Raw genomic sequence first — 115,343 nt, 5'->3', positions numbered from 1 at the left:
GGCGGCGGGCTCGCCAAGGGCGCGAGCGGCGGTGAGCAGTTCGGTGCTGACCTTCTTGATCGCACCCTCGGCGTGCTCGACGAGCACGAGTACTTCAGCCATGTGTTCTCTCCTAGGAAGTCTGCAGCGCTACCGAGATCAGATGATCTTCTGGCCGATCAGGTACTGGGCGATCTTGGTGCCGCCGTCGCCTTCGTCGGCGATCTTCTCGCCCGCGGTGCGCGGAGGCTTCGGCGTGGCGGCGGTGACGGCGGAACCCGCGTTCGCGACGCCAACGGTCGAGGGGTCGACGCCCAGGTCGGCCAGCGTGAAGGTCTGCACTTCCTTCTTCTTCGCGGCCATGATGCCCTTGAAGGACGGGAAACGCGGCTCGTTGATCTTCTCGGTGACGCTGACGATGGCGGGCAGCGAGGCCTCCAGCTTGAACACGCCCTCGTCGGTCTCGCGCTCACCGGTGATCTTGTCGCCGTCGACGACCAGCTTGCGCAGGTGCGTCAGCTGCGGCAGGCCGAGGTACTCGGCGATGATCGCGGGCACCGCGCCCGCGCGGCCGTCGGTGGCCTCGTTGCCCGCGATGACCAGCTCGACACCCTCGACCTGACCGAGCGCACTCGCCAGCACCCACGCCGTCTGCACGGCGTCGGAGCCGTGGATGGCCGGGTCGTTGATGTGGATGGCCTTGTCGGCGCCCATGGACAGCGCCTTGCGGATGGCCTCGGTGGCGCGGTCCGGACCGGCGGCCAGCACGGTGACCTCACCGCCCTGGGCCTCCTTGATCAGCAGCGCCTCTTCGACGGCGCGCTCGTTGATCTCGTCGAGGACGGCGTCGGCGGCCTCGCGATCGAGCGTGAAGTCACCATCGGTGAGCTTGCGCTCGGACCAGGTGTCGGGAACCTGCTTGATGAGTACGACGATGTTCGGCATCGGTCTTCGTCGACCTCCTGTTCTGGTTACACGTATGTGGTGGTCGCACGAACTGCGCCGTACGCCCGGGTGGGTGGCTCAGGCCGTGACATTACCTTACGTTAAGTTACCCGTGGGTAACTTAGTGGCTTCTCTCTCACAATTGGTTACCACGCACTACAGTGCGCGGTTCCGGCGACCCCTTTCCCGGCGAGCGAAGCCGCACTCCGGGGCAGCCGGGTGGGGTATGCCCCGCGGATGCGGTGCCAGTAACGTCGGAGTGATGAGCGAGGCTGTGATCCCTGCCGCAGTGGACGACCCGTCCGGCATCACCGTGGCATCCGAGACGAGCACCAGCGCCGTCGAACCACTGCCGCTGACCGGCGAGCGCACCGTTCCGGGCATCGCCGAGGAGAACTACTGGTTCCGCAGGCACGAGATCGCCTACGCCCGTCTGCTGGACCGTTGCGCCGGAAAGACCGTGCTGGAGGCGGGTTCCGGCGAGGGCTACGGCGCCGACATGATCGCCGGCGTGGCCACCAAGGTGATCGGCGTCGACTATGACACCGGCGCCGTCGAACACGTGCGCGTGCGCTACCCCCGCGTGGAGATGCTCCACGGCAACCTCGCCGAGCTGCCGCTGGAGGACGCCTCGGTCGACGTCGTGGTGAACTTCCAAGTGATCGAGCACCTTTGGGATCAGGCCCAGTTCCTGCGCGAATGCCTGCGCGTGCTTCGCCCCGGCGGTGAGCTGCTGATCAGCACCCCCAACCGGATCACCTTCTCGCCCGGTCGCGACACTCCGCTCAACCCGTTCCACACGAGGGAACTCAACGCGGCCGAGCTGACCGAACTGCTGGTCGAGGCCGGATTCGAGGTGCCGGAGATGATCGGCGTGCACCACGGGCCCGGCCTGAAAGCGTTGGACGCCAAGCACGGCGGGTCGTTCATCGACGCGCAGATCGAACGCGCGCTGGCCGGGGAACCCTGGCCCGCGGAACTCACCGCGGACGTCGCGAGCGTCACGGTGGACGATTTCGAGTTGCTGGCCACGAACATCGACGCGAGCCTGGATCTGATCGCCATCGCGGTGAAGCCTTGACCGATCGCGGTACCGTGCCCGGCGGGCACGCGGCAAGTCCCGTGCCGGGCCAGTTCACCTTGGTCCTGCACTCCCACCTGCCCTGGCTGGCACATCACGGTCGCTGGCCGGTCGGCGAGGAATGGCTCTACCAGTCCTGGGCCGCCTCCTACCTGCCCGTCGTCGAAGTGTTGCGAACCCTTGCGGCCGAAGGTCGTTCGCATCTGCTCAGCCTCGGTATCACACCGGTGCTCGCGGCCCAGCTGGACGACCCGCACTGCCTGGCGGGCATGCACCACTGGCTGGGCAACTGGCAGCTGCGCGCCGACGAAGCCGCCATGGCGGGCAATGTCGCGCTGGGCAGGCACGAGCACCGCCTGGCCGCCGCCGCCCTGGCCGAGTTCGAGCAGTACTGGCGGCACGGCGCCGCGCCGGTCTGGCGCGCGCTCGTCGACGCGGAGGCCATCGAACTGCTCGGCGGCCCGCTGGCCCACCCGTTCCAGCCGCTGCTGGACCCACGGCTGCGCCAGTTCCAGCTCACCGAGGGCCTGGCGGACGCGCGACACCGCTGGGGCCACACACCGACCGGCATCTGGGCGCCGGAATGTGGCTACACCCCCGGCATGGAGGTCGGCTACGCCGCCGCGGGTGTGACGCATTTCATGGTCGACGGCCCCGCGCTGCGTGGCGATACCACGCTCGGCCGACCGGTCCGGGATTCGGACGTGGTCGCGTTCGGGCGCGATTTGCAGGTGAGTTACCGCGTGTGGTCACCGAAATCCGGCTATCCCGGGCACGGCGCCTACCGTGACTTTCATCACTATGACCACGCCACAGGTCTCAAACCCGCGCGGGTCACCGGCAAGACCGTCGCGGGCCCGGACAAGGCTCCCTACGATCCGGAACTCGCCGCCGCGGCCGTCGTCCGGGATGTGGACGACTTCGTGCGGACGGTGCGCGAGCGGTTGATCTCCGAGTCCGAGCGGATCGGCAGGCCCGCCCTGGTCGTCGCCGCGTTCGACACCGAACTGTTCGGCCACTGGTGGCACGAGGGCCCGCAGTGGCTGGCGCAGGTACTGCGGGCGCTGCCGGAGGCGGGCGTCACCGTGGGCACCCTCGCCGACGCCCGAGCGCGCGGCTACCTGGGCGAACCGGTGCCACTGGCCGACTCGTCCTGGGGTTCGGGCAAGGACTGGCGGGTGTGGGCGGGCGAACAGGTGCGCGACCTGGTCGAGCTCAACGACGACATCGTGCGGCTGACCCTGGACACCGTCGACAAGATGCGCGCCGCCCAGGGCGGCGCACCCGGACTCCGCGATCACGTCGCCGATCAGCTGCTGCGCGAAGCGATCCTGACCGTCTCCAGCGACTGGGCGTTCATGGTCAGCAAGGACTCCGCCGCGGGGTACGCGCGCGACCGCGCGCACCGCCATGCCCACGCCGTCCGGGAAATCGCCGCGGCCGTCGGGGCGGGCCAACTCGCGAAAGCACGGCAGTTGGCGGCAGGATGGGGGGCAGCTGACGGACTCTTCCCCGGCGTGGACGCGCGACGACTCACCTCCGCGGGGTCCGTACCCAGCGCCACCGGGGCAGTATCCGCCGCCGAGCCAGGCCCGGACTCCGCCACCGCGGACCACGGACCGGTTCCGGCGGACCCGGGCTCGGCCGCAGAAGGACTTGCATGAAGATTTTGATGGTGTCGTGGGAGTACCCACCCGTCGTGGTCGGCGGGCTGGGTAGGCACGTGCATCACCTCGCCGTCGAACTCGCCGCGGCCGGCCACGAGGTGGTCGTCCTGTCCCGGCGCCCTTCCGGCACCGACGCCTCCACCCATCCCACGCACTCCTACATCGCCGAAGGCGTGCTGGTGGTCGCGGTCGCCGAGGACCCGCCGGTGTTCGACTTCGGCGAGGACATGCTCGCCTGGACGCTGGCCATGGGACACGCCATGGTGCGCGCGGGCGTCGCCCTCGGGAAGCCCGGCATCGGCGACGGCTGGATGCCGGACGTGGTGCACGCGCACGACTGGCTGGTCGCCCACCCCGGCATCGCCCTGGCCGAGTACTACGACGTGCCGCTGGTGTCGACCATCCACGCCACCGAGGCCGGGCGGCACAGCGGCTGGGTCGCGGGCAAGGTCAACAAGCAGGTGCACTCGGTGGAGTGGTGGCTCGCCAACGAGTCCGACGCGCTGATCACCTGCTCGTCGTCCATGCAGGACGAAGTCGAGCGGCTCTACGGTCCGGAGCGGATCCCGATGACGGTGATCCGCAACGGCATCGACGTGGGCGCGTGGACTTTCCGCCCGCGCGCGCCGCGCAGCGGTCCGCCCCGGCTGCTGTACGTGGGCAGGCTCGAGTACGAGAAGGGCGTGCAGGACGCGATCGCCGCGCTGCCGCGCATCCGCCGCGCCCACCCCGGCACCACCCTGACCGTCGCGGGCGTCGGCACCCAGTTCGAGTGGTTGCGCGAGCGCGCCCGAGTGCACCGCGTCGCCCGCGCGGTGAACTTCGCCGGTCAGCTCGACCACGCGGAACTGCTCGGCTGGCTGCACGGCGCCGACGCGATCGTGCTGCCGAGCCGATACGAACCGTTCGGCATCGTCGCGCTGGAGGCGGCCGCTGCGGGCACCCCGCTGATCACCTCGACGGCGGGCGGCCTGGGCGAGGCCGTGATCGACGGCGTCACCGGCGCCTCCTTCGCGCCCGCCGACGTCGACGGCTTGGTCGAGGCGGTCCGCGCCACCCTCGACGACCCCGCCGCCGCGCAGCAGCGCGCCTACGCCGCCCGGGAACGGCTCACCGCCGACTTCGCCTGGGACGTGGTGGCCGCCGAGACCGCTCAGGTGTACCACTCGGCCAAGCGGCGGGTGCGCAACCCGTTGGGCCGCCCGTCCATCGTGGAACGCCCGCTGCCGGAACGCGATCCGAAGTAGCCCGCTAAGCCGCCAGTTTCTTGACGACGCGCTCGATCGTGAGCCAGGTGCGGGTGGTGATGTCCTTGCCGTATGTCTTCTCCAGCCAGGCCATGAAGTCGGGCGTCTTGCCCGGCTGACTGTTGTCGATGACCGCGAGGAAGGCACGGGCCGCCTCGTCGTAGCCCACGACCCGGGTGAGCGGGTCCGGCCGCTCGGGCAGGGTTGCCGGAGGCTCGGCCGTGTCCTTGAGGAACGTGGCGATCAGATACGTGCCGCGTCCGTGGGTCAGGCCGTGGAAAGGGTCGGTGTCCAGCAACGCGCGCAGCTCGTCGTGGCTGCGGATGATCGTGCCGCCGCCGATGCCCAATTCCTGGACCAGCGCCTGCTGGATACGCTCCTCGAGCGCGGGCACGTCGGTCTCCGCGCTGCGGAACACGATGTTGCCGCTGGTCAGCACCGAACCGACGCCCTCGAATCCGAGCGATTCGAACACCGCGCGCAACTTCGCGTTGCTCATGTTCGGATTGCTCGGCATGATCCCGCGCAACAGGGCGGCGTAGGCAGTCATAGCGCGAACCTACCCGCCCGCACCGACGAACTCTCAGGCGTTCTGCGCGGCACCGTTCTTCTTACGCGCGATGTCCTCCAGCGCGGCAAGGTATTCGGCGCGCTGCTCGGCGCCCGCCTCCCAGGCCGCCTTGCGGTTCTTGACCACCTTGGCCGGCGCGCCGACGGCGATGCTGAAGTCCGGGATCTCGCCCTTGACCACGGCGTGCGCGCCGAGCACGCAGCCGCGCCCGACGCGGGTGTCGCGCAGCACGGTCACCTTGGCCGCGATCCAGGTGTCGGGGCCGATGCGCACCGGGCTCTTCACGATGCCCTGGTCTTTGATCGGCACGTTGATGTCGTCCATCTTGTGGTCGAAGTCGCAGATGTAGCACCAGTCGGCGACCAGGGTCGATTCCCCGATCTCGATGTCGAGGTAGGTGTTGACCACGTTGTCCTTGCCGAACACCACCTTGTCGCCGATGCGCAGCGAACCCTCGTGGCAGCGGATCGCGTTGCCGTCGCCGATGTGCACCCAGCGGCCGATCTCCATGCGGCTCAGTTCCGGCGTGGCGTGGATCTCGACGCGGCGCCCGAGGAAGACCATGCCGCGCAGCACGATGTGCGGGTTGGCCAGGCGGAACTTGAACAGCCGGTAGTAACGCACCAGATACCAGGGCGTGTAGGCCCGGTTCGCGAGCACCCAGCGCAGCGACGCCCGCGTCAGAAAACGCGCCTGCTGCGGATCCCGGCGGCGCGATCCCCGCCAGCGCGAGCGCAACGGTGCGCCCCACATGCTCGTCACGAACGGTTCTCCTGTCGTGGTCCTACCGGCCGTCGCCCGCCTCGGCGGCGACGGATAGAGCCTATCGCCCGTGGCGAGCATCGCGACGAGCACCCGCTACGACAACGCCGGGACTCGTTCACCCGCGCAAAGGCCTCCCGTACAGTGACTCCTGCGCCGGACAGGGCGCGGGTGCGAGCCAACGACGACAGGAGTACGGCAGGTGCGAAGCGGCGGCGTACTGGCTACTTCCATGTGGCGACCGTCCCGGAAACGCGCCGCGGTCGTGCTGGCCGCGGTCGGCGCGCTGACGCTGGCCGGTTGCGGCACCGACTACGACGACATCACCGTCGGCACCGGCAAGGGCTGGACCGCCGCCTACCACGACGGCCGCAACAGCGGCACCGCTCCGGTCACCGGGTCGCGGAAGCTCGGACTGAGCTGGCAGCGGCCGGTCGGCGGACCGATCGCACAGCCGATCACGCTGGGGCCCGACGGGCAGCTGTTCGTCACCACGCGCCTGGCGAACTGCTCGATCTTCTCCTTCCAGATGGCTACCGGCCGCAAGCGGTTCTGCAACGCCCTCGGCCCGAGCGCGATCTCCTCGCCGTCGGCGGTCGACTGGATGTCCAATGTCTACATCGGCGACGACAGCAGGGTGATCTCCTTCAACTACCTGGGGCAGCCGCGGTGGGCGACGCCCGTGGCCGGAACGCCGGTCTCGGTGCAGTTCACCGGGGACGGCAAACTGCTGACGATCAGCCAGTCCGGTCAGGTCGACGTGCTGTCCAGGCAGACCGGCGACCGGGCGGTTCCGAGCGTGCAGTTGCTCGGCGAACCGGACTTCCTCGCGCACGCGGGCCTCGGCTGGCCGGACGCGGGCCAGGGGCTGGACGACTGCGCCACCGGAGGGCCGCACTGCCCGGTCGCGAACATCTCCCCCATCGACGCCGCCAGTGGCCGTTTCTACGTGACGTTGTGGCAGCCGGGGCGGCCTGCCGCGTCCCTCGTCGCGCTGCGCTACACCGGCGCGAAGGTCGCGCGGGAGTGGAGCGCCGAGTTGTTGCTCGGTGGCAGCGCGACCAGTCCGGCCCTGTCCGCCGACGGCGGCACCGTCTACGTCGGCGACAACAACAACCGCCTGATCGCGCTCGACACCGTTGACGGGCGGACCAAGTGGGTGCACCGGCTGGATTGGACTCCGCGCGGCGGCATCTCGGTGTCCGACGACGGCCTGATCATCCCGTCGGGCGAGGAAGGCTACCTGCTCGCACTGCGGGACAACGGCGACACTGTCGAGACGGTTTGGGAACGTAAGGATCTGGCGCTGCGCGGCCCTGCGGCGCAGACGGCGGGCGACACCGGCTACGTCACCGCGGCGATCGGCGACGGCCTGAACCTCGTCACCTTCGACACGCGGACCGGAACCACCATCGATTCCGACGTCCTCCCGGGCGCGAAGGGTACGACCACCGGTACGTCGGTCGGCGCGAAGGGTGAGGTCGTGGTCGCCACCCGCATCGGCGAGATCTTCGCGTTCACACCGGAGTAGCGCCCGGTCGCGAGGTCCGGGTGCGGTGCCCGCTGGAGCGGCCCGCGCGCGGAGGCCAGCCGGGCAGACTCGTTTCGGATACCGGGCCCGCAGTGCAGACACTGATCCGCGCGGGCGACGCGGCCGGTAGAGTCGCCAATCTTCGGCAGCGATCTGCCCGCACAGCCGACGGACCAACGGTGGCCGACGCCGCACGGCTCGTCGTCGCGGGACTTCCGGCGGAGGGCACGATTCGCCCCGGATGGTCACGGGGTGACACAGAGGAAGACCGTCGCGCTACGGCCTATGCGAGTGATCACCAGCGTATGCGGTTGACTGCCACGGGGTTTGAGGCGCGATCGGAGGGCATCGGGGTCGATGTCGACACCCCGGGCGAGGATTTCGAGGGGGCCGCAGTCACGGCGATGCAGTTCGGCGCGGAGGGCCTTCTCGCGGAAGTCCATGCGGTCGAGGACGCGGAAGCCACGTACTCCCTCGGGCACGGTATCGCCGGTGAGATAGGCGATGCGGGGATCGAGTTGCCACAAGCCGTTTTTCGCGGCGTAGTGGCGGACGAGACCGGCGCGCACGACCGCGCCGTCCGGGTCGACGATCCACTGCCCCGGCGGGCGCTCGTCGATGATGTCGGGTTCGGCGTCGGTGATAGTCCAGGCGGCGGCCTTGGAGGAGAGCACCGTGGCACGACGGGTGACGCCGGGCTCGGTGAGTCCCGACGACCAGAGGCACGCCTCGCGCACGGAGCCGTCGAGCGACACCACCTCCACCTCGCCGGGCCAGCCGAGACGGTCGAAATCCAAACCGGGAGCGCACTTCACAGCGAGATCGCGCCCACGATAGGCGTCGAGCAGATCCGGCAGTGGCGGTTGCAGTTTGGCCAGGTCGTGGGTGCGGCGGCCGTCGGCGCGCCGGGCCGGGTCGGCGGTCACGACGGTGTCGACACTGCACGGCGTCAGCGCATCCGCCTTGGCCAGCAAGACATTCCGATGACCGGACAGATTGCGGGACGCCATCGCCAACCGTACGTCGTCCAGATCGCTGCCGAGCACGGCGGGACAGTGCGGCGCCAGGGCCGCCAGCTCCGCGCCGATCGAACAGGTCACGTCGTGCACCGCCCGCCCGGCCAGGCGCGCGGCCCGGTGCCTGGCGACGGCGGTCGGGGTCGCCTGCTGCAAGGCGTCGTCGGTGAACAACCACTCCCCCGCGTCGGCCAGTTTGGCCGTGGCGCGGCGGCGCAACCGGACCGTCTCGACCAGCGCCGCGGCGCGGTCACCATAGGCGCCGCGCACCTGCTCGAGATCCTTCAGCAGGGACACGGACGTCAGCGCCAGGCGATCCACATCGGCCAGTGCGGCCCGACCGGTCGCGCTACCCAGGTACCCGACGTCGTCGCGGGTGAAGAGATAGCCCACTATCGGTCCCGCATCGGGATCGAGTCGACCCGCCTGATTCCGGCGATCGTGATCGTGCCGGTTCGGATCGTGGAAGACCGAGCCCGGTCACGGCATTCGAACCGGCGCGGCGACATGGGCTCGTGTACACCCACCGCGGCAGCCCCGATGGCGCTGCCGCGATGAGCGATGCGGTCGCGACAGGTATCGCGCGCCACTACTTTCCGGCGGAGGTGGGCTTCACGCCGGTGATCATGGCGTTGTAGAAGAACTGGCGCGGGACGACACGGCGCATGACGTTCTCGTCCACCCAGCTCAGTCCCAGCCAGGCGCGGTACATCGCCATCCGGTAGCGCCAGGTGAGCTTCTCGGCGGGGACCGCGGCCTCGAAGGTGCGCACGGGCCAGCCCCACAGGGCGGCCGCGAACTCCTCGGTCTTGGCCGCCACCTCGACGGCGCCCGCCGAGCGAGCCATCGACTCCAGGGCGCGCGGATCGAAGGTGTGCAGGTCGACGACGGCCTCGAGGGCCGCCGCGCGCGAGGACTCGTCCAGCTCCTCCTGCGGACGCCGCCAGTCGCTGAGCATCGGCAGCTTGGTCACCGTGGTGGTGGCCTTCCACGTGATGCGGCCCAGCCAGCGGGCGTAGAAGTTGCCGACCGTGGTCGGCTCACCGGCGAACACGAAGCGGCCGCCCGGCTTCAGCACGCGCAGGCACTCCTTGAGCGCCAGCTCGACGTCGGGGATGTGGTGCAGCACCGCGTGGCCGACCACCAGATCGAAGGTGTCGTCGTCGTAGGGGATGGTCTCCGCGTCGGCGACCCGGCCGTCCACGTCCAGGCCGAGGTTCTGCGCGTTGCGCAGCGCCACCTTCACCATGCCCGGCGACAGGTCGGTGACCGAGCCCGATTTCGCCACGCCCGCCTGCATCAGGTTCAGCAGGAAGAATCCGGTACCGCAGCCCAGTTCGAGCGCCTTGCCGTAGGGCAGCGGCGCGGGACCGACGGCCAAGTCGAACCGGCCGCGCGCGTATTCGATACAGCGCTCGTCATAGGAAATGGACCATTTGTCGTCATAGGTCTCGGCTTCCCAGTCGTGGTAGAGCACCTGGGCCAGCTTCGGATCCTTGAGCGCTGCTTCGACCTCTGCCTCGGTGGCGTGCGGGTTCGGCGCGGGGTCGTCGGGACGTACCGTCATGGTCGGCAAGCCTACCCAAATCCGCAGTTGACGCCTGCTATCGGCCCACGAATTCGGCCGACCCTGGACCGTTGGCCAGATAAGAACCTGTTCCTATCAGGCGATCTTCCGTCGTGAACAGGGCCGACCACTCGCCGCGGGCGCGATCGAGGCCGTGCGGGCCGGCTTCGAAAACCGCTTTCGCGGCGGCCAGCGCGCGGGCGGGACCGTCGGCGAACTGGCGCGCCCACCGCATCGCGGCGGTGTACACGTCGTCCGGCGCGACGACTTCGTCGACGAGGCCGAGCGCCTTCGCCTCGTCCGGTTCGACGAAACGACCGGTGTAGACGAGGTCCTTGGCCGCGCCCGGCCCGATCAGCAGGGACAGGCGCCGGATGCCCGCGAGCGGGATCAGTCCCGTCTCGATCTGCGGCAGGCCCAGTTTGACGTTGTCACCGATGATGCGGCGGTCCGCTCCCAGAGCCAACTCCAGCCCGCCGCCGAGGCAGTAACCGCTGATCGCCGCGACGGTGGGTTGCGGGATCCGGGCCAGACAGCCAAGGGCGTGCTGCAGGTCGGCCGCCATGGCGGCGGCCTGGGCGCTGCCGAGCCCCAACAGTTCGGCCACGTCGTCGCCCGCCGAGAACACTCGTTCGTCGCCGTACACCACCACCGCGGCGACACCCTGGTCCGCCGCGACGGCGTCCGCCGCCTCGGCCAGCTCCCGCGCCAGCTGCAGGTTCAGCAGGTTCATCGGCGGGCGGGCGATCCGGAGGACGGCCACGCGCCGCGCGGCATCGCCTTCGGTCAGCTCCAGGGTCACGAATTCGGCCATGGGACGCACGCTACCGGGTGCTGACCGGCGTGAGCGGTGGGCCCTGGGAACGCGGCACGCTGTCAGCGCGAGGGTCCGCCGATGCGGACAGGAGGCACAGCGCGGGCGGTCGGACCCGGCAGGCGGCACACCCCTCGCCGGTGTCCTACCACTACCGGGCAAGCCCGCACGGCAGACCTGTGCACGGCCGGCACGCACCGCAGCATGGCCGGAAAGCCCGCTCAGGCGGGGAGCGCCCGGACGGTCACGGGCGCGCCGAGCCCTTGAGTCGCCCGGCATCGGGGAGATCGGCGAAATAGCGTCGGTTGTCCGGGAAGGACAGCAGCTGTTTGCCGTCCAGATCGGCCAGCACCGGCATGATCGGATCGATAGTCCGCCGCGCGGCGAGGATGTCGGCGGTGGAGCCGAATTCGCCGAGCGCGATCAGCTGCGACCAAGTCGGCGGCAGCAGGACGTCTGCTCCCGAGCGCCACCGTGCCAGCGCCTCGGCGGGGGTGCGCCACTGCACCTCCGCCGCCTCGGAGGTGGCGCCGTCGGCGAGCTGCCCCTGCGGCAGCACCGCGACGAAGAAGCGAGTGTCGTAGCGACGCGGCTCGATGACCGGGGTGATCCAGTTCGCCCACGGCCGCAGCAGGTCGGCGCGCAGCACCAGCTTCTCCTCCGCGAGGAAGGACGCCAGCGACAGTTCCCTGCGCTCGAGCCTTGCGCGGGCCTCGTGGTAATCGGTGGTGTCGGAGACGACGCTGTCGGCGGTCGGTCCGGCCAGCAGCACGCCGCACTCCTCGAACGTCTCCCGGACGGCAGCGCAGACCAGCGCCTTCGCCCTGGTTTCGCTGGTCGCGAATTGTTCGGCCCACCATGCGGGTTCGGGACCGGCCCAGGCGATGTCGGCGGTTCCGTCGGACGGGTCGACGCCGCCGCCGGGGAACACGGTCATGCCCGCGGCGAAGGCCATCGCGCCGACCCTGCGCTGCAGGAAGATCTCGGGCCCGTCGGCTCCGTCGCGCACCAGCATCACGGTGGACGCGTCCTTGAGCGGCGGTTCCGGTTGCTGAGAGTCTGCCTGCGCTACTGTCTCACTCACCCTTGCACCTTAATAGGTGCAGTCGGAAGTCCGTCCTCAGCCCGCGCACGGCCGGAGCGAAGGCGGATGTACGCACAACAGGCGAAGTCGGACGTCGTCCGTCCGCAGCCCGCCCACGCCGAAGCGAAGGCGGAGGTACGCACAACGCCCACGCCCGGAGCGAAGGCGGAGGTACGCACAACGCGCACGGCCGCAGCGAAGGCGGAGGTACGCACAACGCGCACGGCCGCAGCGAAGGCGGAGGTACGCACAACGCGCACGGCCGCAGCGAAGGCGGAGGTACGCCTGACGCACCCGAACTGCGCGATCGCACGCCGTCCGAGTCAGCGGGTGCGGTGACTGCCCGCCCGCCGCGAACGCCGCGCGAAGTAGCGGCCGTCGACTCGATCCAGGGCGATCGACTGGCGGAAGGCGTCGCTGAGGTTCTCGGCGGTGAGCACGTCGGAGAGCAGGCCCTGCGCGACCACTTCGCCCTCGTTGAGCAGCAGGCCGTGGGTGAATCCGGGTGGGATCTCCTCCACGTGGTGGGTGACCAGCACGATCGCGGGCGAGTCCGGATCGGCGGCGAGATCGCCGAGCCGCTCCACCAGTTCCTCGCGGCCGCCCAGGTCCAAGCCCGCGGCGGGCTCGTCGAGCAGCAGCAGCTCGGGATCGGTCATCAGCGCGCGGGCGATGAGCACGCGTTTGCGTTCGCCCTCCGACAGCGTTCCGTAGGTGCGGTCGGAGAGATGTTCGGCTCCCAGGCTTTCCAGCATGTCGATGGCGCGATCGGTGTCCACGTCGTCGTAGCGCTCCCGCCAGCGGCCGAGCACCGCGTAACCCGCGGACACCACCAGATCGCTGACCTTCTCGTCGGTCGGAACCCGGCTGGCCACCGCCGCCGACGACAGCCCGATGCGCGGGCGCAGCTCGCTGATGTCCACCTTTCCGATGCGCTCCCCGAGCAGATGGGCGATGCCCGCGGTGGGATGCAGTTCGGCGGCGGCCATACGCAGCAGCGAGGTCTTGCCCGCGCCGTTGGGGCCGAGGACCACCCAGCGTTCGTCGAGCTCGACCTGCCAGGTGACCGGCCCGACGAGGGTACGGCCGGAGCGGCGGACGGTCACGTCGGTGAAATCGATGAGCAGATCGGGATCCGGTTGCGGCACGCGCTCCATCTTGGCCCACCCCGGGGGGCACTTGCCAACGCAGGGAGGGAAAACCGACCCGGTCGGTCGGATCTGTGCTGGAACGCCGCCGTCCCGGCCGGATCGGCCGCACCGACCGACACGCGCGCCGCGCCGTAGCGGAGGGTTCACCAGGACCGGGCGGGCACCGCGATCACCGTCATGGAGCCCGGCGCCACTTCGGTGTATCCCGCGTCGCGCACCGCGATCGCCGCGCCCTCCGTCACATGCTCGGCCAGCGACGCCCAGCGCCGCGGGTCGGCCTCGCGGACCGCGCAGCGGAAGCCGAGTTCCGCCCAGCGCAGCGCGTGCTCCACCGGCAGCGCACCGGCCAGCAGCATGCTCGCGTGACCCACCTGCGCGGCGGCCTTGCCCAACGTCATCCCGAGCCCGGCGTTCACCCATAGCACCGGCAGTTCGGGATCGGGCGGGCCGGGCTCGTCGTGCGCGAGGTCGGTGCCGCCGATCTGCAGACGCTTGATCCGCGGGTCGACCTGCCCCACGGGCCCCGGGACCAGCGCCCGCGCCTGCGCGCCGTCGATCTCTACCGTTACGCCCGCGACAGCGCAAGTCGCCTGCCACTGTGCGCCGCGAGCGCGCCGAGCCACCTTGCGGATCCGGGAGCGCTTCCACGCCAGATAGCGTTCTTCCCACTCGCCGCCAGGCCCGACTCGTTCGTCCAGGCACAGTGCCACCGCGGCCGACGCGGCGGCGGCGAGCAGCGCACTGCGCGGCGGCGGGTCGATCTTGGGCAGATGCAGGACCATCTGCATCGCCTGCACCATGGCCGGGTCGTCCGGATCGCCCGCGCCGTAGCCGCCGGCCAGCTCCGCGTGCCGGGCCCGGAACCCTTCGACGTCCGATGCCGTTGCCACGCCGCGGATCTCGCCGTTCTCACGGACTTCGGCGCCGCATTCCGGAATGCTCGTCATCGCTCCACCTCGATCGTCGACGAAAACGTCCGGGCCGGTTCGGAACCCGGCTCCCACGGACGCGCGTACCCCATCGTCAGCGGCGACGCACGGGACACCACGCCGACGAAACTCCACACCGACGTCCTGCCCGCGCCCGGCGCGGGTGGGTCGGGTTCGAGATCCGCCGCTCCGTCCTGCTTCGCCACGGCCGCACCGGCTTTCGCGATGCTCCCCGAGTAGGCGGTGGACGGATTCGCGGGGTGCGCGATCACCAGCCGCCGCCCCGTGCGCGGTGGTCGCTGTTGTCGACCGTTCGCTTCGCTCATGCGGACAACGGAATTCGCGGACTCTGTCGTCACATCCGGCAAGCCGCACTCCGCCGCCGATCGGGCGGGCAGCACAAGCAGGGACTTGCGCACCCGTCCTCCGATCGCCGCATGATCAACAGCAGCGAGCCTACCGACACAGGCGTACCTCCGCCTTCGCTCCGGCCATGCGCAGAGCTATCGACAGACTGCGCCCGACAGCGCCCATCCATGCGTACCTCCGCCTTCGCTCCGGCCATGCGCAGAGCTACCGACGGACTGGTCCCGCGTTTTTCGAGGCGGAACCGGGCCGGATGTTCAGCCCAGCGGGACGCGGCGCAGCAGGCCGTCCCTGGCGTCGGCGGCCTCCACCTCGTGCCGGGTGACCCCGAGGATGAACAGGACCGCGTCCAGATACGGATGGGAGAGCGCGGCGTCGGCGACCTCGCGCAGCGCCGGTTTGGCGTTGAAGGCGACGCCGAGCCCGGCGGCGTTGAGCATGTCGATGTCGTTGGCGCCGTCACCCACCGCGACGGTCTGTTCCATCGGCACCCCGGCGTCGGCGGCGAACTTGCGCAGGGCGGTCGCCTTGGCCGCGCGGTCGACGATCTCGCCGACGACGCGGCCGGTCAGCTTGCCGTCCACGACTTCCAGGGTGTTCGCCTGCACGAAGTCCAGTTCCAGCTCGTGTGCCAGCGGTTCGATCACCTGCCGGAAACCGCCCGACACCACGCCGCAGCGGAAACCGATCCGGCGCAGCGTGCGGATGGTGGTGCGGGCGCCGGGGGTCAGCTCGATCCGGTCGGCGACCTCCTCGATCACCGACTCGTCCAGCCCGGCCAGCGTCGCTACCCGCTGCCGCAGCGATTCGGCGAAATCGATCTCGCCGCGCATGGCGGCCTCGGTCACCTTGCGGACCTCGTCCTCCACGCCCGCGTGCGCGGCGAGCATCTCGATGACCTCGCCCTGGATCAAGGTGGAGTCGACGTCGAACACGATCAGCCGCTTGCCCCGGCGCGCCAGCCCGGCCCGCTCCACGGCGACGTCCACCTGCTCGGCCACCGCGACCTCGGCCAGCGCCGTGCGCAGCCGGAAATCGGTGTCCGGGCCGGAATCGGGCGCGGTGACCATCAACTCCATGCCGGTCACCGGGTAGTCGGCGATACCGCGGATGGTGTCGATGTTGGCTCCCAGCGCGGCCAGTTGCCGCGACACCGCGCTGAACGCGCGCGCGGTGACCGGGCTGCCGAGAATGACCACCGCGTGGGTGGACATCGGCTGCCTGCCGATCGCCGCGTCCACCTCCACGTCGACGTTCATGCCGACGGTGTTCATGGCCTCTTCGAGCTCGTCCTGCAACGCCTCGGCGTCGGTCGGGCAGGTCACCAGGACACCGAGGGTCAGCCTGCCCCGGATCACGACCTGCTCCACGTCCAGCAGGCTCACTCGGTGCCGGGACATGGCCGCGAGCAGCACGGACGTCACACCGGGGCGGTCCGGCCCGGTGACGGTGACGAGGACGGTGGTGTCGGCCAACTGATGCGCTCCATGTTCGATGTTCGCCGTCGCTGTGCTGGACGTCGTTGTCGCAACGCACGGTGCGTACTGATCTCCACAAACGAGTGTGCACCCGCTGGTGACCAGCGGGTGCACACTCGTCGCGATGAATCCTACGGCGCGGCCGGACGTCACCCGTCCGGCCCCGCCGGGGAAGCGCCCTACTGTGCGAGGACGTTCGGCTCGTGCAGGTCGGTGGCGTGCTTGCCCGCGCCCCAGCCGACGTGCGCCTCGGCGCGCATGCGCTCGACCATGTGCGGGTAGTGCAGCTCGAACGCGGGACGCTCCGAGCGGATGCGCGGCAGCTCGTAGAAGTTGTGCCGCGGCGGCGGGCAGGTGGTGGCCCACTCCAGCGAGTTGCCGTAGCCCCACGGGTCGTCCACGGTGACCACCTCGCCGTAGCGGTAGCTCTTGAAGACGTTCCACAGGAACGGCAGCATCGACGCGCCGAGCACGAAGGCGCCGATCGTGGAGATCGTGTTCAGCGTGGTGAAGCCGTCGCTGGGCAGGTAGTCGGCGTAGCGGCGCGGCATGCCCTCGGCGCCCAGCCAGTGCTGGACCAGGAAGGTGGTGTGGAAGCCGATGAACGTCGTCCAGAAGTGCCACTTGCCCAGGCGCTCGTCCAGCATCCGGCCGGTCATCTTCGGGAACCAGAAGTAGATGCCCGCGTAGGTGGCGAACACGATGGTGCCGAAGAGCACGTAGTGGAAGTGCGCCACGACGAAGTACGAGTCGGTGACGTGGAAGTCCAGCGGCGGGCTGGCCAGGATGACGCCGGACAGACCACCGAAGAGGAAGGTGACGATGAAGCCGATGGAGAACAGCATCGGCGATTCGAAGGTCAGCTGACCGCGCCACATGGTGCCGATCCAGTTGAAGAACTTCACACCGGTCGGGACCGCGATGAGGAAGGTCATGAACGAGAAGTACGGCAGCAGCACGGCGCCGGTGGCGTACATGTGGTGCGCCCACACCGCGATCGACAGCGCGGCGATGCCCAGGGTGGCGTAGACCAGCGTGGTGTAACCGAAGATCGGCTTACGCGAGAAGACCGGGAAGATCTCCGAGACGATGCCGAAGAACGGCAGCGCGATGATGTACACCTCGGGGTGGCCGAAGAACCAGAACAGGTGCTGGTAGAGCAGGATGCCGCCGGTCGCGGGGTCGTAGATGTGGCCGCCCAGGTGACGGTCGTAGGCCAGGCCGAACAGCGCGGCGGTCAGCAGCGGGAAGGCCAGCAGCACCAGGACGCTGGTCACGGCGATGTTCCAGGTGAAAATCGGCATCCGGAACATGGTCATACCGGGAGCACGCAGGCAGACCACCGTGGTCAGCATGTTCACGCCACCGAGGATGGTGCCCAGACCGGACACCGCCAGGCCCAGGATCCACAGGTCGGTGCCGACGCCAGGGGAGTGCAGGATGTCGGTGAGCGGCACGTACGCCGTCCAGCCGAAGTCCGCGGCGCCGCCCGGGGTGATGAAGCCCGCGGTCGCCATGCTGGCGCCGAACGCGTACAGCCAGTAGCTGAAGGCGTTCAGGCGCGGGAAGGCGACGTCGGGGGCGCCGATCTGCAGCGGGAGGATGATGTTCGCGAAGCCGAACACGATCGCGGTCGCGTAGAACAGCAGCATGATCGTGCCGTGCATGGTGAACAGCTGGTTGAACTGCTCGGTCGAGAGGAACTGCAGGCCCGGCCGGGCCAGCTCACCGCGCATCAGCAGGGCCATCAGGCCACCGATGAGGAAGAAGCCCATCGACGTGGTCAGGTACATGACACCCAGGACCTTCGGGTCCGTGGTGGTGACCATCTTGTAGATGAACGAGCCCTTCGGCCCGGTCCGAGCCGGATAAGGCCGAGTCGCTTCCAACTGAGGGACTGGCTGGGGCTCTACGGCAGTCACTGATCCTCCTGAAAGGTGCCTTTAGGTCGCTCCGCAGGCTCCGCTGATCGCATCCATCCCGATGTCGGAACAGACGACAGTTCGCTTGCGCTCTCCGAATCGTAAACCCGTGAAGATGGGCCCGACCGAACGGGTCCTACTCTCTGTCGTAGCTGTGTTGTTTTCCGGGACCGATGAGTTCTGTGGGTGGCGGGCGTCTGTAGAGGTGACACGAGTTCACCTCAGGCCAGGAGAGCAGCGATGACCGGAACCAACCGCACGAAGATCGGCGATCCCTGTTGGGTCGATTTGTACAGCTCCGACCTCGATCGGAGTATCGCGTTCTACCGCGAACTGTTCGACTGGACCGCCGAGAGCGCGGGCGAGGAGTTCGGCGGGTACGTCACCTTCCGCAAGGACGGGCGCGCGGTGGCGGGCGCGATGGCCAGGATGCCCGGCGACACCGACAGCCCGGAACAGTGGACGGTGTATCTGGCCAGTTCCGGCGCACAGGCCACCGCCGACGCGGCGACGGCGGCGGGGGCGTCGCTGGTCGTGCCGCCGATGGCGGTGGGCGAGCTGGGCAGGATGGCCGTGCTCGGCGACGTCGGAGGTGCGGGCGTCGGCATCTGGCAGGCCGGGACGTTCCCCGGCTTCGAGACCATGGGTCTGGTCTCCGGCGGGCAGTGGCGTGAGCACGCGGGCGCGCCGTCCTGGTTCGAGCTGCACACCCGCGCCTACGACGCCTCGTTGACCTTCTACCGGGAGGTCTTCGGCTGGTCGGACGTCTTCACCGTCTCCGACGCCCCGGAGTTCCGCTACTCCACCATCCACGCCGAGAGCCCGATGCTCGGCGGCGTCATGGACGCGTCCGCCTTCCTGCCCGAGGGCGCACCCGCGGGCTGGATCGTCTACTTCGGCGCGGACGACGTGGACAAGACCGTCGAGCGGCTCACCGAACTGGGCGGGACGGTGCTCTCGCCGCCCCAGGACACGCCCTACGGCCGGATGGCCGCGGTCACCGACGCCACCGGCGCCCGCTTCAGCATCGGGGGCAATCGAGCCTGACCCCGGCGGCCCGCACGCAGAGGCACCGACCGCGGCGTTGCGTGCGGGCGTCTGCTGGGTGGTGGATTCCTGCCCGCGAAGCGCGGCGCACGGACGCCAACCGCCGCGACCTCACCCGGGGGCCGGACGGCGCCGACATGTACCCTCACTCGCATGCCGGTGAGCGACGTGATGCAGGTACGCACCCGAATTCGCGCGATTCGTCATCGGAACGGCGCGGCCGGTCACCGGTTCCTGGCGGTCGTGGCCGGGTGTGCCGCGCTCGTGCTCGCGGGCTGCGGCGGCGCCACCGACGACTCCGCCTCCATCGTGCGCACCACCACCAACATCGCGGGCGCGGGCGTGGTGGGGCTGGAGCGCGACACCACCAAAGCCTGCGCGCTGCCGAGCGCGCCCGACCCGGCGGGCGGGGACACCCGCAGCGTCACCCATGCGGCGGGCGTGTCCGAGGTCCCCGCCGACCCGCAGCGCATCGTCGTGCTCAGCACTTCCGCGCTGGACGCCGTCTGCGCGGTCGGCCTGTGGGAGCGGGTCGTGGGGACGGTGACCCTCGACGGCCCGAGCCCGCAACCGGCCTATCTGGGCACCGGCGTGCTGAAGATCCCCGGCGTCGGCACCGCCGCGCAGCCGGACCCGGCCCGGATCGCAGCCCTGCATCCCGATCTGATTCTGGGCGAGAATCCCACGGGCACAGCGAGTTTCAGCGCGTTGCAAGCCATCGCACCGACCGTGCTTGTCGGTTCGAACAACAGCTGGCAAGCCGAGTTCGCCGCGTTCGCGGCGGGCATGGGACGGCGCGACGCGGCGGACACCGCACTGCAGAACTACCGCACCGAGGCGCGCGACACCGGCACCACGCTGGCGGCGGGCCAGACCCAGGCATCGATCCTCCGGTTCACCGCCGACGCCCAGCGGGTACAGGGCGGTGACAGCTTCTCCGGCCAGGTGCTCGCCGACGCGGGCGTGCAGCGTCCTGCCGCGCAGCGCGGCGCCTCGTTCGACGTGCGCGAGAGCGAGTTCGCCACCAAGGCGGAGGGCGACCTGATCTACGTGATCCTCGCGGGCCAGGAGGGCAAGAAACACGGTGAAGCGGTGCTGCGCACCGACGAGTGGAAGGAACTCGGCGCCGCCACCGATCGCCGGGTGTTCGCCGTGGAGGACAGCGTCTGGCACGGCGACGGCCTCACCGCCGCCCGCGCCCTGCTCACCGACCTGCGCAACACGCTCAACGGTTACGTGACCGACTGACCGCCCACCCCTTGGGTGAGGTTTCCCGCACCCTTGGAGTGCGCGGACCAGCGCTGGGGTTGCTGTCGAAAAGTCCGCTCGAGGACGAGATTCAGAGGTACGCCGAGAACCTCTCAATCGACCCCTAGGACACGACATGCACACGCTGACCGATTCGCTCGCCGACAACCTGTACTCCCTGCCGGTGGCACAGCCCGTCGCCGAGGTCGATCCGCACGCGGTCGTGGCCTCCACCGCCGGTTGCGACCTGACCTACGCCGAGCTGGACCGCTGGTCCAATCGCCTGGCCCGGCTGCTGCTGCGCCTCGGCGCCGGACCCGGCACCCGGATCGCGGTCGCGATCGACCAGGCGATCGAGTCCGTCGTGGCCGAGCGGGCCGCCACCAAGATCGGCGCCATCGCCGTCCCGGTGACCGACGACGGCTCCTACGCGCTCGGCACCTCGGTGGGCGTCACCACCAAGGACCAGCAGCCCGAGTCCGCGGAAGCGATCACCTGGCTGGTGCTGGACGAGCGCTCCACTCTGCAGCGCTACCTGACCAGCTCCGCCGCCCCGCTGGGCGCGGCCGACCTGGATCTTCTCCCGAAAGCCGCCTGACCGGACACAACCCCTCCCCCGCGACCCGAACAGCGATGTTCGGGTCGCGCAGTGTGCCCAATACCCCCGCAGCGTCGACCGCGCCGGTTCAGAATTGAGTTGCCGCGTGCTGTGCGGCGGCAGGTACTACCGCTACGTGGCTACGGGCGGTCACTGCCGATCGGCCGGATCGCGGTCAGAACGTAGGACACGTCATGCAACAGCCTTCCCTTTCGGCGAAAGATTCCGACACAGTTCTTCCCGATGGGGCTTTCGCCCTATCGGCGGCACAGCGCGGCATCTGGTTCGCCCAGCACGTCGCCGGCGATACTCCGATCTCGATCGCCCAGTACGTCGAACTGAACGGTCCGATCGACCTCGACCTGCTCGCGCGGTCGGCGCGGCAGGCCGGGCGCGAGTTCGGCACCGGCTACCTGCGCCTGGTCGAGGTGGAGGGACATCCGTTCCAATTCGTCGACCCCACGCTCGACGACAGTCTGGAAACGCTGGACTTCCGTTCCGAACCCGATCCCGAGGCGGCCGCGCACGCGTGGATGCGCGCGGAGTACGAGGCCCCGCTGGAGCTGACCCGCGACCGGCTGGTGCGCATCGCCATGCTGCGCGTCGGCGCGGACCGCTGGTTCTGGTATTCGCGCATCCACCACATCGTGCTCGACGGCATGGGCGCGCTGACCATGGTGCAGCGCACCGGAGAGCTGTACAACGCCGCCGTCGAGGGCCGCGAAGCGTCGCCCGCGAAGGCCGAGGACCTGCGCAAGATCGTCGAGGCCGATCTGGCCTACCGCAGTTCCGAGCGGTTCGGCGCGGACCGGGAGCACTGGCAGGCGCATCTGGACGGCATGGCCGATCCGGTGAGCCTGGCCGGCCGCACCGCGGGCGTGGACGGGCATCCGCGGCGGGTCACCGGCGCGCTGCCCGCCGACACCGGCACCCTGCTGGACGCCGTCGCCGAGCAGGTGTCCTCCGGTGTCGCGCCGACCGTGGTCGCCGCCTTCGGCGCGTATCTGTCCGCGATGACCGGCGCGCCGGAAGTCGTGCTGAGCCTGCCGGTGTCCGCGCGCACCACCGCGACGCTGCGGCGTTCCGGCGGCATGATCGCCAACGTGGTCCCGCTGCGGCTGCGGCTGGCGCCCGCCACGACCGTCGGCGACGTGATCCGGGCGGCCCAGGGCGAGCTGACCGGGGCGCTGCGGCGCCAGCGCTACCGGCAGGAGGACATCTTCCGCGATCTGGGCTGGCCGATGGACGAGGCCGGGTCGTTCGGCCCGTCGGTGAACCTGATGATGGTCGACACCAGAATCCAACTCGGCCCGGTGACCGGGCGGCTGCACGTGCTGACCTCCGGGTTGATCGACGACCTGTTCGTCAACCTGTATCCGGGCGTCGGCGGCGAGAGCACGCACATCGACTTCCAGGCCAACGGCAACCTCTACACCGAGGCCGAGCTGACCGGGCAGCATCGCCGCTTCCTTTCGTTCCTGCACCGTTTCCTGGCCGCCGGGCCGGACGCGCCGCTGGCGAGCGTGCCGGTGCTGTCGGACGACGAGCGCACCGGCTTCGCACCCGCCCGGGGACCCGCTGGCGTCGCGGCGCGGACGCTGCCCGCCCTCCTCGCCGAAGGCGCGGCCCGCGATCCGCTGGCGACCGCGCTGGTGGAGGGCGAGACCGCGCTGACCTACCGTCAGGTCGACGACTACACCAACCGGCTGGCCCGGGTGCTGATCACCGCGGGCGCCGGGCCCGAGCGCACCGTGGCGATCTCCATCCCGCGGTCCATCGGGTCGGTGCTGGCGACGATCGCGGTGGCCAAGACCGGCGCGGCGTTCGTGCCGATCGACCCGACCTACCCCGCCGACCGGATCGAGCACATGGTCGGCGACAGCGGCGTCGTCGCGGGCATCACGACGGCGGCCGCGCGAAAGTCGTTGCCACGCCGGGTGTCCTGGCTGTCGCTCGACGACGAGGGCACCGAACGGGCGATGGCCGAGCAGGATGCCGCGCCGCTGACCGACGCCGACCGCACCGCGGCGACGCACCCGGACCAGGCCGCGTACATCATCTACACCTCCGGTTCCACCGGGCTCCCGAAAGGCGTGCTCGTCCCGCACCGAGGGCTGGCCAACCTGGTGGCGAGTTCCGGCGCCGGATTCGGCATCGACGCCGAGTCCGTCGTCGCCCACGCCGTGTCGCCGAGTTTCGACATCTCGGTCGAGGAGATCCTGGTCACCCTGGCCACGGGCGCGACGCTGGCCGTGGTGCCGCCGTCGGCGTACGCGGGCGAGGAGCTGGCCCAGGTACTGCGCGCCCACCGCGTCACCCACCTCAACGTGACCCCGGCCGTCGTGGGTTCGCTGGACCCGGCGAGCCTGCCCGAGCTGCGTACCGTGATCGTGGGCGGCGACGCCTGCCCGCCCGAACTGGTGACCAAATGGGCGGGCCGGACCCTGTTGAACGGCTACGGGCCCACCGAGACCACCATCACCGTCACCCTCAGCGCCCCGCTGACGCCGGACGGTCCGGTCACCATCGGCAGTCTGGCCCGCGACGTGTCGGCGGTGGTCCTGGATCCGTGGCTGCGTCCGCTGCCGCCGGGCACCGTCGGGGAGCTCTACCTCGCCGGTCCCGGCGTCGCGCGCGGTTACCACCGGCGCAACGGGCTGACCGCCGACCGTTTCGTCGCCGACCCGTACGGCACGGGCGAGCGGATGTACCGCACCGGCGATCTCGTGCGCTGGGTGCACAACGACGGCCGCGTCGAACTGGAGTACCAGGGACGCAGCGACTTCCAGGTGAAGGTGCGCGGCTTCCGCATCGAGCTCGGCGAGATCGATGCCGCCTTGCAGCGGCAGCCCGACGTCGACTTCGCGCTCACCCTCGGCGTCGAAACAGGTTCGGGCGCCACCGCGCTCGTGTCGTACGTGCTGCCGGAGCCGGGTGCGCAGATCCACCCCGAGGCGCTGAAAGCCGCGGTAGGAGAGTCGCTTCCGGCCTACATGGTGCCCGCCGTGATCATGGTGCTCGACCGTCTTCCGCTCACGCCGCTCGGCAAGGTGGACCGCAAGGCGCTGCCCGCACCGGAATTCGGCGCGCGCACCACCGCGAGCAGGCCGCCGTCCACACCGCGCGAGGAGACGCTCGCCGCGCTGTTCGCGGAGGTGCTCGGCCTGGAATCGGTGGGAGTGGACGAGAGTTTCTTCGCGCTCGGCGGCGACAGCATCGTCTCGATCCAGCTGGTGTCGCGGGCGAAGGCGGCCGGGCTCGGGTTCGGCGCACGGGATGTCTTCGAGCGCAAGACCGTCGCCGCGCTGGCCGCGGTGGCCACCGATGTGCCGACCGGAGTCGTGCACGAGCTGCCCGGCGGCGGAGTCGGCGACGTAGAGCTGACGCCGATCGTGCACGCGATGCTCGAGACCGGTGACACCTGGCGGCGGTTCGCCCAAGCGGTGCTGATCGAGTTGCCGTCGGGCATGGAACGCACGGATCTCGTCGCCGCGCTCGCAGCGCTGTTCGACCGGCACGACCTGCTGCGTTCGACGCTGCGCCGCACCGGCGACGGCTGGAACTGGGTGGTCGCCGAGCCCGGTGCGGTGAACGCCGGCGCCCTGCTCGAAATCGTGCCCGCGGACGCTGATCTCGACGCGACCTGCGAGCGTGCGTTGCAGCGCGCCGCCGACCTGCTCGACCCGGAGGCCGGCGTGGTCGCGCGATTCGTGTGGGTCGAGCGTGCCGACGCCGCCCCGCTGCTGTGGCTGGTGCTGCACCACCTCGTCACCGACGGCGTTTCCTGGCGGATCCTGCTGCCGGACCTCGCCACCGCCGCGCTGGGCGCCGAGCTCGCTCCGGTCGGCACCTCGTTCCGGCGCTGGGCGCACGGCCAGCGCGAGCACGCGGCCTCGCGCACCGGCGAACTGCCGTTGTGGCAACGTGTCCTGACGACACCCGACCCCGCGCTCGGCTCGGCGCCGATGGACCCGGCCGTCGATGTGGTGGGCTCCATGGCGCACCTGACGACCGTCGTACCGCCGGACATCGCGCAGTCCGTGCTCACCACCGCGCCGGATCGTTTCCACTGCGGCGCCGACGACGTGCTGCTGGCAGCCCTCGCGCTGGCGGTGGCACGGTGGCGCGAGCGCAGCTCCACGCTGTTCACGCTGGAGGGCCACGGCCGCGCGGAAACCGTCCTGCCGGGCGCCGACGTGGCGCGCACGGTGGGCTGGTTCACCAGCGTCTACCCCGTCGCGGTCGATCTGACCGGCATCGACGTGGCGGACGCGTTCGCGGGCGGGGCCGCGGCGGGCGCCGCGATCAAGGCGACCAAGGAACAGCTGCGCGCGCTGCCGGACAAAGGCGTCGGATTCGGGATGCTCCGCTACCTGGTTCCGAGCACGGCGGCGGCGCTCGCGGACGCGCCCACCCCGCAGATCAGCTTCAACTACCTCGGGCGCGCGTCCACCGGCGGCGACGCGGAACCGTGGCTGCCGCGCCGGTTCGCCGCGACCCAGGACGACCGCGCGCCGCTGGCCGCCGCGGTCGACATCAACGCCGTGCTCACCGATGCCGGACTCGAGGTGACCTGGGGCTACGCCGGACGGCTTTTCGAGGAGGCGGATCTCGGCGAACTCGCCGCGCTGTGGGAGCAGGCGCTCGGCGCGCTGGCTCGGCATGTCGCGTCCGCGAGCGCGGGCGGACGCACACCGTCGGACTTCGATCTGGTCACCGTCACACAGGCGCAGATCGACGACTGGGAGCGCGCCTACCCGAACCTCGCCGACGTGTGGCCGCTCTCGCCACTGCAGTACGGCCTGCTCTTCCACGCGCTCTACGATTCCGACACCGCCGACGGCTACACGGTGCAGTCGCTGCTGACCTTGGCAGGCACCGTCGACGCGGCCCGGTTGCGCCGCGCCGCACAGGCTTTGGTGACCCGCCACGAGAACCTGCGCGTCGCCTTCGTCGAGACCGAGGACGGCCCGCGCCAGCTCGTCCTGGCCGACGCCGAGATCGACTGGCGGGAAGCGGATCTCAGCGGTATCGCCGACGAGACCGAGCGCGCCGGGGAAGTCGACCGGTTGATCGCGGTGGACGCCCGCACCCGGTTCGAGCTCACCCGGCCCCCCCTGCTGCGCTGCACGCTCATCCGGATCGCCCCGGACACCTACCGTTTCGTGCTGACCAACCACCACCTGGTGCTGGACGGCTGGTCGACGCCGCTGCTGGTACGCGAACTGCTCACCCTCTACGTCACCGACGGTGACGCCGCGGCCCTGCCGCCCGCGCATTCCTATCGTGAGTTCCTGACCTGGTTGGAGACCAAGGACGACGCGGAATCCCTCGCCGCATGGACCGAGTCGCTGGCCGGTGTCGACACGCCGACCCGCGCGGTGCCCACCCTCGCCGGGATCGAATCGACCGAAACCGGCATGACCTCCGTCGACCTGGCCCGCGACACCGTCGCCGGGCTGGAGGCCACGGGCCGGGAAGCGGGCGCGACGGTGAACACCCTGGTGCAGGCCGCGTGGGCGATGCTGCTGGCCATGCTCACCGGACGCACCGACGTGGTGTTCGGCGGCACGGTCTCGGGACGGCCGCCGGAGCTGGCCGGGGTCGAGGAGATGGTCGGCCTGTTCATCAACACGCTGCCGGTGCGGGTGCGGCTGGATCCGGCGGAAAAGGTCGCCGACCTGCTCGCGCGCGTGCAGGCCGAGCAGGCGCGGCTGATGGACCATCAGCACGTCGGATTGGCCGCCATCCACCAGGCGGTCGGCCTCGCCGAATTGTTCGACACGCTCACCGTATTCGAGTCCTATCCCATCGACCGCGAAGCGCTGTCGCAGGCGCTGGACATCGCGGGCATGCGGGTGCTCGACGTGGAGGGCACCGACGCGACGCCGTACCCGCTGAACCTCATGGTGATCCCGCTGCGCGGCGACGACGGCAGGGACACGCTGCGGATCACGCTGAAGTACATGGCCGACCAGCTTCCGGCGGAGGAGGCCCGGCCGCTGCTGGATCGCTTCGTCCGGCTGCTGACCCAACTCGCGGACAACCCGCACGCGCTGGTCTCCCAGTTGCAATACTGCGACGACGCCGAGCGCGCCGCGCTGGCGCCGGTACGCGGCCCGGAGTCCGTGCCGCCCGCCACGCTGCCCGAGCTGCTCACCGCGGGCGCGCGCATCGATCCGGACGCGATCGCGATCACCGCGGGCGAGCTCACCATGTCCTACGCCGAACTCGACGCCTGGTCCAACCGCTTCGCCCGGGTACTGCTGCGCCGCGGCGTCGGGCGGGAGGTGTTCGTCGTGCTGGCGCTCACCCGTTCGCTGGAATCGGTGGTCGCCGTGTGGGCGCTGGCCAAGACCGGCGCGGCGTTCGCTCCGCTGGACCCGAACTACCCGGTGGAACGCATCGAGCACATGCTCAGCGACTCCAAGGCCCCGATCGGCGTGACGGTCACCGCGACCGGCGAGACGCTTCCCGGCACGATCGACTGGCTGCTGCTCGACGACCTGAACACCATTCGCCGGGTGATGACGGTGTCCGAAGCGCCGATCACCGACGAGGAGCGCGGCGGCCCGATCGACCTCGATCAGACGGCGTACCTGATCTACACCTCCGGCTCCACCGGCAAGCCCAAGGCCGTGCTGCTCAGCCATCGCGGCATCGCGAATCTCGTAACCGCGCAACGGGAGAAGCTCGCGCTCGACCACACCACCAGCGCGCTGCAAGTGGCCTCGCCGAGTTTCGACGCCTCGGTGTTCGAACTGCTCATCGCGCACGGCGCGGGCGGCAGGCTGGTGGTGTCGCCGCCGGATGTCTACGGCGGGACGGAACTGGAGACGCTGCTGCGCACCCAGCGCGTCACCCACGCCGTGATCACGCCGTCGGCGCTGGCCACCATGGAACCCGCCGGGCTGGAACACTTGCGCGTCCTCGCGGTCGCGGGCGAGGCGGCGACGCCGGAGCTGATCGAGCGGTGGGCGCCGGGCAGGCGGATGGTGAACCTGTACGGCCCCACCGAGTTCAGCATCTGGGCGACCGGGCCGGGCGAACTCGTCAGCGGCGAGCCGATCACGATCGGCGGCCCCATCCGCGGCGCGGACACCGTGGTGCTGGACGCCTGGCTGCGTCCCGTGCCCATGGGAGTGCCCGGTGAGCTGTACCTCGCGGGTCCCGCGCTCGCGCGCGGCTATTTCAACCGGTTCGAGATGACCGCGAGCAGGTTCGTCGCCGACCCCTTCGGCGAACCCGGCGAGCGGATGTACCGCACCGGCGACATGGTGCGCTGGGTCGACAACGGCGCCGGTCCCGAGCTGGAGTACCTGGGCCGCAGCGATTTCCAGGTCAAGATCCGCGGCCTGCGCATCGAGCTGGGCGAGATCGACGCGGTGCTCTCCCGCGACGACGAGGTCGAATACGCGGTGACCATCGGGCGCACCGGCCCCGCCGGGACGACCGTGCTGGTCTCCTACGTGCTGCCCGTCGAAGGCGCGCGGCTTGACGTCGAGCGGCTGCGCGCGCAGGTGGCCGCCGAACTGCCCGGCTACATGGTGCCCGGTTACCTCGTCGTACTGGAGACTATCCCGCTCACCCCGGTCGGCAAGCTGGATCGCAAAGCCCTTCCGGTGCCGGACTTCTCCGACAGCCACCGGCCCTACCTCGCGCCCCGCGGCCCCGTCGAGGAGGCGGTGGCCGCCGTGTTCGGCGAAGTGCTCGAACGGGAGCGCGTCGGCGTCGACCAGTCGTTCTTCGAACTCGGCGGCAACTCGCTGAGCGCGACCAAGGTGGTGGCGCGAGTGAACGCGGCGCTCGGCTCGCGGATCGCGCTGCGTGATCTGTTCGACGCGCCGACCGTGGCCCAGCTGTCCGCCCGGGTGCCCGCCACCGGCGCCGCGCCGGGCGGGTTCGGCCTCGCGCCCCGCATCCGGCCGGACCGGGTTCCGCTGTCTCCCGCACAACAGCGCATGTGGGTGCTCAACCGGATGGATCCGGCTTCCGCCGCCTACAACATCGCGGTGGCACTGCGGCTCACCGGAGAGCTGGACGTCCATGCGCTGCGCGCGGCGCTCGTCGACGTCGTGGACCGGCACGAGAGCCTGCGCACGCTCTACCCCGCCGACGCGGAAGGGCCGCGTCAAGTCGTGGTCGACGCCGACGTGGCCGTGCCAGCGATGCCGGTGACCGACACCGAGGACGGCGCGGAACTGCGGGAGCGGATCGCCGAATTGGCGGGAACCGGCTTCGATCTCGCCACCCAGCCGCCGCTGCGGGTCGGCCTGTTCCGGATCCACGGCGACGTCGAGCCCTCCGCGAGTGCGGGACCGGTGTCGTCGGCCCCTTCCACCGGCGAAGCGCCGATCTCGTCCGGGCCCGTGAGCGCGACCGCACCGGTCTCATCGAGTTACACCGCGAGTTCCGGCGAGATCGCCGCCGCCACGCCGCCGGTGCACGTCGTCGTGCTGGTGGTGCACCACATCAGCGCCGACGGCGCGTCGATGGCGCCACTGGCCGCCGACCTGGTCGCCGCCTACTCCGAACGGTCCGCGGGCGGGCACGCCGTCCGTGTCCCGCTGCCGGTGCAGTACGCCGATTTCGCGCTGTGGCACCGCGAGGTGCTCGGCGACGAGGCGAATCCGGAATCGTTGGCGGCGCGGCAGATCGAGTTCTGGCGCGCGACCCTGGCCGGCGCGCCCGACGTGCTGGAACTGCCCTCCGACCGGCCACGCCCCGCGGTGCAGACCATGCACAGCGCCGACTTCGGCTTCACCGTCGACGCCGAGACGCACCGAGCGCTGGTGGATTTCGCCACCGCGCACCACGTCAGCCCGTTCATGGTGGTGCACGCGGCGCTCGCGGTGCTGCTCGCGCGCCTCGCCACCACCGACGACGTGCTGATCGGCACCCCGGTCGCCGGACGCGGCGAGGAAGCGCTGGACCAGCTCGTCGGCATGTTCGTCAACACCCTGGCACTGCGCACCCCGGTCGATCCGGGCGCGGGCTTCGCCGCGTTCCTGGACACCGTCCGGTCCACTGACCTGGACGCCTTCGCCAACGCGGACGTGCCGTTCGAGCGGCTGGTCCAGGTGCTGGATCCGGCTCGCTCGACCGCGCACCACCCGCTGTTCCAGGTCTCGCTGTCGCTGCAGAACTTCGTCGAACCCGTGCTGGAACTGCCCGGCCTGCGGTTCGAGGTGGAGGACTTCGAGCGCGACGCCTCCCAGTTCGACCTGACCTTGGATCTGCGCGAGCGCTTCGCCGCAGGCGGTCCGGCGGGCATCGAGGCCGTGCTGACCTACGCCACGGATCTGTTCGACGAGGCGACGGTGTCCGCGTTCGCCACCCGGTGGCGGCGCGTGCTCGCTGCGGTGCTGGCGCGGCCCGAGGTACGCATCGCCGATATCGACATTCTCGACGACACCGAACGGGCGACGTTGGTACCCGTGCGTGGCCCCGCCGCGGCGGCGACCAGGATCCTGCCAGACCTGCTGGCGGAGACCGTGCGGCGGTACCCGGACCGCATCGCCTTGGTGTCGGACGGGCAGACCACCACCTATGCCGAGATCGACGCGCACGCCAATCGCCTGGCCCGAGTGTTGCTCGAGTCGGGCGGCGGTCCGGAAACCGTGGTCGCGCTGGGGCTGCCGCGTTCGCCGGAACTGCTCATCGGCATGTGGGCCGCGGCGAAAGCGGGGGCGGCGTTCCTTCCGGTCGATCCGAAGCACCCGGTCGAGCGCATCGATCACATGCTCACCGACTCCGGCGCGACGCTCGGGCTGACCCTCGCCGTGTTCCGGCCCATGCTGCCCGACAGCACGAACTGGCTGGTGCTCGACGACCTCGCGCTCGTCGAGCGGTGGAGCGCCGCGAGCAGCCGGCCGCTGGGCGAGCGTGAGCTGCCGGGCCCCATCCGGCCGGACAACGCGGCGTGGATGATCTACACCTCCGGCTCCACCGGCACACCGAAGGGCGTCTCGGTATCCCATCGTGGCATCGCGGATCTCGTCGCGGCGCAACGAGTTTCGCTCGGCCTGGACGAGCGCTCCCGGGTGCTGCAGGTGGCGTCACCGAGTTTCGACGCGTCGGTGTTCGAGGCGATCATGGCGTTCGGTTCCGGCGGCGCGTCGGTCGTGGCACCGCCGGAGGTGTTCGGCGGCGGCGCGCTGGCGGAGCTGATCGACACCGAACAGGTCAGCCACATGGTGATCACGCCATCCGCGCTGGCGACCCTCGACCCCGCCGAGGTGACCAGCGTCCGGGTGCTCGCGGTGGCAGGCGAGGCGGTCGGCGCGGAACTGGTCGAGCGCTGGGCCACCGGACGCACCATGGTCAACCTGTACGGACCCACCGAATCGACTATCTGGGCAACAGGTTCGGCGCCACTGGCGGTGGGCGCCCCGGTAACCATCGGCACGCCGGTGCAGGGCGCGCAGGTGCTGGTCCTCGACGACCGGTTGCGCCCGGTCCCGTTCGGCGTGGCGGGCGAGCTGTATCTCGCCGGGCCGTCGCTGGCGCGCGGGTACCACGCGCGGCCGAGTCTGACCGCTGCCCGCTTCGTCGCCGGTCCCTTCGGCACGGCGGGTGAACGGATGTATCGCACCGGCGATCTGGTGCGCTGGATCCGCGGCGACTCCGGACCCGAACTGGAGTACCTGGGCCGCACCGACTTCCAGGTCAAAGTGCGCGGACAGCGGATCGAGCTGGGCGAGATCGACGCGGTGCTCGGCCGCGCCGACGGCGTGGACTTCGCGGTGACGCTCGGCGTACCCGGCCCCACCGGGGCCACCGCGCTGGCCGCCTACCTGGTCCGCACGCCCGGCTCCGAGCTCGACGTGGCGAAGGTGCGCGCCTTCGCCGCCGACATCCTGCCCGGCTATATGGTGCCCTCGGCGTTCGTCGTGCTGGACGAGATCCCGCTCAACGCGGTCGGCAAGCTGGACCGCAAGGCGCTGCCCGCGCCGGAGTTCCGCGCCGACCGCACCGAGTACCGCGCGCCCGAAACGCCGACCGAACAGCAGCTGGCCGCGATCTTCGGCGAGTTGCTGGGGGTGGCGCGGGTGGGCGCCGACGACTCGTTCTTCGCGCTGGGCGGCGACAGCATCCTGGCGATCCAGCTGGTGTCGCGCGCCAAGCAGCAGGGCATCACCTGCACCCCGCTGCAGGTGTTCGAGCACCGCACGGTGGCGGCGCTGGCCGCGGCCGTCGACGCGGCGGGCGCCGCGGTGACGTTGGACGAGCTGCCCGGCGGCGGCGTCGGCGAACTGCCGCTCACGCCGATCGCGCACTACATGCTGGAGCGCGGCGGAAACCACGACCGCTTCGCCCAGACGGCGGTCCTGGAGCTACCGGTCGGCATCGAGCGGTCGCAGATCGTCACCGTGCTCGCCGCCGCGGTGGACCGGCACGACATGCTGCGCGCCCGGCTGGTGACCGACGGCGCGGACGGGCCGCGCATACTGGTCGGCTCCCCCGGATCGGTCGACGTGGACGCGCTGGTGCACCGCGTCGAGTTCACCGCCGTCGACCCGATCGAACTGCACGAGTTCGCCATGACGGAGCTGGACGCCGCCGCCGACCGGCTCGACCCGGCCAACGGCACGGTGCTGCAATTCATCTGGCTCGACCCGGTCGGCGACGCGGGCTCGCGCACCCGATCGGGCCGGTTGATCGTGCTGGCGCACCACTTGGTGATCGACGGGGTGTCCTGGCGCATCCTGATCCCGGACCTGGTGGCCGCGTGGGCCCAGGTGTCGGCGGGCGCCACCCCGGTGCTGGCGGAGACCGGAACCTCGATGCGCCGGTGGGCCCACGCGCTGACCGAGGAGGCGCACTCCGAACAGCGGGTCGCCGAATTGGCGTACTGGCACGACGTGCTCGCCGGACCCGACCCGCTGATCGGCGGCCGGGAACTCGATCCCGCCGTCGACCGGACCGGCACGCTGCGCATGGTCGAGCGAGAGGTGTCCGCCGAGGTCACCACCGCGCTGCTCACCACCCTGCCCGGCTTGTTCCAGGGCAGCGTCAACGACACGCTGCTGGCCACCTTGGCGCTGGCCCTGGTGCGCTGGCGCGCCGGTGACCCGTCGGCGCTGCTGCGCCTGGAAGGTCACGGCCGTCAGGAAGAAGTGGTGCCCGGCGCCGATCTGTCCCGCACCGTCGGCTGGTTCACCAGCATCTACCCGGTGCGCCTCGATCTGGCACAGATCGACATCGACGACGCGCTGGCCGGTGGACCCGCGTTGGGCGCCGCGATCCGCGCCGTGAAGCACCAGTTGCTCGCGGTGCCCGACAAAGGCATCGGCTTCGGCCTGCTGCGCTATCTCAACGCCGAGACCGCGCGCCAGTTGCCGCGGCGGCTGCCGGGCCGGGTCGGCTTCAACTACCTGGGCCGGTACTCCACCGGGGACATCCCGGCCGGACTCGAGGGCCTGGGCTGGCTGCCGACCGACGAACTCGGCGACGTGCACGTCGCCGAAGACCCCGGCGTGCCGCTGCAATCGGCGATCGACGTGAACGCGGTCGTGATCGGCGACCGGTTGCGGGCGAGCTTCGGCTTCCCGTCCACGCTGCTCGACCAGGACGAGGTCGCCGAAATGGCCGATCTGTGGATCGACGCCCTGAGCGCCGCGGCCCGGTTCGCCCATACCCCGGCGGCGCGGACCGCCGCCGAGGAAGAAGCGGCGGCCACGGCGTCTCCGGCCGTGCCCGCGGCGGGCGGCCTCGGGCTGGACGTGGTGCTGCCGATCCGGCTCGGGGGCGAGCAACCCGCGCTGTTCTGCATCCACCCGTCGTCCGGGATGTCCTGGACGTACCTGGGATTCGCCGACGCGCTCGCACCCGGCCGCCCGATCTACGGGCTGCAAGCGCCCGACCTCGGCGGCCACGAACCGCCCGCGCGCTCGATCGACGAGTTCGCCGAGCGGTACGTGCGGGAGATCCGTGCCCTGCAACCCGAGGGGCCGTACCACCTGCTCGGCTGGTCGTTCGGCGGCCTCATCGCCCACGCGGCGGCGGCGAAGCTGAAGGCCGAAGGCGCCGAGGTGGGCGTGGTCGCGCTGCTGGACGCCGACACCGCCGACATCGACGGCGACAGTATCGAACGGCTCACCGCGGGCTCGTTCGTGAACACCTTCGGCGCGGTGTTCGGCATCCACGACGTCCCCGCGGACGCGACCGCGCAGCAGGCGGCCGATCTGATCCGCGAACGGCTCGGCGTGTCGCTGATCGACGCCGCGACGCTCGAGCGCATGGCCGCGTCCTACAACGCCGCCGCGCGGACCAGAACCGGTTACCGCCGTCCGGTGTTCGACGGCGACATCGTGTACTTCAGCGCGATCGTCGACACCTCCGACATCTTCGGTCCGGACGGCTGGGGGCCGTACGTGACCGGCGAGATCATCAACCACGACATCGAGGCGACCCACGACGAACTGACCGCGCCGCACGTGCTGCCGGTCGTCGCGCGCGTGCTCGATGCACATCTGGGAGGCCGAGGATGAATTCCGACCAAGGAGTCGTAGTCGAAGGGATCGAGAAATCCTTCGGCGCGGTCAAGGCATTGCGCGGAGTCGACTTCGCGGCCGAGCCGGGCGAGGTGCTCGGCATTCTGGGACCGAACGGCGCGGGCAAGACCACCATGGTGAACGTGCTGTCCACGCTGGTCCGGCCGGATCGCGGCCGGGCGACGGTCGCCGGGTACGACGTGCTGGCCGATCCCGCGGCTGTCCGCCGCAGCATCATGCTGACCGGCCAGTACGCCGCGCTGGACGACATGCTCAGCGGCTACGAGAACCTGGTGATGTTCGGCAGGCTGATGGGCCTGCGCAAGCGGACCGCCCGCGCCCGCGCGGACGAACTGCTCGCCGAGTTCGACCTCGAACGCGCGGCGGGCCGCCGGGTCGGCACCTACTCCGGCGGCATGCGCAGGCGCATCGACATCGCCTGCGGTCTGGTCGTGCGGCCCGACGTGGTGTTCCTGGACGAGCCGACCACCGGCCTGGATCCGCGCAGCAGGCAAGGGGTGTGGGATCTGGTCGCCGGCTTCAAGAAGGCGGGCATCACCACCCTGCTCACCACCCAGTACCTGGAGGAGGCCGACGCGCTCAGCGACCGGATCATCGTCATCGATCACGGCGTGGTGATCGCCCAGGGCACCGCCGACGAGTTGAAGGCGCGCACCGGCGGCAGCTACTGCGAGGTGGTGCCGCTGAATCTGCGGGACCTGCCCGCTATCGCCGCCGCGCTGGGCCACCTGTTGCCGCAGGAGAATCGGGACGCGCTCGGTCCCGATTCCGATCGGATCGCCATACCGGCCCCGGACGGTGCGAAGACACTGCTGGAGGCGCTGCGCAGGCTGGACAGCGCGGGTTTCGATCTCGTGGACGTCGCACTGCGTCGCCCCTCGCTCGACGACGTATTCCTCCAGCTGACCGGGCATCTGGCGACGACGGAAGAGATCGCACGGCGGGAGGCCGCGTCGTGACGGCGGCGGCGACCTGGCTCAGCCAGACCCGTGCCACGCCGCTGCGGCCGCAGCAGTGGTGGGTGCTGACCACCCGGTTGATCGCACCGTCGATGCGAACCGGCGAGGTGCTCACCTCGGTGCTCGCGCCCGTGACGTTCACCGCCAGCTTCTTCATCCCGCTGAAGACCATCATGACCGTCATCGGCACGGGGTTCAGCAGCTACGCGCAGTACATGATGCCGCTGGTCATCCTGCAGGCCGCCGCGTTCACCGCGGTCTCGGCGGCCTTCCGCGCCGCCACCGACTCCGTGGCCGGGCTGAACCGGCGTTTCGGCTCGATGCCGATCGGCCCGCTGGTCCCGGTCACCGCGCGCCTGGCCGGCAGCGTCTTCCGCCTGATCATCGCCTTGATCAGCGGGTTGATCTGTGGATACGTCATCGGGTTCCGCTTCTACCTCAGCCCCGCCCACACAGTCGGATTCGTGTTGTTCTCGGTGCTCGTCGGGATCGCGCTGATCTGGGGCGGGGATGTGATCGGCACCTTGTCGCACAACCCGGAGGCGACGGCGCAGGCGCTGGTGTTGCCGCCGCTGATCCTGGGCATGCTGTCCACCGGGATCGCGCCTGCCGATCAGTTCCCGGAATGGGTGCAGCCGTTCGTGCGCAATCAGCCGGTGTCGCAGTGGGCCATCGCCTTGCGGGCGTTGGCCGGGGACAAGGGGCCGAACGCGGGTGAGGTGACCTGGTCGCTGATGGGTCCGCCGTTGGTCTGGGCGCTGGGCTATCTGGCCAGCTCCATCCTGCTGTCGATGCGGCTGAGCTCGAGGAGGGCGTGATGGCGCTGTTGACCGAACACTCGGACGAGTTGCTCACCGGCTCGGAGATATCGGGGTCGGCACTGGTGCGGCACACGCTGATCCAGACCCATCGACTGCTGCTGCGCTGGGCGCGCAACCCGGTCACGCTGTTGGAGACGCTGATCATCCCGTGCCTACTGCTGATCATGCTGAACACCGTCATCGGCGGGCAGATCCGGAAGTTCACCGGCGAGAGCGCGCTGTACGGCTCGGTGCCCTTGGTCGCTCTGGTCGGCGCGCTCTCCGGCGCGGTCGCGGGAGGTGTCCTGCTCGGCCGCGAACGCGACGCGGGCCTGCTCGCCCGCTTCTGGGTGCTGCCCGTGCACCGTGCCTCCGGACTCGCCTCGCGGGTGCTCGCCGAGGGCTGCCGCATTTTCGCGTGCACCGTCTCCGTCGTGCTGGTGGGCTTCGTGCTCGGATTCCGCTTCCACGAAGGTGTCGCGGCGACGATCGTCTTCCTGTTCCTCCCGACGTTCTTCGGCGTGGCCTTCGCCACCATCGTCACCTCGGTCGCCGTGTTCACCGCGAAATCGACTCTGGTGGAGAGCATCACGATCCTCACCTCACTGATGATGTTCTTCAGCACCGGCTTCGTGCCGCTGGTCGCCTTCCCGAAATGGATCCAGCCGGTGGTGCACAACCAACCCATGTCAGTGGGCGTCGACGCCATGCGCGCGCTCGCCTACGGCGGGCCGCTCGCGCGCCCGCTCACCCTCACCGCCGTGTGGTCGCTCGGCGCGATCGTCGTGTTCGCGGTGCCCGCGAGCATCGGCTACCGCAGGGCCAGCAGGCGCTGAGCCGCGCAGCGCACCCGGCGGTCGCCCTCCGCGGTGACCGGCGGCCCCCGCGCCCGACCGCCACGGGCCAGGGGCCAGGGGCCGAGCCACGGCGGCTCACCGCTTGCCGCACAATAGGGGGCCGCGCGCGGCGCGTCACAGCGTTCTTCCCGACGTAGACGCCTGCCGCGGCGACACAAGGTGTTGTGCTGAGCGGACATGTCGGCCACAAGGAGTAGTGTCCCGAGGGTAGACATTCCGTGACGACAGGTGCTCGGGAAAGGCGTGGAGGCAGGATGAAACTGATCGATCGGGTGTCGGCCATCAACTGGAATCGGGTTCCCGACGAAAAGGACGCCGAGGTCTGGGACCGGCTGACCGGCAACTTCTGGCTGCCGGAGAAGGTCCCGGTCTCCAACGACATTCCGTCGTGGAACACCCTGACCGCCGACGAGAAGCAACTGACCATGCGGGTCTTCACCGGCCTGACCCTGCTGGACACCATCCAGGGCACGGTCGGCGCGGTGAGCCTGATCCCGGACGCGCTCACCCCGCACGAAGAGGCGGTGCTCACCAACATCGCGTTCATGGAGTCGGTGCACGCCAAGAGCTACAGCTCGATCTTCTCCACGCTGTGCTCCACGCGCGAGATCGACGAGGCGTTCCGCTGGTCGGAGGAGAACCGCAACCTCCAGCGCAAGGCCGAGATCGTGCTGGAGTACTACCGGGGCGACGATCCGCTCAAGCGCAAGGTCGCCTCCACGCTGCTGGAGAGCTTCCTGTTCTACTCCGGCTTCTACCTGCCCATGCACTGGTCGTCGCGGGCCAAGCTCACCAACACCGCCGACATGATCCGGCTGATCATCCGGGACGAAGCGGTCCACGGTTACTACATCGGCTACAAGTACCAGAAGGGCCTGGAGCAGGTCACCCAGGCCGAGCGCGACGAGCTCAAGAACTACACCTTCGAGCTGCTGTTCGAGCTCTACGACAACGAGGTCGACTACACCCAGGACCTCTACGACGAGGTCGGCCTCACCGAGGACGTGAAGAAGTTCCTGCGCTACAACGCCAACAAGGCGCTGATGAACCTCGGCTACGAAGGCCTGTTCCCCAAGGACGAAACCGAGGTGAACCCCGCCATCCTCTCGGCGCTTTCCCCCAACGCCGACGAGAACCACGACTTCTTCTCCGGCTCGGGCTCGAGCTACGTCATCGGCAAGGCCGTCAACACCGAGGACGAAGACTGGGAGTTCTGAACCATCAGTTATGGTGTGGGACAACGGGGCCCGGCAGCGATGCCGGGCCCTCGTCTTGTCTCCGATCGCCGACCCGGCGGCGAGGACTCTGCGCCACAGCTGTATTTCGATCCGAAGAGGGGGTTTCTCGATGTACCGACGACTGGCTCTGATCGCGGCGGTGCTGTTGACCGCAGCCGCGTGTCAGGACGACGGTCCGGCGGCGACTCCGCAGACCGGTGACGGATCCTTCTGGTCGACCGTGCCGCAGACCGACGACCAGCGTCTGGAAGTGCTGCGCCGCATGCGCGCGATGGACACCTGCGCGTTGCTGCCACGAGCCGAATTGGCCGAAGTCGGGCAATTGCGCACCGTCGGCACCGACGGGCTGAACTCGTGCCGGGCCGAACTCGACAGTTCGGAACGCTACAAGGGAAAATCCGTCCACTGGACCATGGCGGGGCCGGCGCCGGAAGTGAAGAACGATCGAGGTACCACCGAGCGACTCGGCGACGTGACCATCACCTTGCTGGCGGACAAGGACACACTGAGCGCCGAACAGGCCGGGCAACTCGTCCAGCGCTCCTGTTCGGCCACCGCACGCTTCCCCTCCTTCGCCGCGATCGGCCTGTCGGTGGACACGCCCTTGGGGGTCGAGCCGTGCCCGATCGCCAAGTCACTGATCACCACGGCGGTATCCGAATGGAAGCGGGAGCCACGACAGGGCAGCGCGGCGGAGACGATCACCACCGTGCTGACCGGCGCCGACCCCTGCGCGGTGCTGCCGCGGCTCGGCGTCACGGCGGACCCCGCGCGAGAGCGGGTCTCCAGCTGTACGTTCTCGTATCACGGCGACGAGATTCGTCTCGCTTACGAATACAGCGCGGAGTCGCTGGTCACCGCGGGCAGTCCGGCTTTCACCGTCGGCGACCGCACCGTCTACCGAGATGCCGCCGACGAACTGCGGTTCTACAACGTCGCGGTCGGACCGCCGCTCGCATCGGAGAACCGCGCTTCGCTCGGGCCGCGCCTACCCGCCATCTCGCTCACCGGCAAGGCTGACGCGGCCCTCGAAGATGTTGTGCGCCAAGTACTCACGCTCTTTCCGTAGGGCGATCGTCGAGCACACCGCGCCCTCAGATACCGAGGACCAGTTTGGCCGTCGTGAAGTAGATGATCAGACCGGTGGCGTCGACCAGGGTGGTGACCATCGGGGCGGAGACGACCGCGGGGTCGATGCGCAGTTTCTTGGCCAGCAGGGGCATGGTGCCGCCGATGGTGGCGGCCCAGCCGCAGATCAGGACCAGTGTGATCCCGACGACCAGTGCGATGCGCGGACCGACGAACAAGGCCCCGATCGCCAGGCCGACGGACGCCAGCAGTGAGCCCAGCACCAGACCTACCCGGCATTCCCGCCAGATCACCCGGAACAGGTCCGACACCCGGACCTCGCCGACCGCCACCGCACGCACGCAGGCGGTGGCGGCCTGCGCGCCCGCGTTGCCGCCCGCGCCGATCAGCAGCGGGATGAACAGCGCCAGATGCGCCGCCTGCTGCAAGGTGCCCTCGAAGAAGTCGGTCACGCTCACCGTGAGGGTCGCCGCGAACAGCAACAGCAGCAGCCACAGCGCGCGGTAGCGGGCCAGCTGGAACACCCCGGCGGCCATGTAGTGGCCTTCCCACGGCGCGGACCCCGCCTGCAACGCGACGTCCTCGCTGTCGGCAGCCTCGATCACCTCGACCGCGTCATCGATGGTCAGCAGGCCGACCAGCCGGTCCTCGCTGTCCACGACCGGCAGGTTGATGTCGTTGGTCTCGCGCATCAAGCGGGCGGCCTTCTCCGCGGCGTCGGTGGCGCGCGCGAAGGCGGGTTCGGTGACGACCAGCTCCGACACCATCGTCTCCGGCTTGCTGAGCACCAGTTCGCGCAGCTCGACGATGCCGGTCAGCCGCCTGCCCGCGTCGACGACGGGCAGCGTGTACACCGTCTCGGCGTTGCCGCCCTTGGCCCGCACCATGCCGAGCGCTTCGGCCACCGTGAGGTCACGCGGCAGCGCCACCACCTCCGGCGTCATGTACTGCCCCGCGGACCCCTCCGGGTAGCCGAGCAGGCTCGCGGTCATCCGCCGCTCGCGCGGGCTCAGCCCGGCCAGCGCCTTCTTGGCGACCTTGGCGGGCGCCTCGCGCAGCATTCGGGCGCGGTCGTCGGGCGCCATGCCCTCGACCAGGTCGCGGAAGCTCTGATCGCGCAGCCCCTGCAGGATCTGCTGCTGGTCCACCGGCTCGAGTTCCTCGAAGACGGCCAGCGCCAGGTCTTTGTCGAGCAGGCGGAACGCCATCCCGGCCCGCACGGCGTCCATCCGGGCGAGTTGATCGGCGATGACGTGCGGCGGGTGGTTGCCGAGCCAGTCCAGCGCGGCGTCCACGCGGCGGGTTTCGACGATGTCCTGGAGGGATTCGGACAGCGTCGGACGTACTTCGATGATGTCGGTCTGCGACATGAGAGGACCTCAGCACATGCGTGAGTGAACGGAGAGCTCGAAATTCACACCGCGGGCGCCGGCCCCTGCCGTCGCGACCTGACTAGGAATGCGAAGGGGCGGCGCCGCGCGGCCTTCGACTGGGAGGTTCGCTGCGCATCGCTACCCCACCTCCCTCTCGTCGCCGCCGCGGAACTCGGATATCCGCACCGTTCGGATCAACATCTCACGGACACGAAAATGTCCTCGTGCAGCTTACATCGCTTCGGAGACGATGATCACCTTACGACAGGGTGTTGTGACCGAAGCCGCTCCACACCGAGAGACCGCGACGCGACTCGTCCGCAGCGCAAGCGACGACCGCCGGGACGACCGGAACCGGGCGATGCCCTACGGAAGCCGGGCCGCACGGTATCGGCCGATGCGTTACCGCACGCGTCAGCCTGACCCCTTCGTAGTCCATCGGCCGCCGTAAAACAGGGTTATACGCAGTCGGCGTCGAACTGTTGCTCCCATGCTTGGGAACCGGGAAAGTGTTTGCCAGGCAAGTGCCGAAACACATCGGCGCACGCAGGCACCAGTACAGCTCACGAAAGTTTCGAAGTGTCGACAGCCACCGCCCTGATCCGCCGTCGCGCGGTCGACTTCATGCGCGTTCCGCACGGAATCTGTTGCCGCTGAGGCAACGCGGCCCTCGTTTCCGACCGGATCCCGCACGGTCGTCCACCGCCGCATCGCTCCCGCTGTGGTGTCTCCGGACGCCGAGCGTCGAATCGCACGGCGTCTTCTCGTCTTCGAAAGAACAACAATGCCTTTCCCCCCCTCGTCCCGGCGCGTCGCCCGCGCTCTCTCCGCCGCCGTAGCGGTGCTCACCGGGCTGTCCGTGCTCACCGGCTGCGGCGAGTCCGCACCCGCCAAGACCGCGGACGGCAAGACCGTGCTGCGCTACCAAGGCTCCACCGGGCAGGTGAGCGCCTTCGAATTGGCCGACGACCTAGGCTATTTCAGCAAGGTCAGCCTGCATTGGGAAGGCGACACCACCAGTGGCCCCGCCAATATCCAGGCCGCGGCGACGAATCAAGTCGAGTTCGGCAGCGCGTTCAACGGCGCGGTGGTCAAGCTGATCGCGGGCGGCGCGAAGGTCACCTCCGTGCTCAGTTCCTATGGCGCGGACGAGCAGTCGTTCACCGGTTACTACGTGCGTGACGATTCCGGCATCAACTCGCCGCGCGATCTGATCGGCAAGAAGGTCGCGGTCAACACCCTCGGCGCGCACCACGAATTCATCACCAGGGAGTGGCTGCATCAGCAAGGCCTGACCGAGGACGAGATCAAGCAGGTGCAACTGATCGTCGTGCCGCCCGCCAACACCGAGGACGCACTGCGCAAGGGACAGGTCGACGTCGCGGCCTTGGGTAGCGTCTTCCGGGACACCGCCCTCCGGCGCGGCGGCATCCACCCGCTCTACACCGACAAAGCCATCTTCGGCACGTTCGACTACGGCACCTACGTCTTCCGCAACGACTACATCGCCAAGAATCCCGAAGCGGTGGAGGACTTCGTGCAGGGCACCGCACGCGCGATCCGCTGGCTCCAGGTGACGCCCCGCGAGCAGGTGCGCGAGCGGTTCACCCAGATCATCAACAAGCGCGGCCGCAACGAGAACACCAACTTGGTGCCGTACTGGCTCAGCTCCGGAATCCCGGTGCCGGGCGCGGTGGTCGCGGACAAGGAACTGCAGATCTGGATCGACTGGCTGGTGCGCAACGGCGAACTGCCGAACGGCAAGTTGAAGGCAGCGGATCTGTTCACCAACAAGTTCAACCCCTACGCCAACGGCAAGTACAAGCCGGAGGCCGGCCCGACCGGAGAGGTGGTGGCCGCGAAATGACCACGACGGCGACGAAACTGTCGCTCACCGGAGTGAGCAAGCAGTTCGCGGTGCGCGGCTCGCGCGAGCGATTCACCGCGCTCGACGACATCTCGCTGGAGCTGCGCGAGGGCGAATTCCTGGTGCTGGTCGGGCCGAGTGGTTCGGGCAAGTCCACGCTGCTGGATCTGCTCGGCGGGCTGAGCAAGCCCAGCTCCGGTGAGATCCTGCTTGACGGCAAGCCGATCACCGGCCCCGGCCTGGATCGCGGCGTCGTCTTCCAGCAGTACGCGCTGCTGCCCTGGCGGACGGCCCGGGCCAACATCGAATTCGGACTGGAGGCCAAGGGTTTACGCCGCAAGGCGCGCCGCGAACTCGCCGAGCACTATCTGGAACTGGTCGGGCTCGCCGGCTTCGGCGACCGCTACCCGCACGAGCTTTCCGGCGGCATGAAACAGCGCGTCGCGATCGCGCGCAGTCTCGCGTTCGATCCCGAGGTGCTGCTGATGGACGAGCCGTTCGCCGCGCTCGACGCGCAGACCCGGGAGTCGTTGCAGGACGAACTGTTGCGCATCTGGCGTGCCACCGGCAAGACCGTCCTGTTCATCACCCACGGCATCGATGAGGCGGTGTACCTGGGCCAGCGGGTGGCCGTGCTGACCTCGCGACCCGGCCGGATCAAGGCCATCGTCGACGTCGAGATCGACCGGGAAACCGACGACGACATCCGCTCCTCGGAACGCTTCCGGGATTACCGCCACGAGATCTGGACGCTGCTGCACAGCGAGGTCCAGCGGGCCGCGAGCCTGGAACTGAAGTCCTTGTCCGACCACACGGCCGACGTCGAATCCACCACCGAGAGGACGGCCAATGTCTAGTGCCATTCAGCTGAGCGAGCGGCCGGTACGGGAGAGCGCGGCCGCGCAGGCCCGGCCTGCCCCGGTGCGCAGGGCCGAGACCGCGCCCTCCGCCGGAACGCAAGCCATCCGCGCGGTGAGCCGGTTGGCCTGGCGGGTGTTCAAACCGACCGTCGTCATCGCCCTGTTCCTGCTGCTGTGGCAGCTCGCCCCGACCCTCGGCCTGGTGGACGAGGTATTCCTGCCGCCGTTCTCGGTGGTCGCCCAGGCGTTCGCCGACCTGGTGGCGAGCGGGGAGATGTGGACCCACATCTCCGCGAGCCTGAACCGTTCGCTGGCCGGGTACTCGCTCGCGTTGGTAGCCGGCATTCCGGTGGGCATCGCGATCGCCTGGTACAAGCCGGTCGCGGACTTCCTGAACCCGATTCTCGAACTGTTCCGCAACACCGCGGCGCTGGCGTTGCTGCCGGTGTTCCTGCTGATCCTGGGCATCGGCGAGACCTCGAAGGTCGCCATCGTCGTCTACGCGAGTTTCTTCCCGATTCTGCTGAACACCATCACCGGCGTGCGCACCGTCGATCCGCTGCTCGTCAAATCGGCCGCCTCCCTCGGTTTCTCGCCGTTGCGGCTGTTCCAGAAGGTGATCCTGCCCGCGGCGCTGCCGTCCATCTTCACCGGCCTGCGGATGGCCGCCGCCAGCTCGATCCTCGTGCTGCTGGCCGCCGAGATGTTCGGAGCCAGGGCCGGTCTCGGCTATCTGATCACCGCCGCGCAGCAGAACTTCGCGATCCCGAACATGTACGCGGGCATCCTCGCCATCTCGCTGCTCGGCCTCGCCTTCAACGGCCTGCTGGTCGCCCTCGAACGCCGCCTGTCGCGGTGGCGCGCACCGGCGAACGCCTGATAACCATGCCCGCCCGCCCCGCGCTCGGAAGGCAGTCGTCGTGCAGGCGCTGACCAAACGTCGCGTCGTCGACTTCATGCGCGTCTGCGGCAGCGCTTGTCGCCTTGCCGCACACCCCGCATCTCCGGTTGCCGCCGGCCCGACCCTCTGATCCGAAATGAGTTCTTCCGATGACCGCTGTACACGAATCCCCCGTCTCGACCGCTACCGATGGCGCGGTGCACGTCGCTCCCGTCGCCGGGCACATCGGCGCCGAGATCTCCGGCGTCGATCTCCGTGAGTCGCTGACCGACCAGCAGGTCGCGGCCATCACCGACGCGCTGCACACCTACAAGGTGCTGTTCTTCCGCGATCAGCACATCGATCACGCCCAGCAGATCGCCTTCTCCCGCCGCTTCGGCGCGGTCACGCCGTCGCACCCGTACGACGACGACGCGCCGACGGAGTACCCGGAGATCCTCGCGGTCGACAGCCGGTTGTACGAGAAACGGTTCGGTGTGCGCAAGCACAGCTACACCAACCACTGGCACACCGATGTCTCCGCGCTGATCAACCCGCCCGCGGCCTCCATCCTGCGCGCCGAGATCGCCCCGGAGCGCGGCGGCGACACCGGCTGGACGAACCTCGTCGCCGCCTACGAGAACCTGCCCGAGTCGCTCAAGCGCTTCGCCGAAGGGCTGCGCGCCGAGCACCGCTTCGGCGGCAACAGGCCGGCCTGGAACTCCGACAGCGACTACGCGAAGAAGGTCGCGGCCGCGCCACTGGTCACCGAGCACCCGGTCGTCCGGGTGCACCCGGTCACCGGTGAGCGGGCGCTGTTCGTCAACCCCGGCTTCACCACCCGCATCGTCGGGCTCACCCCGAACCAGAGCGACGCGGTGTTGAAGCTGCTGTTCGACGAGGTCACCCACCCCGCCTACACAGTCCGCTTCCGCTGGCAGAAGGGCAGCATCGCGTTCTGGGACAACCGGGTCACCGCGCACCTCGCCCCGAGCGATCTGGACCACCTCGATGTCACCCGGGTGCTGTACCGCACCACCCTCGAGGGCGACATCCCGGTCGGCGTCGACGGTGAGCCGTCGAAGTCCGTCGCCGGAGAGAAGTTCACCGGCGCGTAGGGAACGAACACGCGATCGGCCGGGCGCGCGAGCTCCCGGCCGATTTCGTGCGGTCACCGCACGCGAGCCGGAGCACTCGAACCGGAGACCGGCGCCCGGCCCCGCGCACCGGACTACAGATGCGCCTGCGGAAACCGATCCATCGTCTCCAGCACGGTCCGCTCCGCGTCCTCCCAGGTCGGGACGTGCCGCACCCACTCGGGGACCGGCTCCGACTGCGCGCCGAACAGCAATCGGTGCGGCACTACGTCACGCAGCGCGCGGTGAACGTCGACGCGATCGTCGATCATGTGCGTGATGCCGAGTTCGGCGCAGTGCACCGCCTTGTCCGCCCGGGCACGGCAGAAGCGCACGTTCTCCCTGGCGATCCCGGTGCGGTTATAGAAGTCGTGGTGGTCGAGCCACTGGCGGGTGCGCTGCTCGATCCGCGGGCCACATTTGGAAATCACCCAGGCGCGCCCCTCGAACCGCCGGACCAGGCGCGGCAATACCTCGAAAGCGCCCGCGCTGGGCGGCGTGCGCAGCGCCTCCTCGAGCCCGCCGGACAGAAACACCGTGTCCTCGTCCCCGGGCGCTAGAGCGGCCCCCTGGATGACCCGGCCGAAATCGACGCCGAGCCGAGGCTGCGTTTCTTTGTCCCGATGTCCTCTTTCCTCGTTCATACGTTTCCAGCGTGCGACATTCGCCCGCCTACCGCCAGCGAATTCTGTGGGTGCAGCCTTCCGGAAACATCGCGTGAATTCGATGCGTCGAGCGCCGAACGGTTGCCAGCGCGCGGCGCACTGGTAACAGTGAGATAGAGGCCGCGGCGCTCGCCGCGGCCGTTTCGGGTACACACGAAGGAGATATTCGTGCGCTTCGGCATCTTCGTCCCGCAGGGTTGGCGGCTCGATCTGGTGGGCATCGATCCGGCGGACCAATGGGGGGTGATGCGAGACCTCGCCCAGCGCGCCGATGCGAACCCGGTGTGGGAATCGCTGTGGGTGTACGACCACTTCCACACCGTTCCGGTGCCCACCGAGGAGGCGACGCACGAAGCGTGGTCGCTGATGTCGGCGTTCGCCGCGACCACCTCGCGTATCCGCCTGGGCCAGATGTGTACCGCGATCAGCTACCGCAACCCGGCCTACCTGGCCAAGGTGGCCGCGACGGTCGACCTGATCTCCGGCGGACGCGTCGAGATGGGCATCGGCGGTGGCTGGTACGAACACGAGTGGCGCGCCTACGGCTACGGATTCCCGTCCGCCGGCGAACGGCTGGGCCGCCTCGACGAAGGCGTGCAGATCTTCCGGCAGGCGTGGACCACCGGTTCGGCCACCCTCGACGGCAAGTACTACCAGGTGGACGGCGCGATCGTGCGCCCACTCCCCCTCCAGCAGGGCGGGATTCCGCTGTGGATCGCTGGTGGAGGCGAGAAGAAGACGCTGCGCATCGCGGCGAAATACGCCCAGTACACCAACTTCAGCGGCAATCCCGACGAGTTCACCCACAAGTCCGAGGTGCTGCGCGCGCACTGCGCCGACGTCGGCACCGACTTCGACGCGATCGTCCGCAGTTCCAACTTCAATGTCGTCATCGGTTCCACGCAGGCCGAAGTAGAGGATCGCCTGGAGGCGCTGAAAGCCCGCCTGACGCCCGTCATCGGCGCCGACGCGGCCAAGTCCTACTTCGAGCAGCTGTACAACAGCGGCGCCGCCACCGGCACCCCCGAGCAGATCGCCGAGAACCTGCGCCGGGTCCGCGATCTCGGCCTCGGCTACGCCATCTTCAACTTCCCCGAAGCCGCCTACGACACCTCCGGCATCGAACTCTTCGAACGCGAAGTGCTCCCGGCAGTGAGCTGACCACGCGGGGCAGGACTCACGAGCACCGAGCCTCCGTGATTCCTGCCCCGGGAAGGTCCGCCTACGCCCGAGCCCTCGCGACTCCTCCTCTCGGGAAGGTCCCCATCGGCCGAGCCGTCGGGACGCCTACCCCGGCGATATCCGCCAACAGCCGAGCCGTAGCGACTGCAGCTTCCTTTGAAGGCCGCCATTGCCGAGTCCCCACAACCCCGGCCCAGCCCTCAATAGCTCGATTCACCACTTACGCAACCACAACGGAGCGAGTCTTACGAGCGACCGTTCGCAGCGCCGCAGGCGCTGCCGAACAACACGACCTCACACCTTGCGGCCGACCGCGCTCCAGCAATTCACCTGCGAGTCGAGCCAAGACGGCGACTCGCCCTGCGGACGCCATTGATTGGTGACGACGATTCCCGGGTCCAATAGTTCCAACCCGGTGAAGAACCGGGCGAATTCGTCCCGCGTGCGCGTCTGGGCATAGACCCCGCTCTGCCGGTACACGTTGAGGGCGTCGGTCATCATCTCCGGTTCGAGGTCGGCGGTGATGTGCGAGACCACGAGGAACGATCCCGGCGCGAGTGCATCCATCAACGTCTCGACGATCCCGTAGGGGTTCTGCTCGTCGGTCAGGAAATGCAGCACGGCGACCAGGCTCAGCGCCACCGGGCGCTCCAGGTCCAGGGTCTCGCGGAGTTCGGGCGCGGACAGGATCGCCGCGGGGTCCTTCAGGTCGGCGTCGACGTACGCGGTGCGGCCCTCCGGCGTGCCGGTGAGCAGGGCGCGGGCATGGGTCAGCACGATCGGGTCGTTGTCCACGTAGACCACCCGCGCTTCGGGCGTCGGCGCCTGTGCCACCTGGTGCAGATTCGGCTCGGTGGGGATACCGGTGCCGACGTCGAGGAACTGCGTCACGCCCAACTCGGTCAGCGCGTTCACCGCACGGTGCATGAACGACCGGTTCTGCCGAGCCGCGACCCGGGTGGTGGGAAACGCCGCGATCACTTTCTCGGCCGCGTCCCGATCCACTTGATAGTGGTCTTTCCCACCCAGCACATAGTCGTATATTCGAGCGCTGCTCGGCACACTCGCGTCATGAATCGGCCTGAGCGGCTTCCCATTGCCGCCGAGATCGGTCATCGTCGTTCCCATCACTACCGGATCGCTTCTGCCCCAGCCTATTCCAGGCGCTGACGGCCTACCGCACGCGATGCGAGGAAGAGCGCAGGATGGGGTTGCGCTTCGAGCGTAGGCGAGCGCGCGATCTCAGCGGCCGCGGAATGCGAAAAAGGGCCCCCCTTCCGGAGGCCCCGTTCGCAACCGAACTACAGCATGCAGGAGACGCAACCTTCGACTTCTGTTCCCTCCAAGGCCATCTGGCGCAGCCGGATGTAGTAGAGGGTCTTGATGCCCTTGCGCCAGGCGTAGATCTGGGCGCGGTTGAGATCGCGGGTGGTGGCGGAGTCCTTGAAGAACAACGTCAGCGACAGGCCCTGGTCCACGTGCTGGGTGGCCGCGGCGTAGGTGTCGATGATCTTCTCGTAGCCGATCTCGTAGGCATCCTCGTAGTACTCGAGGTTGTCGTTGGTCATGTAGGGCGCCGGATAGTAGACGCGCCCGATCTTGCCTTCCTTGCGGATCTCGATCTTCGACGCCACCGGGTGGATGGAGCTGGTGGAGTGGTTGATGTAGGAGATCGATCCGGTCGGCGGCACCGCCTGCAGGTTCTGGTTGTAGATGCCGTGCTCCATGACCGAGGCCTTCAGCTCGCGCCAGTCGTCCTGGGTCGGGATGTGCACGCCCGCGTCGGCGAACAGTCGCCGGACGCGCTCGGTCTTCGGCTCCCACACCTGATCGGTGTACTTGTCGAAGTACTCACCGCTGGCGTACTTCGATTCGGGGAAGCCGCCGAAGTACGTACCGCGCTCGATCGCGATCCGATTCGACGCCCGGATCGCGTGATAGACCACGGTGTAGAAGTAGATGTCGGTGAAGTCGATGCCCTCTTCGGACCCGTAGTGGACCCGTTCGCGCGCCAGGTAGCCGTGCAGATTCATCTGCCCGAGGCCGATGGCGTGGGAGAGGTTGTTGCCTTGCTCGATGGACGGCACCGAGTAGATGTGGGTCTGGTCCGACACCGCCGTCAACGCCCGGATGGCCACCTCGATGGTCTGCGCGAAATCGGGTGAGTCCATCGTCTTGGCGATGTTCAGCGACCCGAGGTTGCAGGAGATGTCCTTGCCCACCTTGGCGTAGGACAGATCGTCGTTGAACTCCGACGGCGTGGAGACCTGCAGGATCTCCGAGCACAGGTTGGAGTGGGTGATCTTGCCCGCGATCGGGTTTGCCCGGTTCACCGTGTCCTCGAACATGATGTACGGATAACCCGACTCGAACTGCAACTCGGCGATGGTCTGGAAGAACTCGCGCGCCTTGATCTTCGACTTGCGGATGCGCTTGTCGTCGACCATCTCGTAGTACTTCTCGGTGACGTCGATGTCGGCGAACGGCTTGCCGTAGATGCGTTCCACGTCGTACGGCGAGAACAGGTACATGTCCTCGTTCTTCTTGGCCAGCTCGAAGGTGATGTCCGGGATGACCACGCCCAGCGAGAGCGTCTTGATGCGGATCTTCTCGTCCGCGTTCTCCCGCTTGGTGTCCAGGAACCGGTAGATGTCCGGGTGGTGCGCGTGCAGGTAGACCGCGCCCGCGCCCTGCCGCGCGCCGAGCTGGTTGGCGTAGGAGAACGAGTCCTCGAGCAGCTTCATGATCGGGATGACGCCCGAGCTCTGGTTCTCGATCTTCTTGATCGGCGCACCGTGCTCGCGAATGTTGCTCAGCAGCAGCGCCACTCCGCCGCCGCGCTTGGACAGCTGCAACGCGGAGTTGATCGAGCGCCCGATCGACTCCATGTTGTCCTCGATGCGCAGCAGGAAGCACGACACCGGCTCGCCACGCTGCTTCTTGCCCGAGTTCAGGAAGGTCGGGGTGGCCGGCTGGAAACGGCCTTCGATGATCTCGTCGACCAGTTGGCCCGCCAGCGCCTCGTCACCGGCGGCGAGCGTGAGCGCGACCATGCACACCCGGTCCTCGAACCGCTCCAGGTAGCGCTTGCCGTCGAAGGTCTTCAGCGTGTACGAGGTGTAGTACTTGAACGCGCCGAGGAAGGTGGGGAACCGGAACTTCTTGGCGTAGGCCTGCTTGAACAGCTTCTTGATGAACGCGCGGCTGTACTGCTCGAGAACCTCGGCCTCGTAGTAGTTCTCCTCGATCAGGTAGTCCAGCTTCTCGTCCAGGTTGTGGAAGAAGACGGTGTTCTGATTGACGTGTTGCAAGAAGTACTGGTGGGCGGCCTCACGGTCCTTGTCGAACTGGATCTCCCCGTCCGGGCCGTACAGGTTCAGCATCGCGTTGAGGGCGTGGTAGTCGAGGACCTCGCCCGCCTCGCCGCCGCGGACCGGGGGCTGCTCTAAGCGAGCTGTCTTTCCGGCCGGTGCTGTCGTTGCTGTTGCCAAAACAATCCCAATCCCTCTCGGACGCGCTCGACGTCCTCAGCGGTTCCCATGAGTTCGAAGCGATACAGGTACGGCACCCCGCACTTGCGTGCGATGAGCTCGCCCGCGTAGCAAAAGGTGTCGCCGAAGTTCGTGTTGCCCGCCGCGATCACCCCGCGCAGCAACGCGCGGTTGGGCGGGTCGTTGAGGAACTTGGCGACCTGCCTCGGCACGAAGTCCTTGTCGGAACGATCGCCCCCCAGTACCTGCCGACCGCCCCCGTAGGTGGGGACGATCAGCACGTACGGATGGTCTACGCGCAGTGAGTCGGCGGTGTGCAGTGGTATGCGAGTCGCCGGGAGACCCAGCTTCTCGACGAAGCGATGCGTGTTCTCCGAAGCGCTGGAGAAGTAGACCAGCGCCGTCGTCTCCGACATGGTCGCCTTCCTCTTCTCTGGAGCGCCGTAGCGCTCGCCCTCGGATGAACCGGAAGCGGTGGAAGCGTCAGGCCGCCACGGTCGCGAGCGACTTGATGCGGTCGGGACGGAAGCCCGACCAGTGATCGTCCCCGGCCACCACGACCGGCGCCTGCAGGTACCCGAGTGCCATGACGAAGTCACGCGCCTCGTCGTTCTCCGAGATGTCGATGACCTCGTAGTCCACCCCGGCCTTGTCGAGGGCCTTGTAGGTGGCGTTGCACTGGACGCAAGCGGGCTTGGTGTACACGGTGACGGTCATTGATGTCCCTCTCTCCTTGTGCCTGATCCACAGCCTGTGATCCGTTGCAATTCACGATCCGACGTATGCTGCGCAAACTCCTGGATCCGAGCTCGAATCCCCTGATCAGCCACCTGTGGCCGACTCGTGCCGAGTGAGGTCTCTCGCCGTCTTCCAGTACCGAAGACACTACACCTAGTGGCCGACAGATTCCTACAACACGACATGTAGCGAGTCACATTGATGAAATTCCATCGAGAGAAGTACCAGTACGCTCGATTCCCCCCGACACGAAACAGTGGCGCAGATCACTCCCTGGCGCGTCAGCTTACTTTCAGCAAACTTTCCGGCAAACGAAGAGGGCCACCGCTGCGCCCCGCAGCGATGGCCCTCGTTCAGACCGGAGAAGGAGCTTACACCGACGCCAATTCGCCGCGCGTGGCCTCCACCAAGTCGCGCACCGTACCGGCCAGCTGGGTCAGCGCCTCGGCATCGTCACGCGGATGCGTGGCGCCGAACCGCTCGCCGATTACCCCGAAGTGCAGGTGCGCGGACTCGACCACCCGTGCGCCCGCCACGCCCAGCGCCTTGACCGCGTCGCCGTGCGCCCACTGAGCGGCGTTCGGGCTGATCGATGCGCTCACCACGGCGGTGGGCTTGCCCTTGATCGCTCCCGCGCCGTAGGGACGGGAAGCCCAGTCGATCGCGTTCTTCAGCACCGCCGACAGCGTGCCGTTGTATTCCGGGGTCACCACCAGCAGGCCGTCCGCCTCGGCGACCGCGTCGCGCAGCGCCTGAGCGGGCGCGGGGACGGAGCCGGGGACATCGATGTCCTCGTTGTAGAACGGGATGTCGGCGAGCCCTTCGTAGAGAGTGACCTCGACACCCTCCGGCGCGCTGTGCGCCGCGGCCTCGGCGAGCCGCCGGTTGACCGACGCGGCGCGCAGGCTGCCGACGAGTGCGAGAATGCGGGTCTGGCTCATGACGACTCCTGGTGTACTGATGAGGTGGTGTCCGTACGTTCACCACACACTAACCGGACCATGGTCCGATTACTTCCCGCGGAGCCTGCGTGAGCGCTGTGAACTACCCCACACCGGACGCGTCGGCCGATGGCGCCCCTCGGCTGCTCGACGTCGGCACGCCATTGCCGGGCACCTCGGAGCCCGCCGAGCGCGCCGACGCGGCGCGCAACCGTCAACTGCTCCTGGACGCGGCGCAGCAACTGGTGCGAGAGCACGGCGTCGACAGCCTCACCATGGACGCGCTGGCCAAACGCGCCGGGGTCGGCAAGGGCACGGTGTTCCGGCGGTTCGGAAGCAGATCCGGCCTGATGCTCGCGCTGCTGGACCACTCAGAGCGGAAGTACCAGGAGTCGTTCATCTTCGGGCCGCCGCCGCTCGGACCGGGCGCGCCCCCGGTGGAACGACTGGTCGCCTTCGGGCGGGCCCGGCTCCTGGACATCGAGGTGGCAGGCGAGCTACACCGCGCCGCCGAGCTCGGCGAGGCGAGCGAACGCTATTCCGGTGGGCCGTACGGACTACAGCGCGCGCACGTCGTGATGCTGTTGCGGCAGGCCGACGTGCCCGGCGAGGTCGCGCTGGTCGCCGACTGGCTGCTGGCGATGCTCGGCGCGGCGCTCGTCATGCACCAGATGCAAGTGCTCGGCTTCACCCGCGAGCAGATCGGCGACAACTGGGAGCGCGTCGTTCGGCGCGTCGTCGCCCGCTGAGCCGCCAGTAGACTCGGGCGCCATGGGGAACCTGCGTGCACAGATCATCAGTGAATTGGGCGTCCGGCCCACGATCGAACCGAAGGAAGAGATCCGCCGCCGGGTCGATTTCCTCAAGGACTATCTGAACGCGACTCCCGCACGAGGTTTCGTCCTCGGCATCAGCGGCGGACAGGACAGCGCTCTCGCGGGCCGGTTGTGCCAGCTCGCGGCCGAAGAACTGCGCGCGGACAGCGTGGACGCGACCTTCCTCGCCGTGCGGTTGCCCTACGGCGTCCAGGCCGACGAGGCCGACGCGCGCACCGCCCTGACGTTCATCCGGCCCGACCGGCAGGTCGTGGTCAACGTCCGGCCCAGCGCGAACGCCGCGGCCGCCGAGGCGGCGTCCGCCTTGCAGGTCCACCAGCTGCGTGACTTCGTGCGCGGCAATATCAAAGCGCGCGAACGCATGGTGATCCAGTACGCGCTGGCCGGGCAGGAGAATCTGCTCGTGGTCGGCACCGACCACGCGGCCGAGGCGGTCACCGGATTCTTCACCAAGTACGGTGACGGCGGCGTCGACCTGACCCCGCTCACCGGTCTGACCAAGCGCCAGGGCGCCGCCCTGCTCCAGGAACTCGGCGCGCCCCCCAGCATCTGGTCCAAGGTGCCCACCGCCGATCTGGAAGACGACCGGCCCGCCCTGCCCGACGAGGAAGCGCTCGGTCTGCGCTACAGCGAGATCGACGACTACCTGGAGGGCAAGGAGGTGACCCCCGAGGTCGCCGAACGGCTGGAGGGCATCTTCCACAACACCCGTCACAAGCGCACCGTCCCGGTGACGCCGCTGGACACCTGGTGGCGCTAGCCCTTCGGGGGACCTCGGCGTCCGGCGAGGAGCGCCGCCGTGCAGCGTGCCGTCGCTCACGAAAACCGCGCACCTCATCGACACCTGGCACAGCTGGTCGTGGCGGCGCTGGATGTGAACGCGCCGCCTAGCCGCCCGCGAAGGGTGGCAGGACGTCGACGCGCGGGCTCAGCGCGACCGCGGGATCTCGGGTGAGTTCGTCACCGACCAGGTAGGCGCACACCGACAACATCTTGTCCAGGTCCGGGCCGTAGGCCGCCGCCAGGGTCGCGCGCAGGTCGGCCACCGTCGCTCCGGCCGGGAGGTCGAGCGTCTCGCCGTCCTTGCCGACGGCGTCGGCGATCGCGGCGAAGTAGCGGATCTCAACCACCGATGGCTCCCATCGTCCGCTCCGGCGGGACGAAGCCCTCGGCGTCGATGCCGTGACCGGCCCACTTGTTCCACATCGCACCGCGCCAGAGCGTCGCGAGCTCCTCGTCGTCGGCGCCGGAGCGCAGTGCCTGACGCAGGTCGAATTCCTGGTCGCTGAACAGGCAGGAGCGCAGCATGCCGTCCGCGGTGAGCCGGGTGCGGTCGCAGGTGTCGCAGAACTTCCTGGTCACCGTGGCGATGATGCCCACGGTGCCGGGCCCGCCGTCGACCAGCCACTTCTCCGCGGGCGCCGACGGATCGGGGCGGCCCACCTCGTCGAGGGAGAACCGGGCGCCGAGCACGTCGAGCAGTTCGGCGGCGGTGACCATGTTGGCGCGGGCCCACTCGTGGTCGGCGTCCAGCGGCATCTCCTCGATGAAACGCAGCTCACAGCCCTCGTCCAGGCACCAGCGCAGCAGATCGGGCGCGCCGGAGAGGGTCTCCCGCATCAGGACGGCGTTGACCTTCACCGGGGCCAGCCCGGCGGCGCGGGCGGCGCGGATGCCCGCGAACACCGATTCGAGGCGGTCGCGGCGCGTCAACCGCGCGAAACCGGCCCGATCCACGGTGTCCAGCGAGACGTTCACCCGGTGCAGACCGGCGGCGGCGAGGCCGATCGCGCGGTGCTCGAGCCCGATGCCGTTGGTCGTCATGGCCAGCGGGATGTGCGGCACCTCGGCATGACAGCCCGAGATGATCTGTTCCAGGTCGCGGCGCATCAGCGGCTCGCCCCCGGTGAAGCGGACCTCGCGCACCCCCAGCTCCAGCACCGCGAGGCGCACCAGCCGGACGATCTCGTCCACCGTGAGCAGTTCGTGCCGGGGAATCTCCGGCAGCCCCTCCTCCGGCATGCAATAGGTACAGCGCAGCGAACACTTCTCGGTGATGGACACACGTAGGTCGCGGGCGACGCGTCCGAAACGATCCAGCAAGTAGGGGGTGTCGGGACGGCCGGCGAGCGAGGGACGCCCGGAACGCACGGCCGGAATCCCGATCTCGACCAGAGTCACACGTCCATTATGACCGCCTGCCCCAATTCGTCTGCGGGCGGAATGCTCGATTTCGGCTCACTTCGGCCGCGGACAGGCGGTGAGGCCTCGCCACGGCGTCCGGCGACCTGCGCATGGCGGCAGAGGCGGAGAACCGCCCCGACCGGGCGTTAGGCGTACCTCCGCCTTCGCTCCGGCCATGCGCAGGCTGAGGACGGACTACGTCCGACCGCACCCATTAGGCTGACTCGCATGAACCCTCGGCCCGCCGGCGTCTCGGCCAGGCCCGTCGACGACTATCGCGACAGCATCGAACAGCTGCTGCGGCCACTGGCCGCGCGCGCGGTCGAGTCCGTCGCGGTGCCGCGGGCGCTGGGCAGGCAGCTGGCCGAAGACGTCCGTTCGCCGATCGATCTGCCGGTGTTCCGCAACTCCGCGATGGACGGGTACGCGGTGCGCGCCGAATCGGTGCTGGTCGCGCCGGTCACCCTGCCTTTGGCAGGCGTCGTCGCGGCGGGAGCCGCCGGCCGCGCGCCGCTGCCGCCCGGTGCGGCGATGAAGGTGATGACCGGCGCGCCGATCCCGCCCGGCGCGGACTGCGTTGTGCCGGTGGAGGACACCCGCGTCGGCGACGGCACGGTGACCATCGAGCGCGGACGCAGCGCGGGGGAATTCGTGCGGGAACCCGGCACGGACGTCCGGACCGGTGACCTGCTCGCACGGGCGGGCACCACGCTCGCGCCCCGGCATGTCGCCGCCCTGGCCGCGGTCGGGCTGTCCGCGGTGGCGGTCTTCCGCGCGGTGCGCGGCGCGGTGATCACCACCGGCGACGAGCTGGTCGCGGCCGGAAAGCCGCTGCGCCCCGGCCAGATCTACAACTCCAACGGCGTCGCCCTCGCCGCGGCGCTCACCGCGAACGGCGTCGAGGTCGTCTCGGTGGCGCACAGTACCGACGATCCGGCGCGTTTCCGCGGGCTGCTGTCGGACGCGATGGAGCGCGCCGATGTGGTGTTCACCTCCGGTGGTGTGTCCAAGGGCGACTTCGAGGTGGTCAAGGACGTGCTCGAACCGATGGGCGGACGGTTCGGCTCGGTCGCGATGCAACCGGGCGGCCCGCAAGGGCTGACCGTCGTCGACGGGGTGCCGGTGCTCAGTTTCCCCGGCAACCCCGTCAGCACGATGGTGTCGTTCGAGGTGTTCGCCCGCCCGATCCTGCGGCGCCTCGCCGGTCTGCCCGAGGTGGACACCTACGAGCTTCCCTTGTTCAACGCCGTGCCGCGCTCGCCGGAGGGCAAGCGTCAGCTCCTGCGGGGGAGGCTGATCCGTGGGCGCTCGAGTGAGTCGTCCGCGTCCGGACGGCCGCGTGCGGTCGAGGTGGTGTCCGGTCCGGGCTCGCATCTCGTGGCGGCCATGGCGAAAGCCGACGTGCTGATCGATGTGCCCGCCGAGGTCACCGCTCTGCCCGCGGGCGCAGTTGTGCGAGTGTGGACCTTATGAGCGAGTTGTCCCATGTCGACCACGAAGGTCGCGCCCGCATGGTCGATGTGAGCGCGAAGAGCGAGACCACCCGGATCGCCGTCGCGGCAGGCGAGTTGCGCACCACGGCCGAGGTGGTCGCGCTGGTACGGGCCGACGACATGCCGAAGGCGGACGTGCTGTCCACCGCCCGCATCGCGGGCATCGCGGGGGCGAAGAAGACCTCCGAGTTGATCCCGCTGTGCCATCAGCTGGCGCTGTCGTCGGTGCGGGTGGAGTTCGGTTTCACCGACACCGCCATCACCATCGAGGCCACCGCGAAGACCAAGGGTCCGACGGGTGTCGAGATGGAGGCGCTCACCGCCGTCGCGGTCGCGGGTCTCACCCTGCACGACATGGTGAAGGCGGTCGACCCCGCGGCAGTACTCACCGGCGTGCGCCTGCTGGCCAAAGAAGGCGGCAAACACGGTCATTGGGAGCGCCCCGCCGACGCGGCCTCGGACGAGAGCGAGGACGAGCCGGTCACCGCCGACTACGCCGAGCCCGAATTCGACGAGGAGGAACGCTCGGCCGTGGTACTGGTCGCGTCGACCGGGGTCGCGGCGGGCACCCGCGTCGACACCACCGGTCCGGTGCTCGTGGACTGGCTGTCCGGCCTCGGCTTCTCGGTGCGGGGCCCGCTGGTCTACGCCGACGCCGAGATCGAATTCGGGCTTGCCGACGCGCTGCGCTTCGAACCCGCACTCGTCATCAGCACCGGTGGGACCGGAGCCTCCCCCACCGACGCCACCCCGGAGGCCACCCTCGCCTTGCTCGATCGCGAACTACCCGGTGTGGCGGAGGCGATCCGGCAGCGCGGCACCGCGAAGTTCCCGCTGGCGGCGCTGAGCCGCGGCGTGGCGGGACTCGCGGGACACTCGGTGATCGTGAATCTGCCCGGGTCGCCGGGCGGCGTGAAAGACGGCATCGCGGTGCTGGAACCGCTGCTGGATCATCTGCTCGCACAAGTCGCCGGAGGTGGAAGTCATGACAACGGCTGAGGCTACGGTCCGGCTCGCCCGGATCAGCGACCAGCCGCTGGACCCAGCGGAGGTCGAGGAGGCGGTATCCGGATCGCATTACGGCGCTGTCGTGGTGTTCACCGGGAAAGTCCGCGACCACGATGGCGGACAAGCCGTTTCGGCCCTGGAATACTCCGCGCACCCGCAGGCGGAGCGGTTCCTGCACACCGTCTGCGCCGAACTCGCCGCCACGCACGGCCTGCCGGTCGCGGCCGTGCACCGCGTCGGCTCGCTCGACATCGGTGACCGCGCGATCGTCGTCGCGGTGGCGGCGGCGCATCGCGGCGCGGCGTTCGCGGCGTGCGCGGAACTGGTGGACCGGATCAAACACGAAGTTCCGATCTGGAAGCGCCAGCTGTTCGCCGACGGACTGTCGGAATGGGTGAACGCCTGCGGGTGATCTGACCGTGACGTGAATCTCATGACGAATCAACACGTCCGGTATAGCGTGTGCGCGCGGTATCGCTTCACTCGGAGACCGACGGTGCGCCGATCGGTCGCGTGGCAGAAGGGAGCACGCGATGGGAACCGATCAGGTTCTGCTCCACCGGTTCGTCATCTCGCAACTCATCGCGGCCGGGGTGGACCGCGACCGGCTGCTCCGGGAAACCGGATTGCCGGAGTGGACCATGGCGGGCGACGACCTGCACCTGCCCAGCCAGATGTTCTCCCGGCTGTGGGAGATCGGTGAACTCGAACTCGGCGATCCGGACGTCGCCCTGAACGTGGCGAGCCGCTACGAACTGACCTGCCTGGGGCTCTACGACTATCTGTTCTCCTCGGCGCCGACACTGGGGGCCGGACTGGCGACCTGCGGTCCGTACGTCACCGCGGTGACTACCAACCACCGATTCGACCTGGTCGCGGAGAACGACGACGAAGTCACCTTGTATCTGGACATGATCGACGGGGAAGGCCGCGGCCGCGATCTCACCCAACTCTGGGGGCTGAGCGCGGTGCTCAGCCGGGCACGGCGCGTGGTGCGTGAACCGCTGGCCCCGGTGCGGGTCGCGCTGCGCCAGCACGCGCCCACCAAGATCGACACCTTCATCGAGGTGTTCGGCACCACCGCGATCGAGTTCGACGCGCCGGTGGACGCGATGACCTTCCGCGCCTCGGACATGGATCTGCCGCTGACCACCAGCGATCCGGTCCTGGCCGGCATCCTGCAACCCTTGGCCGCCGCGCTTCCGCCACCGCCGCCGCTGGCCACCGCATGGCCCGAACGCGTCGCGGCCGCCCTGGCGGACTGCCTGGAGGACGGCGACGCGTCCCTGGAGCGGGTGGCGCGGAGGCTGGCCACCAGCCCGCGCACGCTCCAGCGGCGGTTGCGCGAGGCGGGTACCACGTGGCGCGCCGAGCTGGACCGGGCGCGCGGCGCGCGGCTGGTCGCCGCGACCGCCACGGGGCCGCTGAGCCCCTCGCGCCAAGCCGAGATCCTCGGCTACTCCGACCCGGGATCGCTGCGGCGCGCGGCTCGGCGCTGGTCGCTGGCCACCCACGCCCCGCGCACCGAGCGGAGCTTCACGGCCTGAGGAAACGCGCGGCGATCGACCAGAAGGTCGCGTCCTCGATCGCCCGGAAATCCCAGCTGTTGGTGAGTGCGTGGGTCTCGGCGACGATCGCGGGAACGTCGAAGTCGTCGCGGGTGGCGGTGCCCTTGGCCTCCAGCACCTCGATGACGTACGCGGTGGCGCTCTCCATGGAATCTGACACGGGAAACTCCCATCGGTCGCAGGACGATTCGGTCGGTAACGGATCGGCTGCCGAGCGGCGCCGCGCGCGGCAATACGCTCCCGGTGCCCACCGACCGGCGGACACGCATCCAGTCTCATGAAAAGACCGCTCTGTCACCAGCACCGAACACGACATGTCGCGACCGAACGCGCCAATCTGCGCGCTCAGTGCGGCGTATAACGCCATACCCCGAGCATGCTCTGCGAATCGAGCGGTTCGGCGTCGTCGTGCACCGTGTCACGAAGCCGCGCCATGGCCTTGTCGGTGTGCAGACCGGCGCCGATGAGCACCAGCTGCGCCCCCCGCGATTCGCCGCGCGACCAGCCGCCCGGCTCGAAGACGATGTGGCGGCCGACCATGTGCAGGACGAATTTCCTGCGTTCGCCCGCCACCCCGAAGGCGGCGAAGCCCTTGGCCCGGAACAATCCCGGTGGCGGGTCCTCCAGGAAGCCGATCAGTTTGCGCGGGTCCAACTCCCGGTCGCTGGCGAAGGAGACACTGGTGTAGTCGTCGTGCAGATGGCGGTGCCCGGCGTGGTCGTGGTGCTCGTGCTCGACCAGCAGTTCGTCGAAGCTCAGTTGCTCGGCCACCAGCGGGCGTTCGCGTCGCGGTCGGTCGAACAGCAGTCCGGGATCGATCCGGCCGTGAGTGGTCGCGTACACCGGCACCGAGCCGACCAGCGCCGCGATGTCCGCGCGCAGCCGTGCGAGCTGCTCGGGCGCCACCCGATCGGCCTTGTTCACCACCACCAGGTCGGCCAGCCGCACATGAGTGCGCAGCTCCGGATGCCGGGCACTGCTGTCCGGGAACTGTTCGACGTCGACCACCTCGACCAGGCCGCCGTAGCGTAGGCGCGGATTGTCGCTGCCGACCACCATCCGGATGAGATTGCGCGGCTCGGCCAAGCCGCTGGCCTCCACCACGATCACGTCGATTCCGGCGCGCGGCTGCGTGAGCCGGGTGAACAGCTCGTCCAGTTCGGTGACGTCGACGGCGCAGCACACGCAGCCGTTGCCGAGCGAGACCATCGCGTCGACCTGCCCGGCGACCAGCATCGAATCGACGTTGATCGCCCCGAAGTCGTTGACCACCACGCCGATCCGGGTCCCCCGGTTGTTTCGCAGCAAATGATTGAGCAGCGTGGTCTTCCCCGAACCGAGAAACCCCGCGACGAGCACAACAGGAATCCGGTCAGCCATTCCGCTCACCCTAGTGCGCCGCGAGACCCGCGGGAAAAGCCGGACGCCACCCTCGCCGTGGTGAGGGTGGCGTCCGGTGGGTTCGGTGCGCGGACTATTTCGCGGGGCCCAGCAGCATGCCCGCCAGGCTGTAACCGAGATTGATCAACTCCGTGCTGATGGCGTTGTTGTCCAGCCCGAGCATCTTCGCCAACGGCATCAGCAACTCCATGATCGAAGCGTTGCCCCCGGCGGCCCCGGGGGCCTGCTGTGCGTTCGGCGTGCCCGGCGACTGGGTTCCGGAAGTACCCGGCGATTTCGGCGCCGCCGACGCACCGGGTGACTGCGGTGTCGCCGTTCCTGGAGCCGGTTTCGGCGTCGTGGTGCCGGGAACCGACTGCGCCTGCGGCACCGCCGGGGCCGCAGGGCTCTGCGGCACACCGGGAGTCGTGTAACTCTGCGGCACCGCGGGAATCACCTGGGCCTGCGGTACCGCCGGGTTCGTCTGAGCCTGGGGAGCGAACGGGTTCGTCTGGGCTTGGGGGGCGAACGGGTTCGTCTGGGCCTGCGGCGTTCCCGGCGTCGGAGCCTGCGGCGTTTCCGGGGCGACCGCGGGATGGTCGAACGACGCACCCTGCGGGGTGCTCTGGCCGCCCTGCTGATCCGGCGCGGCACTCGGCTGCGGTGTGCCGAGCAGGTAACCGACCACGCCGGTGGTCAGCGCGATCGCGTGCTTGAGCTGTCCGTCCGGTGTCTCCAGCGACGCCGCGTCCTCGGGATTGGCGCCATTGCCCATCTCGAGGAAGACGAGCGGAACGGTGGTCAACGCGGGCCCGGCGATGTCCGTGCGGGTCTGCAGACCGTCCACCACCCCGCCGTAGTTTGCGGGCGGGAATCCCGCATCGCGATACGCGTCGCGCACCGACTTGGACGCGGCGAGTCCCGCTCCCGCCTGGACCTGATCGACGATCAGATTCGGGATGGGCAGCTCCGGGATGATCAGGTGGAATCCGCGATCCTGCGCGGGCGCGCTGTCGGCATGGATGCTCACGGCGACGTCGGCGCCGGACTGGCTCGCCGCGCGGGCCCGTTCGTCGACGCAGCCGCCCCAGTTCATATCGTCCTGGCGGCTCAGCACGACGTGCGCGCCGAGCGTCTCCAGCGATGTCTTGACGACCTGCGCGACGTTCCAGGTGATGGTGTGCTCGGGAACGCCGTTCATCGTGGTCATGCCGGTGGTCTGGCAGTCCTTGGTGCCGCCGCGACCATCGCTGACCTGTCTGGCCAAGTCCTGGGAGTGGTTGGACCCCTGGTGGCCGGGGTCCAGGAATACGGTCTTGCCTGCGAGCTTCTTCGACATGTCCAGCGGCGACGGCGCCGCCTGCGCGCTGGCCGGAAGCAATCCGGACAACGTCACCGTTACCGCGGTCGTGACCGCGGCGCAGATACCGGCTTTGACGATGCTTGGCTTCATAGTGCGGTCGGTGCCCCGGGACGGAGCACCCCTCCCTTCCCACTTGTAACACCAAACCCAATGGTCACTCTGGCAACGCATGTATCAGCAAAGCAAGGTGCGTGATCGAAGTGTTACAGCATGCGCGACGCCCGGCGGTCAGATCCGCCCCGGCGGTTTGCGCAGAGATAGCAGAGCGTAATGCACGTGGGTCGTCACTGTCTCGATCGGCACGCCGAAATCCGTAGCGACTTCCCGATACGTCGGGATTGCCCGGAATTTTCTGGGCGATAGCGATGTCCGTGTGGTCCGGTCCGGAAACGCGGATTCCGGCACACCACCTGGTCGGTTCTGGTAATGCTTGCCGCGGAGATGCGGAGGATCTCTCGAGTCGGCCGCGACGGCGGGAGCACGACGACCCGTGGACGCGGCGGGAGTACAAGTCAAGGAGAACCGGTATGCGTGCTAGCGCGCTCCTCCTCGCGGGAGCCATGGGTTCCGCGGTGACCCTGCTCGCGGCGGCGACGGCGACGGCCGAACCCGCGAACACCATCTCGCAGGATGGCGTCTATTCGGTCGGCGTCGATATCGTCCCCGGTCTCTGGGAGGCGCCCGGCACGAGCGACCCCGCCTACGCGTGTGATTGGCGCAGGTTGTGGAAGGTCGAGGGCGACAACACGAACATGCAGTACATCATCGCGAACAACTACACCCGGCTCGGCCCGGTCCGGGTGCGGATCAAGCCGACCGACGTCGGGTTCAAGACCGAGAACTGCGGGCCGTGGCGGTTGCTGTCGACAGCGCCGCCGACCGGCTCCTCCGGCGACTGAAACGACGGAGGCGCACTCGACGGACGACGTCCGACCGTGCCTTATAAGGTCAGCCGCATGTCGCGAAAAAGGATTCTGATCACCGGCGCGAGCGCGGGCCTCGGGGCCGCCATGGCGCGCGATTTCGCCGCCGAGGGCCGCGACCTCGCGCTGTGCGCCCGCAGGCTGGACGCGCTCACACAGTTGCGCGACGAGCTGGTGGCGAGTCATCCCGGAATCAACATCGCGGTGCGCGCGCTCGACGTGGACGACCACGCGGCGGTGCCGGCCGTCTTCGGCGAACTGCGCGACGAGCTCGGCGGCTTGGACCGGGTGATCGTCAATGCCGGGATCGGCAAGGGAGCGCTGATCGGCACCGGACGGGCCGACGCGAATCTCGCGACGGCCACCACGAACTTCGTCAGCGCGCTCGCGCAGGCGGAAGCGGCGCTGGAGATCTTCCGCGCGCAGCGGGCGGGGCATCTGGTACTCGTCGCGTCGATGAGCGCGGTGCGCGGGCTGCCCGGCAAGAAGGCGGCCTATTCGGCGAGCAAGGCGGGGCTCGCCGCGCTCGGCGAGGCACTGTCCACCGAATTGGCACGCTCGCCGATCCGGGTGACCACCCTGCTGCCGGGTTTCATCGCCACCGATATGGCGGCCAAGGCGGGCGACGCGCGGATGGTCGCGCCCCTGGACAAGGGCGTGGCGGCGATGGTGGCCGCCATCGAGCAGGAGCGACGCCGAGCCTGCGTCCCCGGGTGGCCGTGGCGGCTGATCGACCTCGCGCTTCCCCATCTCCCCGACGCCGTGGTGGCGCGGATGAGCTGAACCGGCCCCCGCCGGGGCGGCTCTGAATGAGCGTCACTTGACCAGCGTGAACTGCACGATATCGATGCGACCGGCGCGGAATTGCGCCGCGCACCCGGTCAGATACTTCATGTACCGCTGGTAGACCTCCTCGGATGCCAGGGCGACCGCCTCCTCCCGATGCGCCCGCAGCGCCTCGGCCCAGCAGTCGAGGGTGCGCGCGTAGTGCGGCCGCAATTCCTGCATCTTCTCCGTGCCCAACCCGGCGCGCCCGGCCAGCCGCGTGACCTCTGCGGGATGCGGCAGCTGCCCGCCGGGGAAGATCTCTCGTTTGATGAAGATCTGGAACAGCGCGTCGTCCCGGGTCACCGGGATGCCCATGCGCCGCATGTCTTTCAACGTCCACCCCACGATCGTGTGCAGCAGCATCCTGCCGTCCGGCGGCAGCATCCGGTGACACCGCTGGAAGAACGTCTCGTAGCGCGACCGCCGGAAGTGCTCGAACGCGCCGATGCTGACGATCCGGTCGACTTCGCCCTCGTATTCCTCCCAACCCTGCAGCCGGACCTGCACACCGGGGATGCGCTCGCGCTCGATCTTGTCCCTGACGTGGTCGTACTGGTTGCGACTGAGCGTCAGACCCACGACCGTGGCGCCGTAGGCCGTCGCGGCGCGCAGCATCGTCGACCCCCACCCGCAGCCGACGTCCAGCAGGGTCATCCCCGGCCGCAGGTCGAGCTTGCCCAGGGCCAGGTCGATCTTCGCGCGCTGCGCTTGCTCCAACGTCATGTCCGGTCGCTCGAACCAGGCGCAGCTGTAGGTCATCGTCGGGTCGAGGAAGAGTGCGTAGAACTCGTCGGAGAGGTCGTAGTGGGCCTGCACCTGCCGATAGAACGGTTGGAGGTTGGTCATCGCGTTTCTCCTGTTCATCGGGTTCAACAGCTGATACCCGCGCGCCGCCGCCGCGTTTCGCCGCACGCGGACCGATACGCAACCGATGTGCGGGTCACCGTTCGGCAACGGCGGCGAACGAAGGTCGATTACCCGCGAGGTAATCGACTCCGTGACCCGCGGCAGGCAAGATCGCGGACATGATCGATGAGACGGGCACCAAGTTGTTCCACCAGACCATGCCGTTCACCGAACGCCTCGGCGTCGAGGTGCTCGCGCACGGGCCCGAGCTGGTGCGCAGCCGCCTGGCCTGGAACGAGTCGCTGTGCACGCTGGGCGGCGTGCTGCACGGCGGGGTGCTGATGTCGCTGGCCGACGCCACCGGCGCGGTCTGCGCGTTCCTCAACCTGCCGGAGGGCAAGCAGGGCACCACCACGGTGGAGTCGAAGACGAACTTCCTGCGCGCGGTCCGTTCCGGGTACGCCGTCGCGTCGTCCACGCCGCTGCACGCCGGACGCTCGTTCGTCGTGGTCGAGACGGTGATCCGGGACGACGCGGACAAGCTGGTCGCGAAGGTCACCCAGACCCAAGCGGTGCTCTAGCCGACGCCGACGGCCGAGTGGACCCGCTCGCCCGCCGCCGCGCGGGCCCCGGGCCACACCCGGGCGAGACCGAGCAGTTGCCGCAGCCCGGCGTCGAAATCGGGCGCCGGAACCGGCAACCGGACCGGGGACGATCCGATCGGGGCCGCTCCCGCCTCACGCGCGAGCGCCGCGCACGCCACTTGGTGCGCGTAGTCGGTGAGCGGACATCCCGAGCCTGCCGTCGCCGACGTCGGGGCGTAGCGGCCGAGTTGCAGCAGCGCGTCCTGGATCTCCACGGTCATGCGCATCAGCCGGGTCTCCGGGTCGGCCTGCTCACCGGCCGCGGGCCGCAGCACGATCTCGGGCACCGCGGTGGTGAGATCCCGCCACAGCGGGCGCAGCCTGCGACCGGCGCGTCCGGCCCGATCCAGTTCCGCCATCGCCAGCAACGTCTGGACCAGCGGAATCGCGACCAACGTCGCGTCGACCATCAGGCACAGGGTGACCGTCGTTTCGACCCTGACCATCTGCGCGCCCAAGCCTTGCCATCCGGTGACGACCCATACCGTCGACAGCACCAGATTCGCCCCGAAAAGGGTCGCCGCCCAGATCAGCGTGCCACACACCAGCTTTCCCGCCAATCCGATGCCACCGGCCCGCAGTTCCTGCGCGCACATGCGGGCCAGGAGCCAGACGTTCAGCAACAGCGGGAGTCCGAACGCGGTCCACACCACCACGCCCTCGGTGTCCAGGGTCAGCTCGACCAACCTGCCCTCCTGTCGCGCCGACGTGCCCGCCAGCAGGATCGCGGCGGTGGACGCGGCCGCCAGCAGACAGCAGACGCGGTGCCTGCGCCGGACCGCGGCCGGTTCCGCGCCCAACGCCCAGATGCGGACGATCCCTTGCACGCACATCGATGACATCACCGTGCAACCCAGCGCGAGCTGATGGGCGAGACTCGCGATGCCGGGCGTCATGCCGCAGCGATACAGCAGCAGACTCAGCAATCCCCACCCGAACAGCTTGTTCAGCAGCCGGTCGACGATCGTGTCGTGTACCAGCAACCACCGGCCCGCGAAGACGGCCGCGACGAAGCCGACGACCGGCCACGCGATGATTCCCGGAATCGATGCCGCCATCGGCCGACCTCCCCACCCACGAAACTGTCCTTTGCGAACGATAACGTTGTCGCGTGTTCGTGACCACGCGGAACAAGAATCGGCGGCAACCGATAGCCGAGGCGTGCACCGAACCGATGTCTTATTTGTCCAATTATCGACATCGCGTGCCGAGCGCGGGGCGGACATCGTTTGTCACCGGCCCCAGAACTTCCGCCGCGCCGTCGGCGAACGTCACAACAGCGTGCCGAACAGCGAATTACATAAGGACACAAAACATTCGGCGGAATCGCTGTGGATGTTACGCTGTATCACATAGAGTTTCAGTGACGACACTCACCTCCGACACGCACCTCCTGGCGGGTGCGTCTGCTCTTCGTAGCCCGCGAACGCGGCTCTACCTCATGCTCTGCCCGCCCGTTCGTGCGGCAAGAACGGAGATATCTGTGCGCGATGAACCACGGTCAGCTTTCCGGCCCGAGCGAATCGATGGTGCATCGATCGAAATCGACTTCGTTCCCCCGGCGCCGAGACCGGTGGCCCGCGCGCTGATCAGGACCGGGGCGCCCTCGGTCGAGCGGCGATACCGCCTTCCGGAAGACAGCGCACCAGTGCATCTATGCGTCACGGCGTGATGGCGCCGGGGGAAACGGAAGCGATGAGCAAGCAGACTGCCGGAACAACCGAACTAGCCGTGCGCCCGGCCGCCGGGACGGACACGATGAACACCGCGCTGCGCGATCGCCTGATCGACGCGACCGTCGAGGTGGTGTCGACCGAAGGTTTGCACGCGCTCACCGTCCGCCGCGTTTCCCGTATGTGCGGGGTCTCCACGATGGCGGTGTACTCCAACTTCGGCGGGATGCCCGGCCTGATCCGGGCGGCGGGTTCCGCGGGCTTCGCGCAACTGGCCGAGCGCATGACCGCGGCCGGGGTGAGCGACGAGCCGATCACGGACCTGCTCGTGCTCGGCCTGGTGTTCCGCGACGAGGCCCAGCGGCGGCCGGAACTCTTCCAGCTGATGTTCGGCACCGGGACACGCATCGACCTGAAGATCAACCGCGGCAATGTGCTCGTGGCCGGGCACGATTCGGAGTTCGAGCACTACGCGGAAACCTTCGACCACGTGGTCGGGGCGGTGCAGCGCGCGCAGGACGCCGGGCTGATCAACACCCCGGACGTGCGGTCCGCCGCGGCGCAGCTGTGGATGGGACTGTTCGGCTTCGTCCAACTGGAGATGGCCGGTCACCTGGGCGACGACGGTCTGCTCGAAGTGCTGGTGCCCGCGATCGTGAATCTGCTCGTAGGCATGGGCGCCGAGCTGGAATCCGTCGGCGCTTCGGTCCTGCTCGCGGTGGAGCGGTTCGCCACGCTGTTCGGCGAGTGAACCACCGCCCGGATCAGAAGGGCAGCTTGGACCTGAATCGCTGGGCGCGCGCCATCGCGCGCTCGGCGGCGCTACCCCGCGGCGGCATCAGACCCAATTGCAGCAGCATCTCCGTGAGATCCCAGGTGGCCTGGCTGCGCCAGATCAGCCCGGAACGGAACTGCCACGCGTCGATGACAAGCAGATCGAGCTTCTTGCCGGTCGGGCCGAAACCGGGCGGGTCGATGGGGCCGAGATGGGTGCCGGTCATCCGCCACGGCACCAAGGCCAGCCGGCCGTCCGCGGCGAGTACCGGCGGAAAGGGGTTGGTGTAGGCGACATCCGGGAACGAGCGCACCGTGTCGGCGACGAACTTCTCCACACCCGTCCGGCCGTGCGCGGGCGCGTCCAGCGAGGGGTCGTGCCAGATCGTGTCCTCGGTGACGCATTTCGCGACCGCCGCGCCATCACCGCTGTTCCACCCCGCGATGTATTGCTCGGTGAACGCCAGCAGCCACTCCAGGCTTTCGATGGGTTCGGCCTCCGCCTCGATGCGGAACTGCCCGGTGTTGTACGAATCCACGCCCATCGCCTTTCAGCCAGTGCTTTTCGACGAGCCATCGTAGCCACGAATGGACCGCGTACTCAACACCTTCCGGCGCTCCGGAGCCGGACGGTACGGAATAACATCGGAATAACGATGTAATTCACACCGGTTCCACCGCTCGATAACTCTGTAATAACGCCAGAATAATCCCGTCATACCCCCTCTGAACTGCGTTGATGATGGATTCGGCATTACTTGCCCAGCAATGGTTTTCGGTAATCGCCCGCATGATTCCGTATTGACCTTCGCGAATCACCCCTCCTACCATGGGTGGACACTGACCTCCTACCGCGGAACCACTTCACCGCCGGACGGCGCCAATGGCCGAACAGGTTTACCGGTGCCGCGATTCCGGCTGTCTCCACGCTGATTCGACGACGCCGACGTGAAACCGTCTGCGTTTCCGAATGCCCGAGCATCAGGGGATTTTTCATGCCCAATGTAGCAATTGTCGGTATCGGCTGCCGTTTTCCGGGCGGCATCGACGGACCGGACACTTTCTGGGATCTCGTCGTGCACAAGGGCGACGGGATCGTGGAAGTACCGGCGGACCGCTGGAACCTCGCGAAGTTCTACGACCCGGACCCGGACGCCCCGGGGCGGATGTACACCAGGCATGGTGGATTCCTGACCCAGTCGCTGTGGGACTTCGACGCCGAGTTCTTCGGCATCTCCCAGCGTGAGGCGTCGATCATGGATCCGCAGCAGCGGCTGCTGCTCGAGGTCGCCTGGGAAGCGCTCGACGACGCGGGGATGGCGGGCCGGGTCGGCGGCCGCGAGGTCGGCGTGTTCGTCGGCGGCTTCATGAACGACAACGCGCTGGTACGCAGCGGCTCGGTGGCCAGGGCCTCGATCAACAGCCACAGCCCGACCAGCTCGTCACACACGCTGCTGTCGGCCCGCATCGCGTTCCTGCTGGATCTGCTCGGGCCCACGATGACCATCGACACCGCCTGCTCCTCCTCCTTGGTCGCGCTGCACCAGGCGGTGCTGGCGCTGGAGTCGGGCGAGTGCGAGACGGCGATCGTCGGCGGCGCCAACGCGATGCTGCGCCCCGAGGCGTTCATCTCCATGTGCAAGGGCCGCTTCCTCTCCGTCGACGGCCGGTGCAAGTCCTTCGACGCGGCCGCCGACGGCTACGGGCGCGGTGAGGGCGCCGGCGCCGTGGTGCTGAAGACGCTGGACGCGGCGGTCCGCGACCGCGACCGGATCTACGCGGTGGTGCGCGGCAGCGGCGTGAACCAGGACGGCCGTACGCTGGCCATCCCGGTGCCCAACCCGGCCGCGCAGGAGGCGCTGGCCCGGCGCGTGCACCGGCTGGCGGGCATCGACGCGCACGACGTCCGCTATGTGGAGGCGCACGGCACCGGCACACCCGTCGGCGACCCGCTCGAATTGGCCGCCCTCGGCGCGGTGTACGGCGCGGTCGAGGGCCGCGACGAACCGCTGCCGGTCGGCTCGGTGAAGAACAACATCGGCCACACCGAGGCCGCCGCGGGCGTCGCGGGTCTCATCAAGGCCGCGCTGACGCTGCACCACGGCGTCATCGCACCGCAACTGCGGCTGGACAACCCGAACCCGGAGATCCGGTTCGACGAGCTGCGGGTGCGCATTCCGCTGGAGACCGAACCGCTGCCCAACGACGACGGCCGGGCCGCGGTGGCGGTCAACAGCTTCGGCTACGGCGGCACCAACGCCCATGCGGTCCTCACCCGCGCGCCGGAAGCGCCCGCGCAGGAGCGGACGCGCGGGCCGATCACGGTGCTGCCGCTGTCGGCCCGCAACGAGACCGCGTTGCGCACGATGGCCACCCAGGTGCACGACCTGACCGAGACCATCCCCGCGGACGCGGTGACCGAGGCGGCGTGGACGCAGCGGGCGCACCATCCGATCCGCGCGGCGTTCGCCTACCGCGACACCGACGATCTGCGCACGCAGCTGGCCGATTTCGCGGCGGGCGCGAGCAAGTCACCCGCCCGCGCGCTCACCGACGGCTCCACCCAGCCGGTGTTCGTGTTCAGCGGCATGGGCCCGCAGTGGTGGGGCATGGCCCGTGGCCTGCTCGAGGCCGACGGGCATTTCGCCGCCGCCGCGCGATCGATCGACGAAATCTTCCGGGACATCGCGGGCTGGTCGATCGTCGAGGAACTGCTGCGCCCCGAGGCGGAGTCGCAGATCACCAGAACCGCGTACGCGCAGCCGGCGAACTTCCTGGTCCAGGCCGCGCTCCTGGCCGAATTCGCCGAACTCGGCATTCACCCCGCCGCGGTGGTCGGCCACAGCGTCGGCGAAGTGGCCGCGGCCTACGCCTCGGGCTCGCTGTCGCTGCACGACGCGCTGCTGGTGAGCTATCACCGCGCCCGATTGCAGGCCACCACCGCGGGCACCGGCGGCATGCTCGCCGTCGGCCTTTCGGAAGACCAACTGCGCGAGCGTCTCGCGGGCGTTGCGGGCGTCTGCGTCGCGGCGATCAACAGCCACTCCGCGGCGACGCTGTCCGGCGACTCGGCCGAATTGGACCGTATTCGGGAGAAACTCACCGCCGAAGGCGTCTTCGCCAGGGCGCTGCGCGTCGAGGTGCCCTACCACAGTCACCTGATGGACCCTATCCTCGGCGAACTCACCACGGTGCTCGCCGGACTCGCGCCGCGACCCGCGCGAGTGCCGATCTGGTCCACCGTCACCGGCGGGGAACTGTCCGGCCCCGACTGGGACGCCGAGTACTGGTGCCGCAACGTGCGCGAGCCGGTGCGGTTCGGCGCGGCCGTGGACAGCCTGCTCGACGCAGGCCACCGGGTCTTCCTCGAGGTGGGACCGCACCCGGTGCTCAGCGGCAACATCAAGGAGGCGTTCGTGCGCCGCGGCCTGGACGGCGCGGCGATCAGCACCCTGTCCCGCAACGCCGACGACCGCGACAACCTGCTGCGCGCGGTCGGCGAGCTGTACCAGACGGGCGGCTTGGACACGGCGCACGCGCCGGGCGCACCGGAAACGCCTGTGGCGCATCTGGATCTGCCTCGCTACCCGTGGCAGCGCCGCACGCTGTGGACCGAGGACCCGGCGATCGAGGCGGACCGCGTCGGCGCGGTCGACGGCTACGTCATGCTCGGCCAGCGCACCGCGGCGTCCGCGCCGGAGTGGGAAGTCGAGTTGTCGGTGGCCGCGCTGCCGTGGCTGCCCGATCACGTGGTGGACGGTTCCGTCGTGCTGCCGGGCGCGGCCTATCTGGACGCCGCGCTCAGCGCCGTCGCGGTGCGGACCGGTCGCGCCTGCTTCGGGCTGGAGTCGGTCCAGTTCGTCGCGCCGCTGGTGATCGGCAGGCACGACGTGCCGGTATTGCGTCTCACCGTCGAGGAGACCACCCACAGGTTCACCCTGCGTTCGCGCGCCGCCACCGCGACCACCTGGACCGTCAACGCGTACGGCAGGCTGATCGAGGCGGACGTCGACGCGCGCTCCGTCGACCTCACCCCGGCGGCCGACGCGGTGGAGGTGTCCGCGGCGACGCTCTACGACGGCCTGGCCGCGCACGGCCTCGCCTACGGACCGAGCTTCCGGCTGATCACCGCCGCCAGCGTGGGTTCCGACTCCGTGCTGGCCCGGCTGGATCTCACGCCGCTGGCCGGGAGCGCGCCGAGCCTGCCGCATCTGGCCCATCCCGCGGCGGTCGACGCCGCGCTGCAATGTTTCGCGGCGCTGTACGCGCAGACCGCGCACGGCGCGAGCGTCGTGGTGCCGTCCTCGGTCGCCGGGGTCCGCTGGACCGGCCCGCTGCCCGAGCAGGCCGTCGTGCTCGTCCGCCGCGTCGACGGCGACCCGCTGTGCGCGGACATCACCGTCGCTTCGCCGGAAGGCGCCGTGGCACTGCATCTTTCGGGTGTACGATTTGCCGCCCTCGGGGGCGATCCGGATCTGCACGAGCAGCTCGACGGGCTGTTCTACGAGCCGGTGTGGTCCATCGTCGACGACACCGCGACCGCCGACGAACCCGCGGACGGGGAGGAGTTCCTGCTCGTGGTCAGCCTGGGCGGCGCCGTCTCCCAGCGCGCGAAGGAGATCGCCAGCGCGCGAGCGTCGGCGGAGATCCTGACCCTGGAACCGGAGGAGGCCGACGCCTCCGATCGTGTCCTCGCCGCCCTGCGCGCCGCGCAGGAACGGCCCGGCGTGACGCGCGGTCGCCTCGTCGTGGTGTCCGGCGCCGAACTGGACGCGGTGCCCAACGCCTACGGGCTCGCCCAGGTCGCCAAAGCGGTCGGCGAACTGGTGGTCGGCGAGGAGGACGACGACGCCCCGGCGACCGAGGTGCGCGCGGTGGTGGTCACCGAGCAGGCGTTCTGCCTGCCGGTCGACGCCTTCGCCCATCCCGCGCAGGCCGCGCTCACCGGCGCCCGGCGCACGCTGCGCAACGAGCAGCCCGCGGTGCAGTGGCGACTGGTCGACACCGAATCCACTACGCGCGCCGCGGACATCCTGGAGCAGGTGTTCGGCGACGGACGAGCCGACGAGGTCGCCTTGCGGGCGGGCGCGTGCTGGGCGCTGCATCTGCGCAAGTCCCTGCGCGACCATCTGGCGGTCTGGGACGAGGCCGCGCCGCTGACCGACCCGGAAACCTCTTTCCGCCTGGAGGTTCCGCGCTCCCGATTGCTGTCGGACCTGGCGTGGCGCGCGGTCGATCGCGTGCCGCCGGGGCCGGGCGAGGTCGAGATCCGGATGGACGCGGTGGGCCTGAACTACAAGGACGCGCTCAAGGTGCTCGGTGTGCTCACCGAAAAGGAGCTTGCCGGCACGTATTTCGGCACCGACCTGGGTATGGACGGTTTCGGCGTGGTCGAGCGCGTCGGCCCGGGAGTGACCGAGGTCGCCGTCGGAGACGAGATGTCGGTGTGTGCCAGGGACCTGGTTCGCAGGTACGTCACCCTCCGGCCCGACGAGGGCGCCACGATGCCACTCGACTACCCGGACACCGAGCTCGACCCGTGCCACTCCAGCTCGGTACTGCCCTTCCTCACCGCCGAATTCGCCTTCGGCGAGCTCGCGCACCTGCGACCGGGTGAGACGGTGCTGATCCACGGCGCGGCGGGCGGCATGGGCATGGCCGCGGTCCAAGTGGCGGTGCGCCTCGGTGCGCGGGTGATCGCGACGGCGGGCTCGGAAGAGCGCCGAGCGGTGGCCGCGGCGGCGGGGGCACACGAGGTGGTCAACTCGCGTTCGATCAGCTTCGTCGACGACGTGCTCGGCCTGACCGCGGGACGTGGCGTCGACGTGGTCTACAACTCCTCCCCCGGCGAGATCCTTCAGCAGAACCTTCGGGCGGCCGCCGAGTTCGGGCGGATCATCGAGATCGGCAAGGCCGACATCTACGGCGGCGGCGCGATCGACCTGCGCCCCTTCGACCGGAACCTGTCGTTCTTCGCCGTGGACATGGACCGCGCCCTGGCCGTGCGCCCCGAGCTGGTCCGCCGCGCGGCGCGCCGGGCGATGGACGCGCTGAACGACGGCACGTACGAGTACCTGCCGTACACCGCGTTCCCGCTCACGTCGACCGCCGAGGCGTTCGAGACCGTGGTGCGGTCCAAGCAGATCGGCCGGGTCGTGCTCGATCTGCGGGAACCGGAACCGACCGTGCTGGCCAAGCGGCCGAGTCTGCCGATCGACCCCGCGGCCAGCTACCTGGTCACCGGCGGCTTCGGCGCGTTCGGCCTGGCCACCGCGCGCTGGCTGGTGCGGATCGGCGCGCGGCGCGTGGTGCTGGCCGGACGCAGCGGCGCGACCGGTGACGCGGCCCGCGCCGCGGTCGCCGAGCTCACCGCCACGGGCGTGGAGGTCGTCGAGGAGCGTCTCGACATGGCCGACTACGACGCCGTCGCCGCGCTGGTCGAACGCATTCAGGCCAGCGGACATCCCCTGCGCGGGGTGTTCCACGCGGCCGGCGTGGTGAACAACCTCGAGGTCCCGCAGATCACCGCCGAGTCGCTGGCGGAGATCTTCGGGCCCAAGGTCGCCGGTGCGGTCAACCTGGACACCGCCGTCACCGCCGCCGACATCGACCTCGACATGTTCGTGCTGTTCTCCTCGGCGAGCAGCATCGTCGGCATCTCGCCCCAATTCGGCTACGCGGCCGCGAATTCCGTGTTGGACATGATCGCGTCCGCCCGCCGGGCCCGCGGCGCCGCCGCACTCGCGGTGAACTGGGGCTTCATGAGCGGTGGCGGCGGCATGGCCGATTACGAGGCGGTCAGTCGATATGCGGAGATGACCGGTTACCGCTCGGTGGACATGGACGTGGCCACCGATCTGCTGGGCGAATGCCTGCGGCTGAACCTGCCGCAGATCGTGCTGTTCGACGTGGACTGGAGCCAGTGGGCGCTGGCGCATCGCCCGTCCACCCGCACACCGCGTTTCGCCGACCAGGTGGCGGCCGCGGGCGGCGGGGCGTCGGGCGCGGGCGCGCTGCGGGCGGAGATCCTCCAACTGGGGGTGGAGCAGCGCGGCGAGGTGGTGGCCTACCTGCTCGCCGAGCAGCTGGCCGCGGTGCTCGGCGTCGACGCCGAGACGATCGATCTGAACACCCCGCTGCCCGAGCTCGGCATGGATTCGCTGATGGGCATGGAGTTCGGCGCCCGCGTGGTGCAAGTGCTCGGCACCCAGCTGTCGGTGCTCGCCGTGATCGGACTGACGTTGCGCGGGCTCGGCGCGCGAATTGCCGAGCAGATTGTCCAGGAAGAAGAGCGCGCGGCGAGGAGCGAGGACGAATGACCGGCAACAACAGGGAACTGGCCCGCGCACTGCTGGCCAGGCACGCCAACGGTGAGAACACCGCCCCGGCGACCGGCAACGGCGCGCGTGCCGCGGACGGCCCCGCCGTCCCTACCGCGGCGACCGGCAACGGCAACAGCGCGTCGCGCGGAGTCGCGCACACGTCGTTCCGTGACCACCCCGGCGTGCTCGAGGCCGCGCAGCGGTTCGGGCGGTTCGACGCCTGGGTCAACGAGGTCGGTCTGGTCAACCCGTACTACCTGCCGCACGAGGGCATCAGCGGCGCGGTGACCCGGATGGCAGATCGGGACGTGGTGAACTTCAGCAGCTTCGGCTACCTGGACCTGGCCGCCGACCCCCGGGTACGACAGGCCGCCAAGGACGCGATCGATCAGTACGGCACCTCCGCCGCCGCGGTCCGGATCGTGGCGGGCGAGCTGCCGATCTATCGCGAACTGGAAGCCGAGATCGCGCGCATCTACGACACCGAGGCGGCGCTGGTGACCGCGAGCGGCTACCTCACCAACGCCGCCGCGGTCGGATTCCTGCTCGGCAAGCGCGATCTCGCGGTCTGTGACGCGCTGATCCACCACAGCGTGGTCTCCGGCACGGAGTGGTCGCGCTGCAAGCGAGTTTCCTTCCGGCACAACGATCCGGAGTCGCTCGAGACGATCCTCAAGATGTCGCGGCGTAGCTTCGACCGGGCCATGGTGATCATCGAGGGCCTCTACAGCATGGACGGCGACGTGGTGCGGTTGCCCGAGATCATCGAGGTGGCCCGGCGCTACGACTGCTCGATCATGATCGACGAGGCGCATTCGTTCGGCACCCTCGGCGCCACCGGACACGGTGTGCGCGAGCTGTTCGACCTACCCGGCGACGCCGTGGACGTCTGGATGGGCACCCTGTCCAAAGCGCTCGGCAGCGTCGGCGGCTACCTCGCGGGCAACCGGGAACTGGTCGACGGATTCAAGTACGTCGCGGGCGGTTTGAGCATGTACACCGCCGCCCCGGCCCCGTCGGCGATCGGCGCCGCCTTGGCCGGGCTCGGGGTCCTGCGCGACGAGCCGGAACGCGTGGCGCGGCTGCGGCACAACAGCGAGTACTTCCACCGCCGCGCCAAGGACTACGGCTTCGACATCGGCACGTCGGAGGGTTCGCCGATCATCCCGGTGATGACCGGCGCCGACGAACCGGCCGTGCTGGCGGCATTGGCCATGCTGCAACGCGACTTCAGCGTGAACGCCATCACCCACCCGGTCGTCCCGGCGGGAGAGGCCAGGCTGCGGTTCTTCATCAACTGCAGGCACACCGAGCAGCAAATGGACCAGGCGCTGGCCACGCTGCGCGAGGTGCTCGACGGACTCGCGGACACCGCGGGACAGCAATTCACACTCGCCCATGAGGAGCAGCACTCGTGAAAATTCCCATCAATCGATCCCTCCTCCGAAAGGCGGTGGTGCCCGGGGTGGCGCTGCTGCTGATGGGCTCGCTGTTCATTCCCGCACGGTCGGCGCTGCTGCCCACCTACGACGAGGCGGGCGGCCCCATCGCGAGCAAGTTCGACTTCACCGCGATGCCGATCGCGCTGCCAAAGGGCCTGCCGACCGACCGCAAGATCCGCGAGCTGCGCGAGCCGTACAAGCACCTGTCGGCCTGGATCTCCTCGGTCGGCGCGGCCATCGCGATGAACGACTTCGACGGCAACCGGCTGGCCGACGACCTGTGCGTGGTCGACCCCCGCTCCGACACGGCTTTCATCACGCCGACGCCGGACAGCAATACCGCCCGCTACGAGCCCTTCGTGCTCGATCCGCGGCCGCTGCCCGCCGACTCCTCCACGGTTCCGTCCGGCTGCATCCCGGGCGACTTCAACGGTGACGGCCGCATGGACGCGCTGGTGTCGTACTACGGCCGCACGCCGATTCTGTACCTGCAGCGCGCCAACGCGACCCACCTGGACGCCAAGGCGTTCCGCCCGGTGGACATCGTGCCGTCCCCGAACACCCCGGACGGGCACTACGAGGGCCAGCGCTGGATCACCGCGGCGGTCTCGGTGTCCGACTTCGACGGTGACGGCAAGCCGGACATCTACCTGGGCCAGTACTTCAACGACATGGACGTGCTCTCCAAGGACGGCCAGCTCGCGCTGTGGATGACCGACTCGCTGTCCAACGCGCGCAACGGCGGCAAGGATCGCATCTTCACCCTCGCCTCCGCCAAATCGGGTGACGAGCCGACCGCCGAGTACCGCGAGGTGGCCAACCCGTTCCCGATCGGCATGGACACCGGATGGGCGCTGGCCGCCGCCGCGGCCGACCTGAACGGCGATCAGCTTCCCGAGCTGTACGTGGCCAACGACTTCGGGCGCGACCGCCTGTTCGTCAACAAGTCCACACCGGGCCAGATCCGCTTCGGCTACGCCGAGGGCGAACGCGGCATCACCGAGCCGAAGTCCTATGTGATGGGCCATGATTCGGACAAGGGCATGGCGGCCGACTTCGGCGACCTGAACGGCGACGGCATGCCCGACCTGTTCGTCAGCAACATCGCCGTGCGCTTCGCGCTCATGGAAGGCCACTTCGCGTTCTACAACACGGCCAAAGACACCGCCGACGCGGCACGTCAACTGGCCGAGGGCATCGCGCCGTTCAAGAACCGCGCCACGGACGTCGGGCTGGCCTGGGAGACCTGGGGCTGGGACGCCAAGATCGATGACTTCGACAACGACGGCCGCAACGAACTGATCCAGGCGACCGGCATGATCAAGGGTGAGACCAACCGGTGGCCGCAGATCCAGGAACTCGGCACCATGAACGACGACCTGACCAGGTACCCCTGGGCCTGGCCGATCATCAGCTCGGACGCCGATCTGGCGGGCAGCAATCCGGTCGGCTTCTTCAGCCGCGGTGACGACGGCAAGTTCGCCAACCTCACCCACGCGCTCGGCATGGACACCCCGGTGCCGTCGCGCGGCATCGCGGTCGGCGACACCTCCGGCAACGGCGCGCTCAGCTTCGCCGTCGCCCGCCAGTGGGGCGACCCGACCTTCTACCACAACAACAAGGCGAAGGGCGGCCAGTTCCTCGGCCTGAAGCTGTTCAAGCAGGCTTGGGAGGGCAACGCGGCCACGACCACCGTCGCCGGTCTGCCCCCGCAGGGCGTTCCGGCGGTGGACGCCCAGGTCGAGGTCCGCACCCCGGACGGCCGGTTGCTCACCAGCCACCTCGACGGCGGCAGCGGGCACACCGGCAAGCGGGCCACCGAGGTGCACATCGGCCTCGGCGAGGTCGATCCGGCCGCCCCGTTGAACGTCACGCTCCGCTGGCGGGAGACCAACGGCACCCCGCACGATCAATCCCTCCAGCTCGCGCCGGGCTGGCACACCGTGAACCTCGCCTCGGACGCGCAGGAGGTCAAGCAGCGATGAGCGACAACGACAACAAGGATCCGGGCGAGGCGAAAGCCGCCTCGAACGGTCATCACGAAACATCGGCGGCCAACGGCAACGGCGCGGCCAACGGCAACGGCGCCGCTCCCGAAAGCAACGGCACGGCCGCACCGACGACCACCGCCGAACGCATCTCGTCGATGCAGCGCTCGGGCACCGAATTCGCTAAGGAATGGATGGAAAAGCCCGCGGCGACGAAGGATCCGCGCTACCTGGCGCTGCGCAACTTCGCCATCTCGATCACGATCTTCAACCTGATCGGGTTCCCGCTGCTCGGTTTCGAGCAGCCGTTCCTGTGGCCGTTCATCGCACTGGCCACCGCCTACACCACCGAGATCGGGCTGGAGGTCCTGGCGGCCTGGGCGTACAAGCGTGCGCCGGCCTTCCGCGGCCGCGGGCCGCGTGGGTTGTTCGAGTTCCTGTTGCCCGCGCACATCACCGGCTTGGCGTTCAACTTCCTGACCTTCGCGCACGACAAGCTGTGGCCGGTGATCTTCGGCGTCGTGGTCGCGGTCGGCACGAAGTGGGTGCTGCGCGCCAAGATCAACGGCAAGATGCGCCACTTCATGAACCCGTCGAACTTCGGTGTCGTGGTGTGCTTCCTGGTGTTCCCGATGATCGCGGTCGCACCGCCGTACCACTTCACCGAATACATCACCGGACCGGCGGACGCGCTCATCGTGCTCGGCCTGCTCACGACCGGCACCATGCTCAACGCCAAGCTGACGCTGAAGATGCCGCTGATCATGGCGTGGGTGGGCGCGTTCGCGCTGCAGGCCATCGTGCGCGGGCTCATCGAACCGAACATCTCGATCCTGGCCGGCCTGAGCATGATGACCGGTCTGGCGTTCGTCCTGTTCACCAACTACATGGTCACCGACCCTGGCACCACCCCGTCGGGCAAGAAGCAGCAGATCATGTTCGGCGCCTCGGTCGGCATCATGTACGGCGTGGTCACCGCGCTGCACATCTCCTACGGGTTGTTCATCGCGCTGGTCATCGTCTGCGGCGCGCGCGGCGTCTACTGGTGGGTGCGCGGCATCGCCGAATGGTGGCGGCAACGGGGCGCCGCGCCGGAAGCGGCGGAGCAGCCCGTGGTGGCCGACGACCTGGAGGCCGACATCGCGGGTGAACCCGAACCGGAGAAGGAGGCCGCCCGCTCATGACCGACCGCGCCGAGCTGCGCCGCGTGCTCGGCGCGTTCACCACCGGTGTCACCGTGGTCACCACCGGGTGGCCACGGCCGCACGGCATGACCGCCAACGCGTTCACGTCCGTCTCGCTGGATCCCCCGCTGATCCTGGTGTGCGTCGCCCATACGGCGCGTCTGCACCGGGCGATCCACGAGGCGGGCGCGTTCGCCGTTTCGGTGCTTTCGGCGGGCCAGGAGCCGGTGGCCCGGTATTTCGCCGACTCGGCGCGCCCCGACGGCAGCGCGCAATTCGACCAGGTCGAGTGGTTCCCCGGACCGCACACCGCGGCGCCGATGCTGGCGCACGCGGCCGCGGGCTTGGAGTGCAAGCTCGACGCCGTATTCGACAGCGGCGACCACAGCATCGTCGTCGGCGAGGTCGTACACGCCGAACGCGACGCCGAACTGGCCGCCACGGGAGCGCTGACCTTCTTCGACGGCGGCTTCCGTCGCTTGATCCTGTGACGATCCCCCACTCCTCCGACGATTGGAGAACCCCATGCCCTCGCCGTTGGGTCCGCTGCGCGCGGCCCTGTTCGTCCCCAGTCCGGCCAGTGTCCGCCAGGTGCTCAGCGGATTCGAGCAGCCCGACCAGCACACCGCGCTCGAACTCGAGCAGGTGACGATGCATTTGGTCGGCGGCATCGACTCCGCGGTCCGCAGCTCCGACAACGACGAGCTGATCGCCACCCTCTTGCGGGTGCCGCCGAAGTACCGCGGGTTCGCCTACGAGGGCGCGGCGGTCGGCCTCACCGCTGTCGACTCGCTCTCGCCCGGCCGGCGCGCCGCCGACCTGATCGACGGCCCGGCCAGCGAATACGCGCTGACCATGTACGTCGGCGTCGGCCTCGCCATGGCGAAGATCCCGAAGTTCCGGTGGAAGAAGCTGTTCCCGCAGCACCCGCTGTTCCGCTGGCTCGCCATCGACGGCTACGGCTTCTACAAGGCGTTCTTCCAGATGCAGCGCTACGTGCGGGACAAGCACGTCGAGACCCGCTACCCCGGCTGGCTCGGCGACCGCGACAACCTGAAGCGCATCGCGGACCAGGGCATGGGCCGCGCGCTGTGGTTCATCGGCGGCGGCAGCCCGGCCGGTGTCGTGCGGCTGATCGGCGAGTTCGAGCCGAAACGGCACGCCGATCTGTGGAGCGGCGTCGGCATCGCCGTCACCTTCGCGGGCGGCGTGGAATCGGCTGCGATGGAGGAACTCTGGGACGTGGCCGGTGAGTTCCGGCCGCAGTTGTCGCTGGGCTCGGCCATGGTCGCCCGCATCCGGCAGCAGACCAACAGCGTCAACGAGCACAGCGAAGCGGCGGCGCAGGTCTTCTGCGGAACCACCGTGGCGAAGACCGACGCGCTGATCGAGAGTTCGCTCGATGATCTGCCCGACGACGGCAGCTCCGCCACCTATCTGCTGTGGCGAGACCGGATCGCCGACATCGTCACCGCCAGTCGAGCCTGAGTCGCCGCGATGGCACGGGTCAAGGACTGGGTCGGCAAGCACGTCATCGTCACCGGAGGATCGGAAGGGATCGGCGCCGCGGTGGCGGAGGCCTTCGCGGGGCGTGGGGCGCAGGTCTCGCTCATCGCGCGGCGGAAGCTTCCGCTGCGCGACACCGCGAAACGACTGGGCGCGGACTGGGCCGCCGCGGACGTCACGAGCGCGGACCAACTCGCCTCGGCCATCACGGAACTGGAGCAGCGCAACGGACCGTGCGAGGTCATCGCCTGCTGTGCCGGTCTCGCGCTGCCCGGGCGGTTCCTCGAAGTGCGGCCCGACGAGTTCGAGGTGCAGATGTCGGCGAACTATCTCGGTGCGGTGCACGCGGTGCGGCGGGTGCTGCCCGGCATGGTGGAGCGGTCCAGGGGAAAGATCCTTTTGGTCAGCTCCACGTCGGCGTTTCTCGGCATCACCGGGTATACCGCCTACGGACCGACCAAGGCGAGCATCCGGCAGCTGGCGTTGTGCCTGCGCTACGAAGTGGAGCCGAAAGGCGTGGCCGTCACGGTGATCTATCCTGCCGACACCGACACACCGGGGCTGGCCATGGAGAACACCCGTAAGCCGGTCGAAACCAAGGCGATCACCGGGTCGATCGAGCCGATGCCTGCCGAGCGCGTCGCCGAGGCCGCCGTGCGCGGCCTGGAACGCGGCCGCCACCACATCGCGCTCGACCCGCTCACGCGATTCTTCCTGGCCTGGGCGAACCTGCCCGAGGACATGGCGCGGCCGTTCATGCGCCGCACCATAGCCAAGGCACTGCGCGGCAGCTGAACGCCGACCCGGCAAAGGCCCGCTCACCCATCGACTTGCGATGCGTGAGCGGGCCTTTCGCCGTTCTCAGCCGATGATTATGACCACGCAGGCCGCGATGAACAGGACCTGAACCAGCGCCCGCAGCGGCAGCGGCATGGTCTTGATGCCCAGTTCGGCGCGGGCGGCGCGGACGTTCGCTGGGAACAGCGCCACCAGCAGCGCGATCAGACAGGCCGCGGCCAGGTCGGCGGTCGCGGGAATGAGGACGCCGACCGCACCCGCCAGTTCCAGCACGCCGGTCAACGTCACCAGCGCCGGGGCGTTCGGCAGCCGGGGCGGAACCATGGCGACCAGAGCGTCGCGGCGCGGCTGGAGGAAGTGCGCGCTCGACGTGAGCGCGAGCATCGCGGCCAGCCCGAGCGCGGTCGCGTGCGCCCACGAATCGAGCCAGCCGTTGCCGGTGAGCCAGCCGATGAGCCGGGCGAGTGCGGTGACGGCGACGAGGACGACCAGCGGTGCCATCGGGATCTCCTGTGGATCGAAGAGCAAATCTTGACAGTGGAAAGATACGGCCGCGGTCATGAACTTGTCAATGTCTAGATGATGGGTCACCATCGAGGTATGGCGAAGGACGGTTATCACCACGGAGATCTCCGCGCGGCACTGCTCACCGCCGCCGCCGAGCGGATCGCCGCCGACGGCGTCGACGCGCTCTCCCTGCGCAACCTGGCCCGGCACGCGGGCGTCTCGCACGCCGCGCCCGCCCACCACTTCGGTGATCGAGCAGGACTGCTCACCGCGTTGGCCACCGAGGGATTCGAACTGCTGGCCGAACAGCTCGCGCAGGCCGGTTCGGACTTTCGTGAGGTCGCGGTGGCCTACATTCGCTTCGCGCGCGAGCATCCGGGACACTTCGACGTGATGTTCCGGCACAGCCTTCTCCACGCGGAGAACGAGACTCTGCGCGCCGCGCGAGAACGATCCGGGTCGGCGCTGCGCTCCGGCGTTTCGAGCATCCAGCCGCGCCACAGTCAGGACCGTCAGTTGTCGACCCGACTCGCCGCGTGGTCGCTGGTGCACGGCTTCGCTTCGCTGTGGCGCGAAGGCGCACTGCATAATTCAGCACTGGCCACCGACTCCGATCCGGAGATCCTGGCCCGCAAGATGCTGTCCACCATCCATTTCGACTGACCGCAAACCGGCTTGCGCCGAGCCGCCATCGTGCTATCCAGAGACCCGGAAGGAGCAGGCGGCCACACCCCCGCTGCCATCGACACATGGACATCCACGCCTACCCCACCGACGCGACCACACCGGTGGACCCGACCGAGGCACACCGGATCGCCGAGCGGCATCTCACCAACGGCGATTACGCCGATCGCGGCATCACCTATCAGCTAGCGGAGTTCGACACCTGCTTCGTCGCCGTCGCCACCTTCCCCCGGTCGCCGCACGCCGACCCGGACAGTCCGCCGGTGATCGTCGGCGGCTCCGTCTGCGTCATCGACAAGCCCACCGGCGCGGTCTCCTATTGGCCGACCTACCCGGCCGACCTGGTCGCCGACCAGTACGCGACCGCGCTGCGCGACGGGACACTCGTCATCGAGGACGACTGGCCGGAGGGCGACGAGGCACCCTCCTCGGCGTGACCGAGTCCCACATCCACGACGCTCGACCACGACGCGATCCCATACAACGACGAGCCCGAACCTGTCGGACCCCGCTGTTAGCCTGAGCACCAGGATCGGCGCTCTTTCGCTCACGAAATCCATTGGGGGATCGCATGTTCGAAGATCAAACGCTCGAAGACGCCGGACCGGCTCCGACGCCCCGTCCGCAGAGCTCCGCGGAAGCGATCGATCCGTTTCGCGAGTGGCAGGAGACCGCTCCGGACGGAGTTCCCGAAGCCGACCTGCGCCGTGCCGTCGCAGTGGCGACCTTGTTCGGCGCGGATGATTCCGCCGAGGCGGAACAACTGATGACAGTCATCTTCGGGAATGGACTCGATACCGCCGCCGACCGGGTGGCGGTCGTCCAGTGGCTGCGGTCCAAGTTCCCGAGCGAGCGGTATCTCGATCCCTCGCCCGGCCCGCTCGGCGACGCGCTCGTCGGTCAGGCGCTGCGCGCGGAAACAGACGCCGGGGTACGGCTGCTGGCCGACGGGGTGCACAGCGCTTCTCTCCGCCAGCGCGAGCGATGCTTCGAAATCCTCTCCCGGCTCCGCACGACAGACGAATACATCGCCTCCACGTGCGCGAAGTATGTCGCCGCTCATCATCGCCGGTTGGCCGAATACATCGCGGATTCCTCGGAGAGCGACCCGGAAGTCCGGCTTCCCGGCTCGATCACCCATCTCCTCCTCAGCTCGATACCGAATAGCCCGGCCGACGGGTCGAACTCCGGGGGCACACGACAGCTGACGCTCTCGTTGATCGAGATCGGCGATCGCCTCCGCGCCGCAGGCGACACGCGGGCAGCCGGGCGACTGTACCGCCGCGCGTTCCTCCTCGGTCTCGATGACGACCTCGACGGCCCCCTCGCCGAGAAGCGCGATTCCGACGGTGAACTCACCCCGCTCGCGAGCAGGGCGGCCGAAGCCGGGCGCCTGTACCGACGCTCCGTCGCCATCGGGGAACGTGTCGCCACCGCGCAACCGGCCGACTCCGGTTACCGCCGCGATCTGTCGGTGTCGTACGGCAAACTGGCCGATCTGGAACGGAAAGCGGGCGCGGTCGACGCGGCGACCAGACTGCACTACTGCGCGCTCGCCATCGTCGAAGAACTCGCGGAGGCCGAACCCGCGAACCGCGTGTATCGCCGCGATCTCGCTGTCGTCAACGAGAAGATCGGCGACATCGCTCACGCCGCGGGCGATGCCGACAAAGCCGCGCGCCACTACGGGATCACGCTCCTCCTCACCGAAGAACTCGCCGCGGCCGACCCCGAGAATACGCTCTACCGACGCGATCTCTCGGTGTCCTACAACAAGCTGGGCGATCTGGCGTCGGCCACCGGCGACCTCGATGAGGCCGCTCGGCGCTACCAGCTCGCGATCAGCATGGCGCGAGAACTGGTCGATGCCGATCCGGACAACCTCCAGTACCAGCGGGATCTTTCGATCGGCTACGACAAGCTCGCCGAAATGGCCCGGACTCGAGGAGATCTGGACGAAGCGATCCGCCTGTACCGGCGCTCGATGGAGATCGCCGAAGCGCTCGTCGCCGCCGAACCCTCGAACCTCGGATACCGACGCGACCTCTCGATCACCGCAGACCGGCTCGGCGGGGCGATCCGCGCGAACGGCGATCCGCACGAGGCCATCCGGCACTACCATCGCGCCCTCGCTCTCACACAGGAACTCCTCGCCGCCGACCCCACCAATCCGCAGTACCGCCGCGACCTCGTCGTCACGTGCAATGTGCTCGGCGACATCGCCAGAGAATGGCGCGACTTCGGCGAAGCCGCCCGGTTCTACCGACGTGCGCTGGAGGGCACGGAGGAACTGGCCGCGAGCGCACCTGGCAATCTCCGATATCGTCGCGACCTCTTGGTCGTCCACGATGCGCTGGGCTCGTTGGCGATGGATCAGGGCGACTACGACGGCGCGGCGACCCACTGCAGGCCTGCCCTGATTCATGCGGAGGAACTGTCGGCCGCCGACCCGGTGAACCTTCGGTCTCGGCGTGACCTGCTGCTGGCCTACAACGCGCTCGGCAGAGTCGTAGCCGCCCAGGGAGATCACGGGGAGGCGACGCGACTGTACGAGCACGCCATCGCGGTCGCCGCGAGCCTGGTCGAATCCGCGCCGGAAAACCGCACCTACCGCAGAGATCTCTCGTTCTGCTACCACCGGTTCGGCGACCACGCCCGTGCACGGAACGATCTCGCCGAAGCCGATCGCGCATACCGGAACGCCATGAACATCGATCTCGCTCTGGTGGACTCTCAGCCGTCCAACCCGTCTTACCGCCGCGACCTATCGGTCACTTACGACCGCCTCGGCACTCTCTCACGAGCGAGCGGCGACCACCATGCCGCGCGAGACTGGTACAACCGCTCGGCCGAGATCGCCGAGGAACTGTCGGCGGCCGACCCGGGCAACCTCGGCTATCGCCGCGATCTGCTGTCCTGCTGCGACAAACTGGGCAGCCTCGCTCGCGACACCGGCGATATCGCCGGCGCGGCCCAGCATTTCCGCCGCGGACTCGCTGTCGCCGACCATCTGGTGCGCTCGGCGCCATCCGATCTCGGCTACCAGCGCGATCTGGCCCTGATGTACGAACGTCTCGCCGACCTGGCGGGCGGTGTCCGCTGAGATATCGACGATGTTCCGGCATCGATCGACGCACAGGCTCGTGGCGGCTCGGCATTGAGGTGGCCGATACGACCGCGCACACTCCCACCGGATGTTTCGACGCCGTGATTCAGAACGCGGGCTGGGCGGGGAGGTCAGGATTCGGGTCCGGACTCGACTCACCCGCGTCGGGGACTTCGGTACCGCGCAGCGAGGTTCCGGCGGTTTCGCGCAGGTAGTTCCAGGCGACCAGGCCGATCAGGGAAGCGCCGACCATGTAGACGGCGGGGAACAGCGACCAGCCGGTCGCCTCGATGACGGCCTCGTTGATCAGCGGGGCGGTGCCGCCGAAGATCGCGGTGGAGACGTTGTAGGCCAGCGCGAAGCCCGCGTACCGGACATGGGTCGGGAAGATCGCGGGGAAGGTGGAGCTGATGGTGGACAACTGCGGCAGGTACAACAGTCCGAGCACGATGAAGCCGAAGATCGCCCATACCGTGCCCTGGCCCATCAGCCAGTACATCGGCACCGCGAGCACGCTGAGACCGGTCAGCGAGAACAACCACATCGGGCGGCGGCCGACGTTGTCGGACAGCCGGCCGAAGAACGGCAGCACCAGCATCATCACCAACTGACCGAGCAGCATCATCGCGGTGGTGGCCGATTCGCCCAAGCCGATCGTTTTCTGCAGATAGGTGGGCTGATAGGTCAGCAGCGTGTAATTGACCACGTTGAGCGCGACCACCAGTCCGGCCAGCGTCAGCGTCTCGCGCCGGTAGGTGGTCACCACCTCACGCAGACCGCCTGGCGGGCGCTTGTGCTCGGCGACCTCGGTGAACACCGGGCTCTCGTCGAGCCTGGCCCGCAGGTACCAGCCGGTCAGGCCGAGCGGGATGGCGATCAGGAACGGGATGCGCCAGCCCCAGTCGTGCATGGTGTCCGAACCGAGCGCGAGCTGGCAGGCCAGCACCGTCGCGGAGCCGCCGACGAAGCCCGCGAGCGTGCCGAACTCGAGGAAACTGCCGAGGAATCCGCGTTTGCGGTCGGACGCGCACTCGGCGAGATACGTTGCCGCGCCGCCATATTCGCCGCCGGTCGAGAAGCCCTGCACCACGCGGAGCAGGATCAGCAGGATGGGCGCCAGCACGCCGACGGACGCGTGGGTGGGCAACACGCCGATGGCGCCGGTGGCGGCGGCCATGAGCAGGATCGTGGTGGCCAGCACGGCTTTACGGCCGATGCGGTCACCGAGCGGGCCCCACACCATGCCGCCGAGCGGCCGGAGCACGAACGAGATGGCGAAGCCGAGCATGGTGCCGAGCGTGCCCAGTTCCCCGGGGAAGAAGGCATCGGTCAGATACGTCGCGGTGGCCGCGTAGACGCCGTAGTCGAACCATTCGGTCGCGTTGCCCATGGCGGAGGCCGCGACGGAACGTCGCAGCGGGAAACTCTCGGAAGTTCGATCGGTCACGTGCACGTCCTCTCCAGTCCGTCACGGACCTCGGTTCGTTCCACCTCCGGCCGCGAGAACCGAAGGTGTGGCACGAAACAGACCGATACCCAGGATTCGCCCCGGGCAAACAGTCACGTAACAGGAAGAGGGCGAACACATCTGCGCTGACCTGCGACTCCACTCGCAATTGTGATGCCGGTCACATATGCGCTCAGGCCGCACCGGTCGCCGCCTCCACGACGGTCGCGATACGACGGCGCTCGCGCTCACTTCGGCCCGAGCATGGCGGCGATACCCGCGGCGACTTCCTTCGCCAACGCCCCGTCGACCGGAGCGTGCCGCCCGAGCAGGCGGTACCACATCACTCCGAAAGCGAAATCGACCACGAGGTCCAACGACACCGCCCCGGTGAACCGACCACTGTCCACACCTCGCCGCAGCAGCGTGCGCAACACCTCACGACGCGGGCCGATCACGGCGTCCTGCAACAGCTGCGACAGCGCCGGATCGCGCTGCGCGTCGGCCATCAGTCCGACCAGAGCCTGACCCGTCAGCTCGCGCGTGAGTTCGTAGGTCGCGGTGAGCAAGCCTTCGACCTCGGCGAGCACGTCGGCGGACTCGGCGCGCACACGCAATGCCGGGTTCTCCTCGACGAGCCCGGCCAACGCCTCCATGAGCACCGCGGCCTTGTCCGGCCACCAGCGATACACCGTCTGCCTGCCCGCGCCCGCGGCGTCGGCGATGGCCTTGATGGTCAGGTCCTGGTAGCCGTCCCGTTCACACAGTTCCAGCGCGGCGCGCAGGATCGCGCGCCTGGTTTCCTCGCTGCGCGGGCGGCCACGGGTTCCGGTCATGCCGATACTTTACAAGACACCGTGCCTCGTTTATATTTCGAGACACAGAGCTTCGAAAATCAGGAGGATGTTGTGGGCAACCGGGTCGTCATCGTGGGCGGTACATCGGGCATCGGCCTGGCCGCGGCGCGCAGGCTCGCCGACCACGGGCACGAGGTGATCGTCGCGGGGCGCGACCAGGGCAGGCTCGAGGCCGCATTGGCCGATCTCGGCGAGAACGTCACCGGCCGTACCGTGGACGCGCGTGACGAGGCGGAACTGACCCGATTCTTCGCGGAGATCGGGCCGATCGACCATGTGGTGGTGACCGTGACCGGACCGTCGGGCACGACGCCGTTCCGCGAGCTCGAACTCGAGCATCTGCGCCGCCACGTCGAGGGCAAACTGCTCCCGCACACCGCCGCGACGCAAGCCGCGCTGCCGCACCTGAACGAGGGCGGTTCGATCACCCTGGTGTCGGCGGCCTCGGCGGGCGGCTCGATGCCCGCCACCGCGGCGCTGGCGGCGGTCAATGCCGGTGTGGAGGCGATGGTTCCGGTGCTGGCGGTCGAGCTCGCGCCATTGCGCGTGAACGCGGTGTCCCCCGGCGTGATCGACACCGAATGGTGGAGCTTCCTGCCCGACGGCGCGCGCACCGAGGTCTTCGACCAGATCGCCGCGACCACGCCGGTGGGGCGGGTCGGCACCGCCGACGACGTGGCCCACGCGATCGAATTCCTGGTGGACAACGCGTTCACGACCGGAATCGTGGTGCGTGTCGACGGCGGCGCACGATTGGGCGCGCCGAAGTAGGTCCTACAGCGGCGTCACGTAGGCCCCCGCGATGCCGCCGTCCACCAGGAACTGGGACGCGGTGATGAACGAGGAATCGTCGCTGGCGAGGAAGGCCACGGCAGCGGCGATCTCCTCCGGTTCGGCGAACCGGCCGAGCGGCACGTGCACCAGGCGGCGGGCGGCGCGCTCCGGGTCCTTGGCGAACAGTTCCTGGAGTAGCGGGGTGTTCACCGGCCCGGGGCACAGGGCGTTCACCCGAATGCCGTCGCGGGCGAACTGCACGCCGAGTTCGCGGCTCATCGCCAGTACGCCGCCCTTGGAGGCGGTGTAGGAGATCTGCGAGGTCGCCGCACCCATGACCGCGACGAACGAGGCGGTGTTGATCACCGATCCTCTGCCGCGCTCGAGCATGTGCTCGATGGCGTACTTGCTGCACAGGTACACGGAGGTCAGGTTGACCTCCTGAACCCGCCGCCACGCGTCGATGCCGGTGGTCAGGATCGAATCGTCCTCCGGCGGGGAGATGCCCGCGTTGTTGAACGCGATGTCCAGCCCGCCGTAGGTGTCGACCGCGGTCTGGAACAGGGCCTTGACCTGGTCTTCGTCGGTGACGTCCACGTGCACGTACCGGCCGCCGACCTCTTTGGCGGCCGCCTCGCCGGTCCCGGCGTCGATGTCCGCGACCACCACCTTCGCCCCCTCCGCCGCGAAGCGACGGACCGTGGCCAGACCGATACCGCTCCCGCCGCCGGTGACGACGGCGACTCGATCCTGTAAGCGCTGCAACGTATCTCCTGTCGGATGTGCGGGTATCACTACGTGGCGAGGAAGACGTTCTTGGTCTCGGTGAAGGCGAGCGCGGCGTCCGGGCCGAGTTCGCGCCCGAGCCCGGACTGCTTGAAGCCGCCGAACGGCGTCCAGTACCGCACGGACGAATGCGAGTTCACCGACAGGTTGCCCGCCTCCACACCGCGGGCCACGCGCAGCGCGCGGCCGACGTCGCGGGTCCAGATCGAGCCGGAGAGGCCGTAATTCGTGTCGTTGGCGATGCGCAGCGCGTCGGCCTCGTCCTCGAACGGGACCACCGCGACCACCGGCCCGAACACCTCGTCGGTGAGCACCCGGTCGGTGGCCGCGCCGGGCAGCACCACGGTCGGCGGATACCAGAATCCGGGACCGTCGGGCGCGCTTCCGGTGAACGCGACCTTGGTCGAGGGCTGCACGAACTCGGCCACTCGCTCTCGGTGCGCGGCCGAGATCAGCGGGCCCATCTCGGTGGATTCGTCGGACGGGTCGCCGACGCGCACCCCCTGCACGGCGGGTTCCAGCAGCTCCAGGAACCGGTCGAACACACTGCGCTGCACAAGGATCCGGGAGCGGGCGCAGCAGTCCTGCCCGGCGTTGTCGAAGACGCCGTAGGGCGCTGTCGCCGCCGCCTGTTCCAGGTCGGCGTCGGCGAACACGACGTTCGCGCTCTTGCCGCCGAGTTCCAGCGTCACCCGCTTCACCTGCCGAGCGCAGCCCGCCATGATCCGCGTGCCCACCTCCGTGGAACCGGTGAACACCACCTTGCGGACGGCCGGGTGGGTGACGAAGCGCTCTCCCACCACCGACCCCTTGCCGGGCAGCACCTGGAACACACCCTCGGGCAGGCCCGCCTCGAGCGCCAGTTCACCGAGTCGCAGCGCGGTCAGCGGCGTCAGCTCGGCGGGTTTGAGCACCACGGTGTTGCCCGCGGCGAGCGCGGGCGCGAAACCCCAGGCCGCGATCGGCATCGGGAAATTCCACGGCACGATCACGCCGACCACGCCGAGCGGTTCGTGGAAGGTGATGTCGACTCCACCCGCGACCGGAATCTGACTGCCCAGCAACCGTTCCGGCATTCCGGCCGCGTAGTGCAGCACGTCGCGGACGTTGCCCGCCTCCCAACGCGCGTTGCCGATGGTGTGCCCCGCGTTGGCGACCTCGAGCCGGGCGAGCCGCTCCACATCCGCGTCGACCGCCTCGGCGAACCGGCGCAGCAATCTCGCCCGATCGCCGGGCGCCACCTCGCGCCACCCGGCCGACGCGCGCTGCGCGGCGGCGACGGCGGCATCGGTCTCGGCTTCGCCGACGAGTTCGACGGTGGTGACCACCTGTTCGGTCGCCGGGTTGAGCACCTGCGCTGTCGTCACGAGTCCCGCTCCCTTCGATAGGTGTCCGCCGCCTCGGCCAGCGCCCGCACCAGCCTGCGATCGGTGGCGTCGGCCTCCGGATGCCACTGCACGCCGACCAGGAACGACCCGTCGGTGGACTCCACCGCCTCGATCGTGCCGTCCGCGGCGTACGCGGTGGCGGTCAGGCCCTCGGCGAGCCGATCGACGGCCTGGTGATGGTGGCAGTTCACCTTCACCTCCGGACCGGCCAGCCGCGCGACCCGGCTGCCCGCGATGGTCAGCACCCGGGTCGCGGTGAACCCGCCCTCGACGCCGGAGTGTTCCTCGTGCCCGACCACATCGGGCAGATGCGGGATCAGCGTGCCGCCGAGCGCCACGTTCGCCAGCTGTAGCCCGCGGCACACCGCGAGAATCGGCATGCCCGCGGCTCTGGCCAGCTCGAACAGGCCGAACTCCGACTCGTCCCGGTCCGGCCTGGTGTAGGCGGGGATTCCGGCGGCAGGGCCGCCGTAGCGCGCTGGATCGACGTCCGCGCCGCCGGTCAGCACCAACCCGTCGAGCCGTCGCACCAGCTCGGGACGCGCGACGCCGGCGGGCGGCAGCAGCACCGGGATGCCGCCCGCGGCGGCCACCATCTCGACGTAGGCGTGCGGCAGCACCGCGCACGGCAGATCCCACGCGTTGAAGCGGGCCTGCTCCACATAGGTGGGCAGGCCGATCACGGGACGGGCTCCCGCGACCTCAGAGTCGTTCGAAACCACGAATACGCTCCCAGTCGGTGACCGCGGCGTCGTAGGCGTCCAGTTCGACCCGCGCCGCGTTGCGATAGTGCTCCACTACATCATCACCGAAGGCCGCGCGGGCCACCGCGCTGTCCCCGAACAGCTGGGCCGCTTCGCGCAGCGTACGCGGCACACGGGGGCGCTCGGAGTGATAGGCGTTGCCGTGGAATTCCGGCTCGAGCGGCAGCCCGCGGTCGATGCCGTGCAGTCCCGCCGCGATCAGCGCGGCCACGGCCAGGTACGGGTTCACGTCACCGCCGGGCACCCGGTTCTCGAAGCGCAGCCCATGATCCTCGCCGACCACGCGGATGGCGCAGGTCCGGTTGTCCCGGCCCCACGCGATCGCGGTCGGCGCGAAGCTGCCCGCGACGAATCGCTTGTAGGAGTTGATGTTCGGCGCGAGCAGGTAGGTGAACTCGCGCAAGCAGTCCAGCTGGCCCGCGATGAAGTGCCGCATCAACGGCGACATGCCGTCCGCGCCGTCCCCCGCGAAGACCGGCTCGCCGGCCTCGCCGCGCAGGCTCAAATGAATATGGCAGGAATTGCCTTCCCGCTCATTGTATTTCGCCATGAAGGTGAGGCTGCGCCCTTCCTGCGCCGCGATCTCCTTCGCACCGGTCTTGTAGATACTGTGGTTGTCGCAGGTGACCAGAGCTTCGTCGTACCGGAACGCGATCTCGTGCTGGCCGGGGTTGCACTCGCCTTTGGCCGACTCGACATACATCCCCGCGCCGTCCATCTCCTTGCGGATACGGCGCAACAACGGCTCGATCCGCCCGGTGCCGAGCATCGAGTAGTCGACGTTGTACTGATTGGCCGGCGTCAGCCCGCGGTACCCCGCGTTCCAGGCCGCCTCGTAGCTGTCGTCGAACACCAGGAACTCGAGTTCGGTCCCGACGAACGCGCGCAGGCCGCGCTCGCTCAACCGGTCCAACTGTTTGCGCAGCACCTGGCGCGGTGAAGCCGCGACCGCCCGCCCTTCCGGCACCACGTGCTCGACGTCGCAGAGCACCAGCGCGGTGCCCGGCCACCACGGGGCCGTCCGCAGCGTGCGCAGATCCGGCCGCAGCACGACGTCTCCGTACCCGGTCTCCCACGACGAGAGGGCGTATCCGTCGACGGTCGTCATGTCCACGTCCACCGCGAGCAGGTAGCCGCAGGCCTCGGTGGCGTGCTCGAGCACCTCGTCCAGGAAATAGCGTGCCGCGCAGCGCTTCCCTTGCAGTCGCCCCTGCATGTCGGTCATGGCGACCAGCACAGTGTCGATCTCACCCGTATCGACCTGGTCCCGCAATTGCGCCACACTCAGCATCCCGCTACGCATCCATGACCCCTCTCGGCACCAACCGTGCTCACGCTAGAGCAAAACGGACACCTTTGTGACGTGACACCGGAATCTCGTTCCCGGCGCGTAGCGGTGTGCGATCAGGCCAGCTCAGCAACGTCTCGGTGGTGGCCGAGCAAGATCAGGACAACGGATTGCGCAACGCCGCGGAAAAGACCGACAGGCGGCGCGGGCGGGGACGCGACAGCGCGGGCGGGCGCGGTGCGCGGATCGGCCGTCCGAGCCACATGCGCACGAGCAAAGCCGCGAATCGCAAGTGGCCGCGCAGCGCCGGACCGGCGAAGGCGAGCGACCAACGCGTCTGGGTGCCGGCCGCGGGCAGCTCACGACCGGCGAAGCGACCGGCGAGCCAGTCGACCATGACCGGCAGCGCCAGGAATTGCAACAGCAGATGGGTGCTGAGCCGATCGCGCAAGTAGCGCACGTGGACGCCCGCCGCGACGTAGCGCGCGACGTGGCCGTCCACGTCGGCGGTCGCGATCACCTCGTCGTGCACGCCCTGCAGCACGAGCATGGGCATCGCGGGCGCTCGGCCGCCGGGGTGGATGTCGTCGAGGATCCGCCGCAGCCCGTCCTGCTCGAGCATGGCGGCCAGTCCCGCGTCACTGTGTTTGTCGATGTCGCGCCGGGCGAAGCGATACAGCAGCGGGAACGTCGCGGTGGTCTCGGTCTCGGCCAGCCAGCCGAGATATCGCGCGTCCAGATGCGCGCGCAGCATGCGGTCCAGATCCGGGTAGCCGCGGCGCAGCCCGGCGGTGAAGACGGCCGCGAATCCCGCGAAGAGGGTGCCGTTGAGCCGGACGAACGCGGCGGCCGGATCCCCCACCGGCGACCCGGCGACCGCGCCGACGATATTCAGCTCGGGCGCGTATTCGGCGGCCATTTCCGCGGCCCAGGCCGTGGCCAATCCCCCGCCCGAATAACCCCACAGCGCCACGGGTGTGGTCGGGTCCAGTCCCAGCGGAACGAATGCGTGCGCGGCGCGCACCGCGTCCAGCGCGCGATATCCCGGCTCCCTGGCCACGCCGAACCGGCCCGCGGTTCCACCGTGATCCGGCACCGACACCGCCCAGCCCCGCGCCAGGGCGCTGGCGATCAGCGGCAGCTCGAGCTGGGGAATCGACCCCGCCGCCCGTGCGCCGCGCCGGAGCGAATAGGACGGAAGACATTTCGAGGCCACCGCGTCGATCGCGCACTGGAACGACACCAGCGGGCGCGGCTCGGCCGGATCCGCGCCCCACGGCAACAGCACGGTGGTCACCGCGACCTCGGGCACCCCGTTCAGATCACACGTCCGATAGAGCAGTTGCCAGGCCGAGATGCGCTGGGACACAAGACCGAAGAAGCCGATCCGCACCGCCCGCGCACGAACGATCGCGCCGGGACGCAACCGCTTCACCGCGGGCGGTGGGACGTAGAACGGATCGTCTTCGGGCAGTATCGGCCGCTGTGCGAACGGGGCCGGATCGGGCGGCACTGTACCGCCATCCCATTCGAGTTGCACACTCATCCGGTTCTTCCTTTCCGACGGCACGGCCGTGATCGCGGGCATCCCGCGCCGGATCGCCCGTATTCACCCAACCAAGGTCGCGCCCGGAAAAGAATTGTCCCGGGTACCAATTAGACGCGCGCGGATTCTCGCGCCCATGCAGTGACAGCGGCTCACCAGCTGCCGTTGCCGCCGACCATCCACGGATTGAAAGTGCATTCCAGCGACGGCTGGGCGACCGGGTCGAGCGCGTGCAGGACGATCGACGCCGCCCGCGGCGAATACATCATCGTCAGGTGGTCGGACATGTCTTGCTCGCACCCGTCTTGCAGCGTGATGTTGTCCACCGTCGCGTCCGGCCCCGCTTGCAGGAACGTCCATTGATAAGGGTTGGTCACCTCGTCGTGCCGCGAGCCGACCGCCGTGTAGGCGACTCCGGGCACCGTGTCGCCCTGGGCGTTCAGACTGGCGTAGAACGGCGAGCCCACCGCTTGCTGGATATTCGCGAGTCCGACCAGCGGCTCGTAGAACCCGAGAATGTTGACGCCCAGATTGTTGATGATCCGGCCCAGCGTGGCGATACCCATCAGCGACGTGCCGTGGTGTGTCGCTCCCAGGCTCACCAATTTGCCCACTTTGCCCTGGCCGCCCTCGAACTTCAGATAATGGTCGGCGACCGTCCCGCCTTGCGAGTGACCGACGATGTCGACGGCCTGCGCACCGGTCGCGGCCAGGACCCGGTCGACGAAATCGCGCAACTGCACGGCCGAATCCTCCATCCGGCCCACGCCGAAGCGCCCCGGCAGGATCGGGCCGAGACCGCCGCCCTCCAGGATGCCGGAACGCCCGAAATTGAAGGCGAACACGCAGAAACCGGCGCGGGCCAGGCGCGGGGACAAGTAGGAGAAGGTGTCGTAGGCGTTGAGCCAGGTGCCGTGCAGCAGCACCACCGGTCGCGGATGTTCGGCGGTGGGGGTGCAGTTCCAGCGGTTGCCGCCGGGCGGGGCGGCGTCCGGGTGGGTCAGGCCGTAGGCGAAGGCCGCCAGATACGCCGACATCTCCGGGCCTTCACCGAACGCGTCGGAAGCGACGCTGGTCGGCCATCCCGACGAGCTGCCGCTGTCCACGATCGCGCGCGGTTGCCTGCCGTCCGGGGCGGGCGCCAGGCCCGCGCTGATGTAATCGGCCAGGGCCTGCTGGGTCGGTTCGATCTCCTCCCGCGCGTGCGCCGGTCCGTTGCCGAGTGCCGTGGCCATCGTCACGCCCGCGATCACCGCGGCCCCGAGAATCGCCCGTCGAGCGTTGTGCATCATTGCCAACATCGAGTTCACTTCCATTCACGCCGAACCACAGGCGGCCCGGCGGTGAATCGAACACCGCTACAGAATGTTTCCTACGCCACATTCGTATTCGAATGTGATCGGGGACATAGATGCGAGCCGCTTTCCGAATGTATGACTCGCGCCGGAGTGGTGTCACTGCACGCCGAGGAGAAGATTCCGTCCGGAATGTTGGCCCCGAAGCCAAAATTCGCGCGACTGGGCCCGCGACCTTGCCGCGGTTTCCTGTGGTCGGAAACAATCGGCCCATGTCCGTCGCGTTGTCCCCGGTGGCCGGAGACGCTCCGCTCGTCGCCCGGTTGCTCACCCGCTGGCCACAGATCGCCGAGCGCATGCTCGCCGCAGGCCTCGGCACCACCTCGCCCGCCGCCGATCTGCCCGAGGGGCATTTCACCGCCGAGGTGCTTCCGGCGATCTACGCGTGCGGCCGCGCCGTGCTCCAGGCGATCGGTGAACAGCGCAGCTTCACCAAGGCCGAAGTCGCGACGTTCGTCGCCCCGGTGGCCGAGCGGCACGCCGAGGACCGGTTCCCCCTGCCCGTGCTGATCGAGGCCATTCACGGTTCCGCGCAGTCGGTGCTCCACGAGGCGGCCGCGCTGGCCTCCCGCGAGGAGCTCGACGACCTCGTCCTGGTCGGCAGCCGACTGCTCGACCTGCTCATGCAGATCAACATCACGGTCGTGGAGACCTACACCGAGGTCGAGCAGTCCATCTACAACGCCGAACGGGAGGCGCGCCGGGCGCTGTGCTCGGCGCTGCTGAACGGGTTCCCCGCGGCGGAGCTGGCGGCGCGGGCCGACACCGCCCTCGCGGAGCACTACACCGTGCTCGCCATCCACATCCGGCCGGACGATCAGCCGAGCAAGGTCGCCACACTCGTCGGACGCCGCCGCATCCGCCTGCTGCACCGCGCTCTGGACGCCCTCGCGGGCACCACGGCGCTGGCCACTTTCGACGGCTGGAGCGGAATCGCGTTGCTGCCCAGCGGTTCCGACGCCGAACTCGACGACGCGCGCCACACCGGGCTCGCCACCGAGCTGGCCGAGAACTTCGGGGTTCCGGTATTCCTGGCCGAGTATCCGTCCGTGCCGAAGGACGCCATTCCGCACACCGCGAAGGAAGCCACCGACCTCGCCGAACTCGCGCGCCTGCTCGGCCGCCCGGCGGGCGTCTACCAACTCGACGATCTGCTGTTGGAGTACCAGCTCACCAGGCCGGGCACCGCCCGCACCCGGCTGGCCGAGCGGATCGCCCCGATCCTGGACAGCCCGCACCTGATGGAAGCCCTCGACGCGCACCTGCGCCACGGCTCGGACCGCAAGGCCGCGGCCGCCGAGATCCACGTGCATCCCAACACGTTCAGCTATCGCCTGCGCCGCATCGCCGAACTCACGGGCGTCGATCCCACCGACCCGCACGACTCCCGGCTGCTGGCGGCCGCGCTGACGATTCAGCGTCTGTATCCGCGCAGGCCGCCCGGTGAGGCCAAGGCCTAGGCACGGGGAACTCCCTGCGGTCGATCGTAGCCCGCCCGTTGGGCACGCCATGGCTCACAGCGGTGAATCTGTGTTAACTTAACTGCGAATGCCAGTTAACTTAACTGATCGGAGATGGCCATGAGGTCCGCCGTCGTCGTCGATGTCGTCCGTACACCGTCCGGTAAGGGCAAAGCAGGCGGCGGCCTGTCGGACGTACATCCGGCCACCCTGCTCGCGGGTGTGCTCGCCGAACTCGTCGCCCGCAACGACCTCGATCCCGCCGTGGTGGACGACGTGGTCGGCGGATGCGTCACGCAGAGCGGGGAGCAGGCGTTCAACATCAGCAGGACCGCCGCGCTGGCCGCCGGATTCCCGGACTCGGTGCCCGCTACCACGGTGGACCGGCAGTGCGGGTCCAGCCAGCAGGCCGCGCACTTCGCGGCGCAGGGTGTCATCGCGGGCGCCTACGACGTCGCGATCGCGTGCGGTGTCGAATCCATGAGCCGGGCGCCGATGTTCTCCAACGGCCAGGGCAAGGACGCCAACCGCGGTCCGCTCGCCCACCGCTACCCGGACGGCCTCATCCAGCAGGGCATCGCGGCCGAGGTGATCGCCGCCCGGTGGAAGTTCGACCGCGCCGCGCTCGACGAGTTCGCGGCTCGTTCGCATCGGCTCGCCGCCGACACCGCGGCGCGGGGCGGCTTCGACAACGAACTGGTCGCGGCGGGCGCCCTGACGGCCGACGAGACGATCCGGCCCGCCACCACCGGCGAGAGTCTGGCGAAGTTGCGGCCCGCCTTCGTCGACGACCAGTACACCGCGCGCTTCCCCGAGATCGAGTGGTCGATCACGCCGGGCAACTCCTCGCCGCTGACCGACGGCGCCTCCGCCGCACTGATCATGAGCGAGGAGGCCGCCACGAAACTGGGCCTTCGTCCGCGCGCCCGGTTCCACTCGTTCGCCGTGGTGGGCGACGACCCCCTGCTCATGCTCACGGCCGTGATCCCGGCCACCCGCAAGGTGCTGGATCGCGCCGGGCTGAGCATCGATGACATCGACGCCTACGAGGTGAACGAGGCGTTCGCACCCGTGCCCCTGGTCTGGCAGCACGAGTTGAACGCCGATCCGGCCAAGCTGAACCCCCGCGGCGGCGCGATCGCCCTCGGCCACCCACTGGGCGCCTCCGGCACCCGCATCCTGGCGACGCTGGTCAACCACCTGGAGCAAACCGGCGGCCGCTACGGCCTGCAGACGATGTGCGAGGCGGGCGGCCTGGCCAACGCGACGATCATCGAACGCCTCGGATGAGCGTCCGCACCGCACTGATCACCGGAGGGTCACGCGGCATCGGCGCCGAGGTGGCGCGCCGCCTGGCGGGCGAGGGTTATCACCTGACCCTCGCCGCGCGCACGCTCGACACGCTCGAGCAGACCGCGGCCCGCGTGCGCGCGGAAACGGGAGCCGAGGTGCAGCCGGTGGTCACGCAGATGAACGACCTCGACCAGGTGCGCGCCCTGGTCAAGACGCATGAGGAACGGTTCGGCGGCATGAACGCGCTGGTGCTGAGCGCGGGCACCGGCACGGCGGGCGCCGTGGCGGACCTGCCCGCGAAGGCGTACGAACGCATGCTGGACGTGAATTTCCGCGCGCCGCTGACGCTCGTCCAGGCCGCGTTGCCGCTGCTGCGCAAGAGCGCGGCCGACGATCGGGAGCGCGGCGCGAAGATCGTCGCGCTGGCTTCGATCACCGGCGTCGCCGGGGAAGCGGGTCTCGCCGCCTACGGGGCCACCAAAGCGGCGCTCATCTCGCTGTGCGAGACGGTGTCGCTGGAGGAATCCGCGAACGGCGTCAGTGCGACGGCGGTGTCCCCTGGCTATGTCGACACCGACATGACCGCGTGGAAGCGTGCTGTCCTGGACCGATCGGCCATGCTCACCACCGGTGACATCGCCGAGATGGTCCTGGCGGTCACGCGGCTGTCGCGTAACGCGGTGGTGCCGAACATCGTCCTGTCGCGCGCCGGTGATCAACTGTGGCGGGCCTGAGCACCGTTACCTGACAGCGACTGGCGCAAGAATCCGGCCGCCGGAGAGCGAGCGAATCCGCGTTCGGTGAATCAGAATTCGGACCGGATGATCGGATATCGAATTACCGATGCGGTTGTCCGGATAAACCGACAATTCGACAAAGGTATTACTGCCGGTAAATAGCTCGGCGCCTACCGCGAATTCGCGGTAGGCGCCGGCGACGCATCAGAGGTAAGAGCCGCACACGGGCCACGCGCCCGGACCCTGGGTCGCGAGGACGTTCTCCGCGACGCGGATCTGCTCGTCACGGCTGGCGTTGGACGGGCTGCCGCTGCCGCCGTTGGCCTCCCAGGTGCTCTGGGTGAACTGCAGGCCGCCCGAGAAGCCGTTACCGGTGTTGGTGGACCAGTTGCCACTGCTCTCGCACTGCGCGACGGCGTCCCAGTTGTGGGCCGAAGCGGTCGCGGTGGACAGGCCGAACGGCACGGCGACGAAGGCGCCGACAGCCGCGGTGAAGCCGAGAACACGAGTGGTGAATTTACGGTTTTGCGACATGAGATTTCCCGCCTGCGCCCACCGGCTCGGCGAATTCGCCGCGCCCCTGTCCCCAGGGAAGTTCGTGGACACTCGAACCGCGGGACAGGGTTTCCGGCGTTCTGCGATTCGAGCTCGATCTCGGTGTTGCCCCGAGCCGTGACCGACGTTAGCGGAGATGTCGCGACAGATCACGCTCGAATAACGTCGGCATAGGTTTGACCCTTGGTCGAGACTTCGCCCCGTTCACCCAGGTCGATCGCGAAAAATCGACCGATACAGATCCGCTGTTATGGCTTCGTTATGTGGCCGAGATCACTGCGATATGGTGAAGCGGATCGCATTTTCGCAGGTCCACGACTTGCGGTAGTAGGCATACCGCGCCCTCGTGCGCCGCCACTCAGGGCATCAGCTACCGAGTCGTTACCAAATCGAAGAACCGGAGATATCCGCGTGACGCCGCGGCCGAACCGGCGCCCCGCGACCGGTCCGTGATCTCGGCGCGGGCACGGCGACCTCGCCGGACACCGTCGTCGGCCCCCACGCCGGCTCGCCACAGCGCGCGGCCGACCGGCGCCGGATGCGTGCCGAACGCCCCGCTCCGGCGCCGAGGCAGGCTACTTGCCGTGCGCCCGCAATTGGTAGAGGCCTTCGGTCTCCGCCACCACAACGCCGTCGGCGTCGGTGACCACGGCTCGCAGCGTGAAGTCGGATTTGCCGTTCGCCGCCGCCTCCGCGCCGACGCGCGTGATCTCCTCCTCCGACAACGTCGCCTCCGCGCGCACATCCGTCTTGGCCGGCTTGCGGAAGAAGACGTGCAGATCCTTCACCAGCGGATAGAACGCCGAGTTGTCGAACGTGGCGACCGCGATCGCGCCGCCGAGGATCTCGGCCACGGTAAACAGCACTCCGGCGTACATCACGCCGAAGTGGTTGCCGTTGCCCTCGACGGGCACCGAGGTCGCCGCGAAACCGCGCCGCACCTCCACCGCCTGCACACCCATTTTGTGCGCGATCGGGATGGTGAATTCCAGTGCCCCGTTGACGATGTCCTTGAACGGAGGAGTCTCGACGTCGCTCATCGCAACCGTCCCTTCACGCTGGAGGTGGCCGGCACCTCGTTGTCTCTGCCACGGCCACCTCGGTGGACGTCACCGAAGCGTAGGCGCTGACCGGCGCGGCCCGACAGGGTGTTGGCAGTTTGCCAACACAGTCGGCCGCTCGGCTCACAGACTGCGGGCGATGATCTCTTTCATGATCTCGTTGGTGCCGCCGTAGATCTTCTGGACACGGCTGTCGGTCCACATCCGCGAGATCGGGTATTCGCTCATATAGCCGTAGCCGCCGTGCAGTTGGAGGCACTCGTCGGCCACCGACATCGCGCGATCGGTGGTCCACCACTTGGCCATGGCGACGGTCGGGATGTCCAATTCCCCACGCAGATGCCGCACGATGCAGTCGTCCAGGAACACCCGGGCCACCCGGGTCTCGGTGGCCGCCTCCGCGAGGGTGAACTTGGTGTTCTGGAAGGCGAACAGCGGCTTGCCGAAGGCGTGCCGCTCCTTGGTATAGCGCAGCGTGACCTCGAGCGCGGCCTCCATCCCTGCCACCGATCCGACGGCGATGATCAGCCGCTCCTGCGGAAGCTGCTGCATCAACTGGATGAAGCCCTGCCCTTCCTGCGTGCCCAGCAGGTTCGACACCGGGACCCGGACGTCCTCGAAGAACAGCTCGGAGGTGTCCTGCCCCTTCTGCCCTACCTTGTCCAGCACTCGACCACGGCGGAAGCCCGGCCGGTCGGCCTCGACCAGGATCAGCGAGATGCCACTGGCGCCCTCGCTGGTGTCGGTCTTGGCGACCACGATGATGAGATCGGCCTGGCTGCCGTTGGTGATGAAGGTCTTGGAGCCGTTCACCACGTACTCGTCGCCCTCGCGGATCGCCTTGGTCTTGACGCTCTGCAGGTCCGATCCCGTGCCGGGCTCGGTCATGGCGATCGCGCCGACGACCTCGCCGGTGGCCATCTCGGGCAGCCACTTCCGCTTCTGTTCTTCGGTGCCGTAGTGCAGCAGGTAATGCGCGACGATGCCGCTGTGCAGGGTGGCGCCCCAAGAGGTGTCGAACGCCTTGGCCTGCTCCTCGATCAGCACGGCCTCGTGCGCGAAGGTGCCGCCGCCACCGCCGTACTCCTCCGGGATCGATGCGCACAGCAGGCCGAGCGCGCCCGCCTTGTTCCAGAAGTCGCGGTCGACGTGGTGCTGCTCGATGAACTTGTCGATGTTCGGCGTCAACTCCTTCGCGAAGAACGAGCGGGCGAGCTCGCGCAGGGCGTCCAGGTCGTCGTCGAGCCAGGCGGACCGGTAGGTCGTCATCGGGTGTCCTTGCGAAAGTCTGATACCGACAGTTACGGGTACAGTGTGTACCACGGACCTGCCGGGTACAAGGTGTACCACCCGATTCGCCTGCCGATACGCTGAGCCGCGTGGCACGACGACCTTGGGTGGACACCGCCGACGCGCGGCGTTCCACCAGTGATCGGCCCGGCCGCGACGAACGCCGCCGGGCCATCGTGACAGCCGCGATCGCGGCGATCGAGGAAGACGGCCCGCACGCGTTGACCGGCCGGATCGCCGACCGCGCCGGACTGGCCCGCACGCACGTCTACCGGCATTTCGCCAGCAAAGAGGAGCTTGACCTCGCGGTCGCCCGGCACGCGCACCACGATCTGACCGAACGAATTCGCACGCGCCTGGCGGTGGACGGCACGCCGCTGGACATCATCCGCGCACCCTTGACCCAGCACGTGCGGTGGGCCGCCGAGCATCCCAATCTCTATCGCTTCCTGGTCGGACGCGACTACCGGCGCGGCCGCAACGAACCGCGCGTCGGCGGCAGCGCGTTCGCCGCCGAGATCTCCGCCGCCGCGACCCGCTACCTGCCGGAATTCGGGGCCGACCCGCTGGCCGCGGACCGGGTGGTGGTCGCCCTGCTCGGCTTGGTGGATGCCTCGGTGCGGTGGTGGCTGGAACACCACGACACCACCGAGGCCGCCCTGGTGGACCGCCTGACCACCGAGTGCTGGCTGCTCATCGACAACCGGCTGCGCGATCTGGGCATTACGCTCGATCCGCGAAAATCACTGCCTGGCAACTGAATCGAGCCCCACAGTGGTCAGCGCGAGGCAGGGACCACTTCGCGCGTGATCGCGTGCACGAAATCGGACAGGTCACCCGGGTTGCGCGAAGTGAGCAAGGTCCACCCGCCCTCGACGGAGCGGACCGCCGCTTCGTCGACCCACTCGCCGCCCGCGTTGACGATGTCGGTCCGCAGCGAGAAGTAGGAGGTCAGCGTCTTGCCGCGGACCAGTTCGGCGTTCACGAGCAGCCAAGGGCCATGGCAGATCGCGGCGATCGGCTTGCCCGCGCCTGCGAACTCCTTGGCCAGTTCGATCGCCCGGTCGGTGACCCGCAGCTTGTCCGCGTTCACCGTGCCGCCGGGGACGACCAGCACGTCGAAATCGTCGACGGAGACGTCGTGCACCGACGCATCCGGTTGCACGACGGTGTCTTTCTCCGTGTCGTGCAGGTAGGTCTGCACCTCCTCGCGCTTCGGTGCGGCATGGGTGACGCGCGCCCCGCGCTTGCGGAGTTCGTCGCGCGGCACCAGCAGTTCGTCCCGCTCCACTCCCGTATTCGAGGTGATGATCAGCACGCGCGTCCCATCCAGTTGATCGGTCATGAGCCGCTCTCCTTTCGCCTCGGGATGGTCCTGTTTCCGGCATGCCGCGCCAGGGGCGGGCTAAACCTCGCCGGAGGCGCGATCCGCGGCGCCGTCCGGCGACAGCAGCGTGCTGGACAGATGCTCCTGCGCCAGCCTGCGCAGCGCGGCGAGCAGCGTGTCGCCCAGAATCGTTCCGACAATGGCGGTTTCGGTCATCCGCTCGAGGACCGGTTCGTTGCGGACCAGGGCGATGTCGGTGGCGGCGATGGCCTCGCTGGCGCCCGCGTAGTCGTCCATCGCGGCGACCACGTCGCCATGGCCGAGCAGACGCAGCGCGGCGCAGACATCGATGAGGGTGTCGCGGGCCGGGCTGTCGTCATCGATCCGCCAGCCGCGCCGGCCCAGCAGTGCCGCGACATCCTCGGCGGCGGCTTCCCGCTGCTCGTCACCGACCTGCGACCTCCGGCCGCCCAGCGCGTACTGGACGTGGCCCAGCGCGTCCCGCGCGGACAGGCTGCCGCTGTCGAGCGCCGCGAGCAGTTCCTTCGCCGCTTCGATGGACACGCCGCCGATATCCACCAGCGCCCGGATCAGCCGCAGTCTGCTGACGTGGGCATCGCTGTATTCGGCCTGATTGCGATGGGTCCGCACGCCGGAGGGCAGAAGCCCCTCGCGCACGTAGTACTTGATCGTCGCGGGAGGAACGCCGCTGGCGCGGCTGAGTTCGGCGATCCGCATCGGACTCCTCGGCTCGGTCGACGTATTGACAGTAGATAGTACAGCTATCCATAATATTTGCTGATAGTGCAACTATCGATACTTCGAGTTCCCGAAAGGTCTCCCCGTGACCGCCTTCTCCCAGCAATTCCCCGCACTCTCCTGGCATCGGCCACTGATGCTTCTCGCCGTCGCCATGGCGCTCCTGGTCGCCTGGTCGATCGGGGGCATGATCATCGACGACCGCACCTCGACCGGGTTGCCGATCTGGGCCAAGTCCGCCAAGTTCGCGTTTTCGGTGCTGATCTATGCCCTGACCTGGGCGTGGCTGCTTGCCCAGCTCACCAGATGGCAGCGCGTCGCCTGGTGGGCGGGGACGGTGGCGGCGCTGGGCCTCGCGGTGGAGCTCATCGTCATCACCACGCAGATCGTGCGCGGCACCACCAGCCACTTCAATTTCACGACGCCGCTCAACGCGGCACTGTGGGAGATCATGGGGTCGTCCATCGTGGTGGTCTGGATCGCCACCTTGGTCGCCTCGGCGGCATTGTTCGCCGATCCGACAGCTGACCCCGCCCGCAACGCGGCGATCCGTTACGGCGCCGCGCTCTCGCTCGCGGGCGCCGCGCTGGGGATGCTGATGGTGCCGCCGACTGCCGAACAGCGGGCGGCGGGCAGCGCGATCAGGGGCGCCCACACCGTCGGGCTCGCCGACGGCGGACCCGGCTTGCCCATCCTCGGCTGGAGCACGGCCGGAGGCGATCTGCGTGTCCCGCATTTCCTCGGAATGCATGCGTTGCAGGTGTTTCCGCTGGTTCTACTCGCCGTGGAGTACGGGTCGCGCCGGATTCCGGCCATGCGCACGGCGGCCACCAGGCGAACGCTCGTCGTGATCGCCGCGGCGGCCTACGCCGCACTGCTCGCGGTGCTGACCTGGCAGGCGCTGCGTGGACAATCGGTGGTCCATCCCGACGTCGCCACCCTGCTGGCTCTCGCCGCCATCGCCCTCGGAGCCGCCCTGTCGGCCGCTGTCGCGCTGCGGACGAAAAAGTTTGTCGTGCAACGCGTCCCGATAGGAGCGGGACTATGACGGAGCTGCTGTTCGACATCACTTTTTGGTTCGCGACCCCCTTCTGGGCACTGATGATCCTGGCCCCGGGATGGCGACGGACCAGCGCGATCGTCGCCTCACCGCTCATCTGCCTGCCTCCACTGCTCGTCTACGCGGCGCTGGTCTTGCCCGAGTTCGGCTCGTTCGCAGCGGCGCTCGTCGATCCGGAACTCGCCCGGCTGCGAGAAATACTGGGCCAGGGGTCGGGGGCCGCGGCGGCATGGGCGCACTTCGTGGCCTTCGACCTGTTCCTCGGGCGCTGGATCTACCTGGACAGTCGCGCGCGCGGCCACACGCCGCTGCTGATCAGCCCCCTGCTCGTCCTCACCATCCTCTTCGCGCCGATCGGCGTGCTGCTCTACCTGCTCATCCGATTCACCACGACACCGGCGCCCGGCCGGACCGTCCCCATGGAGGCATGATGGAAACCCTCATCGTTCTGCTCACCACCCTTTTGTCGCTGCGCGTTGCGGGTGCCCTCGGCGCGCGCCGGTTCGCCGGATGGCCCACCTGCGCCGCCTATGCGCTGGGCGTGATGCTGATCATGACCGGCACAACGCATTTCCTGCCGGAAGCGTTCGCGGACACCCCCGTTCCGACCCACGCCGATCTGCTCCCGATGGTGCCGCCGTTCGTCCCGTTCCCCGGCGCGATGGTCTACCTCACCGGCGTACTGGAACTACTCGGCGCGGCGGGCCTCTTCCTCGTCCGCACTCGCCGCGCCGCCGGTCTCGGGCTGACCGCCCTGTTCGTCGTGATGCTGCCCGCCAACATCTACGCGGCGCTCTCCGGCATCCCGTTCAACGACGCACCCGCACCGCCACTGTGGGAGCGCGTTCCGGAGCAGGCACTGTACATCGGCGTCGCCTTGTGGGCCGCCGGGATGCTGCGCTTCCCGCGACGAGCCGCCGGTGACCGAAGCGCCCATACCGCTGTGATTTCGAAACAGTGAGCGGCATGACGACCATCGACAGGCCGGTCAGGGAACGCCCTCGATCGAAGTGCGCTTGCCGGCTCCAGCCCTTACCGTGATCCTCGCGGCCCGAGCGCTCCGCCTTCGAACGCGATCGTGCGGAGATGAATCGGCCCTGACCGCCATGACATGGGCTCCAGCTCCGGTACACGCCTTCCCGAAATCGCCACGAGTGAGCGGGTGTTCGACCGCCCGAAAGCAGTGCCGGAACGAAACATGCTGCTCGAGCGTGGCTTTCGCGCAGGCATTCCTTCCAAATGGATCGATTTCGCCGAATGATCCACGCGCGGCCGGGTACAACGGAATCGTGAGTGCTTCTAGGTATTTGGGCGCGCTCGTCAGCGCGCTGGCGACAGTTGTCGCGGTGTCCTCCTTCTCCGCTCGTTCCGCCGAAGCCGAGTCCGCGCGGGCGCGCGTGGTGGGGGAGGCCCCGCTCGGCGGATCGGTGTCCCAGATCGATGTCTACTCGCCGTCGATGGACAAAGTGGTTACAAACAGAGTGATCCGGGCGGCGGGCGGCGCACCCGCGCCGACGTTGTACCTGCTCACCGGTATCGGCGGCGGCGTCGACGGAATCTCCTGGTGGGACGATACGGACGTCCGGGAGTTCTTCGCGGACAAGCACATCAACGTGGTGATGCCGGTCGGCGGCGCCTACAGCATGTACACCGACTGGCGCGCCGATGATCCGGCGGTCGGGCGCAACCGATGGCAGACCTATCTCACGCGTGAGCTTCCGGCGACGCTCGACGCCGAACTCGGCACGACCGGGCGCAACGCGATCGCGGGGGTGTCGATGAGCGCCGGATCCGCGGTCGACCTCGCGATCCAGGCGCCCGACGTGTACGACGCGGTGGCGGCCTACAGCGGATGCCCGTGGGCCGCGGACGCCGTCGGCGCGGCCATGGTGAGCGCCCAGGTCATCCGTGGCGGGGGCAATCCGGCGAACATGTGGGGCGCTCCGGGCGACGTGATCTGGCGGGCGCACGACGCTTTCGCCAACGCGCCCGCTCTGGCCGGGAAGACCATCTACTTGTCCGCCGCCTCCGGCACTCCCGGTGCCATCGATCGAGGCGGCCTGCCCTTTCCGCCCATCGAGGCGATCGCCAGCTCCTGTACGGCGGCCTTCGCCGATCGTCTCGACGAGCTCGGGCTGCCCGCTGTCCACGTGAATCGCGCGGAAGGCTCGCACACCTGGGGGTTGTTCGAGACCGACCTCCACGAGTCGTGGCCGCACCTGGCGCACGCCCTCGCCGCGTGAGGATTCGGCCGCCGGAGGTCGCCTTCGTGACCGCGGCGGGCGCCTCCGTGCCGGGTGAACGCCTCTTCGTCACGCGCGCGCCGGAATTCACGCTTTCGAGCGGGTGAGTCCAAGGCCCGTCACGATCGCCAGACCGGCAGTGGCGAGCAGCGCGGCGACGGCGAAGGTCGCGTGTGTTCCCCGGGCCACCTGCTCCGGCGCGGCGCCGATGACGTCGCCGGTTCCCGCCGCGAGAGCGAAGACCGCGCCCATGACCGACGCACCGGTGACGAGACCCAGATTGCGAGAAAGGTTCAGCATGCCCGAGACGAGGCCCCGCTGTCGCGGGTCGACGTCTCGCATGACCGCGGTGTTGTTGGCCGCTTGGAACAGGGCGTAGCCCAGGGTGGTGACCACCAGTGGCAGCACGTAGCCGATGACCCCGGCGCTCGCGGGCAGCAGCGCGAGCGCGGCGGTGCCGCCGATGACACCGCCCAGCCCGACGCTCACCATGGTCCTCGCTCCGAAGCGATCCGTAGCGCGTCCCGCGGGCACGCCGGTGAGGGCCGACACCGCGGGACCGGCCGACATCACCAGACCGACCGCGGCCGGATCGAGGTGCAGAGCGCGGGCGAGGTGGAAGGGACCCACGACGAGCGTGGTCATCATGACGGTCGAGACCAGCGCACTGGTCGTCAGGCCCGCGGTCAGGAGCGGATCGCGGAGCATCCCGAGCCTGAGCAGCGGCGCGGAAACGCGGGTTTCGGTCCGGACGAACAACGCGAGGCACGTTCCGGCGACGAGCAGCAATCCGATACCGAGCGGGCCGACCGCGTTTCCTTCGATCGTCATGGCCAGGGCGTAGGCGCCGAGCGCGAGCGCCAGCAGCGCTGTACCCGGGATGTCGAAACGCGAACGCGCGCTTCCGATTTCCGGTGCGGCGCCGGTCGGCAGGCCCCTGGCCAGGACCAGGGTGAGCAACCCGAGCGGCGCGACGGCGACGAAGATCGCACGCCAGCCGCAGGCCGCGATGAGCACTCCACCGAGCGAGGGACCCAGCGCGGTCCCGACCGCCGACATCGTCCCGAGCAGTCCCATGACGCTGCCGGTGCGGTCCTTCGGCACGGTCTCGCCGACGAAGGCCATCGTCAGCGCCATCATGCACGCGGCGCCCGCTCCTTGCAGCGCGCGGGCAGCGGCCAGGAAGACGAGATCCGGAGCCAGACCGCACAGCATGGTCGCGACCGTGAACACCCCGATACCGCCGAGCAGCAGGCGGCGCCGGCCTGCGACGTCGCCGAGACGGCCCGCGCCGACGACCAGTGTCGTGGTGGCCAGCAGGTAGGCGATCACGACCCACTGCACCTGGTGGAAGGAGGCGTCGAACGCCACCGCCATGGTCGGTAGGGCGACATTCGCGATGCTGATGCTCAGCGAGGGCAACAGCATGGACAACGACAGCGCGAGCAGCGTCCGAGGCAAGGTGGGACGACGGGCGTACGACGTCCGTAGACAGGGTTCTGCTGATTTCAAGACGACCTCTTCGATAGGGATGACGCTCTGGACGCTAGGCCCCGCTTTCACCTGGCGGAAGACGCAAAGATGGAAACTCATCCGTGCACTGAACGCCATATCCCAGGAGCACTGTGAGATCGTGTGACCATGGCGCGGCCCGATCTGAATCTGCTGCTCACCTTGGACGTTCTGCTCGAGGAGGGCAGCGTGACGCGAGCAGGCGAGCGGCTCGCGCTCAGTCCTTCGGCGATGAGCCGTCAGCTCGCGCGATTGCGCCGGGCCACCGGCGATCCGCTGCTGGTACGGCCGGGCCGGGGGCTGGTGCCCACGCCACGCGCCGTGGAGCTACGCGACCGCGTGCGCGGCCTGGTCCGGGAGGCCGAAGAGGTGTTGCGTCCCGCCGATCACCTCGACCCGGCCGAGCTTTCGAGAACGTTCACCGTGCGCAGCAGCGACGGGTTCGTGGAGCGGTTCGGACCCGAACTGGTGGCCGAGATCGGCCACGCGGCGCCGGAGGTGCGACTGCGGTTCGTGCGGAAGACGAAGAAGGACACCGATCCCTTGCGAGACGGCACCATCGACCTGGAGACGGGAGTCATCGAGCGCGCGCTGCCGCCCGACATCGTGAGCCGACCGCTGTTCACCGACCGCTTCATCGGGGTGGTACGTGTCGAACATCCGCTCCGTGCGGGGAAGATCACCGCGGCCCGATACGCCGCCGCACGGCACGTGCACGTCTCCCGGCGCGGCATGGGCGAAGGACTGGTGGACCAGGCGCTACACCCGACCGGCCACCGGCGCGACGTCGTCACCGTCGTGGACGGCTTCGGCGCGGCCTTGGCGCTGGCGAGGGCCTCGGACCTGGTCGCGACGGTCCCGCAGCAGCACACCGTGATCCTGCGGCAGGGCATGCACTCGTTCGATCTGCCGTTCCGCGCTCCGGAGGTGACCGTGTCGTTGTTGTGGCACGTCCGGCTCGATGCGGACCCAGCTCATCGATGGCTGCGCGGCCGCGTGCTCGATGTGTGCGCGATCGACCGGACCGTGAAAGACGAGTGAGCGCCGCGTCCTCGCGGTCAGGTACGCGGGGTGCTCACAGGCCTTCGTCGACGGGATAGCGGGCGGCGAGTCCGGACCGGTCGCCGAGCCCGAAATTCATGACGAGGTCGTCGGCGACCTGCACCAGCACGTCGCGTCCCTCGACCGCCGCCGCCCACTCCATCGGCAGTCCGGAGACACCGTGGACGGCGCCGACCAGGTTTCCCGCCACCGCGCCCGTGGAATCGGAATCGCCGGAGTGGTTCACCGCCAGCAGCAGCGCGCCGCGGGCATCTCCGGTCCTGGCCGCGTACAAGGCGCAGTACACCGCGATGGCCAGGCATTCCTCGGCGACCCACCCCTCCCCCACGTGCTCGACCTGTTCGGCGGAGACCGGGTGCTCGGACAATTCCGCGGCACGGGTCAGCGCCGCCACCGTCTCCGCACTCGAAGGGACGGCGGCGAGCTGGGTGATCGTCTCCCGCAACGCGATCGGCAGTTCGGTTCCGCTCACGACCCGATCGACCAGTGCCGCGAACGCCCCCGCGGCGAGATATCCCGTGGGGTGCCCGTGGGTCAGCTGCGCGGCCCGGGCGGCGGTGGTGAACGCGAGATCGGGCCCCATTCCGGACAATCCGAAGGGCGCCGACCGCATGACCGTGCCGCACCCCTTCGAATGCGGATTCACCGGCCCGCTCGCACCGAACGCGACCGGTGCGAGATATCCCCGGGACTGTTGTCCCAGACCGGACATGCACGCGTTCCCGGGCGCCCGCACCGCGTACAGGAAGGGCAGACTCGCCAACCACCCGTCGACGTGTGGCGCGGGCGCCTCCTGCCGCTGAGTCTGCAACCAGCGCAGATAGGCTCGGCGCAAGGCCGGCACCGGATCGGCGCCGGGCCCCGAGCGCAACAGTCCCTCCGCGGTGAACAGCGTCATCTGAGTGTCGTCGGTGATCTGTTGCGGCGCGTCCCGGGCGTGCTGGGGCAAAAAGCCCGTCACGCCTTCGTCGCCGTACCGCTGCCGAATCTGTTCCAGCCGTAGGAATTCGATGGGCCAGCCGAGCGCGTCACCCACCGCCCCGCCCAGCAGAGAACCCCTGACCCGATCGAAGACCGCCGTGTAGTCCGCCACGAGACACCATCATTGCGCATGGCTGATCAGTGATCCGCTCCGCCGATCATCCATGGATTGAACGCGCAATCCAGCGGCGAGTTCGCCTCCGGGTCGAGCGCACGCAGTGCGATCGAGGCCGCACGCGGGGAGTACATGATCGTCAGATGATCGGACAGATCCTGGGCGCAGCCGTCCTGCAGGGTGATGTTGTGCACGGCCGCGTCCGGCCCCGGAGTCAGGAAGGTCCATTCGTACGGGTTGGAGATCTCGTCGTGACTGGTGCCGACCGAGGTGTACTCGACACCGGGGACGGTGTCACCGTGTTCGTTCAGCTTCGCGTAGAACGCCGAGCCCACCGCCTGCTGAATATTGGCCTGACCGACGATCGGTTCATAGAACCCCAAAATGTTGACGCCTAGATTGGTGATCAGCCGCCCCAAAGTAGCCATTCCCAACAACGAGGTGCCGTGATGGGTGGCGCCGAACGTGACAAGCTTGCCGACTTTTTCGGCGCCGCCTTCGAATTTCAGGTATTGGCTCGACACCGGCCCGCCCTGAGAATGCGCGACGAGATCCACCCGATCCGCACCGGTCGCGGCGCGCACCTGCTCGACGAAATCGCGCAACTGTCGCGCGGAATCCTCCATCGGACCGACGCCGTACCGGCCCGGCAGGATCGGACCGATACCACCGCCTTCCAGCACGCCGGAGCGGCCGTAATTGAAGGCGTAGACGCAATAACCGGCCCGCGCCAGCCGCGGTGACAGGTACGCGAAGGAGTCATAGGCGTTGAGCCAGGTTCCGTGGACGAGGACGACCGGCCGCGGGTGCGCGGCCGAAGGCGTGCAGTCCGGCCGATTCGCTCCCGGCGGAGATGCGTCGGGATGACCGACTCCGTGCAGGAAGGCGGCCAGGTAGGCAGGCATCTCCGGCCCTTCGCCGACCGCGGCGGAGGCGAAACTGCGCGAGGCGGAACCGGAACTGCTGCCGGAGTCGACGATCGCCTTGGGCTGCCTGCCGTCCGGCGTGGGCGAGAGGCCCGCGTTCAGTTCGTCGACGAGTTGCTGCTCCACGGTAGGCGTTTCGAGTTCGGCGTGTACCGCACCCGCTCCCACGCTCATGGAAAGTGCCACGACAACCGCGCCGAGCAGACCGCGACGAATCCTGTGCTTCATTGCAAAGCCTTCCATAGATGTGTTCGCATTCTCTTGATACGAACACTTTCATCCTGAAGCAGCTGTGGAGCACTGTCACTGCGCTCGATACATAAGTTGCCGGACATAATTGGGCTCCGGATACAAAAAGTTCCGCCGCGCGGCCGGAATCGGCCCACCTGAGGTCAGCGGGCGGCGAACTGTTCTTTCAATTTTCGTTTCATGACTTTGTGACTGGGCCCGAGCGGCAGTTCCGCGACGAATTCCACTCGACGCGGGGATTTGTGCTTGGCCAGGTGCTCACGTCCGAAGGCGAGCACGTCCTCGGCGGCGATCGGTCCGGAAGGCACTACGACCGCGCAGATCTCCTCGCCGAAGACCTCGTCCGGGATGCCGATGACCGCGACGGCGGCGACATCCGGATGCCGCAGCAGCGCCGCCTCCACCTCGCTGGGATACACGTTGTACCCGCCGCGGATGATCATCTCCTTGATCCGGTCGACGATCCGCAGATAACCGTCGGTGTCCTTCACGCCGAGATCGCCGGTGCGAAACCAGCCGTCGACCACCACCGCGGCCGTGGCATCCGGATTGCCCGTGTACCCGTTGAACAGATTGTGACCGCGAATCACCACTTCGCCGAGTTGCCCGGCGGGCAGCAACGCGATTCGCTCGGCCAGGGCGGGATCGGCGATCTCCACCTCGACACCCCAGACCGGATGCCCGACGGTACCCACCCGAGAACCGAATATCGGCTGGTTGACCGCCGCGGTCGGCGAGGTCTCCGACAAGCCATAGCCTTCCAGGATTCGCGCGCCGAACGTCTCCTCGAACGCCTCCAGCACCGGCTGCGGCAGCGACGCGCCACCGGAGATGCACAGCCGCAGCCGCGGCAGGCTCGTTCGCTCGCGAGCGGCGGATATCAGCCGGACGTACATCGTCGGCACACCGTGGAAAGTGTTGACGCCGTGCTCGACCATGAGCCGGATGGCCTCGGCCGGCTCGAAGCGCGGCATCAGCACCAGCGCCGCGCCCGCGCGCCAGGTCGAGTTCATCGAGACCGTCTGGCTGAACACGTGCGACAACGGCAACGCGCCCAGTGCCACATCGTCGGCGCGTACGTCGTTCGCGTCGAAGGCGTTGACCGTCGCGTTCATCACCAGGTTCAGGTGAGTCAACTCGGCGCCCTTCGGCCTGCCGGAGGTGCCGCTGGTGTAGAACACGACCGCGGGGTCCGCGGGCAGTCGCGAGACGAACGAGGCGATCGGTTCCGCGACAAGGGAATCCGGCGCACGGCAGGGAAGGCCGACGGCGGCGGCCGCCGGATGGCCCGCTTCGGCGAAAACCGGATGGCACAGCAGAAGCCGCGCCGCGCTGTCGCGCAGCATGTATTCGGCCTCGGCGGACGTGGACAACGGGTGCACCGGCACCACCACCGCTCCCGCGGCGAGGATTCCGTAGTAGGCGACCGGGAAGTCGACGACATTCGGGCACATGAGCGCCACCCGGTCACCAGGCCGCACACCGAGTCCGATCAAGGCCGCGGCTTGGGCCCGCGCCCGATGCCACAACTCGGCGAAAGTGATCCGCTGCGCCCCGTCGATCAGGGCGACCCGGTCAGGGCGCCGTCTGGCCTGCTCGGCCGGAATGCTGGCTACCGACAGTGTCGCGTTCATGCCGACCGCCTGGTGAATCTCGACATCGCTCTCCAAAACTAGCAGCGCAAGTTTTCCGCCTCACCGTAGGGCACCGAAACTAGCGGCGCAAGTATCCGGTTCCGCGCCTGCGAGAATGCGAGGACGGAAAGGACTCTCAATGACCGTGTCAAGCCGCCGTGGCCACCGGGATCGGGTTTTCCATGCTGAATTCGCGGCTGTCTCGCAGCAATGCCCACAAC

General features: G+C 69.0%; 94 protein-coding genes (1 of these 94 running past the window's edge). 48 read left to right on the top strand and 46 right to left on the bottom strand.

Annotated elements, in window-relative coordinates; genetic code table 11:
• Nucleotides 1-102: the beginning of an electron transfer flavoprotein subunit alpha/FixB family protein gene (locus tag ACIA5H_RS32385; protein ID WP_355078776.1), read on the bottom strand. Its footprint begins 855 nt before the window's first position; the window shows 102 of its 957 coding nt (coding positions 1-102); it begins with the start codon at nt 100-102; its stop codon lies off the left edge, out of view.
• A gap of 36 nt (nt 103-138) precedes the next feature.
• Nucleotides 139-924 (bottom strand): electron transfer flavoprotein subunit beta/FixA family protein, encoded by a 786-nt coding sequence (locus ACIA5H_RS32380; protein WP_355078775.1) that lies wholly within the window; start codon nt 922-924, stop codon nt 139-141.
• 262 nt (nt 925-1,186) lie between these two features.
• Here ACIA5H_RS32380 and ACIA5H_RS32375 point away from each other — a divergent pair, with 262 nt between their 5' ends.
• From ACIA5H_RS32375 to ACIA5H_RS32365, 3 genes are read left to right on the top strand one after another with little or no spacing between them, the layout of a single operon-like run.
• Nucleotides 1,187-2,005 (top strand): class I SAM-dependent methyltransferase, encoded by an 819-nt coding sequence (locus tag ACIA5H_RS32375; RefSeq protein ID WP_397079605.1) that lies wholly within the window; start codon nt 1,187-1,189, stop codon nt 2,003-2,005.
• Complete coding sequence (locus ACIA5H_RS32370) at nt 2,002-3,669, top strand: glycoside hydrolase family 57 protein (protein WP_355078773.1); 1,668 nt, start codon at nt 2,002-2,004, stop codon at nt 3,667-3,669. The genes ACIA5H_RS32375 and ACIA5H_RS32370 overlap by 4 nt, the downstream gene beginning before the upstream one ends.
• Nucleotides 3,666-4,919, top strand: a complete 1,254-nt coding sequence (locus ACIA5H_RS32365) for a glycosyltransferase family 4 protein (protein ID WP_397079603.1) — start codon at nt 3,666-3,668, stop codon at nt 4,917-4,919. The genes ACIA5H_RS32370 and ACIA5H_RS32365 overlap by 4 nt, the downstream gene beginning before the upstream one ends.
• Before the next feature lie 4 nt (nt 4,920-4,923).
• Here ACIA5H_RS32365 and ACIA5H_RS32360 read toward each other — a convergent pair whose 3' ends face one another.
• Both ACIA5H_RS32360 and ACIA5H_RS32355 read right to left on the bottom strand, forming a co-directional pair.
• Entirely contained in the window at nt 4,924-5,469 is a 546-nt protein-coding gene (locus ACIA5H_RS32360) for a DUF1697 domain-containing protein (protein ID WP_355078772.1), read from the bottom strand.
• 33 nt (nt 5,470-5,502) lie between these two features.
• Nucleotides 5,503-6,252 (bottom strand): acyltransferase, encoded by a 750-nt coding sequence (locus ACIA5H_RS32355; protein ID WP_355078771.1) that lies wholly within the window; start codon nt 6,250-6,252, stop codon nt 5,503-5,505.
• 232 nt (nt 6,253-6,484) lie between these two features.
• Between ACIA5H_RS32355 and ACIA5H_RS32350 the strand changes: the two genes are divergently transcribed.
• Nucleotides 6,485-7,783 (top strand): PQQ-binding-like beta-propeller repeat protein, encoded by a 1,299-nt coding sequence (locus ACIA5H_RS32350; RefSeq protein WP_379253332.1) that lies wholly within the window; start codon nt 6,485-6,487, stop codon nt 7,781-7,783.
• Nucleotides 7,784-8,028: 245 nt separating this feature from the next.
• Here ACIA5H_RS32350 and ACIA5H_RS32345 read toward each other — a convergent pair whose 3' ends face one another.
• From ACIA5H_RS32345 to ctaD, 9 genes are all read right to left on the bottom strand, one after another.
• The gene (locus ACIA5H_RS32345; protein ID WP_397079598.1) at nt 8,029-9,192 is read right to left on the bottom strand and encodes a class I SAM-dependent methyltransferase; all 1,164 of its coding nucleotides are present in this window, start codon (nt 9,190-9,192) and stop codon (nt 8,029-8,031) included.
• A gap of 196 nt (nt 9,193-9,388) precedes the next feature.
• Nucleotides 9,389-10,366, bottom strand: coding sequence for a methyltransferase domain-containing protein (locus ACIA5H_RS32340; protein WP_397079596.1), 978 nt, complete (start codon nt 10,364-10,366; stop codon nt 9,389-9,391).
• Between the two features lie 37 nt (nt 10,367-10,403).
• Nucleotides 10,404-11,180: an enoyl-CoA hydratase-related protein gene (locus ACIA5H_RS32335; protein WP_379253330.1), complete on the bottom strand. Its 777-nt coding sequence runs from the start codon at nt 11,178-11,180 to the stop codon at nt 10,404-10,406.
• Nucleotides 11,181-11,424: 244 nt separating this feature from the next.
• Complete coding sequence (locus tag ACIA5H_RS32330; RefSeq protein WP_355078832.1) at nt 11,425-12,195, bottom strand: NUDIX hydrolase; 771 nt, start codon at nt 12,193-12,195, stop codon at nt 11,425-11,427.
• Between the two features lie 392 nt (nt 12,196-12,587).
• Nucleotides 12,588-13,421, bottom strand: a complete 834-nt coding sequence (locus ACIA5H_RS32325) for an ABC transporter ATP-binding protein (protein WP_364429369.1) — start codon at nt 13,419-13,421, stop codon at nt 12,588-12,590.
• Nucleotides 13,422-13,558: 137 nt separating this feature from the next.
• A complete protein-coding gene (locus tag ACIA5H_RS32320; RefSeq protein WP_379253327.1) occupies nt 13,559-14,362 on the bottom strand; it encodes an aminoacyl-tRNA hydrolase in 804 nt (267 codons plus the stop codon).
• Nucleotides 14,359-14,670, bottom strand: coding sequence for a protease inhibitor I42 family protein (locus ACIA5H_RS32315; RefSeq protein ID WP_397079591.1), 312 nt, complete (start codon nt 14,668-14,670; stop codon nt 14,359-14,361). Before ACIA5H_RS32315 ends, ACIA5H_RS32320 begins: the two co-directional genes overlap by 4 nt.
• Nucleotides 14,671-14,967: 297 nt before the next feature.
• Nucleotides 14,968-16,185 carry a phosphoserine phosphatase SerB gene (gene serB / locus ACIA5H_RS32310; RefSeq protein ID WP_379253325.1) on the bottom strand — a complete coding sequence of 406 codons (1,218 nt, stop codon included), beginning with the start codon at nt 16,183-16,185 and terminating at the stop codon, nt 14,968-14,970.
• Nucleotides 16,186-16,367: 182 nt separating this feature from the next.
• Nucleotides 16,368-18,110 (bottom strand): cytochrome c oxidase subunit I, encoded by a 1,743-nt coding sequence (gene ctaD, locus ACIA5H_RS32305; RefSeq protein ID WP_355078763.1) that lies wholly within the window; start codon nt 18,108-18,110, stop codon nt 16,368-16,370.
• A 240-nt stretch (nt 18,111-18,350) separates the two neighbouring features.
• Between ctaD and ACIA5H_RS32300 the strand changes: the two genes are divergently transcribed.
• From ACIA5H_RS32300 to ACIA5H_RS32260, 9 genes are all read left to right on the top strand, one after another.
• Nucleotides 18,351-19,157: a VOC family protein gene (locus ACIA5H_RS32300; RefSeq protein WP_397079587.1), complete on the top strand. Its 807-nt coding sequence runs from the start codon at nt 18,351-18,353 to the stop codon at nt 19,155-19,157.
• A gap of 153 nt (nt 19,158-19,310) precedes the next feature.
• Nucleotides 19,311-20,405 (top strand): ABC transporter substrate-binding protein, encoded by a 1,095-nt coding sequence (locus ACIA5H_RS32295; protein ID WP_397079585.1) that lies wholly within the window; start codon nt 19,311-19,313, stop codon nt 20,403-20,405.
• 136 nt (nt 20,406-20,541) lie between these two features.
• Nucleotides 20,542-21,003 (top strand): AMP-binding protein, encoded by a 462-nt coding sequence (locus tag ACIA5H_RS32290; RefSeq protein ID WP_355078758.1) that lies wholly within the window; start codon nt 20,542-20,544, stop codon nt 21,001-21,003.
• A gap of 194 nt (nt 21,004-21,197) precedes the next feature.
• Entirely contained in the window at nt 21,198-34,496 is a 13,299-nt protein-coding gene (locus ACIA5H_RS32285; protein WP_397079582.1) for an amino acid adenylation domain-containing protein, read from the top strand.
• Nucleotides 34,493-35,479, top strand: a complete 987-nt coding sequence (locus tag ACIA5H_RS32280; protein WP_355078756.1) for an ATP-binding cassette domain-containing protein — start codon at nt 34,493-34,495, stop codon at nt 35,477-35,479. The genes ACIA5H_RS32285 and ACIA5H_RS32280 overlap by 4 nt, the downstream gene beginning before the upstream one ends.
• A complete protein-coding gene (locus tag ACIA5H_RS32275) occupies nt 35,476-36,297 on the top strand; it encodes an antibiotic transporter (protein ID WP_379253321.1) in 822 nt (273 codons plus the stop codon). The genes ACIA5H_RS32280 and ACIA5H_RS32275 overlap by 4 nt, the downstream gene beginning before the upstream one ends.
• On the top strand, nt 36,297-37,115 hold the full coding sequence (locus tag ACIA5H_RS32270) for an ABC transporter permease (protein WP_379253320.1): 819 nt from the start codon (nt 36,297-36,299) through the stop codon (nt 37,113-37,115). Before ACIA5H_RS32275 ends, ACIA5H_RS32270 begins: the two co-directional genes overlap by 1 nt.
• Nucleotides 37,116-37,390: 275 nt before the next feature.
• Complete coding sequence (gene nrdF, locus ACIA5H_RS32265) at nt 37,391-38,353, top strand: class 1b ribonucleoside-diphosphate reductase subunit beta (protein ID WP_355078753.1); 963 nt, start codon at nt 37,391-37,393, stop codon at nt 38,351-38,353.
• 130 nt (nt 38,354-38,483) lie between these two features.
• A complete protein-coding gene (locus tag ACIA5H_RS32260; RefSeq protein WP_397079578.1) occupies nt 38,484-39,443 on the top strand; it encodes a hypothetical protein in 960 nt (319 codons plus the stop codon).
• 25 nt (nt 39,444-39,468) lie between these two features.
• On the opposite strand, the gene mgtE is transcribed toward ACIA5H_RS32260, so the two are convergent.
• A complete protein-coding gene (gene mgtE / locus ACIA5H_RS32255) occupies nt 39,469-40,833 on the bottom strand; it encodes a magnesium transporter (RefSeq protein ID WP_355078750.1) in 1,365 nt (454 codons plus the stop codon).
• 787 nt (nt 40,834-41,620) lie between these two features.
• Here mgtE and ACIA5H_RS32250 point away from each other — a divergent pair.
• The 4 genes from ACIA5H_RS32250 to ACIA5H_RS32235 all read left to right on the top strand — a co-directional run bounded on the left by ACIA5H_RS32250 (nt 41,621) and on the right by ACIA5H_RS32235 (nt 45,561).
• Complete coding sequence (locus ACIA5H_RS32250) at nt 41,621-42,703, top strand: ABC transporter substrate-binding protein (RefSeq protein WP_379253318.1); 1,083 nt, start codon at nt 41,621-41,623, stop codon at nt 42,701-42,703.
• Nucleotides 42,700-43,560, top strand: coding sequence for an ABC transporter ATP-binding protein (locus ACIA5H_RS32245; RefSeq protein WP_379253317.1), 861 nt, complete (start codon nt 42,700-42,702; stop codon nt 43,558-43,560). The genes ACIA5H_RS32250 and ACIA5H_RS32245 overlap by 4 nt, the downstream gene beginning before the upstream one ends.
• On the top strand, nt 43,553-44,443 hold the full coding sequence (locus ACIA5H_RS32240) for an ABC transporter permease (protein WP_397079575.1): 891 nt from the start codon (nt 43,553-43,555) through the stop codon (nt 44,441-44,443). Before ACIA5H_RS32245 ends, ACIA5H_RS32240 begins: the two co-directional genes overlap by 8 nt.
• A gap of 170 nt (nt 44,444-44,613) precedes the next feature.
• Nucleotides 44,614-45,561, top strand: coding sequence for a TauD/TfdA dioxygenase family protein (locus tag ACIA5H_RS32235; protein WP_397079573.1), 948 nt, complete (start codon nt 44,614-44,616; stop codon nt 45,559-45,561).
• A 113-nt stretch (nt 45,562-45,674) separates the two neighbouring features.
• On the opposite strand, the gene ACIA5H_RS32230 is transcribed toward ACIA5H_RS32235, so the two are convergent.
• Nucleotides 45,675-46,223 carry a hypothetical protein gene (locus tag ACIA5H_RS32230; protein ID WP_397079571.1) on the bottom strand — a complete coding sequence of 183 codons (549 nt, stop codon included), beginning with the start codon at nt 46,221-46,223 and terminating at the stop codon, nt 45,675-45,677.
• Nucleotides 46,224-46,412: 189 nt separating this feature from the next.
• Here ACIA5H_RS32230 and ACIA5H_RS32225 point away from each other — a divergent pair, with 189 nt between their 5' ends.
• Nucleotides 46,413-47,405 carry an LLM class F420-dependent oxidoreductase gene (locus ACIA5H_RS32225; protein WP_397079569.1) on the top strand — a complete coding sequence of 331 codons (993 nt, stop codon included), beginning with the start codon at nt 46,413-46,415 and terminating at the stop codon, nt 47,403-47,405.
• Between the two features lie 315 nt (nt 47,406-47,720).
• Here ACIA5H_RS32225 and ACIA5H_RS32220 read toward each other — a convergent pair whose 3' ends face one another.
• The 5 genes from ACIA5H_RS32220 to ACIA5H_RS32200 all read right to left on the bottom strand — a co-directional run bounded on the left by ACIA5H_RS32220 (nt 47,721) and on the right by ACIA5H_RS32200 (nt 52,596).
• Nucleotides 47,721-48,542, bottom strand: coding sequence for an SAM-dependent methyltransferase (locus ACIA5H_RS32220; protein ID WP_379253313.1), 822 nt, complete (start codon nt 48,540-48,542; stop codon nt 47,721-47,723).
• Nucleotides 48,543-48,727: 185 nt separating this feature from the next.
• Nucleotides 48,728-50,809 carry a class 1b ribonucleoside-diphosphate reductase subunit alpha gene (gene nrdE / locus ACIA5H_RS32215; protein WP_355078830.1) on the bottom strand — a complete coding sequence of 694 codons (2,082 nt, stop codon included), beginning with the start codon at nt 50,807-50,809 and terminating at the stop codon, nt 48,728-48,730.
• Nucleotides 50,810-50,871: 62 nt separating this feature from the next.
• A complete protein-coding gene (gene nrdI, locus ACIA5H_RS32210; protein WP_397079567.1) occupies nt 50,872-51,333 on the bottom strand; it encodes a class Ib ribonucleoside-diphosphate reductase assembly flavoprotein NrdI in 462 nt (153 codons plus the stop codon).
• Nucleotides 51,334-51,400: 67 nt separating this feature from the next.
• Nucleotides 51,401-51,634 carry a glutaredoxin-like protein NrdH gene (gene nrdH, locus ACIA5H_RS32205; protein WP_043729459.1) on the bottom strand — a complete coding sequence of 78 codons (234 nt, stop codon included), beginning with the start codon at nt 51,632-51,634 and terminating at the stop codon, nt 51,401-51,403.
• Nucleotides 51,635-52,026: 392 nt separating this feature from the next.
• Entirely contained in the window at nt 52,027-52,596 is a 570-nt protein-coding gene (locus ACIA5H_RS32200) for an NAD(P)H-dependent oxidoreductase (protein ID WP_379253312.1), read from the bottom strand.
• A 143-nt stretch (nt 52,597-52,739) separates the two neighbouring features.
• Here ACIA5H_RS32200 and ACIA5H_RS32195 point away from each other — a divergent pair, with 143 nt between their 5' ends.
• Nucleotides 52,740-53,345: a TetR/AcrR family transcriptional regulator gene (locus ACIA5H_RS32195; protein ID WP_379253387.1), complete on the top strand. Its 606-nt coding sequence runs from the start codon at nt 52,740-52,742 to the stop codon at nt 53,343-53,345.
• 22 nt (nt 53,346-53,367) lie between these two features.
• Nucleotides 53,368-54,192 (top strand): ammonia-dependent NAD(+) synthetase, encoded by an 825-nt coding sequence (nadE, locus tag ACIA5H_RS32190; protein WP_379253311.1) that lies wholly within the window; start codon nt 53,368-53,370, stop codon nt 54,190-54,192.
• 127 nt (nt 54,193-54,319) lie between these two features.
• On the opposite strand, the gene ACIA5H_RS32185 is transcribed toward nadE, so the two are convergent.
• Together ACIA5H_RS32185 and moaA are read right to left on the bottom strand one after the other, a co-directional pair.
• Nucleotides 54,320-54,562, bottom strand: a complete 243-nt coding sequence (locus tag ACIA5H_RS32185; RefSeq protein WP_356961082.1) for a MoaD/ThiS family protein — start codon at nt 54,560-54,562, stop codon at nt 54,320-54,322.
• Nucleotides 54,555-55,613, bottom strand: a complete 1,059-nt coding sequence (gene moaA / locus ACIA5H_RS32180; RefSeq protein ID WP_379253309.1) for a GTP 3',8-cyclase MoaA — start codon at nt 55,611-55,613, stop codon at nt 54,555-54,557. Before moaA ends, ACIA5H_RS32185 begins: the two co-directional genes overlap by 8 nt.
• Nucleotides 55,614-55,844: 231 nt before the next feature.
• Here moaA and glp point away from each other — a divergent pair, with 231 nt between their 5' ends.
• The 4 genes from glp to ACIA5H_RS32160 all read left to right on the top strand — a co-directional run bounded on the left by glp (nt 55,845) and on the right by ACIA5H_RS32160 (nt 59,664).
• Nucleotides 55,845-57,089, top strand: a complete 1,245-nt coding sequence (gene glp / locus ACIA5H_RS32175; RefSeq protein WP_397079563.1) for a gephyrin-like molybdotransferase Glp — start codon at nt 55,845-55,847, stop codon at nt 57,087-57,089.
• On the top strand, nt 57,086-58,108 hold the full coding sequence (gene moaCB / locus ACIA5H_RS32170) for a bifunctional molybdenum cofactor biosynthesis protein MoaC/MoaB (RefSeq protein WP_379253307.1): 1,023 nt from the start codon (nt 57,086-57,088) through the stop codon (nt 58,106-58,108). The genes glp and moaCB overlap by 4 nt, the downstream gene beginning before the upstream one ends.
• On the top strand, nt 58,095-58,529 hold the full coding sequence (locus tag ACIA5H_RS32165) for a molybdenum cofactor biosynthesis protein MoaE (protein WP_355077707.1): 435 nt from the start codon (nt 58,095-58,097) through the stop codon (nt 58,527-58,529). Before moaCB ends, ACIA5H_RS32165 begins: the two co-directional genes overlap by 14 nt.
• Before the next feature lie 121 nt (nt 58,530-58,650).
• Nucleotides 58,651-59,664 carry an AraC family transcriptional regulator ligand-binding domain-containing protein gene (locus ACIA5H_RS32160; RefSeq protein WP_379253306.1) on the top strand — a complete coding sequence of 338 codons (1,014 nt, stop codon included), beginning with the start codon at nt 58,651-58,653 and terminating at the stop codon, nt 59,662-59,664.
• Here ACIA5H_RS32160 and ACIA5H_RS32155 read toward each other — a convergent pair.
• The 3 genes from ACIA5H_RS32155 to ACIA5H_RS32145 form a co-directional block, all read right to left on the bottom strand.
• Nucleotides 59,654-59,845 (bottom strand): hypothetical protein, encoded by a 192-nt coding sequence (locus ACIA5H_RS32155; protein WP_355077710.1) that lies wholly within the window; start codon nt 59,843-59,845, stop codon nt 59,654-59,656. The two genes, ACIA5H_RS32160 and ACIA5H_RS32155, sit on opposite strands and share 11 nt — an antisense overlap.
• Before the next feature lie 185 nt (nt 59,846-60,030).
• Nucleotides 60,031-61,065 carry a CobW family GTP-binding protein gene (locus ACIA5H_RS32150; protein ID WP_397079559.1) on the bottom strand — a complete coding sequence of 345 codons (1,035 nt, stop codon included), beginning with the start codon at nt 61,063-61,065 and terminating at the stop codon, nt 60,031-60,033.
• 94 nt (nt 61,066-61,159) lie between these two features.
• Nucleotides 61,160-62,518, bottom strand: coding sequence for an N-acetylmuramoyl-L-alanine amidase (locus tag ACIA5H_RS32145; RefSeq protein ID WP_397079557.1), 1,359 nt, complete (start codon nt 62,516-62,518; stop codon nt 61,160-61,162).
• A 437-nt stretch (nt 62,519-62,955) separates the two neighbouring features.
• On the opposite strand from ACIA5H_RS32145, the gene ACIA5H_RS32140 reads away from it, so the two are divergent.
• Together ACIA5H_RS32140 and ACIA5H_RS32135 are read left to right on the top strand one after the other, a co-directional pair.
• Nucleotides 62,956-63,327: a hypothetical protein gene (locus ACIA5H_RS32140; RefSeq protein WP_379253302.1), complete on the top strand. Its 372-nt coding sequence runs from the start codon at nt 62,956-62,958 to the stop codon at nt 63,325-63,327.
• A gap of 57 nt (nt 63,328-63,384) precedes the next feature.
• A complete protein-coding gene (locus ACIA5H_RS32135) occupies nt 63,385-64,134 on the top strand; it encodes an SDR family oxidoreductase (RefSeq protein WP_379253301.1) in 750 nt (249 codons plus the stop codon).
• A gap of 33 nt (nt 64,135-64,167) precedes the next feature.
• On the opposite strand, the gene ACIA5H_RS32130 is transcribed toward ACIA5H_RS32135, so the two are convergent.
• Nucleotides 64,168-65,025, bottom strand: coding sequence for a cyclopropane mycolic acid synthase family methyltransferase (locus ACIA5H_RS32130; protein WP_397079554.1), 858 nt, complete (start codon nt 65,023-65,025; stop codon nt 64,168-64,170).
• A 179-nt stretch (nt 65,026-65,204) separates the two neighbouring features.
• On the opposite strand from ACIA5H_RS32130, the gene ACIA5H_RS32125 reads away from it, so the two are divergent.
• Nucleotides 65,205-65,606, top strand: a complete 402-nt coding sequence (locus tag ACIA5H_RS32125; RefSeq protein ID WP_397079552.1) for a PaaI family thioesterase — start codon at nt 65,205-65,207, stop codon at nt 65,604-65,606.
• On the opposite strand, the gene ACIA5H_RS32120 is transcribed toward ACIA5H_RS32125, so the two are convergent.
• Nucleotides 65,603-66,727 (bottom strand): MAB_1171c family putative transporter, encoded by a 1,125-nt coding sequence (locus ACIA5H_RS32120; RefSeq protein ID WP_397079550.1) that lies wholly within the window; start codon nt 66,725-66,727, stop codon nt 65,603-65,605. The genes ACIA5H_RS32125 and ACIA5H_RS32120 overlap by 4 nt on opposite strands.
• 637 nt (nt 66,728-67,364) lie before the next feature.
• Between ACIA5H_RS32120 and ACIA5H_RS32115 the strand changes: the two genes are divergently transcribed.
• Nucleotides 67,365-68,093, top strand: a complete 729-nt coding sequence (locus ACIA5H_RS32115) for a TetR/AcrR family transcriptional regulator (RefSeq protein WP_355077722.1) — start codon at nt 67,365-67,367, stop codon at nt 68,091-68,093.
• Nucleotides 68,094-68,106: 13 nt separating this feature from the next.
• Here ACIA5H_RS32115 and ACIA5H_RS32110 read toward each other — a convergent pair whose 3' ends face one another.
• On the bottom strand, nt 68,107-68,655 hold the full coding sequence (locus tag ACIA5H_RS32110) for an ester cyclase (RefSeq protein WP_379253297.1): 549 nt from the start codon (nt 68,653-68,655) through the stop codon (nt 68,107-68,109).
• Between the two features lie 456 nt (nt 68,656-69,111).
• Between ACIA5H_RS32110 and ACIA5H_RS32105 the strand changes: the two genes are divergently transcribed.
• From ACIA5H_RS32105 to ACIA5H_RS32075, 7 genes are read left to right on the top strand one after another with little or no spacing between them, the layout of a single operon-like run.
• Nucleotides 69,112-75,435: an SDR family NAD(P)-dependent oxidoreductase gene (locus ACIA5H_RS32105; protein WP_397079547.1), complete on the top strand. Its 6,324-nt coding sequence runs from the start codon at nt 69,112-69,114 to the stop codon at nt 75,433-75,435.
• The gene (locus tag ACIA5H_RS32100; RefSeq protein ID WP_379253295.1) at nt 75,432-76,856 is read left to right on the top strand and encodes an aminotransferase class I/II-fold pyridoxal phosphate-dependent enzyme; all 1,425 of its coding nucleotides are present in this window, start codon (nt 75,432-75,434) and stop codon (nt 76,854-76,856) included. The genes ACIA5H_RS32105 and ACIA5H_RS32100 overlap by 4 nt, the downstream gene beginning before the upstream one ends.
• A complete protein-coding gene (locus tag ACIA5H_RS32095) occupies nt 76,853-78,865 on the top strand; it encodes a CRTAC1 family protein (RefSeq protein WP_356961060.1) in 2,013 nt (670 codons plus the stop codon). Before ACIA5H_RS32100 ends, ACIA5H_RS32095 begins: the two co-directional genes overlap by 4 nt.
• Entirely contained in the window at nt 78,862-80,052 is a 1,191-nt protein-coding gene (locus ACIA5H_RS32090; RefSeq protein WP_397079545.1) for an enediyne biosynthesis protein, read from the top strand. Before ACIA5H_RS32095 ends, ACIA5H_RS32090 begins: the two co-directional genes overlap by 4 nt.
• Complete coding sequence (locus tag ACIA5H_RS32085; protein WP_379253292.1) at nt 80,049-80,543, top strand: flavin reductase family protein; 495 nt, start codon at nt 80,049-80,051, stop codon at nt 80,541-80,543. The genes ACIA5H_RS32090 and ACIA5H_RS32085 overlap by 4 nt, the downstream gene beginning before the upstream one ends.
• Nucleotides 80,544-80,577: 34 nt before the next feature.
• Nucleotides 80,578-81,540: a DUF1702 family protein gene (locus ACIA5H_RS32080; protein WP_356961059.1), complete on the top strand. Its 963-nt coding sequence runs from the start codon at nt 80,578-80,580 to the stop codon at nt 81,538-81,540.
• Between the two features lie 9 nt (nt 81,541-81,549).
• Nucleotides 81,550-82,353: an SDR family oxidoreductase gene (locus ACIA5H_RS32075; RefSeq protein WP_397079542.1), complete on the top strand. Its 804-nt coding sequence runs from the start codon at nt 81,550-81,552 to the stop codon at nt 82,351-82,353.
• Between the two features lie 66 nt (nt 82,354-82,419).
• Here ACIA5H_RS32075 and ACIA5H_RS32070 read toward each other — a convergent pair whose 3' ends face one another.
• Nucleotides 82,420-82,857, bottom strand: a complete 438-nt coding sequence (locus ACIA5H_RS32070; protein WP_356961055.1) for a hypothetical protein — start codon at nt 82,855-82,857, stop codon at nt 82,420-82,422.
• Nucleotides 82,858-82,956: 99 nt separating this feature from the next.
• Between ACIA5H_RS32070 and ACIA5H_RS32065 the strand changes: the two genes are divergently transcribed.
• The 3 genes from ACIA5H_RS32065 (at nt 82,957) to ACIA5H_RS32055 (ending at nt 86,650) form a co-directional block, all read left to right on the top strand.
• Nucleotides 82,957-83,526, top strand: a complete 570-nt coding sequence (locus tag ACIA5H_RS32065) for a TetR/AcrR family transcriptional regulator (protein ID WP_397079540.1) — start codon at nt 82,957-82,959, stop codon at nt 83,524-83,526.
• An 86-nt stretch (nt 83,527-83,612) separates the two neighbouring features.
• Nucleotides 83,613-83,984, top strand: coding sequence for a hypothetical protein (locus ACIA5H_RS32060; RefSeq protein WP_397079538.1), 372 nt, complete (start codon nt 83,613-83,615; stop codon nt 83,982-83,984).
• A gap of 134 nt (nt 83,985-84,118) precedes the next feature.
• Nucleotides 84,119-86,650 (top strand): tetratricopeptide repeat protein, encoded by a 2,532-nt coding sequence (locus ACIA5H_RS32055; protein WP_397079536.1) that lies wholly within the window; start codon nt 84,119-84,121, stop codon nt 86,648-86,650.
• A 109-nt stretch (nt 86,651-86,759) separates the two neighbouring features.
• On the opposite strand, the gene ACIA5H_RS32050 is transcribed toward ACIA5H_RS32055, so the two are convergent.
• On the bottom strand, nt 86,760-88,043 hold the full coding sequence (locus tag ACIA5H_RS32050; protein WP_355077923.1) for an MFS transporter: 1,284 nt from the start codon (nt 88,041-88,043) through the stop codon (nt 86,760-86,762).
• Nucleotides 88,044-88,348: 305 nt separating this feature from the next.
• A complete protein-coding gene (locus tag ACIA5H_RS32045; protein ID WP_379253286.1) occupies nt 88,349-88,936 on the bottom strand; it encodes a TetR/AcrR family transcriptional regulator in 588 nt (195 codons plus the stop codon).
• 72 nt (nt 88,937-89,008) lie between these two features.
• On the opposite strand from ACIA5H_RS32045, the gene ACIA5H_RS32040 reads away from it, so the two are divergent.
• Entirely contained in the window at nt 89,009-89,728 is a 720-nt protein-coding gene (locus tag ACIA5H_RS32040; protein WP_397079533.1) for an SDR family oxidoreductase, read from the top strand.
• Nucleotides 89,729-89,731: 3 nt separating this feature from the next.
• Here ACIA5H_RS32040 and ACIA5H_RS32035 read toward each other — a convergent pair whose 3' ends face one another.
• From ACIA5H_RS32035 to ACIA5H_RS32010, 6 genes are all read right to left on the bottom strand, one after another.
• A complete protein-coding gene (locus ACIA5H_RS32035; protein WP_397079642.1) occupies nt 89,732-90,523 on the bottom strand; it encodes a 3-oxoacyl-ACP reductase in 792 nt (263 codons plus the stop codon).
• 2 nt (nt 90,524-90,525) lie between these two features.
• A complete protein-coding gene (locus ACIA5H_RS32030) occupies nt 90,526-91,884 on the bottom strand; it encodes an aldehyde dehydrogenase family protein (protein ID WP_397079531.1) in 1,359 nt (452 codons plus the stop codon).
• Complete coding sequence (locus ACIA5H_RS32025; RefSeq protein WP_397079529.1) at nt 91,881-92,627, bottom strand: gamma-glutamyl-gamma-aminobutyrate hydrolase family protein; 747 nt, start codon at nt 92,625-92,627, stop codon at nt 91,881-91,883. The genes ACIA5H_RS32030 and ACIA5H_RS32025 overlap by 4 nt, the downstream gene beginning before the upstream one ends.
• Nucleotides 92,608-93,972 (bottom strand): glutamine synthetase family protein, encoded by a 1,365-nt coding sequence (locus ACIA5H_RS32020; RefSeq protein ID WP_379253282.1) that lies wholly within the window; start codon nt 93,970-93,972, stop codon nt 92,608-92,610. The genes ACIA5H_RS32025 and ACIA5H_RS32020 overlap by 20 nt, the downstream gene beginning before the upstream one ends.
• Before the next feature lie 142 nt (nt 93,973-94,114).
• The gene (locus tag ACIA5H_RS32015; RefSeq protein WP_397079527.1) at nt 94,115-95,503 is read right to left on the bottom strand and encodes a lipase family protein; all 1,389 of its coding nucleotides are present in this window, start codon (nt 95,501-95,503) and stop codon (nt 94,115-94,117) included.
• A 152-nt stretch (nt 95,504-95,655) separates the two neighbouring features.
• Entirely contained in the window at nt 95,656-96,795 is a 1,140-nt protein-coding gene (locus ACIA5H_RS32010; RefSeq protein ID WP_397079525.1) for an esterase/lipase family protein, read from the bottom strand.
• A 275-nt stretch (nt 96,796-97,070) separates the two neighbouring features.
• Between ACIA5H_RS32010 and ACIA5H_RS32005 the strand changes: the two genes are divergently transcribed.
• From ACIA5H_RS32005 to ACIA5H_RS31995, 3 genes are all read left to right on the top strand, one after another.
• Nucleotides 97,071-98,318 carry a PucR family transcriptional regulator gene (locus ACIA5H_RS32005; protein ID WP_397079523.1) on the top strand — a complete coding sequence of 416 codons (1,248 nt, stop codon included), beginning with the start codon at nt 97,071-97,073 and terminating at the stop codon, nt 98,316-98,318.
• A 120-nt stretch (nt 98,319-98,438) separates the two neighbouring features.
• Entirely contained in the window at nt 98,439-99,608 is a 1,170-nt protein-coding gene (locus tag ACIA5H_RS32000) for a thiolase family protein (RefSeq protein ID WP_379253279.1), read from the top strand.
• Complete coding sequence (locus tag ACIA5H_RS31995; RefSeq protein ID WP_397079520.1) at nt 99,605-100,345, top strand: SDR family NAD(P)-dependent oxidoreductase; 741 nt, start codon at nt 99,605-99,607, stop codon at nt 100,343-100,345. The genes ACIA5H_RS32000 and ACIA5H_RS31995 overlap by 4 nt, the downstream gene beginning before the upstream one ends.
• Nucleotides 100,346-100,552: 207 nt before the next feature.
• Here the strand turns inward: ACIA5H_RS31995 and ACIA5H_RS31990 are convergent, their stop codons facing one another.
• The 3 genes from ACIA5H_RS31990 to ACIA5H_RS31980 all read right to left on the bottom strand — a co-directional run bounded on the left by ACIA5H_RS31990 (nt 100,553) and on the right by ACIA5H_RS31980 (nt 103,233).
• Entirely contained in the window at nt 100,553-100,882 is a 330-nt protein-coding gene (locus ACIA5H_RS31990) for a transglycosylase family protein (protein WP_355077766.1), read from the bottom strand.
• A gap of 596 nt (nt 100,883-101,478) precedes the next feature.
• Nucleotides 101,479-101,943, bottom strand: a complete 465-nt coding sequence (locus ACIA5H_RS31985) for a PaaI family thioesterase (protein WP_379253278.1) — start codon at nt 101,941-101,943, stop codon at nt 101,479-101,481.
• Between the two features lie 144 nt (nt 101,944-102,087).
• Nucleotides 102,088-103,233: an acyl-CoA dehydrogenase family protein gene (locus tag ACIA5H_RS31980; protein ID WP_379253277.1), complete on the bottom strand. Its 1,146-nt coding sequence runs from the start codon at nt 103,231-103,233 to the stop codon at nt 102,088-102,090.
• A 110-nt stretch (nt 103,234-103,343) separates the two neighbouring features.
• Here ACIA5H_RS31980 and ACIA5H_RS31975 point away from each other — a divergent pair, with 110 nt between their 5' ends.
• Nucleotides 103,344-104,015 carry a TetR/AcrR family transcriptional regulator gene (locus ACIA5H_RS31975; protein WP_397079517.1) on the top strand — a complete coding sequence of 224 codons (672 nt, stop codon included), beginning with the start codon at nt 103,344-103,346 and terminating at the stop codon, nt 104,013-104,015.
• 17 nt (nt 104,016-104,032) lie between these two features.
• Here ACIA5H_RS31975 and ACIA5H_RS31970 read toward each other — a convergent pair whose 3' ends face one another.
• Both ACIA5H_RS31970 and ACIA5H_RS31965 read right to left on the bottom strand, forming a co-directional pair.
• Nucleotides 104,033-104,599 (bottom strand): type 1 glutamine amidotransferase domain-containing protein, encoded by a 567-nt coding sequence (locus ACIA5H_RS31970; protein ID WP_397079515.1) that lies wholly within the window; start codon nt 104,597-104,599, stop codon nt 104,033-104,035.
• Between the two features lie 60 nt (nt 104,600-104,659).
• Entirely contained in the window at nt 104,660-105,319 is a 660-nt protein-coding gene (locus tag ACIA5H_RS31965) for a MerR family transcriptional regulator (protein WP_379253274.1), read from the bottom strand.
• A gap of 106 nt (nt 105,320-105,425) precedes the next feature.
• Between ACIA5H_RS31965 and ACIA5H_RS31960 the strand changes: the two genes are divergently transcribed.
• The 4 genes from ACIA5H_RS31960 to ACIA5H_RS31945 all read left to right on the top strand — a co-directional run bounded on the left by ACIA5H_RS31960 (nt 105,426) and on the right by ACIA5H_RS31945 (nt 108,643).
• On the top strand, nt 105,426-106,388 hold the full coding sequence (locus ACIA5H_RS31960) for a hypothetical protein (protein ID WP_397079513.1): 963 nt from the start codon (nt 105,426-105,428) through the stop codon (nt 106,386-106,388).
• Nucleotides 106,385-106,831, top strand: coding sequence for an ABA4-like family protein (locus tag ACIA5H_RS31955; RefSeq protein ID WP_397079511.1), 447 nt, complete (start codon nt 106,385-106,387; stop codon nt 106,829-106,831). Before ACIA5H_RS31960 ends, ACIA5H_RS31955 begins: the two co-directional genes overlap by 4 nt.
• Complete coding sequence (locus ACIA5H_RS31950; RefSeq protein ID WP_397079509.1) at nt 106,828-107,361, top strand: hypothetical protein; 534 nt, start codon at nt 106,828-106,830, stop codon at nt 107,359-107,361. Before ACIA5H_RS31955 ends, ACIA5H_RS31950 begins: the two co-directional genes overlap by 4 nt.
• A gap of 328 nt (nt 107,362-107,689) precedes the next feature.
• Complete coding sequence (locus ACIA5H_RS31945; protein WP_397079507.1) at nt 107,690-108,643, top strand: alpha/beta hydrolase; 954 nt, start codon at nt 107,690-107,692, stop codon at nt 108,641-108,643.
• An 87-nt stretch (nt 108,644-108,730) separates the two neighbouring features.
• Here the strand turns inward: ACIA5H_RS31945 and ACIA5H_RS31940 are convergent, their stop codons facing one another.
• Nucleotides 108,731-110,155: an MFS transporter gene (locus tag ACIA5H_RS31940; protein ID WP_397079505.1), complete on the bottom strand. Its 1,425-nt coding sequence runs from the start codon at nt 110,153-110,155 to the stop codon at nt 108,731-108,733.
• 129 nt (nt 110,156-110,284) lie between these two features.
• Here ACIA5H_RS31940 and ACIA5H_RS31935 point away from each other — a divergent pair, with 129 nt between their 5' ends.
• On the top strand, nt 110,285-111,196 hold the full coding sequence (locus ACIA5H_RS31935) for a LysR family transcriptional regulator (protein WP_397079503.1): 912 nt from the start codon (nt 110,285-110,287) through the stop codon (nt 111,194-111,196).
• Nucleotides 111,197-111,230: 34 nt separating this feature from the next.
• Here the strand turns inward: ACIA5H_RS31935 and ACIA5H_RS31930 are convergent, their stop codons facing one another.
• From ACIA5H_RS31930 to ACIA5H_RS31920, 3 genes are all read right to left on the bottom strand, one after another.
• Entirely contained in the window at nt 111,231-112,310 is a 1,080-nt protein-coding gene (locus ACIA5H_RS31930; RefSeq protein WP_397079501.1) for an ADP-ribosylglycohydrolase family protein, read from the bottom strand.
• 26 nt (nt 112,311-112,336) lie between these two features.
• A complete protein-coding gene (locus tag ACIA5H_RS31925) occupies nt 112,337-113,467 on the bottom strand; it encodes an esterase/lipase family protein (protein ID WP_397079499.1) in 1,131 nt (376 codons plus the stop codon).
• A 164-nt stretch (nt 113,468-113,631) separates the two neighbouring features.
• Entirely contained in the window at nt 113,632-115,122 is a 1,491-nt protein-coding gene (locus ACIA5H_RS31920; protein WP_397079497.1) for a long-chain fatty acid--CoA ligase, read from the bottom strand.
• Between the last annotated feature and the right edge of the window lie 221 nt (nt 115,123-115,343).

The organism is Nocardia sp. NPDC051900 (assembly GCF_044452545.1).
GTDB lineage: Bacteria > Actinomycetota > Actinomycetes > Mycobacteriales > Mycobacteriaceae > Nocardia > Nocardia sichangensis.
This window is presented reverse-complemented; position numbering and strand designations above follow the sequence as displayed.

Coding starts and splice junctions, on each gene's coding strand:
- ACIA5H_RS32120 (WP_397079550.1), bottom strand. CDS start 66,727: ATGGCGGCATCGATTCCGGGAATCATCGCGTGGCCGGTCGTCGGCTTC.
- ACIA5H_RS32350 (WP_379253332.1), top strand. CDS start 6,485: ATGTGGCGACCGTCCCGGAAACGCGCCGCGGTCGTGCTGGCCGCGGTC.
- ACIA5H_RS32140 (WP_379253302.1), top strand. CDS start 62,956: ATGCGTGCTAGCGCGCTCCTCCTCGCGGGAGCCATGGGTTCCGCGGTG.
- nrdF (WP_355078753.1), top strand. CDS start 37,391: ATGAAACTGATCGATCGGGTGTCGGCCATCAACTGGAATCGGGTTCCC.
- ACIA5H_RS32010 (WP_397079525.1), bottom strand. CDS start 96,795: ATGATGCACAACGCTCGACGGGCGATTCTCGGGGCCGCGGTGATCGCG.
- ACIA5H_RS32060 (WP_397079538.1), top strand. CDS start 83,613: ATGGACATCCACGCCTACCCCACCGACGCGACCACACCGGTGGACCCG.
- ACIA5H_RS32115 (WP_355077722.1), top strand. CDS start 67,365: ATGAGCAAGCAGACTGCCGGAACAACCGAACTAGCCGTGCGCCCGGCC.
- ACIA5H_RS32105 (WP_397079547.1), top strand. CDS start 69,112: ATGCCCAATGTAGCAATTGTCGGTATCGGCTGCCGTTTTCCGGGCGGC.
- nrdE (WP_355078830.1), bottom strand. CDS start 50,809: ATGCTGAACCTGTACGGCCCGGACGGGGAGATCCAGTTCGACAAGGAC.
- ACIA5H_RS32050 (WP_355077923.1), bottom strand. CDS start 88,043: ATGGGCAACGCGACCGAATGGTTCGACTACGGCGTCTACGCGGCCACC.
- ACIA5H_RS31965 (WP_379253274.1), bottom strand. CDS start 105,319: ATGCGGATCGCCGAACTCAGCCGCGCCAGCGGCGTTCCTCCCGCGACG.
- ACIA5H_RS32290 (WP_355078758.1), top strand. CDS start 20,542: ATGCACACGCTGACCGATTCGCTCGCCGACAACCTGTACTCCCTGCCG.
- ACIA5H_RS32295 (WP_397079585.1), top strand. CDS start 19,311: ATGCCGGTGAGCGACGTGATGCAGGTACGCACCCGAATTCGCGCGATT.
- ACIA5H_RS32285 (WP_397079582.1), top strand. CDS start 21,198: ATGCAACAGCCTTCCCTTTCGGCGAAAGATTCCGACACAGTTCTTCCC.
- ACIA5H_RS32130 (WP_397079554.1), bottom strand. CDS start 65,025: ATGACCAACCTCCAACCGTTCTATCGGCAGGTGCAGGCCCACTACGAC.
- ACIA5H_RS32245 (WP_379253317.1), top strand. CDS start 42,700: ATGACCACGACGGCGACGAAACTGTCGCTCACCGGAGTGAGCAAGCAG.
- ACIA5H_RS32340 (WP_397079596.1), bottom strand. CDS start 10,366: ATGACGGTACGTCCCGACGACCCCGCGCCGAACCCGCACGCCACCGAG.
- ACIA5H_RS32325 (WP_364429369.1), bottom strand. CDS start 13,421: ATGGAGCGCGTGCCGCAACCGGATCCCGATCTGCTCATCGATTTCACC.
- ACIA5H_RS32235 (WP_397079573.1), top strand. CDS start 44,614: ATGACCGCTGTACACGAATCCCCCGTCTCGACCGCTACCGATGGCGCG.
- ACIA5H_RS32070 (WP_356961055.1), bottom strand. CDS start 82,857: ATGGCACCGCTGGTCGTCCTCGTCGCCGTCACCGCACTCGCCCGGCTC.
- ACIA5H_RS31980 (WP_379253277.1), bottom strand. CDS start 103,233: ATGACGACCTACCGGTCCGCCTGGCTCGACGACGACCTGGACGCCCTG.
- ACIA5H_RS32055 (WP_397079536.1), top strand. CDS start 84,119: ATGTTCGAAGATCAAACGCTCGAAGACGCCGGACCGGCTCCGACGCCC.
- ACIA5H_RS32330 (WP_355078832.1), bottom strand. CDS start 12,195: ATGCTGGTGCGCGACGGAGCCGACGGGCCCGAGATCTTCCTGCAGCGC.
- ACIA5H_RS31935 (WP_397079503.1), top strand. CDS start 110,285: ATGGCGCGGCCCGATCTGAATCTGCTGCTCACCTTGGACGTTCTGCTC.
- ACIA5H_RS32135 (WP_379253301.1), top strand. CDS start 63,385: ATGTCGCGAAAAAGGATTCTGATCACCGGCGCGAGCGCGGGCCTCGGG.
- ACIA5H_RS32090 (WP_397079545.1), top strand. CDS start 78,862: ATGAGCGACAACGACAACAAGGATCCGGGCGAGGCGAAAGCCGCCTCG.
- ACIA5H_RS31955 (WP_397079511.1), top strand. CDS start 106,385: ATGACGGAGCTGCTGTTCGACATCACTTTTTGGTTCGCGACCCCCTTC.
- ACIA5H_RS32000 (WP_379253279.1), top strand. CDS start 98,439: ATGAGGTCCGCCGTCGTCGTCGATGTCGTCCGTACACCGTCCGGTAAG.
- ACIA5H_RS31990 (WP_355077766.1), bottom strand. CDS start 100,882: ATGTCGCAAAACCGTAAATTCACCACTCGTGTTCTCGGCTTCACCGCG.
- ACIA5H_RS32065 (WP_397079540.1), top strand. CDS start 82,957: ATGGCGAAGGACGGTTATCACCACGGAGATCTCCGCGCGGCACTGCTC.
- nrdH (WP_043729459.1), bottom strand. CDS start 51,634: ATGACCGTCACCGTGTACACCAAGCCCGCTTGCGTCCAGTGCAACGCC.
- nadE (WP_379253311.1), top strand. CDS start 53,368: ATGGGGAACCTGCGTGCACAGATCATCAGTGAATTGGGCGTCCGGCCC.
- ACIA5H_RS31995 (WP_397079520.1), top strand. CDS start 99,605: ATGAGCGTCCGCACCGCACTGATCACCGGAGGGTCACGCGGCATCGGC.
- ACIA5H_RS32080 (WP_356961059.1), top strand. CDS start 80,578: ATGCCCTCGCCGTTGGGTCCGCTGCGCGCGGCCCTGTTCGTCCCCAGT.
- ACIA5H_RS32020 (WP_379253282.1), bottom strand. CDS start 93,972: ATGCGTAGCGGGATGCTGAGTGTGGCGCAATTGCGGGACCAGGTCGAT.
- ACIA5H_RS32280 (WP_355078756.1), top strand. CDS start 34,493: ATGAATTCCGACCAAGGAGTCGTAGTCGAAGGGATCGAGAAATCCTTC.
- ACIA5H_RS32315 (WP_397079591.1), bottom strand. CDS start 14,670: ATGAGCGAAGCGAACGGTCGACAACAGCGACCACCGCGCACGGGGCGG.
- ACIA5H_RS32160 (WP_379253306.1), top strand. CDS start 58,651: ATGGGAACCGATCAGGTTCTGCTCCACCGGTTCGTCATCTCGCAACTC.
- mgtE (WP_355078750.1), bottom strand. CDS start 40,833: ATGTCGCAGACCGACATCATCGAAGTACGTCCGACGCTGTCCGAATCC.
- ACIA5H_RS32100 (WP_379253295.1), top strand. CDS start 75,432: ATGACCGGCAACAACAGGGAACTGGCCCGCGCACTGCTGGCCAGGCAC.
- ACIA5H_RS32085 (WP_379253292.1), top strand. CDS start 80,049: ATGACCGACCGCGCCGAGCTGCGCCGCGTGCTCGGCGCGTTCACCACC.
- ACIA5H_RS32380 (WP_355078775.1), bottom strand. CDS start 924: ATGCCGAACATCGTCGTACTCATCAAGCAGGTTCCCGACACCTGGTCC.
- ACIA5H_RS31925 (WP_397079499.1), bottom strand. CDS start 113,467: ATGAAGCACAGGATTCGTCGCGGTCTGCTCGGCGCGGTTGTCGTGGCA.
- ACIA5H_RS32150 (WP_397079559.1), bottom strand. CDS start 61,065: ATGGCTGACCGGATTCCTGTTGTGCTCGTCGCGGGGTTTCTCGGTTCG.
- ACIA5H_RS32220 (WP_379253313.1), bottom strand. CDS start 48,542: ATGACCGATCTCGGCGGCAATGGGAAGCCGCTCAGGCCGATTCATGAC.
- ACIA5H_RS32045 (WP_379253286.1), bottom strand. CDS start 88,936: ATGACCGGAACCCGTGGCCGCCCGCGCAGCGAGGAAACCAGGCGCGCG.
- ACIA5H_RS32230 (WP_397079571.1), bottom strand. CDS start 46,223: ATGAACGAGGAAAGAGGACATCGGGACAAAGAAACGCAGCCTCGGCTC.
- ACIA5H_RS32075 (WP_397079542.1), top strand. CDS start 81,550: ATGGCACGGGTCAAGGACTGGGTCGGCAAGCACGTCATCGTCACCGGA.
- ACIA5H_RS31950 (WP_397079509.1), top strand. CDS start 106,828: ATGATGGAAACCCTCATCGTTCTGCTCACCACCCTTTTGTCGCTGCGC.
- ACIA5H_RS32240 (WP_397079575.1), top strand. CDS start 43,553: ATGTCTAGTGCCATTCAGCTGAGCGAGCGGCCGGTACGGGAGAGCGCG.
- ACIA5H_RS32145 (WP_397079557.1), bottom strand. CDS start 62,518: ATGAAGCCAAGCATCGTCAAAGCCGGTATCTGCGCCGCGGTCACGACC.
- ACIA5H_RS31985 (WP_379253278.1), bottom strand. CDS start 101,943: ATGAGCGACGTCGAGACTCCTCCGTTCAAGGACATCGTCAACGGGGCA.
- ACIA5H_RS32270 (WP_379253320.1), top strand. CDS start 36,297: ATGGCGCTGTTGACCGAACACTCGGACGAGTTGCTCACCGGCTCGGAG.
- ACIA5H_RS31920 (WP_397079497.1), bottom strand. CDS start 115,122: ATGAACGCGACACTGTCGGTAGCCAGCATTCCGGCCGAGCAGGCCAGA.
- ACIA5H_RS32320 (WP_379253327.1), bottom strand. CDS start 14,362: ATGACGAGCATTCCGGAATGCGGCGCCGAAGTCCGTGAGAACGGCGAG.
- ACIA5H_RS31970 (WP_397079515.1), bottom strand. CDS start 104,599: ATGACCGATCAACTGGATGGGACGCGCGTGCTGATCATCACCTCGAAT.
- ACIA5H_RS32250 (WP_379253318.1), top strand. CDS start 41,621: ATGCCTTTCCCCCCCTCGTCCCGGCGCGTCGCCCGCGCTCTCTCCGCC.
- ACIA5H_RS32375 (WP_397079605.1), top strand. CDS start 1,187: ATGAGCGAGGCTGTGATCCCTGCCGCAGTGGACGACCCGTCCGGCATC.
- ACIA5H_RS32015 (WP_397079527.1), bottom strand. CDS start 95,503: ATGAGTGTGCAACTCGAATGGGATGGCGGTACAGTGCCGCCCGATCCG.
- ACIA5H_RS32360 (WP_355078772.1), bottom strand. CDS start 5,469: ATGACTGCCTACGCCGCCCTGTTGCGCGGGATCATGCCGAGCAATCCG.
- ACIA5H_RS32335 (WP_379253330.1), bottom strand. CDS start 11,180: ATGGCCGAATTCGTGACCCTGGAGCTGACCGAAGGCGATGCCGCGCGG.
- ACIA5H_RS32200 (WP_379253312.1), bottom strand. CDS start 52,596: ATGAGCCAGACCCGCATTCTCGCACTCGTCGGCAGCCTGCGCGCCGCG.
- ACIA5H_RS32300 (WP_397079587.1), top strand. CDS start 18,351: ATGACCGGAACCAACCGCACGAAGATCGGCGATCCCTGTTGGGTCGAT.
- ACIA5H_RS32125 (WP_397079552.1), top strand. CDS start 65,205: ATGATCGATGAGACGGGCACCAAGTTGTTCCACCAGACCATGCCGTTC.
- moaCB (WP_379253307.1), top strand. CDS start 57,086: ATGAGCGAGTTGTCCCATGTCGACCACGAAGGTCGCGCCCGCATGGTC.
- ACIA5H_RS32165 (WP_355077707.1), top strand. CDS start 58,095: ATGACAACGGCTGAGGCTACGGTCCGGCTCGCCCGGATCAGCGACCAG.
- ACIA5H_RS32260 (WP_397079578.1), top strand. CDS start 38,484: ATGTACCGACGACTGGCTCTGATCGCGGCGGTGCTGTTGACCGCAGCC.
- nrdI (WP_397079567.1), bottom strand. CDS start 51,333: ATGTCGGAGACGACGGCGCTGGTCTACTTCTCCAGCGCTTCGGAGAAC.
- ACIA5H_RS32365 (WP_397079603.1), top strand. CDS start 3,666: ATGAAGATTTTGATGGTGTCGTGGGAGTACCCACCCGTCGTGGTCGGC.
- glp (WP_397079563.1), top strand. CDS start 55,845: ATGAACCCTCGGCCCGCCGGCGTCTCGGCCAGGCCCGTCGACGACTAT.
- ACIA5H_RS32005 (WP_397079523.1), top strand. CDS start 97,071: ATGTCCGTCGCGTTGTCCCCGGTGGCCGGAGACGCTCCGCTCGTCGCC.